At 69.5% G+C, this 115,343-nt stretch carries 97 protein-coding genes and 2 pseudogenes (2 of these 99 only partly in view); 36 read left to right on the forward strand and 63 right to left on the reverse strand.

Going from position 1 to position 115,343, the window contains the following annotated elements; genetic code table 11:
• From IPN47_15390 to IPN47_15450, 13 genes and pseudogenes are all read right to left on the reverse strand, one after another.
• Positions 1–53 carry the beginning of a RagB/SusD family nutrient uptake outer membrane protein gene (locus IPN47_15390; GenBank protein MBK9409398.1) on the reverse strand. Its footprint begins 1,318 nt before the window's first position, so the window shows 53 of its 1,371 coding nt (coding positions 1–53); its start codon is at positions 51–53; its stop codon lies off the left edge, out of view.
• Positions 54–58: 5 nt separating this feature from the next.
• Positions 59–3,106 (reverse strand): TonB-dependent receptor, encoded by a 3,048-nt coding sequence (locus tag IPN47_15395; protein MBK9409399.1) that lies wholly within the window; start codon positions 3,104–3,106, stop codon positions 59–61.
• 423 nt (positions 3,107–3,529) lie between these two features.
• Entirely contained in the window at positions 3,530–4,507 is a 978-nt protein-coding gene (locus tag IPN47_15400; protein MBK9409400.1) for a cyanophycinase, read from the reverse strand.
• Positions 4,504–5,319 (reverse strand): peptidase E, encoded by an 816-nt coding sequence (locus IPN47_15405; protein ID MBK9409401.1) that lies wholly within the window; start codon positions 5,317–5,319, stop codon positions 4,504–4,506. Before IPN47_15405 ends, IPN47_15400 begins: the two co-directional genes overlap by 4 nt.
• A gap of 124 nt (positions 5,320–5,443) precedes the next feature.
• A complete protein-coding gene (locus IPN47_15410; GenBank protein MBK9409402.1) occupies positions 5,444–7,330 on the reverse strand; it encodes an amidase in 1,887 nt (628 codons plus the stop codon).
• Positions 7,331–7,338: 8 nt separating this feature from the next.
• The gene (locus tag IPN47_15415) at positions 7,339–8,514 is read right to left on the reverse strand and encodes a CoA transferase (protein ID MBK9409403.1); all 1,176 of its coding nucleotides are present in this window, start codon (positions 8,512–8,514) and stop codon (positions 7,339–7,341) included.
• Positions 8,515–8,536: 22 nt separating this feature from the next.
• Positions 8,537–9,016, reverse strand: a pseudogene (locus tag IPN47_15420) (MaoC family dehydratase).
• Positions 9,013–9,975, reverse strand: a complete 963-nt coding sequence (locus tag IPN47_15425) for a CoA ester lyase (protein MBK9409404.1) — start codon at positions 9,973–9,975, stop codon at positions 9,013–9,015. Before IPN47_15425 ends, IPN47_15420 begins: the two are co-directional and overlap by 4 nt.
• Before the next feature lie 6 nt (positions 9,976–9,981).
• Positions 9,982–11,151, reverse strand: coding sequence for an acyl-CoA/acyl-ACP dehydrogenase (locus IPN47_15430; GenBank protein ID MBK9409405.1), 1,170 nt, complete (start codon positions 11,149–11,151; stop codon positions 9,982–9,984).
• Positions 11,148–12,563: an MmgE/PrpD family protein gene (locus IPN47_15435; GenBank protein ID MBK9409406.1), complete on the reverse strand. Its 1,416-nt coding sequence runs from the start codon at positions 12,561–12,563 to the stop codon at positions 11,148–11,150. The genes IPN47_15430 and IPN47_15435 overlap by 4 nt, the downstream gene beginning before the upstream one ends.
• 119 nt (positions 12,564–12,682) lie before the next feature.
• Positions 12,683–13,153, reverse strand: a complete 471-nt coding sequence (locus tag IPN47_15440; protein MBK9409407.1) for a VOC family protein — start codon at positions 13,151–13,153, stop codon at positions 12,683–12,685.
• A gap of 158 nt (positions 13,154–13,311) precedes the next feature.
• A complete protein-coding gene (locus IPN47_15445) occupies positions 13,312–15,300 on the reverse strand; it encodes a hypothetical protein (protein ID MBK9409408.1) in 1,989 nt (662 codons plus the stop codon).
• A gap of 74 nt (positions 15,301–15,374) precedes the next feature.
• Complete coding sequence (locus tag IPN47_15450) at positions 15,375–16,046, reverse strand: DUF305 domain-containing protein (GenBank protein MBK9409409.1); 672 nt, start codon at positions 16,044–16,046, stop codon at positions 15,375–15,377.
• A 148-nt stretch (positions 16,047–16,194) separates the two neighbouring features.
• Here IPN47_15450 and IPN47_15455 point away from each other — a divergent pair, with 148 nt between their 5' ends.
• On the forward strand, positions 16,195–16,965 hold the full coding sequence (locus IPN47_15455) for a peptidylprolyl isomerase (GenBank protein ID MBK9409410.1): 771 nt from the start codon (positions 16,195–16,197) through the stop codon (positions 16,963–16,965).
• A 68-nt stretch (positions 16,966–17,033) separates the two neighbouring features.
• Here IPN47_15455 and IPN47_15460 read toward each other — a convergent pair whose 3' ends face one another.
• The gene (locus IPN47_15460) at positions 17,034–19,724 is read right to left on the reverse strand and encodes a cation-transporting P-type ATPase (GenBank protein MBK9409411.1); all 2,691 of its coding nucleotides are present in this window, start codon (positions 19,722–19,724) and stop codon (positions 17,034–17,036) included.
• A 1,331-nt stretch (positions 19,725–21,055) separates the two neighbouring features.
• On the opposite strand from IPN47_15460, the gene IPN47_15465 reads away from it, so the two are divergent.
• Complete coding sequence (locus tag IPN47_15465; protein MBK9409412.1) at positions 21,056–22,363, forward strand: aminotransferase class V-fold PLP-dependent enzyme; 1,308 nt, start codon at positions 21,056–21,058, stop codon at positions 22,361–22,363.
• Positions 22,364–22,397: 34 nt separating this feature from the next.
• On the opposite strand, the gene IPN47_15470 is transcribed toward IPN47_15465, so the two are convergent.
• The 7 genes from IPN47_15470 to IPN47_15500 all read right to left on the reverse strand — a co-directional run bounded on the left by IPN47_15470 (position 22,398) and on the right by IPN47_15500 (position 28,861).
• Positions 22,398–24,098: a GMC family oxidoreductase gene (locus tag IPN47_15470; protein MBK9409413.1), complete on the reverse strand. Its 1,701-nt coding sequence runs from the start codon at positions 24,096–24,098 to the stop codon at positions 22,398–22,400.
• Positions 24,099–24,102: 4 nt separating this feature from the next.
• Positions 24,103–24,672, reverse strand: a complete 570-nt coding sequence (locus tag IPN47_15475) for a gluconate 2-dehydrogenase subunit 3 family protein (GenBank protein ID MBK9409414.1) — start codon at positions 24,670–24,672, stop codon at positions 24,103–24,105.
• 18 nt (positions 24,673–24,690) lie between these two features.
• Positions 24,691–25,575, reverse strand: coding sequence for a TIM barrel protein (locus IPN47_15480; GenBank protein ID MBK9409415.1), 885 nt, complete (start codon positions 25,573–25,575; stop codon positions 24,691–24,693).
• A gap of 63 nt (positions 25,576–25,638) precedes the next feature.
• A complete protein-coding gene (locus tag IPN47_15485) occupies positions 25,639–26,175 on the reverse strand; it encodes a cupin domain-containing protein (protein MBK9409416.1) in 537 nt (178 codons plus the stop codon).
• Complete coding sequence (locus tag IPN47_15490; GenBank protein ID MBK9409417.1) at positions 26,175–27,209, reverse strand: Gfo/Idh/MocA family oxidoreductase; 1,035 nt, start codon at positions 27,207–27,209, stop codon at positions 26,175–26,177. Before IPN47_15490 ends, IPN47_15485 begins: the two co-directional genes overlap by 1 nt.
• A 38-nt stretch (positions 27,210–27,247) precedes the next feature.
• On the reverse strand, positions 27,248–28,279 hold the full coding sequence (locus IPN47_15495; protein MBK9409418.1) for a hypothetical protein: 1,032 nt from the start codon (positions 28,277–28,279) through the stop codon (positions 27,248–27,250).
• 171 nt (positions 28,280–28,450) lie between these two features.
• On the reverse strand, positions 28,451–28,861 hold the full coding sequence (locus IPN47_15500; GenBank protein MBK9409419.1) for a VOC family protein: 411 nt from the start codon (positions 28,859–28,861) through the stop codon (positions 28,451–28,453).
• A 97-nt stretch (positions 28,862–28,958) separates the two neighbouring features.
• Here IPN47_15500 and IPN47_15505 point away from each other — a divergent pair, with 97 nt between their 5' ends.
• Positions 28,959–29,729 (forward strand): helix-turn-helix transcriptional regulator, encoded by a 771-nt coding sequence (locus IPN47_15505; GenBank protein MBK9409420.1) that lies wholly within the window; start codon positions 28,959–28,961, stop codon positions 29,727–29,729.
• 55 nt (positions 29,730–29,784) lie between these two features.
• Here IPN47_15505 and IPN47_15510 read toward each other — a convergent pair whose 3' ends face one another.
• On the reverse strand, positions 29,785–30,885 hold the full coding sequence (locus tag IPN47_15510; GenBank protein MBK9409421.1) for a hypothetical protein: 1,101 nt from the start codon (positions 30,883–30,885) through the stop codon (positions 29,785–29,787).
• A 13-nt stretch (positions 30,886–30,898) separates the two neighbouring features.
• Positions 30,899–31,810: an arginase gene (rocF, locus tag IPN47_15515; protein MBK9409422.1), complete on the reverse strand. Its 912-nt coding sequence runs from the start codon at positions 31,808–31,810 to the stop codon at positions 30,899–30,901.
• A gap of 146 nt (positions 31,811–31,956) precedes the next feature.
• On the opposite strand from rocF, the gene IPN47_15520 reads away from it, so the two are divergent.
• On the forward strand, positions 31,957–33,687 hold the full coding sequence (locus tag IPN47_15520; GenBank protein MBK9409423.1) for an amidase: 1,731 nt from the start codon (positions 31,957–31,959) through the stop codon (positions 33,685–33,687).
• 61 nt (positions 33,688–33,748) lie between these two features.
• Here IPN47_15520 and IPN47_15525 read toward each other — a convergent pair whose 3' ends face one another.
• From IPN47_15525 to IPN47_15545, 5 genes are all read right to left on the reverse strand, one after another.
• Positions 33,749–34,243 carry a cupin domain-containing protein gene (locus tag IPN47_15525; protein MBK9409424.1) on the reverse strand — a complete coding sequence of 165 codons (495 nt, stop codon included), beginning with the start codon at positions 34,241–34,243 and terminating at the stop codon, positions 33,749–33,751.
• Entirely contained in the window at positions 34,240–34,854 is a 615-nt protein-coding gene (locus tag IPN47_15530; GenBank protein ID MBK9409425.1) for a TetR/AcrR family transcriptional regulator, read from the reverse strand. The genes IPN47_15525 and IPN47_15530 overlap by 4 nt, the downstream gene beginning before the upstream one ends.
• An 84-nt stretch (positions 34,855–34,938) precedes the next feature.
• Positions 34,939–36,519, reverse strand: coding sequence for a hypothetical protein (locus IPN47_15535; GenBank protein MBK9409426.1), 1,581 nt, complete (start codon positions 36,517–36,519; stop codon positions 34,939–34,941).
• 162 nt (positions 36,520–36,681) lie between these two features.
• Positions 36,682–39,366: a protein kinase gene (locus IPN47_15540; protein ID MBK9409427.1), complete on the reverse strand. Its 2,685-nt coding sequence runs from the start codon at positions 39,364–39,366 to the stop codon at positions 36,682–36,684.
• A gap of 31 nt (positions 39,367–39,397) precedes the next feature.
• Positions 39,398–39,949 carry a sigma-70 family RNA polymerase sigma factor gene (locus tag IPN47_15545; protein ID MBK9409428.1) on the reverse strand — a complete coding sequence of 184 codons (552 nt, stop codon included), beginning with the start codon at positions 39,947–39,949 and terminating at the stop codon, positions 39,398–39,400.
• 318 nt (positions 39,950–40,267) lie between these two features.
• Here IPN47_15545 and IPN47_15550 point away from each other — a divergent pair, with 318 nt between their 5' ends.
• The 4 genes from IPN47_15550 (at position 40,268) to IPN47_15565 (ending at position 44,976) form a co-directional block, all read left to right on the forward strand.
• On the forward strand, positions 40,268–41,287 hold the full coding sequence (locus IPN47_15550; protein ID MBK9409429.1) for a prolyl oligopeptidase family serine peptidase: 1,020 nt from the start codon (positions 40,268–40,270) through the stop codon (positions 41,285–41,287).
• 203 nt (positions 41,288–41,490) lie between these two features.
• The gene (locus tag IPN47_15555) at positions 41,491–42,573 is read left to right on the forward strand and encodes a hypothetical protein (protein MBK9409430.1); all 1,083 of its coding nucleotides are present in this window, start codon (positions 41,491–41,493) and stop codon (positions 42,571–42,573) included.
• 172 nt (positions 42,574–42,745) lie between these two features.
• Positions 42,746–44,059 carry a NupC/NupG family nucleoside CNT transporter gene (locus IPN47_15560; protein MBK9409431.1) on the forward strand — a complete coding sequence of 438 codons (1,314 nt, stop codon included), beginning with the start codon at positions 42,746–42,748 and terminating at the stop codon, positions 44,057–44,059.
• A gap of 5 nt (positions 44,060–44,064) precedes the next feature.
• Positions 44,065–44,976, forward strand: coding sequence for a hypothetical protein (locus tag IPN47_15565; GenBank protein MBK9409432.1), 912 nt, complete (start codon positions 44,065–44,067; stop codon positions 44,974–44,976).
• Positions 44,977–45,043: 67 nt separating this feature from the next.
• Here the strand turns inward: IPN47_15565 and IPN47_15570 are convergent, their stop codons facing one another.
• A complete protein-coding gene (locus IPN47_15570; GenBank protein ID MBK9409433.1) occupies positions 45,044–45,532 on the reverse strand; it encodes a GGDEF domain-containing protein in 489 nt (162 codons plus the stop codon).
• Between IPN47_15570 and IPN47_15575 the strand changes: the two genes are divergently transcribed.
• Complete coding sequence (locus IPN47_15575; protein ID MBK9409434.1) at positions 45,501–46,445, forward strand: hypothetical protein; 945 nt, start codon at positions 45,501–45,503, stop codon at positions 46,443–46,445. The genes IPN47_15570 and IPN47_15575 overlap by 32 nt on opposite strands.
• A gap of 222 nt (positions 46,446–46,667) precedes the next feature.
• Here the strand turns inward: IPN47_15575 and IPN47_15580 are convergent, their stop codons facing one another.
• The 3 genes from IPN47_15580 to IPN47_15590 are packed head-to-tail and all read right to left on the reverse strand — an operon-like array spanning position 46,668 to position 48,105.
• Positions 46,668–46,913, reverse strand: a complete 246-nt coding sequence (locus tag IPN47_15580; protein ID MBK9409435.1) for a hypothetical protein — start codon at positions 46,911–46,913, stop codon at positions 46,668–46,670.
• Positions 46,910–47,317 (reverse strand): ChbG/HpnK family deacetylase, encoded by a 408-nt coding sequence (locus IPN47_15585; GenBank protein ID MBK9409436.1) that lies wholly within the window; start codon positions 47,315–47,317, stop codon positions 46,910–46,912. The genes IPN47_15580 and IPN47_15585 overlap by 4 nt, the downstream gene beginning before the upstream one ends.
• Positions 47,314–48,105 (reverse strand): hypothetical protein, encoded by a 792-nt coding sequence (locus IPN47_15590; protein MBK9409437.1) that lies wholly within the window; start codon positions 48,103–48,105, stop codon positions 47,314–47,316. Before IPN47_15590 ends, IPN47_15585 begins: the two co-directional genes overlap by 4 nt.
• A 127-nt stretch (positions 48,106–48,232) precedes the next feature.
• Between IPN47_15590 and IPN47_15595 the strand changes: the two genes are divergently transcribed.
• Positions 48,233–49,252 carry an NAD(P)H-binding protein gene (locus IPN47_15595; protein MBK9409438.1) on the forward strand — a complete coding sequence of 340 codons (1,020 nt, stop codon included), beginning with the start codon at positions 48,233–48,235 and terminating at the stop codon, positions 49,250–49,252.
• A 27-nt stretch (positions 49,253–49,279) separates the two neighbouring features.
• Here the strand turns inward: IPN47_15595 and IPN47_15600 are convergent, their stop codons facing one another.
• Entirely contained in the window at positions 49,280–50,284 is a 1,005-nt protein-coding gene (locus IPN47_15600) for a hypothetical protein (protein MBK9409439.1), read from the reverse strand.
• Between the two features lie 162 nt (positions 50,285–50,446).
• On the opposite strand from IPN47_15600, the gene IPN47_15605 reads away from it, so the two are divergent.
• Positions 50,447–51,853 (forward strand): sulfatase-like hydrolase/transferase, encoded by a 1,407-nt coding sequence (locus IPN47_15605; GenBank protein MBK9409440.1) that lies wholly within the window; start codon positions 50,447–50,449, stop codon positions 51,851–51,853.
• A gap of 35 nt (positions 51,854–51,888) precedes the next feature.
• Here the strand turns inward: IPN47_15605 and IPN47_15610 are convergent, their stop codons facing one another.
• The 6 genes from IPN47_15610 to IPN47_15635 all read right to left on the reverse strand — a co-directional run bounded on the left by IPN47_15610 (position 51,889) and on the right by IPN47_15635 (position 56,942).
• Positions 51,889–52,419: a hypothetical protein gene (locus tag IPN47_15610; GenBank protein ID MBK9409441.1), complete on the reverse strand. Its 531-nt coding sequence runs from the start codon at positions 52,417–52,419 to the stop codon at positions 51,889–51,891.
• A 140-nt stretch (positions 52,420–52,559) separates the two neighbouring features.
• Positions 52,560–53,060, reverse strand: a complete 501-nt coding sequence (locus IPN47_15615) for a DinB family protein (GenBank protein ID MBK9409442.1) — start codon at positions 53,058–53,060, stop codon at positions 52,560–52,562.
• A complete protein-coding gene (locus IPN47_15620) occupies positions 53,057–53,695 on the reverse strand; it encodes a hypothetical protein (protein MBK9409443.1) in 639 nt (212 codons plus the stop codon). Before IPN47_15620 ends, IPN47_15615 begins: the two co-directional genes overlap by 4 nt.
• 301 nt (positions 53,696–53,996) lie before the next feature.
• The gene (locus IPN47_15625; GenBank protein ID MBK9409444.1) at positions 53,997–55,034 is read right to left on the reverse strand and encodes an aryldialkylphosphatase; all 1,038 of its coding nucleotides are present in this window, start codon (positions 55,032–55,034) and stop codon (positions 53,997–53,999) included.
• Positions 55,031–56,341 carry an MFS transporter gene (locus IPN47_15630; GenBank protein MBK9409445.1) on the reverse strand — a complete coding sequence of 437 codons (1,311 nt, stop codon included), beginning with the start codon at positions 56,339–56,341 and terminating at the stop codon, positions 55,031–55,033. Before IPN47_15630 ends, IPN47_15625 begins: the two co-directional genes overlap by 4 nt.
• Before the next feature lie 28 nt (positions 56,342–56,369).
• A complete protein-coding gene (locus IPN47_15635; GenBank protein ID MBK9409446.1) occupies positions 56,370–56,942 on the reverse strand; it encodes a MaoC family dehydratase in 573 nt (190 codons plus the stop codon).
• Positions 56,943–57,124: 182 nt separating this feature from the next.
• Between IPN47_15635 and IPN47_15640 the strand changes: the two genes are divergently transcribed.
• Positions 57,125–59,377, forward strand: a complete 2,253-nt coding sequence (locus IPN47_15640) for a penicillin acylase family protein (GenBank protein ID MBK9409447.1) — start codon at positions 57,125–57,127, stop codon at positions 59,375–59,377.
• A gap of 23 nt (positions 59,378–59,400) precedes the next feature.
• On the opposite strand, the gene IPN47_15645 is transcribed toward IPN47_15640, so the two are convergent.
• The 3 genes from IPN47_15645 to IPN47_15655 are packed head-to-tail and all read right to left on the reverse strand — an operon-like array spanning position 59,401 to position 60,391.
• Positions 59,401–59,628, reverse strand: a complete 228-nt coding sequence (locus IPN47_15645; protein MBK9409448.1) for a hypothetical protein — start codon at positions 59,626–59,628, stop codon at positions 59,401–59,403.
• A complete protein-coding gene (locus IPN47_15650) occupies positions 59,625–60,065 on the reverse strand; it encodes an SRPBCC domain-containing protein (GenBank protein ID MBK9409449.1) in 441 nt (146 codons plus the stop codon). Before IPN47_15650 ends, IPN47_15645 begins: the two co-directional genes overlap by 4 nt.
• Positions 60,062–60,391 (reverse strand): winged helix-turn-helix transcriptional regulator, encoded by a 330-nt coding sequence (locus IPN47_15655; GenBank protein MBK9409450.1) that lies wholly within the window; start codon positions 60,389–60,391, stop codon positions 60,062–60,064. The genes IPN47_15650 and IPN47_15655 overlap by 4 nt, the downstream gene beginning before the upstream one ends.
• 119 nt (positions 60,392–60,510) lie before the next feature.
• Between IPN47_15655 and IPN47_15660 the strand changes: the two genes are divergently transcribed.
• The gene (locus IPN47_15660; protein ID MBK9409451.1) at positions 60,511–62,082 is read left to right on the forward strand and encodes a DUF4173 domain-containing protein; all 1,572 of its coding nucleotides are present in this window, start codon (positions 60,511–60,513) and stop codon (positions 62,080–62,082) included.
• Positions 62,083–62,231: 149 nt separating this feature from the next.
• Here the strand turns inward: IPN47_15660 and IPN47_15665 are convergent, their stop codons facing one another.
• The 5 genes from IPN47_15665 to IPN47_15685 all read right to left on the reverse strand — a co-directional run bounded on the left by IPN47_15665 (position 62,232) and on the right by IPN47_15685 (position 68,205).
• Positions 62,232–64,058 carry a multicopper oxidase domain-containing protein gene (locus IPN47_15665; protein MBK9409452.1) on the reverse strand — a complete coding sequence of 609 codons (1,827 nt, stop codon included), beginning with the start codon at positions 64,056–64,058 and terminating at the stop codon, positions 62,232–62,234.
• A gap of 194 nt (positions 64,059–64,252) precedes the next feature.
• Positions 64,253–65,755, reverse strand: coding sequence for a methylmalonyl-CoA carboxyltransferase (locus IPN47_15670; GenBank protein ID MBK9409453.1), 1,503 nt, complete (start codon positions 65,753–65,755; stop codon positions 64,253–64,255).
• A 57-nt stretch (positions 65,756–65,812) separates the two neighbouring features.
• Positions 65,813–66,976: an acyl-CoA dehydrogenase family protein gene (locus tag IPN47_15675; GenBank protein ID MBK9409454.1), complete on the reverse strand. Its 1,164-nt coding sequence runs from the start codon at positions 66,974–66,976 to the stop codon at positions 65,813–65,815.
• Between the two features lie 150 nt (positions 66,977–67,126).
• A complete protein-coding gene (locus IPN47_15680) occupies positions 67,127–67,813 on the reverse strand; it encodes a hypothetical protein (GenBank protein MBK9409455.1) in 687 nt (228 codons plus the stop codon).
• On the reverse strand, positions 67,810–68,205 hold the full coding sequence (locus IPN47_15685; protein ID MBK9409456.1) for a hypothetical protein: 396 nt from the start codon (positions 68,203–68,205) through the stop codon (positions 67,810–67,812). The genes IPN47_15680 and IPN47_15685 overlap by 4 nt, the downstream gene beginning before the upstream one ends.
• 110 nt (positions 68,206–68,315) lie before the next feature.
• Between IPN47_15685 and IPN47_15690 the strand changes: the two genes are divergently transcribed.
• Both IPN47_15690 and IPN47_15695 read left to right on the forward strand, forming a co-directional pair.
• On the forward strand, positions 68,316–68,669 hold the full coding sequence (locus IPN47_15690) for a winged helix-turn-helix transcriptional regulator (protein MBK9409457.1): 354 nt from the start codon (positions 68,316–68,318) through the stop codon (positions 68,667–68,669).
• Between the two features lie 2 nt (positions 68,670–68,671).
• Positions 68,672–69,664 carry an SRPBCC domain-containing protein gene (locus IPN47_15695; protein ID MBK9409458.1) on the forward strand — a complete coding sequence of 331 codons (993 nt, stop codon included), beginning with the start codon at positions 68,672–68,674 and terminating at the stop codon, positions 69,662–69,664.
• A gap of 106 nt (positions 69,665–69,770) precedes the next feature.
• Here the strand turns inward: IPN47_15695 and IPN47_15700 are convergent, their stop codons facing one another.
• Positions 69,771–70,226, reverse strand: a complete 456-nt coding sequence (locus IPN47_15700) for a DUF3592 domain-containing protein (GenBank protein ID MBK9409459.1) — start codon at positions 70,224–70,226, stop codon at positions 69,771–69,773.
• 223 nt (positions 70,227–70,449) lie between these two features.
• Between IPN47_15700 and IPN47_15705 the strand changes: the two genes are divergently transcribed.
• Positions 70,450–71,862, forward strand: coding sequence for an MFS transporter (locus tag IPN47_15705; protein MBK9409460.1), 1,413 nt, complete (start codon positions 70,450–70,452; stop codon positions 71,860–71,862).
• On the opposite strand, the gene IPN47_15710 is transcribed toward IPN47_15705, so the two are convergent.
• The gene (locus IPN47_15710) at positions 71,834–72,565 is read right to left on the reverse strand and encodes a hypothetical protein (protein MBK9409461.1); all 732 of its coding nucleotides are present in this window, start codon (positions 72,563–72,565) and stop codon (positions 71,834–71,836) included. The genes IPN47_15705 and IPN47_15710 overlap by 29 nt on opposite strands.
• Before the next feature lie 8 nt (positions 72,566–72,573).
• Positions 72,574–73,812: a hypothetical protein gene (locus tag IPN47_15715; GenBank protein MBK9409462.1), complete on the reverse strand. Its 1,239-nt coding sequence runs from the start codon at positions 73,810–73,812 to the stop codon at positions 72,574–72,576.
• Between the two features lie 153 nt (positions 73,813–73,965).
• Between IPN47_15715 and IPN47_15720 the strand changes: the two genes are divergently transcribed.
• A complete protein-coding gene (locus IPN47_15720) occupies positions 73,966–74,469 on the forward strand; it encodes a MarR family transcriptional regulator (protein MBK9409463.1) in 504 nt (167 codons plus the stop codon).
• Between the two features lie 63 nt (positions 74,470–74,532).
• On the opposite strand, the gene IPN47_15725 is transcribed toward IPN47_15720, so the two are convergent.
• The 4 genes and pseudogenes from IPN47_15725 to IPN47_15740 form a co-directional block, all read right to left on the reverse strand.
• Positions 74,533–75,957: an ankyrin repeat domain-containing protein gene (locus tag IPN47_15725; protein ID MBK9409464.1), complete on the reverse strand. Its 1,425-nt coding sequence runs from the start codon at positions 75,955–75,957 to the stop codon at positions 74,533–74,535.
• A pseudogene (locus tag IPN47_15730) lies at positions 75,954–77,860 on the reverse strand (CocE/NonD family hydrolase). Before IPN47_15730 ends, IPN47_15725 begins: the two are co-directional and overlap by 4 nt.
• Before the next feature lie 1,067 nt (positions 77,861–78,927).
• Positions 78,928–79,881 carry an AraC family transcriptional regulator gene (locus IPN47_15735; protein ID MBK9409465.1) on the reverse strand — a complete coding sequence of 318 codons (954 nt, stop codon included), beginning with the start codon at positions 79,879–79,881 and terminating at the stop codon, positions 78,928–78,930.
• A 1,052-nt stretch (positions 79,882–80,933) separates the two neighbouring features.
• The gene (locus IPN47_15740) at positions 80,934–82,298 is read right to left on the reverse strand and encodes an MBL fold metallo-hydrolase (GenBank protein ID MBK9409466.1); all 1,365 of its coding nucleotides are present in this window, start codon (positions 82,296–82,298) and stop codon (positions 80,934–80,936) included.
• A gap of 290 nt (positions 82,299–82,588) precedes the next feature.
• Here IPN47_15740 and IPN47_15745 point away from each other — a divergent pair, with 290 nt between their 5' ends.
• Positions 82,589–82,903, forward strand: coding sequence for a hypothetical protein (locus IPN47_15745; GenBank protein ID MBK9409467.1), 315 nt, complete (start codon positions 82,589–82,591; stop codon positions 82,901–82,903).
• A 147-nt stretch (positions 82,904–83,050) separates the two neighbouring features.
• Here the strand turns inward: IPN47_15745 and IPN47_15750 are convergent, their stop codons facing one another.
• Positions 83,051–85,186, reverse strand: a complete 2,136-nt coding sequence (locus IPN47_15750; protein MBK9409468.1) for a S9 family peptidase — start codon at positions 85,184–85,186, stop codon at positions 83,051–83,053.
• 73 nt (positions 85,187–85,259) lie between these two features.
• Positions 85,260–87,245, reverse strand: a complete 1,986-nt coding sequence (locus tag IPN47_15755) for a multicopper oxidase domain-containing protein (GenBank protein MBK9409469.1) — start codon at positions 87,243–87,245, stop codon at positions 85,260–85,262.
• Between the two features lie 142 nt (positions 87,246–87,387).
• On the opposite strand from IPN47_15755, the gene IPN47_15760 reads away from it, so the two are divergent.
• From IPN47_15760 to IPN47_15835, 16 genes are all read left to right on the forward strand, one after another.
• Complete coding sequence (locus IPN47_15760; protein ID MBK9409470.1) at positions 87,388–87,993, forward strand: DUF305 domain-containing protein; 606 nt, start codon at positions 87,388–87,390, stop codon at positions 87,991–87,993.
• Between the two features lie 42 nt (positions 87,994–88,035).
• The gene (locus tag IPN47_15765; GenBank protein ID MBK9409471.1) at positions 88,036–89,877 is read left to right on the forward strand and encodes a hypothetical protein; all 1,842 of its coding nucleotides are present in this window, start codon (positions 88,036–88,038) and stop codon (positions 89,875–89,877) included.
• A 146-nt stretch (positions 89,878–90,023) separates the two neighbouring features.
• Positions 90,024–90,800 carry a hypothetical protein gene (locus IPN47_15770; protein MBK9409472.1) on the forward strand — a complete coding sequence of 259 codons (777 nt, stop codon included), beginning with the start codon at positions 90,024–90,026 and terminating at the stop codon, positions 90,798–90,800.
• Between the two features lie 1,477 nt (positions 90,801–92,277).
• Complete coding sequence (locus tag IPN47_15775; GenBank protein MBK9409473.1) at positions 92,278–92,991, forward strand: hypothetical protein; 714 nt, start codon at positions 92,278–92,280, stop codon at positions 92,989–92,991.
• Positions 92,992–93,192: 201 nt separating this feature from the next.
• Positions 93,193–93,396, forward strand: a complete 204-nt coding sequence (locus tag IPN47_15780) for a hypothetical protein (GenBank protein ID MBK9409474.1) — start codon at positions 93,193–93,195, stop codon at positions 93,394–93,396.
• Positions 93,397–93,438: 42 nt separating this feature from the next.
• Positions 93,439–93,699: a GNAT family N-acetyltransferase gene (locus IPN47_15785; GenBank protein MBK9409475.1), complete on the forward strand. Its 261-nt coding sequence runs from the start codon at positions 93,439–93,441 to the stop codon at positions 93,697–93,699.
• A 115-nt stretch (positions 93,700–93,814) separates the two neighbouring features.
• A complete protein-coding gene (locus IPN47_15790; protein ID MBK9409476.1) occupies positions 93,815–94,321 on the forward strand; it encodes a DUF1801 domain-containing protein in 507 nt (168 codons plus the stop codon).
• Positions 94,322–94,834: 513 nt separating this feature from the next.
• On the forward strand, positions 94,835–95,617 hold the full coding sequence (locus tag IPN47_15795) for a CPBP family intramembrane metalloprotease (GenBank protein ID MBK9409477.1): 783 nt from the start codon (positions 94,835–94,837) through the stop codon (positions 95,615–95,617).
• Positions 95,618–95,731: 114 nt separating this feature from the next.
• On the forward strand, positions 95,732–96,547 hold the full coding sequence (locus IPN47_15800) for a CPBP family intramembrane metalloprotease (GenBank protein MBK9409478.1): 816 nt from the start codon (positions 95,732–95,734) through the stop codon (positions 96,545–96,547).
• 162 nt (positions 96,548–96,709) lie between these two features.
• A complete protein-coding gene (locus IPN47_15805) occupies positions 96,710–97,498 on the forward strand; it encodes an ABC transporter ATP-binding protein (GenBank protein MBK9409479.1) in 789 nt (262 codons plus the stop codon).
• A 20-nt stretch (positions 97,499–97,518) separates the two neighbouring features.
• A complete protein-coding gene (locus IPN47_15810) occupies positions 97,519–98,277 on the forward strand; it encodes an ABC transporter ATP-binding protein (GenBank protein MBK9409480.1) in 759 nt (252 codons plus the stop codon).
• The gene (locus tag IPN47_15815) at positions 98,274–100,115 is read left to right on the forward strand and encodes an AMP-binding protein (protein MBK9409481.1); all 1,842 of its coding nucleotides are present in this window, start codon (positions 98,274–98,276) and stop codon (positions 100,113–100,115) included. Before IPN47_15810 ends, IPN47_15815 begins: the two co-directional genes overlap by 4 nt.
• Positions 100,112–101,008: a branched-chain amino acid ABC transporter permease gene (locus tag IPN47_15820; protein MBK9409482.1), complete on the forward strand. Its 897-nt coding sequence runs from the start codon at positions 100,112–100,114 to the stop codon at positions 101,006–101,008. Before IPN47_15815 ends, IPN47_15820 begins: the two co-directional genes overlap by 4 nt.
• Positions 101,005–102,135 carry a branched-chain amino acid ABC transporter permease gene (locus IPN47_15825; protein ID MBK9409483.1) on the forward strand — a complete coding sequence of 377 codons (1,131 nt, stop codon included), beginning with the start codon at positions 101,005–101,007 and terminating at the stop codon, positions 102,133–102,135. The genes IPN47_15820 and IPN47_15825 overlap by 4 nt, the downstream gene beginning before the upstream one ends.
• Before the next feature lie 44 nt (positions 102,136–102,179).
• Complete coding sequence (locus IPN47_15830) at positions 102,180–103,454, forward strand: ABC transporter substrate-binding protein (GenBank protein ID MBK9409484.1); 1,275 nt, start codon at positions 102,180–102,182, stop codon at positions 103,452–103,454.
• Positions 103,455–103,475: 21 nt separating this feature from the next.
• Positions 103,476–104,093 (forward strand): hypothetical protein, encoded by a 618-nt coding sequence (locus IPN47_15835; protein ID MBK9409485.1) that lies wholly within the window; start codon positions 103,476–103,478, stop codon positions 104,091–104,093.
• A gap of 22 nt (positions 104,094–104,115) precedes the next feature.
• Here the strand turns inward: IPN47_15835 and IPN47_15840 are convergent, their stop codons facing one another.
• The 5 genes from IPN47_15840 to IPN47_15860 all read right to left on the reverse strand — a co-directional run bounded on the left by IPN47_15840 (position 104,116) and on the right by IPN47_15860 (position 109,896).
• Positions 104,116–106,455, reverse strand: coding sequence for a DPP IV N-terminal domain-containing protein (locus IPN47_15840; protein MBK9409486.1), 2,340 nt, complete (start codon positions 106,453–106,455; stop codon positions 104,116–104,118).
• A gap of 51 nt (positions 106,456–106,506) precedes the next feature.
• On the reverse strand, positions 106,507–107,322 hold the full coding sequence (locus tag IPN47_15845) for an alpha/beta fold hydrolase (protein ID MBK9409487.1): 816 nt from the start codon (positions 107,320–107,322) through the stop codon (positions 106,507–106,509).
• An 84-nt stretch (positions 107,323–107,406) separates the two neighbouring features.
• The gene (locus IPN47_15850) at positions 107,407–107,934 is read right to left on the reverse strand and encodes a GNAT family N-acetyltransferase (protein MBK9409488.1); all 528 of its coding nucleotides are present in this window, start codon (positions 107,932–107,934) and stop codon (positions 107,407–107,409) included.
• A gap of 24 nt (positions 107,935–107,958) precedes the next feature.
• Complete coding sequence (locus tag IPN47_15855; protein ID MBK9409489.1) at positions 107,959–108,375, reverse strand: hypothetical protein; 417 nt, start codon at positions 108,373–108,375, stop codon at positions 107,959–107,961.
• A 141-nt stretch (positions 108,376–108,516) separates the two neighbouring features.
• Positions 108,517–109,896, reverse strand: a complete 1,380-nt coding sequence (locus IPN47_15860) for a serine hydrolase (protein MBK9409490.1) — start codon at positions 109,894–109,896, stop codon at positions 108,517–108,519.
• 252 nt (positions 109,897–110,148) lie between these two features.
• Between IPN47_15860 and IPN47_15865 the strand changes: the two genes are divergently transcribed.
• Both IPN47_15865 and IPN47_15870 read left to right on the forward strand, forming a co-directional pair.
• On the forward strand, positions 110,149–111,675 hold the full coding sequence (locus IPN47_15865) for a hypothetical protein (GenBank protein MBK9409491.1): 1,527 nt from the start codon (positions 110,149–110,151) through the stop codon (positions 111,673–111,675).
• A gap of 127 nt (positions 111,676–111,802) precedes the next feature.
• Positions 111,803–113,119, forward strand: a complete 1,317-nt coding sequence (locus IPN47_15870; protein ID MBK9409492.1) for an amidohydrolase family protein — start codon at positions 111,803–111,805, stop codon at positions 113,117–113,119.
• 34 nt (positions 113,120–113,153) lie between these two features.
• Here the strand turns inward: IPN47_15870 and IPN47_15875 are convergent, their stop codons facing one another.
• Both IPN47_15875 and IPN47_15880 read right to left on the reverse strand, forming a co-directional pair.
• On the reverse strand, positions 113,154–114,203 hold the full coding sequence (locus tag IPN47_15875; GenBank protein MBK9409493.1) for a hypothetical protein: 1,050 nt from the start codon (positions 114,201–114,203) through the stop codon (positions 113,154–113,156).
• A 56-nt stretch (positions 114,204–114,259) separates the two neighbouring features.
• Positions 114,260–115,343: the 3' portion of a DegT/DnrJ/EryC1/StrS family aminotransferase gene (locus IPN47_15880; GenBank protein ID MBK9409494.1), read on the reverse strand. It continues 98 nt past the right edge of the window; 1,084 of the gene's 1,182 nt are visible here — the last part of the coding sequence; the start codon falls outside the window, past its right edge; its stop codon occupies positions 114,260–114,262.

Consider the following 115,343-nt stretch of genomic DNA (forward strand, 5'->3'; position numbering starts at 1 on the left):
CGCATGACGTGGCGTCGCATGATTCGCATGGTGTTGGGTGTCTGCATGGTCATGGTCCTCACCATGCCCCGCGCACGCCGAACGAGAACGTCCGGGCGAGCGGATAGGCGTAGAAGTCGGTCCCGAGCGAGATGGTCGCGCTGGAGCCGTTGCTGTTCACGTCCGGGTTGTAGCCGGTGTAGTCGGTCCACGTCACGAGGTTGCGCCCCGAGACGAAGAAGCGCGCCTCATCCAGGTTGAACGTGCGAGCCCACGAGCGCGGCAGGCGATAGCCCAGCGTCAGTTCCTGCAGGCGGACGTACGACCCGTCCTCGACGAAGCGGCTCGACACATCGCGCGCGCCGGAGGTGCCGTCGTAGCTCAGGCGCGGCTGCTCGGCGATGTCACCGGGCTTCTTCCAGCGCTTCTCGTACGAATCGCGGAGCTTGTTGTCGAAGTAGTAGCCGCCATCATCGGCGAAGATGCGGATGGCGTTGAAGACCTTGTTCCCCTGCGTGAACTGCACGAAGCTGCGGAAGTCGAAGCCCTTCCACGAGATCGTGTTGGTGAAGCCGCCGAAGTAATCGGGGTGCGGGCTGCCGACGATCACACGATCGTCAGCCGTGATGTCGCCATCGCCGTTGACGTCGTCGTAGATCGCGTCGCCGGTCTGCGGATCGACGCCCTTGAAGCGCAGCGTGTGGAAGGCGCCCAGCGGCTGGCCGACTTCCACGCGGTTGAGGCTGCGGATGCCGGCGTTGAACGGCTCGTTGCGATACAGCGCCGTCACCTCGTTCTTGAGGAACGAGATGTTGAAGTCGCTCGACCAGCTCAGGCCACCCACCTTGGATTCACGAATCGGCTCGGTCGACAGCTGGAACTCCCAGCCGCGGTTCTCGATGTTGCCGATGTTGTCGTACACGCTCGTGAAGCCGCTCGTCGAGGTGATCGGGCGGGACACGAGCAGGTCGTCGGTCTTCTTCTTGAAGTAGTCAGCCACGATTCCCACGCGCCCCGACAGCATCGAGAAGTCGACGCCGACGTCGAACTCGCGCGTCGTCTCCCACTTGAGGTCAGGGTTGGCCAACGACGACGGTGCGATGCCCGGAACGTCCGAGTAGTTCGCGCGACCGAAACGGGCCAGCGGGGCGTAGTCGTCCGCGATCCCCTGGTTGCCCGTCTCGCCGTAGCTGAGCCGCAGCTTGAGGTCGCCCACCTTCTTGATCGCCGACAGCCACGCCTCGTCCGACAACGCCCAGCCGATGGAGCCGGAGGAGAAGAGGCCGTAGCGGTTGTTCTCGCCAAAGCGCGACGAACCGTCCATGCGCACGCTGGCGCTGGCAAAGTAGCGGTCCTTGAGCGACCAGGTGCCCCGCGAGAAGAACGATGCGAGGTTGTTGTCGGTGCGCCCGCCGTCGTACGACGTCACCTTGCCGGCGTTGCCCGGGTAACGGAACTGCGTGCTCCCGAACCCTTCGCCCTGCAGGAAGTCGTTCTCGCGCGAGTTGTACTCCACGCCCGATCCCCCAACGAGGGAGAGCTGTCCAAAGCGCTGCCCCGGCGCGTCCCACTGCAGGTACGTCTCGGCCACATAGCGGCTGACCGTCGTGTTCCCCTGCTGCGCCACACCGCGCGCGCTGGCCGCGTACGTGCCGATGATCAGCGGCGAGTTCCAGCGCAGGTCGCGCAGGTTGAGCATGTCGACGCCCACGCGCCCGTTGAGGCGCAGGCGATCGCTGAAGGCATACGACAGCTCCGAGTTGCCCATCGCGCGCAGCGTCCGCGACTCGGCGTTGTCGAGCACCCCGAGTGCGACCGGGTTGGTGTACTCCAGCCCGTCGTCGGTCGAGGTGAAGGTCCCGTCCGAGTTGCGCACGCGCACGTTGGGCTGGTTGGCGAGCGCGTTGGTGGCGACGCCGTCGATGGTGTTGTCGTTCTCGTTGCGGAAGTTCCCCTCGCGCCCGAGCCCGATCGACGTGCGCACGCTGAGCTTGGACGACGGCGAGAAGTCGAGGTTGGCGCGCACATTCGCGCGACGGTACTGCGACCCCACCAGGATCCCCTTCTGGTTGAAGAAGGAGCCGGACACGAAGTACGAGATGCGGTCGCTGCCTCCCGTCATGCCGAGCGACAGGTCGTACACCGGCGCGGTCTGCAGCACCGATTCCTGCCAGTCGGTGTTGATCGTATCGTCGACGCCCGGAGCAAACGGAAGCTCGTCGTCGGCGTAGCCGTCGTTCTTGGCCGCCTCGTTGAAGTAGGCCACATACTCCTTGGCATTGAGCATGTTGACCTTCTTGGACAGGTCCTGCGTCCCGTAGTAGCCGTTCCACGTGATCTTGGGACGCCCGGCCTGCCCGCGCTTGGTGGTGATGAGCACGACGCCGTTGGAGCCGCGCGAGCCGTAGATGGCCGACGCCGAGGCGTCCTTGAGGACGTCGATCGAGGCGATTTCGTCGGGGCTGATCCCGCTCACCGCACTCACGTCCTGTCCACCCATCCCCAGCTGCGAATAGCTGTCGCGCAGCATCGGGATGCCGTCGATGACGTACAGCGGCTGGTTCCCCGCCGACAGCGACGACGAGCCACGCACGCGGACGGAGATACCGTTGCCCGGGTTGCCCGCGTTCTGGATGACCTGCAGCCCGGCCGCCTTCCCCTGCAGCGCCGCCTCGACGCTGGCGACGGGGACGTTGACCAGGTCTTCGCTCCGCACGGTCGTCACCGCGTTGGTGACCTCACGGCGATTGGCGGTGCCGTACCCGACGACGACCACCTGCGAGAGGTTGAGCGCCGCAGCGCGCAACGTGAAATCGGCCACCGACGTGTCCAGCGCCGCCACCGTCACGCTGCGCTGTGCCGGGCCAAAGCCCAGGCGCGTCGCGCGCACGGAGTACGTCCCCACCGGGACGTTGCGAATCACGTAGGTGCCGCCGGACGAGGTCAACGCACCGAGCGTCGTCCCCGCGAGGACCACCTGCACGCCATCGACGGGACGGCGAGAGGCCGAGTCGACCACGGTCCCCCGAATCGCCCCCGTCGCCTGCGCCTGCGCGCGCGACGGCGTGAGTGAGGTGAGGAGACAGCCGGCAGCGACAAGCAAAGCTGACCAGAGACGTCGTTTCATTCGAGATCCTCCACATTGAGTCCGCGCGTCGGCCATGGACGAGCTTCCATGGTCCGGGGAGCGCGGGAGTCCACGCCACAACAACCCTCGAGGTGCGACGGGCCGGTCGTCGGCCCGCGGGAAGCACACACGCCTATGGCCCGGGCGATTTTCACGTCCGCTGGGCGCGCGCACATGATTAGGACGTATCAAGTACGCCGCAATAGGCGGACAACCCGAATGCGGCATCTATACGCAGGGAACGACGCCCCCGGCGAGCCCCGCGGAGGGCGAGTTCCCATATCGAACGCGCCGAACACCACCGCCCGCGCTCGCTTCGTCCCGCTGCGGGGACGGCCCGGCATCCGGCGAGCGACAGGCCGGTTCAGGCTGGTTCAGGCTGGCTCCGGGCCCGCGACAGCCAGACGACAGCCTGGCGACGAGTTAGCGCGCGCCAGCCAGCGTCGCTTCCCCGGTGGCCGGGTTGAATCGGCTCCCGGCAGGCAGCACGTGCATGCGCACGCCGCTCGCCCCCAATGCCCCCCCCGGAGGGGTGATCGCACTCCCGCGCGCATCGTAGACAACCGCCACGCTCTCCCCCAGCACCCGCCAGGCGCCACCGGGCTCGACCACGATCGCCGTCGACTCGTCGATCCCCACGCCGAGGTGCGGCGGGCGCTCCAGCACGAGACTGATCAGCCGATTGTTGCGGCGGCGACGCAGGAAGTGCTGGTCGACCACCGCGTTGTCGATCAATCCGAAACCGTCGGCCGTGACGATGTTGTCGCGCGCGATCGTCCCCAGGCTGACCGTCGAATCGGGGCGCACCCCACCCCGGCGCCGCTCATCGCCGGTGATCATCACCGCCGACATGACCGCGGCCCCCGCCGAGGTCCCCCCGACGACCGCCCCCGCCCGATAGCGCTCGGCGATCGCGGCCGCGGTCCGGGACCCGGCGAGCGCCGCGGTGAGGCGCGACTGGTCGCCTCCGCCAAACCAGATCCCCGTCGCCTCCTGCACCTGCTGCACCACGGACTCGGCGTCGGCGCCGCTGCGATCCACCCACACGTTGACGGCCTGGGCGCCTAACGAGCGCAGCTGCTGTGCCTTCTCCTCGCCGCTCGTGCGCCCGCTGGCGCTGGCCATGGCGAAGACGACGATACGAGCCTTCCCCGCCCCGCCAGCCAGCGTGACGAATTCACGCACCAGCGCGGCCGGCTGCGGCCCCCCGCCGACGATGAAGAGCGTCCCCTGCACCGTCGACGCCGGCGGCGCCGTCTGTGCGCGCACGGCCGACGGAGCCGTGACCGTCGCGGCCAGCGCGAAAACGCACAGTCCGGCGCCGATGATTCCCCTCGCCCCGTGGCGAAGCGCTGCCTCCGCGCGGCTTGCCGCCGCCCCCATGCCGTGCACCATGCTCACGCGATCCGTTCAGGCTCCATGACCTTCTCCACCACCTTGCCGTCGACGACGCTCACGTAGTAGCACTTGGCCGCCGCCCGCGTGTTCACGACGCGCTTGACCTCGTTGTCCTCGAAATAGATCCCGGCGTCGTTATCGCAGGCGTAACCCGGCTTCATCTCGCCGGAGCCGATGAGCTTCTGGTACAGCGGACGCCGCCCCGGCTCCGCATCGTAGTGCGGCGAGTGGCTCCCCTTCAGGAAGCCCAGGCACTTCACGATCGTGAGCTCCTTCGGGCGCGAGTCCGTCGTCCCCTCCTCGAACCAGCATAACGAGCCGGCGCTCGCCCCGCCCAGGACGATCCCGCGGTCCCACGCTTCCTTGAGCACCAGGTCGATCCCCTGCGCCTTCCAGATCGCCTGCTGGTTGAGCGTGTTGCCGCCCGAGCAGACGATGGCGTCCATCGAGAGGAAGACCTCCTCCCAGCTCTTGTTCTGTCGCGTGCTGGCGATGAACGAGTTCTGCACGTGCGGTTCGACGTTGAGCGGGGCGCAGTTCTGGAAGAAGGTCAGCGTCCCCTGCTGGGAGTCGGCGGACGCCGTCGGGAGATAGCAGACGCGCGGGCGCGGCTTCCCGGTGAGCTGCGCCATATAGCGGATGAACGCCGTCCCGAAGCCGCCGCCGGCGATGAGGATCTTGCGCGTGGCAGCTGGCGGTCGAGGCGTCAGCAGCGAGCTCGCCAGCGTGGCGTTGACGCCGCCCAGCCCCAGACGGCTGGCTCCAGCGCCCAGCGTCCCCAGCGCCGACGATACGACGAAGTCCCGTCTCTTCATGGTCCCCTCTCGGTGAGCGAAGCCCGCAGATCTAGTCCAACGCGCCGAACATGCGCCCCGTTGCGCGGCGGATCAACGGGCGGGCGCACCCCCAGGCCTCGGTCACCCGGTGCCAGACAAGACATCAGGGCAGTGTCACCGCGCGCATCGGGACTTCGCCCATCCCGCCCGCCGTGAAGATCGCCAGCTGCAGCCGGCCGGCCGCCAGGGCACGCCGGTCGATCCCCGTCAGCGGGAAGACGCCCGAGGCCGTCCGCATCCCGGGGCCAGCGAGACGATGGATCACGGGCGAACCGATCGCCCCGCCAGCCGGGCGGCGCAGGACCACCGCCTGGAGCGCATCGGAGCTCCCGCCGCTCACCACCACGTCGTAGCGCAGCAGGTTGGTGAGCGGATCGAACACAAACCGTACGGTGCCAGTGACCGCGCCATGGGTCACCGCCTGACGAAAGGCGATCGCGCCCGGCGCGCGAGCGCCGCGCAGCCGTGGCGTCGTGGACGGCGCGGCACGCCGTGGGCCCATCCGCTCCAGCGCGTACGCCAGCCCCACGAGTCGCACGTCGGCCCCGGGGCGCCCCATGAACTCGATCCCCACCGGGAGGCCATCGTCGGTGAAGCCGGCGGGGGCGCTGAGCGCCGGGAAGCCGGTGTGCGCGCTCAGCCCGCACGTCGACCCGGGCTGTGGTTCGCCCACAAGCACCGGACGGCGGCGGCTCGTCGGGTAGGCAATCGCGTCGACCCGCAGCGAGTCCATCGCCGCCAGCATGCGCGAGCGCAGCAGCTGCTGCCGCGCCAGCGCGGTGCGATAGCGCTCGCTGTCTCGCACGCCGGTCGTGTCCATCGCGGTGATGCGCCCCATCATCGACGTGTGAAAGAGGCCGCGGTCAAGGATCAGGCGCGCCGTCAGCTGCGGTGCCCCGGGAATCGCCTTGAGGTAGTCCTGCAGGTCGTGGTTGGTCTCGAAGTTGATGACGCTGGTGTTGGCCATCAGCGAGTCGAAGTCCGCCACCCGCAGCTCCACCACGTCGGCCCCCGCCGCCTGCATCGCCGTCGTCACCGCGCGCACCGTGTCGCGGATGTCGGGGTCGATGTCGCCCGTCATGTAGTTGGTCAGCACGGCCACACGCGTCCCGCGCATCGGAAAGGCGGCGAGCGAATCGCTGAAGGCCGACGGGGAGCGTCCCTTGGCGATCGCCGTCGTCGTATCGGCCGGATCGAAGCCGACGGTGACGTCGAGCGCGATGGCCAGGTCGCGCACCGAGCGGGCGAGCGGCCCCGGAACGTCCTGCGTGTGCGAGAGCGGGACGATCCCGTCGCGGCTCGCCATCCCCTGCGTGGGACGCAACCCGACGAGGTTGTTGAAGGCGGAGGGGATGCGGATGGAGCCGCAGGTATCCGACCCCCACCCCACGGCGGCAAACGACGCCGCAATCGCCGCCCCCGTCCCCCCGCTCGAGCCACCGGGGCAGCGCATCGGGTCGTACGGATTGCGCGTCTGGCCGCCTAACGAACTCACCGAGGTGATCCCCGCCGCCAGCTCGTGCATGTTGGTCTTGCCGAGGATCACCGCCCCCGCCGCGCGCAGCCGGGCGACGACGAAGCCGTCGTCCGGCGGCTGCACACCGGCCAGTGCCAGCGATCCCGCCGCCGTCGGGAGGTCGAAGGTGTCGAAGTTGTCCTTGAGCAGGATCGGGATGCCGTGCAGCGCCCCGCGCACCTTTCCCGCCCTGCGCTCGGCATCGAGCGCTGCGGCGTCGCGCCGGGCGTTGGGATTGAGGCGAATGATCGCGTTGAGTGCCGGGCCGCGCTGGTCGTACGCCGCGATGCGGGCGCGATACGCATCCACCAGCTGCACCGCGCTCCATCGCCCGCGCTGCAGCCCGTCCTGCAGTTCGCTGATGGACGCCTCGTACACCACGTCACGCATCGAGGCCCCCTGGGCCGCAACCGCTGGGGCAACGAGGAGCGACGCGAAGGCCGCGGCGACCGGGAATCGAAGGAGAGCGCGCATGCTGAGGCTCAGGGCGGGGGCGGGGGGGCGTTCTCGTCGTGGACCGGGCGCGGCACAGGCGACGCACGCCGGTCGATCGGGGCGTGCTCGCCTAACGACGGCACGCGTCCCATCACCGGACGGACCGACGCCAGGTTGTGCGGCGGCAGCAAGGCAGGAATGTCGCCGGCGGCGGTACTGACCGTGGTCCACCGCGCGCGCGCCACCAGCTGGGCATGGTCGGCGACCGCGGGGACGTCGTTCACCACCGCGTTGGCGATTCCGCCGCGTTCGAGACGTGCGACGACCTCGGTAACCGGAAGCGCCGCGAACGCCGAGACGATCTGCCGTTCGAGTACCACACGATTGGCCAGTCGAGCCGCGGGCACGGCGTAGTCAGGATGATCGGCCAGCGCCGCATCGAGCAGCACGTGTTCGCAGAAGCGGCGAAACTCCGGGTCGCTCTGGATGGCGAAGAGCACCTGTCCATCGGCACAGGGATACGCCCCATAGGGGACGATCATGTTGTGCCGGAGCCCGGCGCGTCCCGGGGCGCCGCCGGTCCCGAGGTAGGTGTAGAGCGGCGGCATCATCCACTCGGTCATGCACTCGAACATCGAGATGTCGATGCGCTCGCCCTTCCCCGTGCGCTCGCGCCGGTACAGCGCGGCCAGCGCGCTCGAGTACGCGTACATCCCCGCCCCGATGTCGGCGATGCTGATCCCCACCTTGACCGGCTCGTCAGGCGTCCCCGTCATCGAGACGACCCCCGACTCGGCCTGGATGAGCATGTCATACGCCTTCTTGTCGCGATACGGGCCATCGGGGCCGTACCCCGAGATCGCGACCCACACGAGGCGCGGGAGCTCGGCGGCGAGCACGTCATATCCCAGCCCCAACCGCTCGATGGCTCCCGGGGCAAGGTTGTGCACGAAGACGTCGGCCCCCTGCACGAGCGCGTGCAGCGCCGCGATCCCCTCGTTCGACTTGAGGTCGAGCACCACGCTCTGCTTGCCGCGGTTGAGCCAGGCGAAGTACGCCGAGATCCCGTTGAGCGCCCCATCGTAACCGCGGGCGAAGTCGCCATCGCCCGGGCGTTCGACCTTGATGACCTCGGCGCCGAGGTCGGCAAACTGTCGCGTGCAGAACGGGGCGCTGACCGCCTGCTCCACGGCGACGACGCGCAGCCCGGCGAACGGGAGCACGTCGTTCATTCGCGCATGAGGGCACCGGCTGCACCGGGGCGTGCCCGCGCTTGTAGACCAAGACGGTGCGTCGATACGTGATCACCACCGTGCCGTCCTGCTTGAAGCCCGTCGTCCTGACCTCCACGATCCCCATCGTCGGGCGCGACTTCGATTCGCGCATGCTCAGCACCTCGCTCTGCGCGTAGATCGTATCCCCCTCGAGCACCGGCGCGGGGAGGCGCACCTCGTCCCAACCCAGGTTCACCGCGTTGCGCGAGATGTCGCTCACCGAGAGCCCCACCACCAGCGCCAGGGTGAAGGTCGAGTTCACCAGCGGCTCACCGAACTCGGTCTGCGACGCGTAATGCCGGTCGAAGTGGATCGGGTTGGTGTTGTTCGTGAGCAGGGTGAACCAGGTGTTGTCGACGTTGCTCACCGTGCGCCCCAGCGGGTGGCGCAGCACGTCGCCCACGTGGAAATCCTCGTAGCAGCGTCCCTCGTGTCCCGGTGCATCGCTCATGGTGCCGTCCCTGAAGGGTTGGGGCGGGGCGCACGCCCCGCGCGTTGCGCCGCGTCGGCGCGCAGCGTCGTCTGCGCCATGCGCAGGTTGGCCGCGTCGATCATGATGCCGTCGCTCCCCACCGCGCCGCGCCCGGCCGCGACGGACGCCTCGTAGCGCGCCACCACGTCGTGCGCCCACGCCAGGTCGCGGGGCGACGGCGAGAAGGCCGCATTCACCGCCGCCAGCTGCAGCGGATGGATGCACTGCTTGCCGTCGAATCCCATGGCACGCGCGACGCCACAGGCCCGCGCCAGCGCCTCGGGATCCTTGTAGCTGGCGAGCGGGCCGTCCATGCAGCGCAACCCGTACGCGCGCGCCGCCGCCACGATCCCGTGCATCACCGCGTGCCAGCGATGGGCGCCGTACGCCGCGTCGTGCTCGTCCTCCGCCCCGATGTTGGCCAGCGGCATGTGCATCGAGGCCGCGTAGTCCCCCATCCCGAAGATCAATCCCTCCAGCCGCGGCGAGGCGCTCGCGATCTCGCGCAGGTGCAAGAAGCCGAGCGCCGTCTCGATCTGCGCCTCGATCCCGATGCGCTCCCGGAGCCCGGTGCGTGCCTCGACCTGCGTCAGCAGACGATCGACGAACTGCACGTCCCCCGCCCCCGAGGCCTTGGGGAGCATGATGAGGTCGAGGTGCTGCCCCGCCCCTTCCACCACGTCGATCACGTCGCGATAGGTGTACATCGTGTCGAGCGCGTTGACGCGTACCATGCGCGTCCGATGCCCGAAGTCGAGCGTCGTGAGCGCTTGCACCACGAGGGCGCGGCTCGCCTCCTTCTGCTCCGGGGCCACCGCGTCCTCGAGATCGAGACAGACGGCGTCAGCGTCGCTGCGGGCCGCCTTGGCCACCATCTCCGGCCGAGACGCCGGGACAAACAACATGCTGCGCGCGAGGCGCGATGGGTTGGGGCGCATGATTCGCTAGAAGGAGCGGGGGAGCCCCAGCACGTGCTCCCCGATGTACGAGAGGATCAAGTTGGTCGACACCGGTGCCACCTGGTACAGCCGCGTCTCGCGGAACTTGCGCTCCACGTCGTACTCGGCGGCAAAGCCGAACCCTCCGTGTGTCTGCAGGCAGACGTTCGCCGCCTCCCATGAGGCATCGGCGGCCAGGAGCTTGGCCATGTTGGCCTCGGCCCCGCAGGGGAGGCCAGCGTCGAAGAGGCGCGCCCCCTCGTAGCGCATCAGGTCGGCCGCGCGCACGCGTGCGTACGCCTGCGCCAGCGGAAACTGGATCCCCTGGTTCTGCCCAATCGGCCGATCGAACACGACACGCTCGCCGGCGTATCGACGCGCCTTGTCGATGAACCAGAAGCCGTCGCCGATGCACTCGGCCGCGATGAGCACGCGCTCGGCGTTCATCCCGTCGAGGATGTAGCGAAAGCCGTCGCCCTCGGTCCCGATCAGGTTCTCGGCCGGGACCTCGAAGTCCTCGAAGAAGAGTTCGTTGGTCTCGTGGTTGACCATGTTGTCGATCGGGCGCACGCGCAGCCCGCGTTGCTCGGCCCCGCGCAGGTCGACGAGGAAGACCGACAGCCCCTGCGTGCGCCGGGTGACCTGCTCCAGCGGCGTCGTGCGCGCGAGGAGGAGCATGAGGTCGGAGTGCTGTATGCGCGAGATCCAGACCTTCTGCCCGTTGACCAAGTAGCGGTCGCCGCGCCGCTCGGCAACGGTGCGCGTCTTCGTCGTGTCGGTCCCGGTGGCCGGCTCGGTGACGGCGAACGACTGCAAGCGCAGCTCGCCAGCCGCAATGGCGGGGAGGTAGCGCCCCTTCTGCTCGGGCGAGCCGTGCCGCAGCACGGTCCCCATGATGTACATCTGCGCGTGACAGGCTCCGGAATTGGCGCCGGCGCGATTGATCTCCTCGAGAATGACCGACGCCTGCGTGAGCGTGAGCCCGCTACCGCCGTACTCCTCGGGGATGAGGGCCGACAGCCAGCCGGCGCGCGTGAGCGCCTGCACGAACTCCTGAGGGTAGCCGTGTTCGCGCTCGACGCGCTGCCAGTAGCGCGAGTCGAACGGGGCGCAGGCGGCGCGCACGGCTTCGCGAATCTCGACGTGCTCGGTAGCGCGGGGATTGATGTCGCTCATGGGTGCACAACCTCGCCCGCGGCACGCGCCGGGGCGAGTGCGGCGAAGAGGATCGACATGTCGGGCACGCTGGCGAGAGCCAGGACCGTGGTCACCGCGCGCTCCGCAGTGGCGGCGTCGTAGCGTGGGGTAACCAAGGCGCGGAGCTTGTCGGCGAGTGCCGCGGTGGACACGGGATTCTCGGGATTGCCGCGCGGGAAGGCGGCGGCGCGCGTGCGGCGCGTCCCGTCGCGGTGTACGTAGGTGATGCGGGTCCCCCATTCGGCCGGATAGCGCGCCGTGATGTCGGGGACGACGCGGATCTCGATGCGCGGCAAGAGCGCGGCGACCGCGGCATGCCCCACCCCCGCGGGGCCGAATCGCTCGGCGGCAAACTGCTCGAGCCCCACCGCGCCGTCCACCAGCGCCGCCGCCACGCAGTACGCGAGCGAGAACTTCGCCTGGTAGGGCGTCGTGGGATCGTGCTGCTTCACGATGGCATGCCCCTGCTCGTACGTCTCGACCTCCACCCGCTCGAGCGCCCCGAGCGCCTCGTCGCCCCGCCAGCCGCACTCGGCACGATGCTCGAGCGACACGTCGATGGCCGTGTGCGTGTGGCCGCAGCACGAGTGGAGCTTGTAGCAGTTCTCGGGAAGCTTCCAGTGCGAGCCTAACGCTTCGGTCACGCGGCTGGCGTCGAAGTCCGTCGTGGTGGCGCGAAAGAAGCCGCGCTCCCCCTCCAGGATTCGCGTCGCCCCGGTGAAGCCGACGCGGGCGAGGTCGGCGGCCAGCACGCCGTTCATCGCCGCCTTGCCCGGGTGCAGCGCCTTGCTCATTGCCCCGTCGGCGTTGAACTCCCACAATCCGCTCGCTTGCGTCCCGGCACTCCCCAGCGCGTCGAGCATCTGCGCGGGGGAGAGCCGGACGAGCGACCCGGCCGCCACCGCGGCGCCGAAGGTGGCCGCCGTCCCCGTGGGGTGCCAGTAGCGATAATGCGAGGGGTTCACCGCCTCTCCCACGCGCAGTGCGGCCTCGTATCCGAGCGCCACCGCCAGGAGGAAGTCCTCCCCCGAGGCGTGCTCGCGCTCGGCCACGGAGAGCGCCGCGGGGATCACCGGCGCCGCCGCGTGCAACGTCGAGCCCTTGTGCACGTCGTCGAGTTCGAGGATGTGCGAGGCGACGCCATTAGCCAGCGCCGCACCGGCGGCCGAACTGCGCGCCCCCGCGAACACCGTGGCATCGCGCGACGCCCCCAGCTGCCTAACGACTTCCCTCGCCATCTGCGCGGGCGGCTCCAGGGCGCCGCTCATCGCCGATCCCAGCCAGTCGAGGATGGCGCGATGCGCCTCGTCTACCACCACCGTCGGAAGGTCGCGGAAGCGGGCGCTCGCGCAGAAGTCGGCGAGGAGGCGTGAGGCGGGCCGTGGGGTCATGGGGGGAGGGTGGTGGCGGCGCGTCGCCAATCTACCTGACGCGACGCTAATAGTCGAAGTACGCGCCACGGCGCCCCATGTACCAGCGGCGCCCCCGCCCGCCGATCGCTCCCCTCGCCCTACGCCCCCTCCAGCCCCTCGATGTCGAGCTTCTTCATCCCCAGCATCGCCTGCTGCACACGCATCGCCTTGTCACGATCGGGGTGCTGCAGCAGCGGGAGCAGGATGCGCGGCACGACCTGCCACGACAGCCCGAACCGGTCCTTGAGCCAGCCGCAACGACTCTCCTGGCCGCCATCGGCCGTGAGCGCGTTCCAGTAGCGGTCGATCTCCTCCTGCGTATCGCAGGTGATCATCAGCGAGATCGCCTCGTTGAACTGGAAGTGCGGCCCGCCGTTGAAGGCGTGGTAGGTGCGCCCGTCCATGACGAAGGTCCCCGACATGACGCGATCGCCCGCACGATTGACGGCGACGATACGAGAGTGCTTGAAGAGCGACGTGTACAGCTGCATCGCCTCCTCGGCCTGGTCGTTGAACCAGAGAAACGGGGTAATCGTCTCGGAACTGCTGTGGTTCGCCGCCTGGATCATCGTCGTGGCCTCTCGCGTTGTACGGGGTCTCCCCTCGGCTTCTTCACTCGACGTTCGTCCGGTGGACGCCGCGCCTGCCACCCACCCCGCACGATACCGGATAGCAAACGGGCGCGGCAGGAATCCCCGCCGCGCCCGTTTGCCTGATCGACGCGACGTTACGACACCGTCGCGTGCTGCAGGTCCTGCACCGCCTTCAGGAGGAGCTTCATCTTCGGGGCGTCGCACGACGAGCGCGCGTCGTTCTCCACCTGCGTGGCCAGCGCCCCCAACTGCGACGTGCGCTGCACGCCCGGGGCCCGCTCGGCACTGGAGAGCGCCGAGCGCACCTCGGAAATGCGATTCGCCGGGAGGCACTTGTTGCGCTCGAGCTGGTCGACGTAGGCACGCGCGAGCGCGAACGACGGCGGCCAGGCGATCTTCGGCTGCCCCTGCGCGTTGAGGTGCGTCCAGCGCACCGTCTTCGCCGCGTCGATCTCATTCTGCGAGACGTACTGGCTCGGCACGAGGTCGGCCACGTCCATCCCGCGCGCGATCTCCGAGCTCACGATCGCACCGTTGTACCAGTACACCGACCACGAGCCGCCCATCACGACGCGGGTCGAGTCCACCGGGCCACGGTCGAAGAACGCGATCTCCTTCGGGTTCTTGGCGTCGGTCCAGTCAAACACCGAAATGCCGCCTTGGTACCACGCCTGCACCATCACGTCGCGCCCGGGGATCGGAATCAGCGAGCCATTGTGCGCCACGCAGTTCTCGGCCGCGGTCTGGACGGTCGGGATCTTGTAGTAGCTCTCGAACTTCATCTTGCGGTTCACGATCGAGAAGATCGCGTTCGACCCCCACTCCTTCTTGTCCGAGGCACGGCACTTCGGCGCGCCGCCACCGCCCCACTCGTCGGAGAAGAGGATCTTGGTCCCGTCGTTGTTGAACGTGGCCGAGTGCCAGTAGGCGAAGTTGGAGTCGGCGACGGCATCGAGGCGCACCGGGTTCACCGGGTCGGCGATGTCGATCAGGATCCCGTGTCCTTCGCAGGCGCCACCCGCCAGGCCCAGCGACGGATAGACGGTGATGTCGTGGCACTGCCGCCCCGGGTTGATGGGCGAGCCGGGCTGCGGCGCGCTCCCGAACATGCGATTCACGACCCCCTGCAGCCCGGCGCGCAACGTCGCCGAGTCGGCACCGGTGGGGGCGCCGCTCCCGCCACGCGCCTTGACCACGCTGTCGAGCATGACACGGATGAACTGCCCACCCAGCACCATGTCCTGCCCCGACGACGGGTTCTTCGCCGTGAAGCCACCGGCAGCGCGCGCCACAGCTGCCGCCTTGGCGGCCGCCGCGAGGTCTTCCTCGCCCGGCGCGTGCGTCGGCGTGGAGGTGAGCCCGCTGAAGATGTTGGCCCGGTTCACCACGGCCGACTGCTCCGGGTGCGCCAGCGGAACCTTGATGATCTCGATCCGCAGCAGCGAAGAGTTGGCGTTCTGGTCGGGCGTGTCGCGCACGCACCCCGCCAGTTCGTTAGGCGAGCGCACCCCGGCCGAGCCCGACACGTAGATGTAGATGTTGTCGGGATCCTTGGGGCTCTCGACCACCGTGTGCGTGTGCGATCCGCGGCACGTCTGCACGTTGGCGACGATCTTCGGCTTCTTGATGTCGCTGATGTCGAAGACGCGCACGCCACGGAAGCGCAGCGCACTCACCGTGTCCGGCACGCCGCCGGGGAGGCAGTCCACCCGGCCGTTGTTCGCCTCGGCCGACATGAACATCAGGTTCTTGTACACCGACACGTCGTTCTGCGAGGCCGGGCAGCTGAAGGCCGTGACCAGCAGCGGCTTGGCCGGGTTGGTGATGTCCCAGACCACCGGTCCGTTGTAGTTCCCCTGGATCACGTAGTTCCCCGTGAAGGCCAGGTCGGAGTTGGTGATCCCGAGGAACCCCTCGGGGGAGACCGCCTTCGACACGACCTTCATGTTGGAGAGCGCTTCGCCGGCGTCCATGAGGCCGGCCTTGAGGCCGACGCGCGAATCCATGCGCGGATCGGCCGACGGCGACGGCGTGGTCGCGGGGGGATTGGAGCCCGCGCACGCGGCCGACGCGACGAGCGCGGCGGCGAGCATGGCGCGAGACGACAGACGGGATGTGCTCATGCCTGGCTTCACTCGGGTGAGGGGGGACGAAGGAGCGGAAGAAGGTGCGTGCTACAGCTGGAATGCTGCAGTCGCTACGGAAGTTCGATCAACATCTGGAGCATGCGGCGGATCTCGGTCGACTGATCCACCTCGACATCGGCCGCGAACTTGAAGATCGTCTCGTCCTGCCCCGCGCCACGATTGGCGAAGAGCGTCTTGACCATCGTCACAGCGCCACGGTGATGATCGATCATGTACGTGAGGAAGAGCCGGTCGAACTCCGGGCCACGCGCCGCGTCGAGCGACTTGAGCTGTGCATCGGTCAGCATTCCGGGCATCGACATCGCATGCGCGCCATGCTGCATGGCCTCGTGGCTCATCCCCGCGTGCTGCATCGCCGCGCCTGCCGTGTCGGCGACCGGCGCCTCCTGGTTGCGATCGCGCAGCCACGTCTGCATGAGGTTGATCTCGTCGCGCTGCGCGTTGATGATGCGCTCGGTGAGGCGGATGACCGCCGCACTCGCGCCGTGCGTAGGCGCCCACTTGGAGATGAGAATCGCCTGCGCGTGGTGATGGATCATCCCCGACATGAAGTCGATGTCGCCCTTCGTGTACGGGTAGCGGAGCGAATCGGCCCGCGCGCGGTCCTTCGCTGCCTCCGGCCCCATGCGCGACAGCGCCGCCGCGGGACGTGAACGGGCGCACGCCGAGGTCAAGGCGAGCGCGCCGAGGGAGAGGGTCAGGACGTGGGTGGTGAATCTCATCGGCGTATTCCGCGAGTTGGACAGCCGGGGGGGCGGCAGGGTTGCGGGGAATCTCGGGGGAAGCGCGCCGTGTGGCGAGGGGTGGGGACGAACCGCCACGATAGGGTGGCGCCTTGCGACCCCGCCACTGCCCTGCCTACTTCGAAGGATGATCTCCGCCCTCGCTCCCGCTCGCGCCTCGGCGCGCACTCCCCGCCCCCTCCGTGGCGCCACGACCGTCGCCCTGGCATCGCTCGTGGGCCTCGTCCTCGCCGCCCTTCCGGCGCGCGACGCGGCTGCCCAGGCCAAGCCGGCGGCACCACTCTCCGCGGCCCAGCGCCGCGCGATGCTGGCCACACCCACGCATCCGTTCTGGCGGACCAAGGCCCCCGACACAGTCGCCCTCGACATGGAGACCTCGCGCGGTACGATGACGATCGAGCTCATCCGCGAGTGGGCCCCCAACGGTGTGGATCGTTTCTACAACCTCGCGCGCGCCGGCTTCTTCGACGACTCGCGCTTCTATCGCGTCCTTCCCTTCTACATCGCCCAGTTCGGCCACCCGGCCAGCCCCTCGGTGGGGGCGACGTGGCGCGAGCGGAAGATCCGCCCGGACTCAGTGCGATCGAGCAACGTGCGTGGGACGATCACGTACGCGCAGTTCACCCCCCGCGACCGGTCGACCACGCTGTTCATCAACCTCAACGAGAACGTCTCGCTCGACTCCTCAGGCTTTGCCCCCATTGGCCGAGTGATCGCGGGGATGGAGAGCGCCGACAGCCTCTATTCAGGCTACGGTGAGATCCCGGCATCGCCGGCCCCGATGGGGAATCCGCGCCGTTTCTACGGCGAGTCGAACCGCTTCCTCGACAAGACGTATCCCAAGCTCGACCGGATCATCTCGGTCAGGGTGCGCGCGGATTCCGCGGCGACGCCCTAACGATCGACGCACGGAGGCGGCTCGCACGACAGGACGCCGCACCCTTCGTCGCATCTTCCCTCCCCAGATCATCGGTTCCGCCACCGTGCCCCGCCTTTCACGAGTTCGACCACAACGACGGGCGTCAGCGCCGCCGCGAGCACGACGCCCCAGTCGCTGAGCGTGAGAGGCGTGGTGCGCAGCACGCGGCGCAGCAGGGGCACGGCCACCGCCGACAGCTGCAACCCGAGGCAGAGGAGCGTCGCTCCCCACAACCACCGGTTGGCCGCCCCCCCGGTCGAGAACATCGAGCGCGTCGTGGAGCGCGCATTGAACACGTGCGCCACCTGCGCCAGGGCAAGGGCCATGAAGGCGATCGTCACGGCGTGGCGCAATCCGTCGCCCTCCACCCCGTACGCGCGCAGCCCGAATCCGAAGGCGGCCAGCGTGCACGTCGCCAGGACGCCCCCCTGCCACACGATGAGCCACCCGAAGCGCGGCGTCATGAGCGGCGCCGATGGGTCGCGCGGGGGGCGGCGCATCACATCCTGCGCCGACGGTTCGAGCGCCAGCGCCATGGCCGGAAAGATGTCGGTCACGAGGTTGAGCCAGAGGATCTGCAGGACGCCGATGGGGAGCGGCCACCCGATCATGATGGCCACGAAGACCGTCAGGATCTCGGCGAAGTTGCACGAGAACAGGTAGTGGATGAAGCGCAGGATGTTCTCGACGATCACGCGCCCCTGCTCCACGGCGCCCACGATCGTCGCGAAGTTGTCGTCGGTGATGATCATGTCCGACGAATCCTTCGCCACCTCGGTCCCGCGAATCCCCATCGCGATCCCGATGTCGGCCTTTCGCAGGGCCGGCGCGTCGTTGACGCCGTCTCCCGTCATCGCGACCACCTCGCCCTGCTGCTGCAGCGCCTCGACGATCTGCAGCTTATGCTGCGGTGACACGCGCGCGAAAACCGCCGTCCCGGTCACCGCGGCCTTCCACCCCTCGGCGTCGAGCCCCGTCAGGTCGCGTTCGTGCAGCGTGCGCAGCGCGTGCCCCGCGCCGTCCGTGTCGAGACCGAGCTGCCGCGCGATCTCGCTCGCCGTCACCAGCTGGTCACCGGTGATCATGATGGCGCGAATCCCGGCGGTGCGGCACAGCGCGATTGTCGCCCGGGCCTCGTCGCGCAGCGGATCCATCATCCCGACGACGCCCACGAAGGTGAGGTCGCGCGTGAGGTCGTCATCGCTGAAGGGCTCGGGGAGCTCGCGGTAGGCGAGGGCGAGGACGCGCAACGCCTCACCCGCCAGCGCATCGTTCGTGGCGACGACCTGCGCACGCCGCGCCGGCGTCATGGGGACGACGCCGGTCGCGTCGAGCACGCGGCCGCTCGCGTCGAGCAGCGCCGACGGCGCCCCCTTCGCGTAGGCGAACGTTCGTCCATCGGGGGCGCGGTGGACGGTGACCATGCGCTTGTTGCGGCTGTCGAACGGGATCTCGCGCAGGCGAGGATACGCGCCTTCGAGCGCCGCATGCTCCATCCCCGCCTTGGCCGCCGCGACGATCAGCGCCGCCTCGGTCGGATCGCCCACCACCACCGGCTCGGCGCCGGCGCGGTTGATCGACGCGTCGTTGCACAGGGCGCCGATACGCAGCGCCAGCCGTACGGGTTCGTCGTGCGCCGCGCCCGACGCCACATCGAGCGGCGCCCCCCCTTCTTCCAGGCGACCCGCAATGCCGTAGCCGGCGCCTGTGACCGCCAGCCGCCGTCCCGCGACGACCAGGATGCGCACGGTCATCTCGTTGCGCGTCAGGGTCCCCGTCTTGTCGGTGCAGATCACCGTCGTCGAGCCTAACGACTCCACGGCCGGCAGCCGCCGGACCAGCGCGTGCATGCGCGCCATGCGCTGCATCCCGATGGCGAGCGTCATCGTCGTCACCGCCAGCAACCCTTCGGGGACCGCCGCGATGGCCAGCGAGATCCCAACCTCCACCATGAACAGGAGCGCGTGGCCGCGAATCCACCCCATCAGGATGATGACGACGCACAGCACCAGCACGACGACGAGCAGCGCGCGGCTCAGCTGCCGCAGCTTGGCCTCCAGCGGCGTCCCCTTGGCGCCCATGTCGTCGATGAGGGCGCCGATCTGCCCCAGCTCGGTCCGGGGACCGGTCGCCGTCACCACAAAGACGCCGCGCCCGTCGGTCACCCCTGTCCCCGTGTGCACCATGCTGCGGCGATCGCCTAACGCGGTCGCCTCCGAGGCGACCGCCTTCGTGGACTTCGCCACCGGGAGCGATTCCCCCGTCAGCGTCGACTCGTCCACCTGCAGCCGCACCGCTTCGACCACGCGGCCATCGGCCGGGACGCGATCGCCGGCGGCGAGGAGCACGACATCGCCTATCGCGAGGGTGGCAGCCGGGACCTCATGCTCCACACCGTCGCGCCGCACGTGGGCGACCGCGACCAGGCGCCGCCGCAGGCCGTCGATCGCGCTTGCCGCCTTCCACTCCGTGACGAAACCGATCGCCGCGTTGAGCGCGATGACCACCAGGATCGCCACCGCCTCGATCACGTCCCCCATCACCAGCGCCACCGCTCCAGCGACCAGCAACAGCACCACGATCAGGCTCTTGAACTGGTGCAGCACCATCAGGAGGGCCGAGCGCTGCGCCGCCTCGGGGAGCGCGTTCGGGCCGTCGCGTGCCAGTCGCGCCGCCGCGTCAGCGGCCGACAGGCCGGTCGCCACATCCAGCTGCAACGCACGTGTGGTCTCGTCCACCGATCGTGCGTGCCAGGCACCGTCCGTGGAAGGGCGAACCGCGTGGGTCGTGGGGGATCGTGTCGCCATCAGGATGCTGCGTCCTCGACGTGCGGTGGCCGGCGCCGCCAAGGGCGGGCTCGGCCGATGTGCTCCGGTGCTCTACGTAAGGTGCACGGCGTGCGGGGAAAGTGTGGGCGATGCGTCACTCCGAAGAGGGACCGTGGCCGTGCGCCGGTGGCGTGATGGTAGAGATCGCCGGCTCGGCGTTCACCCGCATCCTCCCCTCTCCCCGGCGTCGTGCGCGTTGTCCCTACAGACAGGAGCCATCGATGGCATCCGTATCGCGGCGCATATGGGGAGAGAAGCGGGATCGAGCGAATCGCTCTCTCGCGGTCGCGCCAGAGGCGCGCCCCGCCCGCGCCCCCGGCCGCCCCGCCCGCGCCGCCCCCCCCGCCCGCCCCCGCCCCGGCGCCCGGGGGGGGCCGGGGGCGCGCCGCGCCCGCCGGCCCCGGCGCCCGGCGGGCCCCCGGGGCCCGGCGCGGCCGCCCCGCGCGCCGGCGGGGCCCCGGGGGCCGCGGGCCCGCCGGCGGCCGGGGCCGCGGGGGCCGGGGGGGGCGGGGGGGGGGGGGGCGGCCGGGGGGGGCCGCGGGGGGGCGGGGGGGGGCGCCGCGCCGGCGCGCCGGGACCGCGCGGGGGCCCCCGCGGGGCGGGCCCGGCGGCGGGGCGGGCCGGGGGGGGGGGGGGGGGGGGCGGCGGGGGCGCCCCCGCGGGCCCACCACGCGGGGGGCGGGGGGGGCCCGGGGCGGGGCCGGCGCCAACCCGGGCGCCCCCCCCCGGGCGGCCCGCCCCCGGCCACCGCCCGGGCCGGGCGGCGCCCACGCCCGCCCACGGGCGCGGCCCGCGGCCCGCGCGCGGGGGGGGGCCGGGGCCGCCCGGGGCCGGGGCCGGCCCCGCGGGGCCGCGCCCGGGGGGGGCGGCCGGCGAAAGGGGGGGGGGGGGGGGGGGGGGCGGGGGGGGGGGGGGGGGGGGGGGGGGGGGGGGGGGGGGGGGGGGGGGGGGGTAGGTCGCCGAACGTTTGGTGCGGGTTGGGGGGGGGGGGGGCCCCCGGGGGGGGGGGGGGGGGGTTGGGGGGGCGGGGGGGGGGGGGGGGGGGGGGGGGGGGGGGGGGGGGGGGGGGGGGGGGGGGGGGGGGTCCCGGGGGGGGGGGGGGGGGGGGGGGGGGGGGGGGGGGGGGGGGGGGGGGGGCCGGGTGGCGAGATGGCCGACGGCGACGGACATTCCCGGCGTCGCGCCCGCTCCCACGACGTGACGACGCTGCGGACCCACTCCACCGCTCACGCCCGATCCCCATGACCGACCACCTCCCCCGCCGCGACTTCTTCGCGCGCCTCGCGGCCACCAGCTTCGCCGCCGGCTTCGCGCCGTCGCTTGCCGGGCTCCCGTCGCTCGAGCGCCTGACGGGGTCGGGGGACCGCTTCACGCTCCCCGCCGCCGATGACGACGCCGCCATCTTTGCCGCGGCGCGCACGCGCTTCCTCTTCCCCACCAGCGTCACCTACTGCAACACCGGGACGTTAGGCGCCATCCCGCGCGACGTGATGGACGTGGTCGTGCAGGGGATGCAGCGCCTGGAGGCCGAGCTGCCCGACTGGCCGTATTTCCAGGCCGACGGCGAACCGCTCACCGGCTACCAGCAGCTCGCCGAGTTCAGGGCCGAAGCCGGCGCGTTCATCAATGCGCCGGTCGAGGAGATCGCCTTCACGCAGAACGCGACCATGGGGATGAGCTTCCTCGCCAATGGCTGCGAGCTTGCGGCTGGCGACGAAGTGCTGACGACCGACCAGGAGCACAGCGGGGGGATCGGCGGCTTTCGCCTGCGGGCCAAGCGGCACGGTGTCGTGGTGAAGGAGCTGCCGCTGGCGAGCGCCCTCGACCAGGGGCCGGAGGGGATCGTCAAGCTCTTTGCCGACGCCGTCACGCCGCGCACCAAGGTCGTGATGTTCAGCCACATCACATCGGGACGCGGCGTCGTGATGCCGGCACGGGAGCTCTGCGCCCTGGCCCACGCGCACGGCGCACTCGCCATCGTCGACGGGGCGCAGGCGGTGGGACAGATTCGCGTCGACGTGAAGGCGCTCGACTGCGATGCCTACGCGGCCAGCCCGCACAAGTGGCTCCTCGCCCCCAAGGGCACCGGGATCCTGTACATCAAGCGCGACGTGCAGCCGCGCATCTGGAACACGCTGGCCAGCGGCGAGATCGACGACAGCGCGAAAGGGGCGTTCCGCTTCATGCAGTACGGCACCGGGAGCCCGGCGGTCATCTGGGGGCTGCGGGCGGCGCTGCAGTTCATGAACACGCTCGGGATCGATCGCGTGGCCCGCTGGGATGCGATGCTCACCGCGCGGTTGCGCGCCGGGCTGGCCGCGATGCCGCACGTGAAGATGGTCTCGCCTAACGACCCACGCCTCGCCGCCGGCATCACGACGTTCGGCATCCGTGGGCAGAACGGCCGCGCGCTGCAGGATGCGCTGTGGGCGAAGCGGATTCGCGTGCGGTCGCAGGGAGAGCCGGGCGTTCGACTCTCGGCGCACCTCTACGTGAGCCCCGCCGACGTGGATCGCGTGTTGGAGGTGGTCGCCGGGATGAAGGGATAGGCGAGCGCGAATCGCCGGCGCGGGGCGCGAGCCGTCACAGGTTGCGGCGCTTCATTTCCTCCACCGCGAAGTGCGCCGCCCGCGCCGTCAGCGCCATGTAGGTCAGCGACGGGTTCTGGCAGCCGCTCGACGTCATGCACGCCCCGTCAGTCACAAACAGGTTGGGGACCTCCCACGCCTGGTTGTGCGCGTTGAGCACCGACGTCCGGGGGTCGCGCCCCATGCGCGCGGCCCCCATCTCGTGGTTGGCATTGCCCACGGTGCTCGGGCCGTCGGTGCGCGGCTGAATGCCGGTCGCCCCGGCGGCCTCCAGCAGCTCGCTTGCGGTGACCCCCATGTCCCGATGGATCGCCAGTTCGTTCTCCCCCCACTGCGCCTCGATGTGCAGCGACGGGATCCCCCAGCGGTCCCTGAGCGTCGGGTGAATCGTCGCGCGGTTGCGCGGGTTGGGCAGCATCTCCCCGAAGCCGGCAAAAGTCATGCGCCACGGGCCGAGCTTCGTTAGGCTGGCCTTGAAGGCGACGCCGATCCCCGCTCGAAGGTGCGATCCTTCCCAGCCACCTCGCCCCGCGCCTCCCTGGAAGCCGTACCCCCGAATGAACGCCGCGTGCGTCGTCCCGATGTTGCGGAAGCGCGGCACATAGATCCCGTTCGGTCGGCTCCCGACGATGCGCCGGTCGCCCCACTGCTCGAAGTCGCCCGACGCGCCCCCCCACTTGATGTGGTCCATGATGTTGCGCCCCACCTGGTCGCTCCCGTTCGCCAGCCCGTTGGGAAAGGCGGGCGAAGCGGAGTTGAGGAGGATGCGGGCACTCTCGATCGCCGACGCGCACAGGAAGACAACGCGCCCGGTGAACTCGACCTCCGCACCACTCTGCGCATCGACGACCTGCACCGCCGAGATGCGTCGGCGCTGCGGATCGTACGTGAGGGAACGGACCACGCTCCACGGACGCAGCGTCAGGCGTCCCGTGGCCTCGGCTGCAGGAAGGGTCGAGTTGAGCGACGAGAAGTACGACTTGCTCACGCAGCCGCGGTGGCAGGGCCCGCAGTAGTGGCAGGCGCTCCGCCCCAGGTGTCGCTGCGTGACGACCGCCACGCGCCCGATCGTCATCAGCCGCTCGCCCTTGAACCGATCGGCGATCCGCTCGCGCACGTGCTGTTCGGCCACGTTGAACGGCATCGGCGGGAGGAATTGCATGTCGGGGAGATGCGCGAGTCCCTCGGCCATCCCCGAGACGCCGATGAAGCGCTCGACGCGATCGTACCACGGCGCGATCTCCGCATAACGAATCGGCCAGTCGACGGCGACCCCATCGCGCAGGTTCGCCTCGAAGTCCAGGTCGCCCATGCGGTAGACCTGCCGCCCCCAGATGATCGACTTCCCCCCGACCTGGCGCGCCCGCAGCCAATCGAACGGGCGCTCGTTCGAGGTCGTGTACGGGTTGTCGAGATCGTCGGTCCAGAACTGGTGCGACAGTTCGTCGAAGGTGACCGAGCGACGTTGCACCTGCTGCCGGGCCTCGACGAGCCGACGATTGCCGAGTCCGCGGTAGCGCATCTGGAACGACGCACGATGCTCGCTGTAGTCCCGCTCGGGATCGATCGGGCGCCCCGCCTCGAGCACGAGCGTGCGGAGCCCCAACTCGGTGAGCTCCTTGGCCGCCCATCCGCCGCTGATGCCGGAACCGATGACGATGGCGTCGAAGTCGCGTTGCTGGCTCGAGGACGGCATCATCTCACCTCACCGGTGCCGCGCCATCGTAGCGCATCGGGCGCGGCAGGCTGTGCAGCACCTCGCGCATCCCGGGCTCGGACGTGCAGAAGCCCCAGACCGTGAGGTACTTGAGCACCGCGAACCAGTGCGCGTTGGCCGCGGCCCCCGCCGTGCGTCGGAGCGTCGTGACCTCGTCATCGAGCGCCTGCACCATCTCTGCCTGCTGCGTCGCGGTCGCGTCGGTGAAGGCGACGCCCCGTGTCGCCCGGCTCGTCGCATCGAGTGCCGCCAGCCCCGCCCTGAATCGCTCGGCGTCCGGCGCGGGATACCACTCGGCGAGCATGACCTCGACGAAGTCCGCGACCCGCGCGTCGGTCGCCCCCGGCGTGTCGGTGCGTGGGATGATGCACTCTGCTGCGGCCTCGACGATGCGCCGTTCGGCTGGCGTCAGGAACTCCGCGCCGCGTTGCTCGTTCGTTAGGCGCGCGTGTGTCGACGCCCCGAGTGCCGAAAGATCCCGCGCCGACAGTCGTTGGAATGCGACGAGCCCTCCCGTGGCGACCATCCACTGCAGCAGCACGCGTCGGTCCATGTCACAACTCCTCGCGCATCAGGTCGGGTAGCCGATCGACATCAGGTAGTCCTTCGAGACCTGCGCGCACCGCTTGGGGGTGAGCGCGGGATCGGTCACGGCATCCAGCTCCACGATCCCCCAACCGTCGAAGCCCGTGCGCGCGACTTCGGCGAGCACGCCGCGCACATCCACCTCACCCTTCCCCAACTCGACAAAGCGGTACGCGCGCCCGTTCGTCGTCGACGGGGAACGGACGACATCCTTCAGGTGAAGGAAGGCGAGCCGATCGGCATGCTGCCGCACCGCCGCCACCGGATCGCCCCCGGCGGCCTGCCAATGCGCGATGTCGAGCAGGAGGCGCACGTGGCGCGCGTCGGTTCGCGCGAGCACCCCCTCGACCTCGTCAGGCGCCTGGCCGAGGTTCCCCATGTGGTTGTGATACGCCAGCGTGAGCCCGAGGTCGGCGACGCGGGCGCCGAGGGCGTTGAGTCGGCGCGCCATGGCAGCGTGATCGGCGCCGGTTGGCGCGCGATCGCGCGGACGCTCGTCCACCACCTGCAAGAATGTCCCGCCACACGCGCGCACGAAGCGCGCATGTCGCAGGTGCAGCGCCAGGTCGTCGTCGAAAGTCTCGGGAGCGAGCCGCAGCGCTCCGCTCGAGAAGGCCACGAACGACAAGCGCCGCGACGCCAGCAGCTCGGTCAGCACCTCCGGGCGCGTTCCCCAACGCTCGAATGCGGCGGTGCGGAGCTGAATCCCCCGGAAGCCGAGCGAGGCGATCTCGTCGACCGCCACATCATCCTGTCCCCCCCAGGTGATGGCCGCATAGCCGAGTTTGAGGGAGGGGGCGCCCAAGGGGTGCAGCGACCTGGCGAGGGCCGGGAGGGCGAGCGCTCCGGCGAGGAAGTCACGACGTTGCATGCCCGAACGTATGAGAGTGAGTGGGGAGCGCAAGGTGAAACCGCGAGAAGCCACCGCACGAAGCTACGGGGCGAATCCCTCCGGCATTCGCGCCTCCTGCGCCGCGCACCCCAGGCGCTCGATATCGTCCGCTCGATCGGGATAGCGCCGCCGCAACACATCGCGCTCGCCCCCTTCGTACATCGCGCCGGTGAACCCCGGCGCCATCGTGCACCCAAACAGCGCATAGCGTCCTCCGGCCACGAGGTGCCCCGCCTGCCAGCTCCCCGCCGGGACGACGACCTGCACGTGCTCCCCGGCCAGCGGGTTCGCGCCCATGATCACGTCCTCACTCGAGCCGTCGGGATGGAGCAGCACCAGTCGCAGCGGATCGCCGCCATAGAAGTGCCACACCTCGTCCACGGGCAACCGGTGAAAGAGCGACTGGCTGGGCGGATCGTCACAGTACATCGCGATGATCGCGGTGCCGTGCGGTGATCCGTCCGCGAACTCGGTCGGCGACCGGTACGTGCTCACGAACAGCGTCCCCTCGGCGGGGAGCGGAACCATGCCGAAGTGGGCGATGAGCGCTGCGGCCTCGGGATGCACGGCGCGCCCCATCACGCCGAGACGTGCCGCGCCCACACCTCGTCGAGCAGCTGCTGCGTGCGCTGCGACTCGCGCATGCTCGCCTCCACCGCTTCACCGCGTGGTTCGCGCGAGAGCTCGGCGAAGTTCTCGAGCAGTTGCACGAGCTGTCGGCGGATCGCCGGGACGCGCTCGACGGTGATGCCCGATGGATTCACGACGCCGTGCTGGTGTTCAACTTCGGCCACATGACCGGCAAGCGGGATCGCGAAGCCCCCGGCCCAGTCGAGCACGAAGTCGTCGAGTCGCACGCGTCCGTCGGTCCCCATCAGGTGCAAGTCCATCAGGCACGTCCCGATGTCGAAGGCGACATCCCACGTCGCCGTGCAGCCACCGCTCAGCTGCAACACTCCATCGCTGCGCACTACCGCCCCCGACTGCGCGTCGCGCCGCGCGATGGCGAGCGCCTGCGTCAGCGTCGAGTCGTCCGGCGTGAACTCGACGAGCGCCCGCATCGCGTACCACCCCATGTCGCCCCAGGCGCCTGTGGGTTCCAGCGATGGATCGTGACGGATGTTCGACCGATCCATCGACGGAAAGGTGAAGGTGGCGTTGAGCGCCAGCAGCGTGCCGATGCGCTCCTGCAGCGTGCGACGCAGGAGCAGGTGCCGGGGATGGTGCACGAAGTGCGTGGCATCGAGGAAGGCGACCCCGTTGGCCCGGCACGCCTCCACGATCGCCGCGTGCGCCGCCGAACTCGTGAACGGCTTCTCGGCGAGCACGTGCTTCCCCGCATTCGCCGCAGCGACGGCAATCTCGGTGCGGGCCGTGGTCGGCGTGGCGATGTACAGCGCATCGATCCCCTCCCAGGCCACGAGCGCGCGCCAGTCGTCGAACGGTCGCGCCTGCGCGCCGAGGGCATTCGCTTCAGCGAAGGCGACGGCGCGGGACATGTTGCGGCTGGCGACACCAGCGACAACGACGCTTTCGGTCTCCCGCAGCGCGGCGGCGACCACCCCCGCGATGTAGCCGGTGCCGACGAAACCAAGGCGAAGAGGGGGCGTCATGACGAGTGCATCCCGGAGGCGTTGAATATGCGAGGAGGTCAGGAAGCTTCGGTGAAGCGCACTTCGAAACCAGCGATGTGGTCTCCGCTGCGAAGTTCGTACACCGGATAGCTCCCGTCACCCTCTCCGGACGGAATCACCAGCAGTTGCGCACCTCCCCCGGTCACGACCAGCGCAGGACGCTCCCGCACCTCGAGCAGTTCAAGCGCGAACGCTTCCCGACGGTCCGGCGGAACGCGCTTGAGGAACGTTTGACGGTCATGGATCGCGAGCGAAGCGTGGTCGACGTCGACCGCGGCCACCCTTCGTGCCGCAAGCGCGCCACTCCCTTCGCGCACCACGCGCACGGCTGCAACCACCGGCCACTCCCCGCGCGCCGAAAGCCGCACCTGCACCTCCACACGGAAGCGACCGGGCTCCACCTGCAGGGACCAGCTCGACGACCGCTCCGGCAACTCGCCGAGGTCGCACAGCGTGAGGTATCGCCCCTTCACTTCGAACGGCGCGCACGGTAGCCACGTGTCCGCGGCCGCGGTGGTGGCAATCGTCGCCTGCCGACCGCGTGCCCCGAGGAGCGTCATCAGTGCCGCATCGCAGCTGCGAAGTTCGATGAGAGGCTTCGTCGCCACCGCCCGCGGCGGCGCATAGTCCAGGGCGGCGAGAAAGTCCGGATCCGCACCCTGCACGATGCCGATCATGGACGTGATCGACGCCTCGCTCGTGCAATCCCTCGTGCGTTTGTGCTCGAGGGTGTCCCAGGAGTAGAGCATCTCGCCAAGCACCCCCGCACGCTTCGGGTCCGGGAGCCAGAAGCGCAGGTAGCGCCCCTTGGTATCCGTGGCGACGACCCCGTCCACAGGGAAGCCGGGCAAGTTCCGGCGACACTCCTCCGTGAGCGCGACAAACGAGGCCATGCTTGCATCCGGCTGGAGCGCGCCCAGCACCGGGTGCGCCAGGATGCGTTGCACGCGCCGATCGCCGAGCAGCGCCTTGTAGCGCGGAGGGAAGGCGACACCGAGCGTCGACTCCGCCGCCGCAATCTCCTCGGCGATGATGGGGAACCACGGCATGACTCAGGGTCCGCGTCCGAAGGTGAGTCTCAGGGCGACACGCGCATCGCTCAGCCGCAACGCCGGCGATGGTCGCACCCCAATATCGGACTTTGGACGAGCGAGATGAATGGCGACGGGAGCCGGACGCGTGTACTGCACGCCGGTGCACGTCCCGCCGTCGCCCCTGCGCTAGTCCTCCACTCGCGCATTCGTGTCGTACTGCATCGCCCCCGCCACATTCCCCTCGGTATCGCGTAACCAGATCAGGTGCCCAACGGTCGGGATCGTCGTGCGCGGCATCAGGATCGTCCCGCCCAGTGCGACAACCGCCTTCTCCACGGCGCGCACATCGGGCACACCGATGGTGCACTCGAAGCCGTTCATCTTCTCACCGTCGATGAGCGTCCGACGCCCCTGCAACGACGCCATGGGCGCGCCGGGATCGGTCGCGCCACAATCGATCATCCAGAAGCCGGGCGGCCCCCAAGCGTTGAAGCTCCAGCCAAAGACGCCAGCGTAGAAGGCGCGCGCCCGTGTGGTGTCGTCGGCATTGATCGCGAAGTGGCAAAGCGGTGTGGCGGGGCGCGAGGGGTTCGGCATTGGAGGGCGCTCGGCAGTGAAGGGGACGGTCGGTACGACGACGACCGCGAAACTACGATCTGGCCCGAGGGAGCGGCTCCCGCCAGATTGCCAATTCATGTCGAAATCCCGCCAGCCCCCTGCTCAGTCGCCCCCGCAGCTCCGCGCCGTCTCGATCGGCTTCAGCTCCGGCTACCACTGGAAGCTGAACGGCACCGACTGGGGGGTCCTCACCTGGGCATCGCGCGGTGTCATCAGCGTCACCGTCGACGACGCCATCTGGGCCGTCCCGCCGCAGCAGGCCCTCTGGCTCCCCCCCAACGTCGCGCACAGCGTGCGCATGGCCGGGCGCGGCGCGCTGCGGCAGGTCTTCATCGCGGCACCGATCTGCCGGCGCCTCCCAGCCACCCCGCGTGTCATCCAGGTCCCACCGCTCCTGCGCGAGCTGCTGCGCCGCGTTTGTACCGTCGGCACGCTCGACCGCCGCGTGGCCGAACAGCGGCGACTCTTCGACGTGTTGCTCGACGAACTGGTGGAAATGCCGCTGCACCCCGTCGAGCTCCCCATGCCGCGCGACCCACGCGCCCGCCGCGCCGCCGACTTCGTCCGCCACGATCCGTCAGCGTCACACGATGCCGATCAGGTGGCGCGCGACGCCGGCGCCAGCGTCCGGACGCTCGAACGCCTCTTTCGCGCCGAAACCGGGCTGTCGTTCGGTGCGTGGCGCCAGCGGGCCCGACTCGTGCACGCCATGACGCTCCTGGCCGACGGACACTCGGTCACGCAGGTGGGCTCGGCGGTCGGGTACGGCGGGACGAGCGCATTCGTCGCGGCGTTCCGACGAATGGTCGGCGTCACCCCCGGACGCTACGCGTTGCCGGCGCGGTGATTCGCGCGTTCGCCTGACACGCCACGCCTAACGCGTGGCGTAGGCCTGACGGTGCTCACCGCGCCTCCACCACGCGCTCGACCGCGGCCTGCAGGATACTCATGAAGTCCTGGGCGTTGGTCACCACGCCGACGGCCTGGTGCGTCCCCCGGTCCTTGAGCTTGCTCACCAGGAACTCGCTCGCGTCCACGCAGATGGTCGGCAACTCCACGATCCCGCGCTCCGCATCGTCGTAGTACGCGGGCAGCATGTTGCCCACCGCGATCGAGTGCAGCGCCGTCGCGATCATCACCGCCATCGTCGCCTTCTTCGTATGGGCGCGCGTCGCGTCCTGCGCCGCCACCATGTCGGTGATCACGTCGGGGAGCGGGCCGTCGTCGCGCAGTGATCCCGCCAGCACGAAGGGGACCTCTTCCACCACGCAGGCGTGCATGATCCCCCCGGTCACGATGCCACCCTTGACCGCCTGCGCGATCGAGCCGGCGCGGCGCACGGCGTTGATGGCCCGCATGTGCGCCGAGTGCCCGCCCTCGGTGGGGTCACCACTGCTCGTCATGCCTAACGTGGTGCCGACGATGTCGGCCTCGATGTCGTGCACCGCCACGGCGTTCCCCGCCAGCAACGCCTGGACGTAGCCGTTGCGGATGAACCAGACCATGTTGTCGCGCGCCCGCGAATGCACCAGCGCCGGCCCCGTCACCCACAGCACGTAGCCGCCGCGCCGCTTCTCCTCCACCAGCATGCGCGCGATCTCGCGATAGTCGATCGGCTTCTCGCGGGACACCTGGCTCGACATGAAGTGGAAGTCGCCATGTGCGCCGGCATCGCCCTGGAAGCCGCGCGAGTGCACCAGCACCCCCTCGCTCCCGTCCTCGGCGCGGCCGACGACGATCTCGTCCCCCGCGCGCACCCGGCGCCCTTCGCGCACGCACCACCCGCCGGCCGGATCGCGCACCAGCACGCCGTCCATGCGTGGCTCGCGCGGCATCGTCCACCGCCCATCTGCTCCCTTCACGTAGGACGGGAGGTTCGTGGTGGCGAAGAAGCCGTCGGGAAGCACGCCGTCGCGCTCCGCCGGTACCGTGCGTGCCGCAGGCGCCTGTACCAGCGGCGCGACCGTGAAGTCCGGCGCTACATAACGAATGTCGGCGGTCATCGACGCGTCACCATCACAGGATGCGCTTGCCCAGCGCGCTCAGGATCAGCTCACGCGCGATCTCGGCGGTCCGATTGCGCTCGTCGAGCACCGGATTCACTTCGACGAGGTCGAGTCCGATCAGCTTTCCGCTGTCGGCCAGCATCTCCATCGCGAGGTGCGCCTCGCGGTACGTGATGCCACCGACGACTGGCGTCCCCACCCCCGGCGCTTCGTCCGGGTCGATCACGTCCATGTCGAACGAGAGCCAGATCCCTGCCGTGTCCTGTGTTGCGTGGGCGATCGCCTCCTCCATCACCGCCCGCACACCGCGCTCGTCGAGGGCGCGCATCGAGAGCGCCTTGACGTGCCACTTGTGGATGTGCTCGCGCTCGGCGTCGTCGAGGTCGCGCAACCCGACCAGCGCCACATCGCTCGCACGCAGCGCCGGATGCGCCCCGCCAATGCTCGACAGCGCCCGGTCGCCGTGCCCGAGCAGCGCCGCCAGCGGCATGCCATGCACATTCCCGGAGCGCGACGTGGCCGGCGTATTGAGATCGCCGTGCGCGTCGACCCACACCACCCCCAGTCGCTTGCCGCTCGCGGCGAGGTGCGCCGACGCGCCGGCGATCGAACCCGCCGCCAACGCATGATCGCCCCCGAGCACCACGGGAATCCGCCCGTCGTCGAGCGCCGTGCGTACTTGCGTCGCGACGTCCGAACAGACCGCCGTGATGGCGCCGAGATAGCGCGCGCCGCGCTGTGCCCCCTTCGCGGCGTCCTCGCGGAAGGGGACGGAGACGTTGCCGGCATCCTCGACGGTATGCCCGAGCTGCTCGAGCGTCTCCCGGAGGTCGGCGTAGCGGACGGCGGAAGGGCCCATGTCGACGCCGCGGCGCGAGGCGCCGAGATCCATGGGGACGCCGATGATTCGAACGTGAGTCATGGCGCGAAGCCTATCCGGCGAACACCTAACGCGGAAGGGCAGCGCATTTGCATGCAGCACATGCGGCGGTCATGGGGCCGTTGACGCATATTCACGCGTCGCCATCGACGTGGCGCCCGCCCCGTTTGCGAGGTAAGCTCTCTCCCATGACCCTCCGATCGCCTCTCCGCACCATCGCGCTCGCCGCACTGCTCGGCGTCGCGACCGCTTGCCGCGACCTCCCCGCGCCGCGGGATGCGAGTGCCGCCATCGATCGCGACCTTCTCGACGTCACCGTCGCGCAACTGCACCGCCTGTACGACGAGCGACGGTACACCGTCACGCAGGTCGTGCAGTGGCACCTTGCGCGTATCGACCGCTACAACGGCGTCTACGGCGCACTGGAGACCGTGTACCGGAAGGAAGCGCTCGCCGAGTCGGCCAGGCTCGACGCCGAGCCCGCGCGAACCGGCAGTGCGCGTGCGCCGCTCTGGGGCGTGCCGATCGTCATCAAGGCCAACACGAGCCTCAAGGGACACGTGACGACCGCCGGGTGGGACGGCTTCACCCGCGCCGGCCACGAACTCGTCGCCCCGCAGGATGCCACCATCGTCGCCAAGCTCAAGGCCGCGGGCGCCATCATCGTCGGCAGCGGCAACATGCCCGACCTGGCCAACAGCGACACGAATCGCAGCAGCTCGTTTGGGCGGACCGGCAACGCCTACGACGTGCGGTTCTCCCCGGGAGGCTCGTCAGGCGGCGTCGTGACCGCCGTGGCCGCCAACATGGCGGTCCTGGGCAACGGGACCGATACGGGGAATTCGATTCGCATGCCCGCCGCCACCAGCGCGCTCGTCGGGGTGTTTCCCACGCGTGGCCTGGTCAGCATTGCCGGCATTGCACCGTTGGACTGGCTCCTCGACAACACCGGCCCCATCGCGCGCACCGCGTCCGACGCCGCCGTCGCGCTCGCCGTCATGGCCGGCGAGGATTCGCTCGACACGTGGACCCTTGGGGCGCCGCCGCAGGCGCAACGCCCGCCGTACGGGCCGTTCCTCACGGGCGACGCACTCAGGGGGAAGCGCTTCGGCGTGCCCGCCTTCGTCCTCGCCGGCGAGGGAGTGCCGTTCCACGGCATCCCGGCCGGGGTGCCGGAGGGGCAGGCGGACAAGCTCCGGGCCGCTGCCGCTGTCCCGCTCCACGCCGAGACCCGTGCGCGCTTCATGCAGGCGGTCGATGCGCTGCGCGCCGCTGGGGCCGAAGTCGTTGTGGCTGACGACATCCTCCCCGCCACCTTCGCGAAGCTGGCCAGCCGCGTCTCGACCTACGCCTACATGCAGGACGGTACCGACCGCTTCCTCGCGACCTTTGGCCCGGCCCAGTACCACTCGGCAGCCGAGTACCGCTCGGCCGTCGGGGCGCCGCTCTTCACGTCGTCCATCGGCAGCGAAGACCACTTCCGCAACATCGGCGGGGTGCGCCTCGAGCAACGGTCGTTCGACACCGACCCCGACGTCGAGCGCAACTACCACGCGCCACGACGCGCGATGCTCGCCGCGTACCTCGAGACGATGGACCGCCTGCGGCTCGACGGCTTCGTCTACCCGGCCATCCAGATGCCGCCGCCAGACGAGACGATGCCGCAGGATGGGCGCGTGAGTGAAGGACCACACTCGGCGACCAGTTGGGTCAACATGATCGGCGTTCCCGCCATCGTGGTCCCCGCTGGCTACTATGCCAACGGCCTTCCGTTCGGCCTCGAACTCTCCGCGCGCCCTTGGAAGGATGGTGAGTTGCTGGGGATCGCGTACGCTTGGGAGCTTGCCACCCGCCTGCGCAAGTCGCCAACGCTCGTGGAGGGCGGCCTGATCGCGACGACGCCGGCGCGCGAACCGTAGCCCATCGCCCGCGCACCAGCGCGCGGGCGGGGCGCCGAGCGCGCCACGCGGAGCGTCGGCCCTACTCGAACATGGGGGGGCCTAACGTAGTGATGCCGTAGCAGGCGTCGATCGCCTGCAGCACGTCCATGGGAGGAATGCCCCCCTCGGGCGGGGTGGCCGCCGCCAATTCCACGAAGAAGTCCTGGAAGCCCGCCGGCGTCACCGCGATCAGGAGCGACGCGTCGCGATCGGTGAAGTTCTGGTAGCGATGCATGACGCCACGCTTGAGGAAGACCGTCCCCCCCGCACCCACCGTCTCGCGCACCCCGTCGATCTCGAAGACGAGTTCACCCGTCAGAACGTAGAAGGCTTCGTCCTCGCGCGAGTGCACGTGCAGCGGTGGCCCCGACATCGGGGGCGCCACCAGGTGGAAGAGAGCGAGTGCACCGTCCGTGTCGGCCGCCGACACCTTCACGAGCGTCTCCTCGCCGACCACGTTGAGCGGTGCAGCCGTGCGCCCTTCGTGTGCCGCGAGGGTGAAGGCGGTGGGTGTGGAGGTAGGGCTAACCGTCATCGTCGTGCTCCCGTCCGAGTGGATGTCCCCGCGACCTGCGCCTGCGCCGCGGTTATGAGGGACTGCATGCTCGTCACCGCCGCTTCTTCGGCATCCTTCGCCGACAGCAGCCCGCGGTCGCGCAGCATCTGCCAGAACGGGGCGCTGTAGATCGCGACGCACGCCCCCACGAGGCGATCCCCCTCCGCCTCGCTCATCGCATCCAGCAGCTCGGCCAAGCTGCGCCGGAACGCCGCACGCCCTTCAGCCGATCCGTGCACCGGATAGTCGGTGTTGGCCGCCGCCGCGATCGCCGAGCGTGTGAGCTCGGCGTACTGCTCAAACTGCCGAAAGGTGCGGCGCAGCGACGAGGTGATCTCCCGTTCGGTCTGCGGCCAGCGCGTCCCCGTCTCTTCGCGCAACCGTTCCCATAGCGCCGCCGTGAGGTCGCGTCGCGTGAGGAAGTGCCGATAGACGGTGCGCGCCGAGATCCCGGCGCGCTCGGCGACCGATTCGTGCGAGAACGTCTCACCGGGCGCTTCGCGCAGGAGCGCGAAGGCCGCGTCGAGGATCAGCGCGCGCGTGGTGGCGCGCTGACGTTCGGCTGCGGTGAGTACGGGGTCCCCCTGCATGTCAGTAAACTGACATCGACCTGGCGGTCTGTCAAGCGACGAACCACGCGCTTTCCACAGCGCCGCGTCATCAACGCCGCGCGTTCAGCGCCCCACGCTCACCCGCACCTTCATTCCGGGGGCCACCACCACGCGCGTGACGCTCACCACGCGCCCACCGGGCACCGTCAGCTGCACCGCCTTCACGCGCGTACCATCAACGAGGAGATCAGAGACACGACCGGGAAAGGCGGCCTGCCAGACGAGCGCCGGGCCCCGGTGATTGGTGAACTCGGACGCCGAACGTCCGTCGTGCCGGATGGTGACATCGTTGGCGCGCACGGGAAGGTGTCGCAGCTCCACCCAGCCGCTCTTCGGCGTGAGCTGTGACAGCGTCATCACGTGTCGGTTGGCGAAGTAGGGGAGCAGCGCCGAATCGCCTCCCGGGGGAACGGGATCGACGCTGACACCCATCAACCCCGTCACCACCGCCCCCACCACCGAGAAGCTCACCTCGGGATACTCTCGGCGTGCGCGATCGGCGCGCGTCAGGTCCATGATCTGGTCGTACGCGAGGTCTGACTCGCCGTGACGATAGAGGACCTCGGGATGATGCGACTGCTCCTCGATCGGAGCCGAGCGGGACGCCTGCAGCTGCCGCACCAATCCCAGCAACGCCCCGCGCGCCTGGGCACCGTCAGCCGCAACCGGCCAGTACAACGGCGCAGAGTTCCACTGCCCCGCCGCGCGATGCACGAGTCGGTGGTCGGTGGAGAGGAAGTCGTAGAACGTCTGCGACGTGCTGTCCCACCAGGTCGTGTTCACCAGCGTCTTCACCGCCTCGGCCCTCCCCAGCCACAGGCGTGTAGCGGCAAAGTCGCCGCGTGCCTCCTGGATCCTGGCGTAGGCGGCAAAGCCCGCGTACTGCGCCGCCAGCAGGTCGAGCCCCACCACGAAGTGGTCGCCCTCCTCATGGTAGCCGGGGATGCCGCGCGTGTCGGCGAACTGGGCAAACGGGTCGCGCGTCAGCGAACGGTTCATGATGCGCGCTCGCGTCATGACGGAGTCGACGCCGAGCGACCAGCGCGTGACGTAGTCGGTCACCGACCGGTCGTAGAAGTTGAGGAAGACCGGATCGGTGACGTATGCCGGGTCGTCGGACCAGAGGAACATCCGATAGGCGGCGTCGAGTACGTCGAAGTTGGCCGGGAGGTTGTACCAGAAGTCCCGGTCGTTGCGATAGTCGGCGTGCGCCGGCTGTCCATGCCGGTCGATCTCCCACAGCGAGGCCCAGTCACGCGCGTCGCTGATCCCCGCCGCGAAGTGGCGGAGCATGTTGCGCACGTGTCGCTGCATGCCGAGCGCGTGCGCTCCCATCGCCTGATGGGCCACGTCGCGCATGCAGAACGCCTGGCGTCCGGGGAGCGCCGCCTCGAACCACGGACCGACGGCGTCCCCCTCGAAGGCGTAGGCGGTCGCCTGGCGCGTCGCCCACGTAAATGCCTTCATCAGCTGCACGTCGTCGCTCGCCAGCGCCAACGGCGCCGTAGATGTGGACGACTGCAGCGCCCCAGAGGCCGGCAGCTGCCGCGCCGCCGCACGCGGCGCCTGCGCGCGGGCGGGTTGCGTGCAGGGGAGCAGCGCGGCCACCGCGACCAGCGCCCGCCCGCATACTCGGCGCGCCACCGCTTCTCCGACCACAACACGGCGACGATTCGGTTGGGAGCGCGGGCGACGCATGGAGGCACCGTGGGATGAGCGGCGGTTGGCGGAGCGGGAGCGTGTCGTCGAACGCTAGGAGACAACCGGTGCCTGGGGCAAGGGCGCGCGTGGCGCCGCGGGCCATGCCTAACGCGCTGCCTCGCGCCCCCAGCGCAACACCCCACGGTCCACCAGGCCCCAGCGCGCCGCCACGTCGCACCGCGCGAGCAGCGGCCGCCCTTCCGGTGCCCGCCCCGCGCGCACGAGTGCCGCGCCCAGCGCGCAGTCGGAGAGGGCGATACGCGGATGGTCGATCCCCGGCCAGAGCCGCCGGGTGGCCTCCACATTCCCGGAGAAGGCGGTGACCGCCTCCTCCACGCTGCCACGCGCAAAGGCGACCAATCCCCCCCAATGGCCAATCTCGATGTACTGCGAGCTCCCGGGCGGGTACGCCTCGCGCACGCTCCGCGCGACCGCAAGCGCCCGCTCCGCCTCCGCGAGCTTCCCCAGCCTCACGAGCATCGGCACGCGCTGCGCTACGATGTAGGTGCGCCCCGTCGTCGGTGGCAGGCTGGCGTTGTACTTGACCACCGAATCCATGAGCGCGAGCGCGCCGACATCGTTGCCCGCCGCGGCCTGCATGATTGCATGGTTGCGCATCGCGCTGCCAATGAGTTCGTGCCCGGGATCGAGGTTGGCGACGTAGGCGGCGCGCGCCTGCCGCATCATCGAATCGGCGTAGGCGGCACGCTCGGTGAGATTGACCGCCTGCAGCGCCACGCGCTCCACCGCGAGCGCCGCCGCCCGCCCCTTGTCGCCACGCTGCTGCATCACCGCCAGCACGCGCTCGGAGAGCGAGAGTGCCTCCGACCACCGCCCCGCGTTCCCCATCCATGTCGACAGGTTGCCCGTCACAGCGAGCACGAACGGGTGATCGGCGGGGAAACGTTGCTGCAGAATCCGGAGCGCCGCCTGGTCGAGGGCGATGGCATCGAGCAGGAAGCCGCGCTTCCCCCGTTCGGCGGCGCGCAGATCGAGCAGGGACGCGATCTCGACCGAGTCTCCCTTTCCAAGGCGCGCACGTACCGCCACCAGCGAATCGAGGTACTCCGCCGCGCGCATCGGATTGTCGGTCCCGATCGCCACGTGGCCGTACGCCTCCGCCACCTCCGGGTGCGTGGGCCCCACGGTGCGACGCAGCGCGCTCAGCACGCTGTCGGTCATGCGGCCGCCGAGCGCCGGATCGCGCGCATCGCGGACGAGCGCTGCGTGCGTCTGGCGCACCTGCAACACCGCCAGGTGATCAGGACCAAGCGCCGAATCGCCCACCTGTCGGGCGCGCACGAGCAGCGACTCGGCCGCCGCGTACTCTCCGCGCGACATTCGCACGGTGCCTAACGTGCGGAGCAGGCGCACGTGGCGCTCCGGCTGCTCCGCCAATCCGGCCGACTGCGCGCTGGCCAGGTCGAGGAAGGCCTTCACGCGCATCGTGTCGCCGCCGGGGAGTACCCGGGGGTCCGATCGCTCGAGCAACCCGGTGACGAAGGACAGGACCGCGTCTCCCGCCTCGCGCTCCGCCACCGCACGATCTCGCTCGGCGGCGAAGCGCCGTCGCTGCGCGACCTCGCGCCCGAACAAGGCGACCAAGGCGAGCGCTCCGGCCGCCATGCCGGCCACCCCCACGCGATGCCGCCGCACGAAACGCCCCGTGCGATAGCTCCACTTGTCCGGGCGTGCGACCACCGGGAGTCCATCCAGGTAGCGCATCACGTCGGCCGCCAGTTCGCCGGCGCTGCGGTATCGACGCTCCGGCTCCTTGCGCAGCGCCATGAGCACGATGCTGTCCAAGTCCCCGCGCAACCGCGACGCATCGGCGGTCGGCGCCACGGCAGACGGCAGGGACGGCAGCGCCTCGAGCGTCGCGCGTTCCAGCGCCTCGCGTTGGCCCAGCAGCGACGCGAAGACGTGCTGGCCGGTCAGCAGCTCGAAGAGCAGCGCGCCTAACGCATACACGTCGGTCGCCGTCGTGATCGCCTCCCCGCGCAGCTGCTCGGGGGCGGCGTACGACGGCGTCAGGGCCCGCTCGCCCGCCCGCGTCTCGTCCACGCTCGCGTCGCCGGGGGTCAGCAGCTTGGCAATGCCGAAGTCGAGCAGCACTGGCTGCCCGTCGTTGGTTACCAGGATGTTCCCGGGCTTGAGGTCGCGATGCACGATGAGGCGCGTGTGCGCGAACTGCACCGCGTGCGCGACCTTGAGGAAGAGGCGACTCCGGTCGTCCACCGGAAGGCGCGCCGCGAACTGCGTGATGGGGACACCATCGACGAATCGCAACACGAGGAAGGGGCGCCCGTCGGGGGCGGTACCGGCGTCGACGATCGAGGCGATGTTCGGGTGGTCGAGCTGCGCCAGGAGGGCGCGCTCCGAGGCGAAGCGCCGCGCCACGCCCCCGGTGCGGGCATCGGGGCGGAGGAGCTTGAGTGCGACCGTGAGGGTGAGCGCCTCGTCCTGGCGCACGGCGCGATACACCTCGCCCATTCCACCGCGCCCCACCAGCTCCTCCAGCCGGTACGGCCCGATCACCGTTCCAGACTCGAGTCCGTTCGGGAGCTCGTCGCCCGCATCCGACGACACGAAGCGCTGCTCGAAGCGCAGGCCGTCGTCGTCTCCCGCGGCGGCGAGCATCGCCTCCACTTCCGCGCGCAGCGACTCGTCAGGCACCGCGCGATCGAGGAAGGCGCCCCGCTCAGCGGCAGGCAGTTCCTGCGCCTCCCAGAAGAGGTCAGCAATGCGCTGCCAGCGGTCGTCGGTGGGGTTGGGGGCGTCAGTCATCATTCAGCATCGCGACAGAGTGCCCGCGATTCGGTCACGTGGCGTCGAGCCCGGCGAGCCCCAGGTCGCCCGCGACTTCCTTGCGCAGCCAGGCGCGCGCCGTCACCCACTCGCGCTGCACCGTCTTGGCCGAGATGCCCAACGCCTCGGCCGTCTCCTCGAGGGTCAGGCCAGCGAAGAAGCGACACTGGACCACCTGGGCGCCGCGCGGGTTCATCCCCTGCAACCGCTCGAGCGCCGCATCGAGCGCCACCAACTCCTCGGCTTCTTCAATGGAGAGCACCGAGGCGACGTCGTCGAGGCTGACCGCGTCGGAGCCCCCGCCGCGCTTGGCGCGCATGCGCGTGCGCGCCGAGTCCACCAGGACGCGCCGCATCGTCGCTGAGGCAGCCGTGAAGAAGTCGGCACGCCCGAGTTGGCCGAGCGAGTGCTGCTGCGACAGGCGCAGCCAGGCCTCGTTCACCAACCCCGTGGTGGACAGGGTGTGCCCGGTCCGCTCGCGCCGCAGGTGCGACCGGGCGAGGATGCGGAGGTCGTCGTAGAGCTGGACGACCCACTGATCGGCGGGGTGGGAGGTGTCGGCCACAGGTGGAGCCAGGGGGGCGACGGATCGACAGAGGACGAGGGAGCGCCGACGTACAGTCGCGACGAACGACGCGACCTGCGCCGTCAGTCGCAAGCGGCTGCAAGTCGGGTGCCCGGGTCTCGCGAACTTACCCCGCAGTTGAAATCGCGTCCATCGGTCGAAATGTCCGATGTCCAGTTCCGGCCACGGGCATCGCGACGTGGGATAGCAGAGGAACTGGATCCTCCGCCCCACCCCGTCGATGGAGAGGCTCGCATGCGTCCCGTGCAGGTTCTGACTCTCGTGGTCGCGGCAGCAGTGTCTGGCTGCTCCGACCCCGTGCTCGCTCCACACCGCACGCCCGCCGAGGCCCCCCTCGCCGCGGCACTCCCGTCCGCCGCCGTCAACGTCCCCGGGACCACGCACCGGCGCGTCAACGTCGATGGCATGCAGCGCGAGTTCTGGGTCCACGTCGGGCGCACGGCGCAGCCCAACACGCCAGTCCCGCTCGTCATCTTCCTGCACGGGACCAGCGGAAGCGGCAAGCAATATCTCAACATCTCACGCTGGCGCGAGAAGGCCGACACCGCCGGCTTCATCGCCGTCTTCCCGTCGGCGCTCGTGTACTGCTTCCGCGACGACGAGAACAACGACGGCGACATGGACGACCCCGGCGAACTCCATGCGACCTCCAAGTGGACGCAGGGTTCGCTCGGTGACACGTTGCAGCCGCTGTGCCGTCCGCGGGACTACCTCAAGCTCAGCCCCACGCAGCGGCAGCGCACGATGCACCGGTTCCAGGACGACACGCTGTTCCTGGACGCGATGGTGGCCGACCTCAAGGCCAACTTCCTGATCGACACCAAGCGCATGTACATCGCCGGCTTCTCCAACGGCGGGGAGATGGTGAGCCGGCTGCTCGTCGTGCGCAGTCACCTGTTCGCCGCGATGGCTTCGCACGCCGGGCATATGCACATCCCGCCTGCGCCACTGGGCGCGCGCCGCGTCCCCTTCCTTCGCTCCGTCGGCAACAAGGACGATCGCTACTTTTCCACCCTGCCCGGCGGCACGATGCCCGTTGTGCAAGCGGCGATCAACTTCCCATTCATTCAGCGCACCTCGGTCGTCCCGTACCTGCAGCAGGGGCTCCTCGCCAACGCCCCCGTGTGGGCGCCCATGACGTGGAACGGCCGCCGGATCGGGCGCTGGAGTTATCCTACCGCCCTGGCGGGCAACAAGAACCCGTTCGCCTTTCTGCTCGTCGAGGGGAACACACATGCATATCCCAACGGACAGCTGCACGAGGTGACGATGGCCGACCGCACGTGGCCGTTCTTTGCGGCGCACCGGTTGCCGTAGACTACGCGGCGGGCACATCGCGCTACGAGACCGGAGACGGTCGTTGGCATCACTGCGGTGCGAAACACGGGAGCATGCGTCACGGCGCATGCTCCCGTCGTGCGTTCGCCCCGACCGATGTCCGGATCCGCACGCGAACGTCGCGATGTGTGGCATGGGAGGAGACAGCTCCTCCACTCCATCTCTAGACAGGAGTTGCCCGCATGCGTCGCCCCCACGTGTTCGTCACCCTCGTCACCCTTGCGGCCGCTGGATGCGCCGATCCGGTCACGGCGCCACGGCACCGACCGATCGATGCCACGTCGGCCATCGGCGTAGCGGTGGCGCCGGTAAACGTCCCGGGCACCGCGCTTCGCACCCTGACGATCGACGGCCAGCAGCGCGAGTTCTACGTGCACGTGGGGCGCAACGCGCCGAGCAACGCGCCGGTGCCGGTGGTCTTCTTCTTCCACGGCAGCGGGAGCAACGGCTTCGAGCACCTCCAGAAGTCGCGGTGGCGCGAGAAGGCCGACACCATCGGCTTCATCGCCATCTTCCCCTCGGCGCTCGCGTACTGCTTCAAGGAAGACGCCAACGGCGACGGCGACATGCTCGACCGCGGCGAGCTGCACGCCAGCGCGAAGTGGACCTCGGGCCCCCTCGGCGGCCCCACGCGACCGCTGTGCAAACCCGCCGACTATCTCAAGCTCACCCCCAACCAGCGCCTCGCCACGCTGCACCGCTTCCAGGACGACACGGCCTTCGTCGACGCGATGCTCGCCGACGTCAAGGCGACCAACGTGGTCGACACCAAGCGCCTCTACCTGGCAGGCTTCTCGAACGGCGCCGAGATGGTGAGTCGCCTGCTCGTCGAGCGAAGCTACACCTTCGCGGCCGTCGCCATGCACGCCGGCACCTTGGACGTTCCCGTCGCGCCCTTTACCACACGCCGGGTCCCGATCCTCAAGTCGATGGGGAACATCAACGACAACGTGCCGCGGGGGATGCCTGGGCACACCTTGCCGATCATCCCGTCGACGATCGAACTCCCGTTCATGCAGGCCGACTACGTCGTCAAGTACCTGCGACAGGAGCTGCTGGCCAACCAGTACACCTACGGCCTGATGAACTGGAACGGCCGCAAGGTCGGGCGATGGGTCTACAACAACGGCCTGTTCGGCAATTCGAACCTCTTCGTCTTCCTGCTCATCGAGAAGAACGGCCACGCGTATCCCAATGGCGTCAATCACGTCGTGACGATGGCGGACCGCGCGTGGCCGTTCCTTGCGGCGCACACAATGCCCTGACGTACGACGGCGCGGCCTGCCGTGCTTTCAGCGGGCGGGTGAAGCGGCTCCAACGGGTACGTGCATGCCATCGAGAACCGAGGGAAAGGGGCGCCCTGCGCCTCCCCTCGCGCCCCCCTCGGCGACAGATTGCGGCGCGTCCGGTCCTTCCTCGCCCGCGCACCGCCTCCTCATGCCGCTGCTCCGCCTTCGCTCCCTCGTCGCCCTCATCCTGCTCGTCGGCGTCTGTTGGGCGCTGAGTCGCGACCGAAAGGCCATCGCATGGCGCGTGGTCCTGTGGGGCGTGGCGTTGCAGGTGCTGTTCGGCATGCTCGTCCTGCTCACCCCCGTCGGCACGACGTTCTTCGCCGGCGTGAACAACGTCCTCCTCAACGTGATGCACTTCGCCGAGTCGGGGGCGAAGTTCCTCTTCGGGGACCTGATCTTCAACAACATCCCCGTCGGCCCGGGGACGCCGGGTGGCAACGCGCCCATCACCCCTGGAGCGACGGTCGCGCGCACCGGCGCCTACTTCGCCTTCCACGTCCTCCCGACGATCATCTTCTTCTCGTCGCTGATGGCGGTGCTGTACCACCTCAAGATCATGCAGCGCGTGGTGCACGGCGTCGCCTGGGTGATGCAGCGGACGATGGGAACGTCGGGGGCCGAGACGCTGGCCACCGCCGGGGGGATTTTCGTAGGGCTGATGGAGACGCCGTTACTCGTTAGGCCGTACCTCGAGCGCATGACGCGCTCCGAGGTCTTTGCGCTCATGGTCGCCGGGCTCGCCTCGATCAGCGGCGGCCTGCTCGTGGCCTACGTCGGGCTCCTCTCGCCCTTCTTCCCCGACATCGGCGGCCACCTCGTCTCGGCGTCGTTCATGTCGGCGCCGGCGGCGCTCGCCGTCGCCAAGCTCCTCTTCCCCGAGACCGAAGGGGCCGAGACATCGCGCGCACTCCCGGTGGAGTCGGAGCAGCGACACGACGTGAACCTCATCGACGCTGCCGGTCGCGGGGCCAACGAAGGGCTGTTCATGGCGCTCAAGGTGGGGGCGATGCTCATCGCCTTCCTATCACTGCTCGAGATGGCGAACGCCGGCTTTGGCTGGATGGGGCGCATCGTCGGCTTCGAACACCTCACGCTGCAAGGGGTGCTGGGCGTCGTGATGTCGCCGGTCGCCTGGATCATCGGCGTTCCGTGGACCGACGCGCGCATCGTCGGAGAACTGATCGGCGTGAAGACGATCCTCAACGAGTTCGTCGCCTACCGGCAACTCGCCGATCACCTGCAGGGCGCCGGCGCGTTGCAGCAGCGTTCGGTGGTGCTGGCGAGCTACGCGCTGGCCGGCTTTGCCAACTTCGGGTCGATCGCCATGCAGATTGCCGGGATGGGCGAACTCGCCCCCGGCAAGCGCACGATGCTCGCCGAACTGGGGATGCGTGCCCTGTTAGGCGGAGCCATCGCCGGACTCATGACGGCGGCGGTCGCCGGACTCGTCCTCCCCTGAGTCGGATGACGATGACCGACGGTGTGCGCGAACTGGTGGTTGGCGGAACGCTCACGCTCGACACCACCGAGCGCGCTGGGGAGGTGCACGCCGACGTCCCCGGGGGCTCGGCACTCTACGCGGCCACGGCCGCGAGCGTCGCCCTCCCCGCGCGCATCGTCGGGACCGTGGGGACCGACTTTGCCTTCGACGCGCTGCGCGACGTCTGGTCGCGCGGCGTCGATCCCTCTGCCATCGAGATCCTTGAGGGCAGGACCTTCCGCTGGCACGCACGCTACGACGCCGACGGCGACGACCGCGTGACGCTCGCGCGCGATCGCGGCGTCGCCGACGGGCGCACGCCTCCAGTACCGGCGCACCGCGACTCCAACTACGCCCTGCTGCTCGGCAGCACCAATCCGCGTATCCAGCAGGGCCTGCGCGACGCCTCCCCCGATGCCCGCGTGGTGGGGCTCGACAGCATGTCGCACTGGTGGAGCGAGCGCCCGACGGAACTGCTCGCCCTGCTGAAGCGGATCGACGTCCTGTTCGTGGACGAGGGTGAGATGGCGCTCGCCGTCGGCACCACCGACCCGACGGAGGGGGCCGACCGACTGCTCGCCCTCGGCCCCGCGCTCGTCGTCGTCAAGCGCGGGTCGCGCGGAGCGTGGATCAGGCGTCGGGGTCAGGCCCCGCTGCAAGCAGACGCCGTCGCCCTCGCCCGCGTGGCCGATCCCACGGGGGCAGGCGACGCCTTCGCCGGTGCCTTCATCACCTCGCTGGGACGGTGGCCCGAGCGAGGCGATGCACACGCGCTGCGATTCGCCTCGGCCGTCGCGTCGTTCGCCGTCGAGGGAATCGGGACCAGCGTCCTCGCGCGCGCCACGCCCAACGACGTACGACGGCGGATGGCCACGCTGTACGTCGGCACGGCCTGAACCGTGCCGGTGAGGCGCGCCGCGTCGCCAGGACGCGCGCGCCGTGAACCCGCCAGGCCGACTGGCGTTAGGCGAGGTCGCCGGCGGCGGCCTGAACGTCCGGTGCCGCCTCGTCCACGTGGCTCAACATGCAACAGCCGCCCCCTGCCCGTTTGGCGCGATACAGCGCGCGATCGGCAAGCTGCAGCGCGTGCAGCAGCGGCGTGCTCCCTCCCACGCAGACCGCAATCCCGATGCTCGCCCCCACCCGCACCTCCACCGGACCGATCGCGATGGGCTGCGACGCGAGGTCGATCACCCTGGCCGCGAGCGTCTCGGCCCCGGCCGCACTGGAAACGCCGCTCTGGACGATGGCAAACTCGTCCCCGCCGAGTCGCACCACGATATCGTCCCGCCTGACGAGTCCCTGCAGCCGGCGCGCGATCACCTGCAGCACCTCGTCGCCCGCCGCATGCCCGTGCGTGTCGTTGACCGGCTTGAAGTGGTCGAGGTCGATGTAGTGGAAGGCGTATCCGTCCGACGCATTGCGGCGCTCGACCTGGCCGTCCTTGAGCAGCGACGCGAAGCCGACGCCGGTTGGGAAGCCCGGTGAGGACGTCGGTTTCGGCGTCGTGCCGCAGGACCTCGAGGCGGAGGCGTTCCGTCAGGTCCTGCAACATCCCGACGACGACGACCTCGTCGCCGAGCTCCCGCGGACGCACTTCCCACTTGAGCTCCGCAATGAAGCTCCCCCCGGTGGCGCGCACACCACCGATCCGCAGGCCGACGCGCGTCCCCACCAGATCGCGACGCAGGGCGTTCTGCACCCGCTCATGGTCGCGAGGGTCGACGAACTGGAGAAACTGCGCGAGCGTCCGCGGGACGTCGCCGACATGCGGCGTCTCGAACATCGTGGCGAACGCGCCGTCGCAGATCATGCGGTCCTCCGACGGGTCGTACTCCCACGCGCAGACCGCGGCCAACGACTTCACGTGCTCGAATCGCCGCTCGAGATCGAGCAGCCGCTCCACTTCGCGCCGCCCCAGCAGCAGCGACCAGACGCGACGCCCCACGACTTCCAGCGTGCGCACATCGTCCTCGTCGTATGGCGCCACCTTGTTCCCGACACCGAAGAGGAGCCGGATGCGTCCGTCATGCTCGATGGGGACGCCGAGATGGCGACTGAGCGGGGAATGTCCGGTCGGGAGTCCGCGCCGACCGACGACCGAGGCGTATTCGTTGTGGCTGACGGGGCGACGCAGGCGCACCGTGTCGGCCCAGATCCCGGCCGCGCTCACGGGGTAGTGCCGGTCGTGCACCGCCGAGCAGTGCGTGAGCGTGTCGTGCGACCAGGTCCCGAGTTCGATCGTCTCCTCGTCCTCGTTGAGAAAGTGGAGGTAGGCGACCTGACTATCGGTGGCGCGCTGCGCCACGTCGGCGCCCACCTGGATGATGTCACGCTCCGTCTGTTCCGGGCCGATCTCGGCTAGGGCAGCGAGCGCTTCCAGCTGCCGGAGCGTGTGGGCGTTGGAGTCCGGAGAGGTGTGAGGCACGATGAACTCCCGCAGGGGAGGCGTCGAGCATGGTACGACGTCACCTACTCCTATATATCGGCTGCTGCCGCGCTCGCCATCGTCTCATCCCGGATTTCCTGTCACCTCATGACCCATTGCCTCGGCAGAGCGTCGTCGGACGCCCCAGGTCGCGCCAGGTCACCAGATGTACCCCTTCGGCCTGTGCGAGACGCCGGAACTCCGCGTCCGACATCGCGCGCATGTCGCGCGCGCGCCAGTCGCCCCCCACCCGCCGTCGTGCTCGGCGAAGGACTCACGCTCGGGACGCGGGTCCTCCCCCAGGTGCACGATGAGCATCGGTATGCCGGGGCGGAGCCGCCGCAGCACGTCGCGGTGGTAGGCATCCCACGCCGCCGGCGCCATGTCAGGCGAGATCCCGCTCATGTCGTTGATGGCGATGTGGCCGTCGTCCAGCGCCCCGGCGGCCAGCGCAGGCGAGCGCTCTCGCTGGTGAGCGTCAAGTGCACGCCGATGTCGAATCGCTCGCCGGCACGAAGGAGCGTGGGGACGGAATCGACGAACGACGGGGGAGCCAGCATCGACGCGGAGTTCACGATCCCGGCGCGCACGGCGGACTGCGTCACGTGCGTGACGCCGGACGTCATCGCCATGTCGTCGGCGTGCAGGATGAGAAGGCGCGCCGTGGGAGGATATCCGAGCCGCGCCAGGAGCGCTTCGTCAGGCGCAATGTGCGGGACCGGGGCCGCGTGGTATCCGATCGCCACCGCCGCGAGCGCGAACCACCACCCGCGCAGCGCCCGGCCACGCGCGCCGGCCGTCGGCTTCACCGCAGCTGCGATTGCATGGTGCGTTCGCAGTCCGGGCACATGCCGTGCGACAGCGTGTGATCGCCATGCCGCACGATGTAGTGGTCCGGAGGGATCCACCCGTCGTCGGCGTCGTGGACACGCCGGCACCACGCACACACCGACAGCATCGTGCGCAACAGGCGCAACTCCTCCTCCAGGCGCCGTTGCGCCACGCGGTGGGCCGACATGAGTCCCGCCACGCTGAGGGCGAAGAGGATGAAGTCGATGAGCCGCCCGAGGGCCACGCCCGCGACGAGTTCCTCGTCACCCGTGACCCCGGCGGTCCAGCCGCGACTGTTGGCCACCACGATGAAGATCGCGAGGAGTAGCGCGTACGCCGTCCCGCTCCACAGGGCGTGCACAGGGCGCTCGGCGCTCTCGCGCGCCCCGTGCGCGTCGGCCAGCAGGCAGGAGATGATCGGGAGCAAGGTGAGCCACTTGAGCGATGCCCAATCGAGTTCGGCGGTCTGCAGGCACTGCACGGAGAAGAACGCCCCCAGCAGCACCAGGCCGGCGATCCGCAGTGTTTGCAGCGACGCGCCGGCGCGGATCGCCGCGAGGAGCGCCACACAGCCGATGCCGAACGCCACGATGAAGGCCGAGGACACCGTCGGTGTCAGCAGGGTCGTCGCGGCAACGGACGCGGCCGCCACCACCAGGCCGATGAGGGTGCCGCTGACGAGCACCCGCAGCTGCAACGCTTCGTGCGGCGTCAGCGCCCGGGCAGGGGTGAAGTACCGGAGGGCCGGGTTGAGGCGTGCAAGCATGGACGGCGACGGTTGAAGCGGTGCGACGAGTCCCCGACATTCTGCGGCGCCGTGAGGGGGTCGGCAACCGCCCGCCCCATGCGCCGCGGTAGCGTCCGTCAGCGCCTCCACCGATCTTTCGTGCGTCATGTCACCGCCGTCCGAACCCCCAGCCCCCGCGTCTCCCCTCCGCGTCTTCGTGGTCGGCGCCACCGGGAGCATCGGGCGCGCCACGGTGCGCGCGCTCCGGCGCCATGGCCACCACGTCACCTGCTTTGTCCGGCCGCGCGCCGGGCGTCGGGGCGCCGAGCCTAACGCCGATGCGGGGGCGATGGCGGGGGTGACCGTGCGCACGGGAGACGTCACCGACCCGGGCTCCATCGCGCGAGACGGCTTTCAGGGCGACCGCTTCGACGCCGTGGTCTCGTGCCTGGCCTCGCGCACCGGGGCACCACGCGACGCCTGGGCCATCGATCACCAGGCGCACGTGCACCTGCTCCACGCCGCACGGCAGGCCGGCGTGTCGCGCTGGGTGCAACTCTCGGCCATCTGCGTGCAGAAGCCACGACTCGCCTTCCAGCACGCCAAGCTCGCGTTCGAACAGGCGCTGATGGCGTCGGGCCTCACCTGGTCCATCGTTCGCCCCACCGCCTTCTTCAAGTCGCTCTCCGGCCAGGTGCAACGTGTGCGCGACGGCAAACCGTTCCTCGTCTTCGGCGATGGGACGCTCACCCGCTGTACGCCGATCAGCGACGACGATGTCGCCACCTACCTGGCCGAGTGCCTGGAGGACCCGTCGCGCGGGAATCGGATCCTCCCTATCGGCGGGCCGGGCCCCGCCATGACGCCGCGCGCCCAGGGGGAGATGCTCTTCGCGCTGACGGGACGCCCGCCACGTTTCACGCGCGTCCCGGTCGCGCTCCTCGACGTCATCATCGGCGTGCTCAGCGCGTTAGGCCGGGCCATCCCCCCGCTGGCCGACAAGGCCGAGTTCGCCCGCATCGGACGCTACTACGCCACCGAATCGATGCTCGTATGGGACGCGGCGCACGAGCGATACGACGCCGAGGCAACGCCCTCGACCGGCACCGAGACGCTGCGCGAGCACTACGCGCGGATGCTGCGCGGGGAAGTGGCCGACGATCGGGGCGAGCACGCGGTGTTCTAGCAGACGACCGCGCACGCAGCGCGCGCGTCACCGCCGCTGCGACTGCGCCTGCCGCTCGTAACGCACGTACACCACATCGATCCAGTGCCCGTTGGTGGTCTTCGCGCGATACAGCGGAAGCACCTTGACCTCCGCCACCGGCCCGGACTGCGTGAGCCGCTCCATGAAGGTGACGAGCTGCGGCATCTCCTCGAACTCGAGGCTCAGGTGCCATCCGCTGTCGCGTGGCGCCACCGCGCGCACCAGCATGCCGGGGACGAGCGCGGCCATGACGCGCTTGCGCGCCTCGGCTTGTCCGGCCACCGGCTCCCCATTCTCCAACCGCTGGTTCTCGAGGTAGACGGGATCGCGCTTGAGGCGCGCCTCCTCCCGTTGCTTCGCCACCACGCTCGGCCGAGGCGCCCCTTCGGCCCACGGCTCCGCCCGACTCCAGGTCGAGCGCGTCTCGAAGGTCCAGGGCAGCGGAAATCCCTTGCAGCCGTCCCCGCACCAGACCACGAACTCCTCGTAGTCGGTGCGATCCAGCCGCGCGACCAGCGTGCCGCTCTTCCCGCGCGCGATGCGCATCGCGTGCGCTCTCGCGAAGAACCCCAGCCCCGCCACCTCACCGTCGAACCGATCCGAGATCTCGCCCGCGCGCACGTGCAGCCACCCGTCCTCGCAATGGTAGTCGCGCGCGTACGGCGTCCCCTTCTGTAGCCGAGTCTCGTGCGTGCGGCCGTCCACGTACCCCACCGTCACGTGCAACGTCGTGTCGGCCGATCCGGCGATGGCGAAGTACTCCAACTCGGCCGGGACGCTGTCCCACGGGACGTGCCGACCGGCGAGCTGCCAGCTGATCGGCTCGGGGGCGTAGATGTAGCGACCGGCCATCGCGGGGCAGCGCCAGTCGTCGCCGAGTTCGAGGGGGCGCCACGCCTTGGGCATCCCGTCCAGGTCATCGTGGCATGCGGCGACGACGAGCAGCGCGACAAGGGACAGGAGCGCAGGCCCGCGTGAGGACGGGCGAACGGGAGCAGGACGGTGACGCATGCCATAGAGACGACCGAGCAGAACGGGCGTTTGCCGAACGCGTCGAGGACGACCAGATTGGCGTGCCGTCCTTCTCGAGCCCCCCCCCGGGCCGCGCCCCCCCGCCGCCCCCCGGCCGGCCCCCCGCGCCCCGTGGCCGTCCGCTCCCCACACGTTCCGCGCGTGCCGCTTGGCGCGCTTGCCGTGCTGGCCTGCGCGACGCTCCCCGCGCCGCTCGCCGCGCAACGCTCCCCGCGGCGAGCGGCCCGTCCCAACATCGTCCTCATCTTCCCCGACAATCTCGGGTGGGGCGAGGTGGGCGCGTACGGCAGTGTGCGCGGCGTTCCGACTCCACACATCGACAGCATCGCAGCGCAGGGGGCTCGCCTCGACAACTTCAACGTCGAGTTCTCCTGCACCGTGTCGCGCGCGGCGATGATGACGGGACGATACGCGGTGCGCACCGGCGCCACGCAGGGGACGGGCTTCACGCTGTGGGAGACGACGATCGCCGAAGCGCTCAAGCCGCTCGGCTACGCGACGGCGCTCTACGGCAAGTGGCACCTTGGGGGGACCAACTGGATCGACCATCGGACCCCCATCGATCAGGGGTTCGACGAATGGTACGGCATCCCCAACACCAGCAACGAGGCGCAATGGATGCAGGCGCCGGAGCTCAAGGCCAACCCGGCTGATTCTTCCTTCATCTGGGAGCAGAAGGCCGGTGAGGCGCCGCGGCGCGTGAGCGTCTTCGACACCGAAACGCGACGGCTGGTCGATCGCGAGGCGGCACGACGCGGCGTGACCTTCATCGAGAAGCACGCACGCGCCGGGACGCCGTTCTTCCTGTACTACCCGATGACGCAGCTCCACTTCCCGACGCTGTCGCACCCCGACTTTGCCGGGAAGACGCGCGCCGGCGACATCGGCGATGCCATGGCCGATGTGGACTACAACGTGGGGCTCATCACGGGCGCGCTCAAGCGCCTCAAGCTCGACGACAACACGCTGGTCATCTGGTGCACCGACAATGGCGCCGAGGGGCGGCGGCCGTGGCGCGGGACGTCCGGGGTCTGGCGCGGCTTCTACAACACCGTCATGGAAGGAGGCGTGCGCACGCCCTGCGTCGTGCGCTGGACGGGGCGCATACCGCGCGGGCAGACGCTCGACGGCATCGTGCACGAGATGGACCTCTTCCCCACGATTGCAGCTGCGGTGGGCGCCGACATCGTCCCGAAGGACCGGGCCTTCGACGGCGTGAACCAGCTCCCCTACCTCGAGAAGCGACAGGCCACGTCAGCGCGCGAAACAGTGCTCATGTTCACCGGCAACGACGTGCGGGCGGTGAAGTGGAACGACTGGAAGTTCCACTATGCCTTCCAGCCCGAGCCACGCGTGACCGAGCCACCGTTGATGCGCCTGTTCAACCTGCGCTCCGACCCGCGCGAGGAGACCGACATCAAGGCGGTGCACCCGTGGGCGCTCGCGCACTTCGATCGCCTGGTCGGCGCCTTCACCGAGAGCACCCGGCGGTATCCCAACGTCCCCATCGGGGCCAAGGATCCCTACACACCGCCAGCCACGCGATAGCCCGGCAGGATGCGCCGGCCTCCGCGTGCCTAACGTCAGCGTCGGACGTAGAGCGTGCGGACCACGTCGGGGGCCCGGGCTCCCGGGCGCGCGGTCTCCATCAGCAGCCGCCCCGACTCGTCGAGGGTGAGCCGCTGTCGTACCTCGGTCGGCGCCCCCCCGATCTCGGGCGGGTTGGGGTACAGCGTCGTGATCACCAGCGTGGCGCCGTCCCAGCGCACTCGCGAGCGGAGCACCAATTCGGCGTGCGCGATGTTGATGCGTTGGCGCGTTTCGCTCCCGTCGAGCGCGAAGTCGTAGCGGAGCTTGGGCTGGAGGTCGTACGACGAGAAGTGCACGACCTCGACGACCAGCGAGTCGGCTGTTTGCCGGATCGTGAAGGGCGAACCCCAGCCACCCCCCATGTTGCCGATCGGGAAGCGCGCATCGCCGGTGGCGGCCACGGTCGGGCGCTCGGGGGCGCTGTCGACCCTGGCCCACGCGCCGGCAAACGACGGGGGCATCTGGGCGCGCGCCGACGTGGCAGCCGCCAGCAACAACAGGGGGAGCAGGGCGAGGCGCGACATGGGCTCGTCAGTCGGGAGGGACGTGGGCCCGAACATAGCGCCTCACCTCGTCGGCGGCCAATCTCCGTCGCGCCATCCCGATGGGTGCGGCTTCCGGACGCTCGATCCTGGCATCACGGATCGACGACCCCATCCGTCCCCTACAGATAGAACAGCAGGTCGAGCGACGGCGGGGCGACACCCTGTGATCGTAGCAACACGCACAGCTGCGCCGTGTGACGGATTTCGTGGATCATCACATGCGAGAGCAGCGCGCCCACCGTCAGCTGCTTCTCCGGCCAGTCCTCCAGCGGAACCACGCGCGCCAGGTCATGCTCCGTGAGTGACGCGAGGTAGCGCAGCGTCTCCCCCTCGACCACGCGCCAGTAGTCGAGCAGCGTGCCAAGCGGAATGGCCGCGAACGACGGCCCGGCGTCGCGAAGCTCGGGGATGGCGCGCTGCAGCATCTGTCCGCCCCGGATGTCGCCGTTGATCCACCCATCCTCGACCTCGGCGATGTGAAACACGTAGTCCTTGAGGCACTCGAACCGAACACCCTCGATGAGGGGACGTGAGAGCAGTGCGTCAGGGACCGCCTCGAGGGTGCGCCAGAGGTCTCGCCGTGCGCGGGTGAGGTAGTCGTAGGTGGCGGCGATATTCACGAGGGGCCTCGCGTGAGGGGCTGCGGCACGTTTGGGGGAGCGGGCGACGGCGGCGCACCCGAATGCAACCGGGCGCGCTGCAGTTCGCCGGCGGGCGGGCGGTACCAGCTGAAGACGCTCAGCACCAGGAGGCCGGCGATGATCGGCAGGTACGTCGCAAGGTTGGCGGCCTTCGCCCATCGGCGCGCCTGGTCGGCGGGAATGCTCCGGGCCGCGCTCCAGCGTTCCAGGCGAATGGAGACGAGCAGGAAGGGCACGCAGAGGATGGCGGCCGCCAGGTACACCTGCCACCGCTTGGCGTTAGGCATGAGCCACGCCGACGAGAGGGGGACGAGGAGGAACTGGCCCAGCGCCGACGACTGGACCAGGGAGGCCAGCGCCATCCCCAGCGTCATCTCCACCAGGACCAGGACCAACCAGGTCAACGGGATGCCGATGATCGTCGATCGGGCGTTGGCCACCAACGAGAGTCTGGCACACTCGAGGTACGGCAGGGCCAGGAGGCGTCGCGCCACGAGGGCCTCGACCACGACGATCGGGACGAACAGCGCCCACGCTGGCGGCCAGACGAGCATCAACATCGGGATGCCGGCATCGGCGCGCGCCACCGTGGGCCACGCGACGAGAAGCGCCATGGCCGCGCCAATCATGGCACGGCCACGCGTGGGCGATGGACGCAATCCAGCCTGTGGGGTGGTCGTCACGCTTCGGTGTGGGATCGGGGTGCGCCACTTCGCGTCGCGACGTGTCGGACGGGTGACGCACCGAAGCTTCGCCACACCGTGCTGCAGGTGCAAGCGGGCGACAGGGGCAAGCGCCGGACGTGCTCTCCACGAAGCGCGCTCGACCGTCCCCGACCATCCGCCACCACGTGGCCCGACCGACAACGCGTACCAGTGGCCACCACCGGCCGCCCTACCCGTGAACTGCGTGCATTCAGCGGAGGGTCAACAGGCGCGCCGGCGTCGCCACGAGGATCTGGTGCATGTCTGCCTCGCTGAAGCCGCGACGCCGCATCAGCGGAACGACGTTCCGGAAGACGTGCCCATAGCCATGCCCCCCGAGCTTGACCAGGCGCGAGCGATAGCAGATGTCCTGGCTGATCGCAATCTGGCCCAGGTGCCCTCGCCCCTTCAACCTGCCTAACGTCGCCACGCGCACCCCATCGTTGGGCATGTCGATGTCCGACAGCTTGTAGTACGTCGTCTCCATGCCGAACAGGTCGAACTCGAGCACCAACCCCGTGTCGGCCAGCCGGAAGAGGCGGTCATCGTCGAAGATCGTGCGGTCGATGTGGCTCATCACCACGCGCGACATGTCCACGCCGCGCGCGCGCAGGAAGTCGGCGACCTCCTGCGGCTGGTCGGGGTGCCGCCCGGGATGCACCGTGAGCGCCGCCCCGCTCTGCTGCATCGCCAGCACCGCCCCTTCCATCACGCGCTGCTCCATCGGCGTCCACGGCGCCTGGCACCCGATCTCGCCGATGATCCCGGCCCGCACGCTGGTCCCCCACGCCCCCTGTTGCAGCTGTCCGAGCATCTCGGCCGCGAAGCTCTCCACCGTGCGCGCGGCGTTCTCTGGCGCCTGGTAGTCATCCACATACCAGCCGCACCCCATCACCACGTGCACGTCGGCACGACGCGACGCCTCGGCGAGCCCCAACGGGTCGGGATGCAGGCCGCCACACGAAAGATCGACCACGCTGCGCCCCCCGTCGGCGCGCAGGCGCGTGAGCTCGGCGACCGCCAGCTCCACCTGGTCAAGGATCAGGTTGCCCGGGGCGTGCACCTCGCCGTAGTCGATGGCAAAGCGCTCCTCCATGGGGATGTCGTAGCCACGGAGTCCGTCCGCGCGCCACGCCGGAGGACGGATGTCACACAACACATGCTCGTGCAGCAGCGTTGCCCCCAGTGCGTCGGGAGCGATCGGGCCAAGCACCGTCTGGATGAAGCCGGCCACCGGGCCTCCAACTATCGCGTGTGGGTGATGGCAGCGTAGGCACGCGCATACGCCGAGCGTGCACCGACCAGCCCGGCGATCGCCAACGGGATCGTGACGAGCGGCAGGAGCGCCAGCGATCGTCCGACGGCCAGATCGTCGTGAAAGATGCGGTCGGTGCCGAGTGCCACGAGCAATGGACCAAGTGTCAGCCCCAGCAGGTTCGAGATCAAGAGATAGAGCGCCACCACCTGCCCGCGCATCTCCGGCGGGGTGACCATCGCGAACGAGGTGCTGGCGATGCCGTAGGGATACCCCTGCGCAAAGGCGAGCGCCACGGCGCCAAGCATCGCGAGCGCGAGCGTGGGGGCGAGGGCAAAGGCCGGGACCACGATCGCAAAGGCGATCGCCCCACCCATCGCCGCGGCAATTGGCGCGTCGGCGCGGCCCTTCGCCGCCAACCGGTCCACGAGCCACCCCGCGCCCACGACCCCCAGCGGCCCCGCGAAGAGCATGATCATCCCGAGCCGGATCCCCGCATCGGCCGATGCGAGGGCGTGTACGCGCACCAGCACCGTCGGGGCCCAGGCCAGCGAGCCGTAGGCCAGCACGGTGATCGCCGTGAAGGCGACGATGACGCCGGTGTACACATCGCGCCGCGCCCACACCCAGGCCAGCGAGGCACGAACGCCGAGCTGTGGCGTCGATGGCGCTGCGGCGCCATGCCGCGGCTCATGCACGAAGAGCAGGAGGAGCGCCACGAGCCACCCCGGCGCCCCAACCACCAGCAGTACCGCCCGCCAGCCGCTCGTGATGCCTAACGCGCGCAACCACTCCAACCCGCCGGCATCATAGGCAGCGAGCAGCCACCCGCCCGCCAGCAGCGCGAGCGCCGACCCAACGAAGATCCCCGCCTGGAAGAGGGCGATCGCCCGCCCGACGCGCGACCGTGGGAATCGGTCGGACAGCAAGGACACCGCAGCCGGCGCGAGCGCCGCTTCGCCCACCGCCACCCCCATGCGAGCGATGAACAGGTGCGCGTAGTCGCTGGCAAACGCCGACGCGACCGTCATCCCGCTCCACACCGCGATCCCCGCCGCCATGAGGCGCGGTCGATGCGTGCGATCGGCCAATCGCCCGAGCGGGAGACCGAGGATGGCGTACAGGCTGGCGAACGCGAGTCCCTGCAGCAGGCTCACCTGCACGTCGGAGATGCCAAGCTCCGCACGCATCGGCTTCACCAGGAGGGTCAGCACCTGACGGTCGACGAACGACAGACTGTTGGCGAGAAACAGCACGATCGCCAACGACCACGCGCCCTGCGTGCGCTCGCGCTCCATCATCGGCTCGCTCGCGGGCGCGCTCGCATGCTCACCCGCACGCGCCCCCCTCGGCCACCCACAGCGACAGCCACTCCGCCACGAGCGCAGGTTTCGACGATCCCTCGATCTCGACCATCACGGCAAACCTGAACAGCTCGCCCGTCTCGCGCGACTCGGCCTCCGTCAGCACCACGCGACCGCGGATGCGCGAGTCGACGGGGACCGGCGAGACGAAGCGGACACGATCGAAACCGTAGTTGAGCGGGAAGCCGGCATGTCGCGTGTCGCCCGCCATCGCATTCGCCGTGATGTCGTGCAGGAATCGGGTCAGGAGCGAGAGCGTCAGGAAGCCGTGCGCGATGGGGCGGCCGTAGGGACTGTGCTGGTGGCACCACTCCGGATCGTTATGCAACGGCTCGATGTCGTCGGTGACGGAGCCGAAGCCGTCGATGCGCGCTTGCGTGATCAGGTACCAGTCGGAGACGCCGAGTTCGGTCCCGACGCGGGCGCGCAGCGCCCCCCTGGCGGCGACGGCCGAACTTCCGGACGGTGAGGCGTTGGACGGCGACGGGGACACGGGATCCTCGGGCAGGTTGACACGACCCAAAAAGCTAGTGAGCATTCACAAATGCGCTAGTGAACACTCTTCACGGGGGATCGATGAACCGGCGTGACCTGCGATCGACGGCGACGAGGGGCGATGGACTGACGATGCTGGGTTTATGGCCCCTCGCGGCCGCTGCGGTCGCCCTCCTGCTCGCGGGAGCCCCGGCCCACAGTCAGCCCCCTTCCACGACGGTCGAGGTGCGATACACCGCGTACGGCATGCCCCACGTGCGCGCCTCGACCCTCGCGGGGGCCGGCGAGGGATATGGCTGGGCCTTCGCGCGCGAGAACCTCTGCCTGACGATGGAGAAGATCGTGACGCTCTCCGGGGACCGCAGCCGCTACATCGGCCCCGACAGCGGCTACGTCGACGACTTCGTGGGCGTGCGACTCACCAACGTGGAGAGCGATGCCGTCTATCGCTACCTGCTCGACGCCGAGGCGGTGGCTGCCGTGCGACGCGCCGCCTCGGCCGACGTGCGGGCCCTGTTGCGCGGCTATGTGGCCGGCTTCAACCGGCACGTGCGCGGCACGCCGATGCCTAACGAATGGTGCCGCGACCGATCGTGGTTCCGCCCCGTCACCGAGGACGACATCTGGCGGCGCGTGACGCAGGTGCCGCTCATCATGACCTCGATGCTGCTCCTGCGCGAGATCGCGAGCGCCGCCCCGCCGGGTGCGCGCGTGGGCAACGTCTCGTCGCCGCTGCGTCACGACATCTTCCTCGCCCTGGCCCAGCGCGGCGGTCCCACGGGGGGCTCCAACGCCCTCGGTGCCGGGCGCGCGCTGCTCGGCCCGAACGGCGGGGGCTTCACCTTCTCCAATCCGCACTTCCCCTGGCGAGGCACCGAGCGCCTCTATGCCATGCACCTGACGGTCCCGGGACGCCTCGACCTCTTCGGCTCCACCCTCTACGGCGTCCCCGTGCCGATGATCGGTTTCTCCGAGTCCATCGGCTGGTCCGATACGCACACCACCGACAAGCGCAGCACCATCTACGAACTCACCCTCGACCCGTCGGACCCCACGCGCTATCGCGTGGGAGACTCGACGGTGGCCATGCGCGCCGTCACCGTCCGCATCCCCACGAGCTCCGACGTGCGCACGCACACGATCTGGGAAACGCGCTACGGCCCGATCATCGTTACTCCCAACCTCCCGTGGACCCGGGAGCGCGCGTACGCCTTCGCCGATCCGGAACGGGGGAACGTGCGCATGGCCGACACCTTCCTCGCCATTGCCCGCGCGAAGTCGGTCCATGGCATTCGCGACGCGCTCTTCAAGTACCACGGATCGCCGTGGTCGAACATCACGGCCGCCGACCGGCACGGCGAGGTCTTCTTCGCCAACATCTCCGTCGCCGGCTACGTCACCGACGCGCAGCTGGCCCGTTGCACCGTGCGCAGCGCCGCGCGGCAGTACGAGGACCTGGCCGACGTCACCGTGCTCGACGGATCGGACCCGCAGTGCGCCTGGACCCGCGATCCCCGCGCCCCGCAGCCGGGGATCATCCCCGCACAGCTGCGCCCGTGGACCATTCGCCGGGACGTGACGCTCAACTCCAACGACTCCCACTGGTTCTCGACCCCATCTCCCGCGGGAGCGCTCGAGGGATTCCTCAAGGTCATCGGTCCCGAGCGCACGGCGCGCGGCGAGCGTTCGCGGGTGGCGGCGCTGTACGCACAGGGGTTCACCCCGCCGTCAGGGGCACCGCTCACCCCGGCCGCGTGGGAGCAGCGCTTCTTTAGTTCGCGCAACCTCACCGCCGAACTCGTGCTCGACGACCTGCTCGCCGATTGCCGGGCGACGCCGCGCGTCACCCTGGAGGGAGGGGCCGCCGTCGATCTCACCGAGGGCTGTCGCGTCTTGGGGGCATGGGACCGCACCGACCGCCTGGAGTCGCGCGGCTCCGCGCTCTTCGCGGAGTTCGCGCGGAACATCGAGCGTGTTCCCATGACCGGCTTCGCCTTTGCGCCGCGGTTCTGGCGCGTCCCGTTCGACCCCGCCGACCCCGTCGGGACTCCGCGAGGGCTCGTGCCATCGGACGAAACGCGACGGGCGCTGGCGCGCGCGGTGGCGCGCTTCACCGGCGGCCAGGTCGCGCTCGACGCGCCGCTGGGCGAGGTGCAGGCCTCGTCGCGTGGCGGGCGCCGCCTCCCCGTCTCGGGGGCCAGCTACACGTACCATATGGTATCCCCCGGCGCCTTCGAGGTCGGCAAGGGGATCACCGAGATTCGCACCGGCGACAGCTACATCCACGCCGTCACGTTGGGACCGCGCGGGCCGCACGGACGCTTTATTGTCACCTACTCGCAATCCACCAACACCGCCTCGCCACACTTCGCCGACATGACCGAGGTGTACTCGAAGCAGCAGTGGATCGACGTCGCGTTTACGCCGGCAGAAATCGCGGCGGCGCAGGTGGGGCCCGTGGTCCGCTGGAAGCGGTAGCGGCGGCCGCGCAGGACGCTGCGCTACGGTGTCGCCCTCGCGCGCCGTACGCCCCGCCACCGGGCCGCGTACGGGAGCGCGAACAGGTAGAGCCCCGTCACCAGCAGGACGATCAACGGGATGAGCGCCAGGAGGCCGATCCAGAAGTCCTGTCGCTTCTGGAACAGCGCCACGAGGTTCACGACCACCGCTCCGGTGAAGGCGAGTGACAACCACCGGTGCGCCGAGCGCATCCAGCCATTCCAGTTCATGCGATCCTCCCGAGCAGTTCGACGAGCCTGTCCCCCATCATTCTCCAGCCGTAGCGTGCGCCGCCGAAGTTGCGCTTCTGGTCCTCGCGGAAACCCGACTGCGTCAGCTCCAGGTGCGTCCCGGTGGTCGTGGGCGTGAGCGTGAACGTCACCACCGTGTCGAGTTCCCCCACGACCCACGTGTAGCGGAGCTTCCGCTCGGCTTCGATCTCGACGAACCGGCACTGCACGACGCCGTCCCATCCGGGCTGCGGTGGTGCATGGAAGGCAAAGGTCGCCCCCGGTGCGAGTTCCACCCCGATCGTCGGGAGGAGCCACTGTGACAGAAGCTCGGGGTCGGTGAGCGCGCGCCAGACCTTTGCCGGCGGGTGAGGCAGGTCGAAGTCGAAGGCGATCGAGTCCGACTGCGACGGGGCCGTCTTGTCGTGTGGCGTCATGGGTCCATCCGCTCCAGAAGTCCTTCGAGTCGGTCGATGCGCTCTGTCCAGAACGCGCGGTAGTGCTGGATCCAATCGGTGAGTGGCTTCAGTCCCTCGGGCTCGACCCGGTAGTAGACCGAGCGCCCCGCCTTCCGCCCCCGCACCAGGCCGGCGGCCCGCAAGGTGGCGAGATGCTGCGACACCGCTGGCTGCGAGATGTCGAATTTCGCCGTGAGTTCTTTCACCGCCGCTTCGCCCCGCGTCAGCGATTCGAAGATTGCCCGGCGACTAGGGTCCGCGAGTGCGTGGAAGATCCGGTTCTCGGCCGCGGCAGTGTTGGACATGTGCTATTCATAAGTCCAGCCTTATGTGTTGTCAAGCCGCTCGACTCTCCCTGCCGACTTGTGCTCGTCAACTTTGCGTTGTAAAGTACTTCGCAATCCTTACCCGAGGCGACGCTCCGATGGGCACTGGCATCACGGCTACCGCAACCGGCGAGGGAGTGCGCGAGCGTGCGCGCACCCCGCGCCGCATCCTCGTCGAGGGCGCCTCGCTCGGCATCCTGGCCGACGTCGCCCTCCGAGGGGCGCCGGGCGGATTGGGGTGGACCATCTGGGTCCTCGCGCTCGCCGTGGCGGCGGTCAGCGTCGCGCGCTACGACGGACTCGTCGCCAACCGCGAACAGCGCGGCTGGCTCGCCCTCGCCGTCGCCTGCGCGATTGCCTTTTCCTGGCGCGACGCGGAGGAGCTGCGCGTGGCCAACGTGCTCGGGACGCTCGTTTCGCTCTCGATGTTCGCCATGTCGGCCGCCGGCCTCCCCGCCCCGTCTATCCTGGCGGCGCGACTGCGCGATGTGATCGCCGCCGGCGCCTACACCGTGCGCGACCTGCTGGTCGGCGCGCCCACGCTCGTGGCGCGCGACGCCGACCTCTTCACCCTCCCCGCCGCGCGGGGTGGCGCCTCGTGGACCGCTGTGCGCGCGTTGCTCCTCACGGCGCCGCTCGCCTTCGTCTTCACTGTGCTCCTCTCCCGCGCCGATCCCGTCTTCGCCTCGTTCTTTCGGTTGCCGACGCTCGACGTCGCGCAGATCGTCCCGCATCTGGCTCTTTTCGGGGTCTTCGCCTGGCTCTCTGCCGGCTGGCTACGTGGCGCCGTACTGGCCCTCTCCCCGCGCCCAACCCTCCCGGCGCACCTCCCCATGCGTCTCGGTCACGCCGAGGTGATCGCCTCGCTGGGCACGGTCATCGCGCTGTTCGCCCTCTTCGTGTCGTTGCAGCTGCGGTGGTTCTTCGGCGGCGCCGACGTCGTCCTCGCCACGACGGGACTCACCGTCGCCGAGTACGCGCGGCGGGGCTTCTTCGAGCTGGTGGCCGTGTCGGCGCTGGTGCTCCCGCTCATTCTCGGCACGCGCGCCGCCATCGACGACGCGCGCCTCGTACGGCGACACCGGCAGCTGTCGCTCCTCTTGCTCGTGCTGCTCGCCGCCATCATCGCGTCGGCGGTGCTGCGCATGCGGCTCTATGTGGGGTACTTCGGGCTCACCACCGACCGACTGTACGCCACCGCGCTCATGGGGTGGATCGCCGTCGTGTCGGTGGCCCTGGCGCTGACCGTGCTGCGCGGACGTGCGCGACCGTTTGCGGCGATCGCGGTGCTGTCCGGTTTCGCGGCGCTGGGAGCGCTCAATATCGGCAATCCCGAGTTGATCATTGCGCGCGGGAACCTGTCGCGGACGCCTGATGCGCGCGGGATCGACTACGAGTACCTGACGCGGTTGAGCGGCGATGCGGCGCCGGCCGTGGTGCATGCCCTGCGAGGCGCAGCGCCGTCGGCGCATGCGTGCGCGGGGGCGCGGGCGCTGCGCAAGCGCTGGGTGCGCGTCGAGGACACGTCGTGGAACCTCGGGGCGCGCTTGGGGCGTGGGGCGGTCGAGCAAGGAATGCTGGAGGACGAGGTGGCGCGATTGTGTGCGGGAGTCGCGGTCGGGAGGAACGCGGGAGTCCCGGTCAACGAGCCAGCGTCTCGTGGGCCCTGAATCCGTGTTGCTGCTGCCGATCGCGTGGCGCGCGTTCCCGACGACGCGGCTGCGCCGCGACGCGACGCGTGTGTGCCGCCGCGGCACCCCCGCTCACCTGATGGGCACGAGCGCACGTCAGGATCGTATCGCGATCGCCGGTACGACCTTCACCGCACGGGGATCACCACATCGAAGTTGTTGAACGACTTGTTCCGGAACGTCAGCGGTCCGGCTCCAGCCTTGGGCGTGACCTCCACGTCGATTGTCTCTCCCGGCCCGAACCGCAGCCGCGCCGGGCCAAGCGCCGGCGCACGAACGTCCGCGCCGTCCTTCGCGACGCGACGCCACGTCATCGCGGCGCCTCCTTGCAGTGCCTCCACTTCGACGGCATCGGCCGGTGTGATGTTGATGAAGCGCATGCGATACGTGACGCCCGGTCGCAGCGGCTGCTTGGAGTGATGCGCCACCACCAGCGCCGAATCGCCCACCCCCGCGACGGCAAACAGCACCACGCGATCACGCTCCGCGTCCCACTGCTCTCCCGGGTCCAGGACCACCAGTGCGCCGAAGAGGCCGAGCGACAGCTGCCGCACCTCGCCGAAGTGCGAGTGGTAAATGAACGTGCCCGAGCGCGGAGGGGTGAATCGGGCCACGAACGAGTCACGCGGCGCGATCACCGGGGCAACGTGAGTGGCGCTGCCGCTCCATCCGCCGACACCATCGAAGTAGCTCTCCAGCTCCATTCCGTGCCAATGCACCGATGTCGGGATCGCCAGGCGGTTGTGAACTGTGATCGCGACCGCTTCATCTCGTTGGAGCACAAGTGGAGGTCCGGGAATCTCGATCGAGTCGGCGGCCACAGCTCCTGGGGCCGCGAGCACGAAGCCGATGCCGACCGTATCGCCAAAGACGCGCGAGCGCTGTTGCACCGTGAGCGCGATGCGTCGAGGATTGACCGAAGCACGCTCGGGCGCGGGACCTGTCACGTCGATCCCCATGACGAGTCCCGACATTCCGTGCACGGCATTCTCGGGATGCACGTCCGCTGCCAACCGGGTCGTGTCGCCGCGCAGGCTGGCCGCCCACATCCGCGACGCCACGGGGAGTTCCCGTTCCTGCACGTGATCGACGTGGAAGGCGTCGTGGCAGTGGAAGAGCCACCGCCCGGCGCGTAACGGGCTCCAGGTGATCGACATCGTCTCCTTCAGCCCCAGCAGCTCGGTGACTGCCAAACGCTGCTGTGCTGTCGTATACGCCGTGTCCCCCGTTCGCGTGCCCCGCGCGTCGACGCGAAAGTACGCACCGTGCAGGTGCATCGGGTGCAGGCTCCCGGCGAAGTTGATCACGCGCCAATGCACGGAGTCCCCGACGGCCACCTGCAGCCGCTCCGTGTGCGGCCACATCTTGCCGTTCATCGCCAGCAGGAAGGTGGAATCGCCGTCGATTGGCGGCGCACCGGCCCAGGCGGTGATCGCGAAGATTCGATCCGGTGGCGCATTCACCGAGTCCACCACGATGACGCCACTGAGCTGTCCTCCGCGTCCGCCGCTCCAGGACTGGGCTCCTCGCCGCGTGCTCCCGAAATATCCGTAGAGCCCTGGTCGCTCGCCCCGGAACAGCGCGCGTCCCGTATCGCCAGGTGCGACGACCAGGGTGTCGGGCGATCGCGGATCGCGCAGGCCGGCAACGAGCAGCGTATCGCGTAGCCGGTTGACCAGGGTGATCGACACCGAGTCACCGACCGGGACGCGAAGCAATGGCCCCGGAACCGACGGTTCCTTTCCTGCCTCCGCAAAGGTCGCCACTTCGAGCGCGGGACCGTCGTCCGCCGACGGACGCCAGAACGCCTGACGTGCCTCGAGCGCCACGATGAGCGTTTTCCCTGCTCGTGTCCCGACGCTCACCCGCAGGTCGTTCGGCTGCGCGGTCGGAGTGGGCTCGACCGCCGGCGCGGGCGCATCACATGCCATGAGGACGGCGAGCAGCGTGGCCACTGTCGCTCGACGTCGCACAACGTCGGGCGAGTGCCTAACGTGCGGCCGCCGTGTGTCTGCGTGAGGCCATTCAGCGCGGAGGGGCAGCATGCGCTCTCGTGAGGGAGGGGCGGCGAAGATCGCCGCTGGGGACGATGTAGGGCACCGGGGACGGAGTCAACACACCTCTCCCTCCCGGAGGTGATCCCCTCGGCCTACGGCCTGAACCCGAACCCCACCCGTCCTACCTTCCGCAGCGGCGCCGCCAGGTTGGCGAACTCGCACAACAGGGCCCGTGTCTCGCTCGGCGCGATGATCTCCTCGACGCCGAACTTTTCTGCCGTCCGGAAGGGCGACCGCACCCGGTTGAGCCGTTCCGTGATCTCGCGCCGAGCCGCGTCGCGATCGTCGGCGGCGTCGAGTTGCGCCTTGTACGCCACTTCGATCCCGCCCTCGATCGGGAGCGACCCCCAGTCCCCCGACGGCCAGGCGTAGCGGTACTTGAAGCGCGTGTGGTTCGACATCCCGCCGGCCGCAACACCGAACGCCTTGCGGACGATGACCGTGCACCACGGGACGGTCGCCTGGTACACGGTGGCGAGGGCGCGACCGCCATGCCGCAACGTCCCCGCCTTCTCTGCCTCGACGCCGATCATGAGCCCCGGGATGTCCACGAAGTTCACCACCGGCAGGTGAAACGATTCGGCTAACTCGACAAAGCGGGTGAGCTTTTGCGCTGCCTCGGCTGTCCAGGCGCCAGCGCTGACGCTGACGTCGCTGGCCACCACCGCCACCGGCCAGCCATCGAGGCGAGCGAAGGCCGTGATGATCGAACCGCCCCAGCGGCGCCCGATCTCGAAGAGCGAGTCGCGGTCGACGATGGCCTCGAGGATGGGACGCATCTTGTAGGTCAGCCGCCGGTCGCGCGGAATGGCGCCATCGAGCCAGCGTTCGCTGCGATCGGCGGGGTCGTCCGCTGTCACGCGGTCGCTCACGGCGTCGACGGACGACGGCAGGTACGACAGGAAGCGCCGCGCCAGCGCCAGCGCTCCCGCCTCGTCGTCGGCCAGGTCGTCGACCGCGCCGCTGCGCGCATGCACCTCCGCCCCACCCAACTCGTCCTTGGTCACCGCGCGCCCCGCGGCGGTGACCAGTGCCGGGCCGGCGGCGAACATCTGCCCGATCCCCTTCACCAGCACCGAGTAGTGCGACGACACCAGCCGCGCCGCCCCCAGCCCCGCCACCGGCCCCAGCCCTAACGAGACCACCGGGACCGTCGCCAGGTTGTCGACCAACCAGTCCCACCCCGGCAGCGCCGGGATGTAGGTGAAGCCGCTCGTCTCGAGCGTCTTGACCGATCCGCCACCGCCCGTCCCGTCGATGAGGCGCACGATGGGGAGGCGCAGCTCGTTGGCCATCTGTTCCGCCTGCACCTGCTTCTCGTGGATCGTCGCCTCGGCCGCGCCGCCGCGGATGGTGAAGTCGTCCGCCGCCACCACGATCGGACGCGCGTCGATGCGTCCACGTCCGAGGATGAAGTTGGCCGGGGTGTAGTGCGCCAGCGTCCCGTCGTCGTTGTAGCTGGCGACGCCGGAAATGCTCCCGATCTCGCGAAACGTCCCGGCGTCGAGCAGGGCGTCGATGCGCTCGCGGACCGTGAGTTTCCCCTTCGCCTTCTGCAGCGCGACCTTCTCCGCCCCGCCCATCTCCTGCGCCATGCGCTGCCGTTCACGCAGCGCCGCGATCTCCGGGTCCCACGTCTGCTCGCTCACGGCCTACAGGGTGCGCGCGATGAGTTCCTTCATGATCTCGTTGGTGCCGCCATAGATGCGCTGCACGCGCGCGTCGGCAAACATGCGGCACACGAGGTATTCGTTCATGTAGCCGTAGCCGCCGTGCAGCTGCACGCAGTCGTCGAGCACCTTCTGCTGCATGTCGGTGGTCCACCACTTGGCCATCGCCGCGGTCGCCGTGTCGAGCGTCCCGGACGCCACGCGGGCCACGCAATCGTCGACGAACGAACGCGCCACGCGGGCGATCGTCGCTGCCTCGGCCAGGGTGAAGCGCGAGTGCTGGAAGTCGCCGATCGCCTTGCCGAACGCCTGGCGCTCCTTGACGTACTGGCGCGTGGCGTCGAGCGCCCCTTCCATGGCCGCCACCGCGGCCACGGCGATGATCATTCGCTCGTAGGGGAGGTCAAACATCATCTGGGAGAAGCCACGCCCGGGCACCTCGCCTAACAAGCACGACGCCGGGACGCGCACATCCTCGAAGATCAGCTCCGCCGTGTCCTGCGCCTTGAGCCCCATCTTGTCGAGGATGCGCCCCACCCGATACCCGGGGAGGTCCTTCGTCTCCACCATCAGCATCGAGATCCCCTTCGCGCGTTCCGACGAGTCGGTCTTGACCGCCAGCGCGATGAACGACGTGAGGTAGCCGTTGGTGATGAAGAGCTTGGTCCCGTTGATCACGTAGTCGTCGCCATCGCGCTCCGCGCGCGTCTGGATCGACTGCAGATCCGACCCGGCTCCCGCTTCCGACATCGCGATCGAACCGATCAGCTCCCCACTCGCCAGGCGCGGCAGCCAGCGCTGCTTCTGCGCCTCGGTGCCATGGTTCAGCACATAGTGCGCGCAGATGCTGTGCACCCCGGCGCCGAAGCCGCTGATCCCGCGACGCGACAACTCCTCGTGCAGGATCGCCTCGTGGAAGAAGGTCCCCCCCATCCCGCCGTACTCGGTCGGGATGTCGATGCAGAGGAGCCCCTGTTCGCCAGCGCGGCGCCAGATGTCAGTACCCACATGCTGCTGCTTGCGCCACGCGGGGTCGTTCGGGACCATTGCCTCCTCCACGAAGGCGGCGACGCTCTGGCGGAAGAGGGCGAGTTCTTCGGCGTCAGCGGTGGGGGACGAGGAGGGAGAGCCAGCGTGCGAGGTCATGGGACCGTGAGAGGCAGAGGGCGGCGCGCCGGTGACCGTGGCGCGCGGTTGCTCGGGAGCGATCGGACGAAGGTGTGGCGGAGTTGGCGTCGGCGGAATCCCATGTGGGCCGCGAGCCATTCGCCGCCTGCGGTCGTGCGTCCTGCTCGGCTAGGGCCAGCGCCTCGTCAACCGGCGCTCGTCCTCGGCGGTGAGTGGAAAGAACCTAGCGTTACCTGACGCGAAGTCCACCGGGCGGCAGGACGCTGGCCGGCCGCACATGAGCGTGGTGGCGTCGCCGTTGTGCTCGAGTCCCAGGACGTGCCCGAGTTCATGGGCGATCACGTTCCGCACCGTGTTCGGCAGCGAGAGCGGCCACACGTCCGCTCGCCGAATCCCCACCGCGCCGAGTTGGCCGGGGCGCCAACGAACACCGAAGGAAATCAGATCGGTCTGCGACAGCGCGATGACGATGTCGGCGGGCACTGCCGACAGGGTCCGCCGCAGCGTCGACGTCGCCGGCCCGGCACCGAGCACCGCTTCGCCGCTGGCCGCGCGCAGGAGTGCGTCTGGAATCGAGTCGGTGCGGACAACCGGTGCGTCCAATCGAAAGCGCCGCCCGAGGCGCAAGAACTCCGCATTCCAGTAGTCAACCGCCTCACGTGCCGCCGAGATGCGCGGATCGTTTGTCCGCCCGATGATCGCGACCCGTAGCCGAGGACCGGCTGCATCCTGCCGGAGCGCCAACGAATCGACGCGCCCTGAGTCGCGAAGGCGACAGGCAGCGACGCTGAGCGAGAGCAGGGTGAGCGCGAGCCGTCGGGTGCAGCACCGCGACATCACGTCGATGCGCCTCACGTTCTTCCTAGCGAAACAGCGCATCCCGCAACTCCCCCCGCCAACTCCGTGCCCAGCTGGTAGATGCCGAATGCCGCCGCCAGCTGCCAGTACGCCCACGTGAAGCCGCGCGCTTTCATCGCATCGCGCTTCGCCAGCTGCCGCCAGATGGCGACGAGATCGTCGGTGAGGCGGAGCCCCCACGCGCCTTCGTTCGTCGCCTCGAGGATGTTCCCGAGGTTGATGCCGCGACCCAGGGCGAGCGCGATGGCGGGGGCGTCGCCGGGCACTGCAGCTGACGGCGTCTCGATGGTCGGCGGAGCGTCTGGAGTGCGACACCCCGACGCGAAGACCGTCCACGCGACGGCGGCGGAGCAGAGCGTTCGGGAGATGCGCATCATCGGCTGACGCATGATGGGCGCCTCGGACGCCGGGGGGAAGGTCGCGCGTGCGTTCGCCCGACGGGTGCGGTGTCGCCTCCCCCTCTTGCGCGCCGGCCCCGCTCACAATAACGTACAACCACATGGTTGTACGTTCTTCCCTCCCCGACGCCGAACTCGATCGGCTCTTTCGTGCCCTGGCCGACGCCACGAGGCGCGACATCGTGGCACGCCTGCTCTCCGATGAGCCGGCGAGCGTCACGGCGCTCGCGTCGCACTACGACATGTCGTTCGCCGCGGTGCAGAAGCACGTCGCCGTGCTCGAGGAGGCCGGTCTCGTCACCAAGCACCCGCAGGGGCGCGAGCGCATCGTGCGCGGCAACCCCGAACGACTGGCCCAGGCGCGCGCGCTGCTCACGCAACTCGAACAGCACTGGGTGTCCCGCGTGCGCCAGCTCGACGCCATTCTCGCCGAACCACATCCACCGAAGGAGTAGCCATGCCGATCACCGAGGTCACCTCGAACCCGCACGACCTCACGCTCACCATCGTCGCCGACTTCCCGGTGTCGGTGGAGCGGTTGTGGGACGCCTACGCCGACCCGCGCCAGCTGGAGCGCTTCTGGGGGCCCGAGCAGTGGCCGGCGACCTTCCTGCGGCACGACATGGCCGTGGGTGGCCGTTCGCAGTACTTCATGACGGGGCCTGCCGGAGAGATCGCGTACGGCTGGTTCCGTTTCGTCGCCATCGAGCCGCTACGGCGCATCGAGGTGGAGGACGGCTTCGGCGATCCGGCAGGAGACCCTAACCCGGCGATGCCGACGATGCGCATCACCTTCCATTTCGAGGGGACGCCCACGGGGGCGCGCTTCCGGAGCGTGACAACCTTCCCCAGCGTCGAGGCGATGGAGCAGCTGGTGCAGATGGGGATGATGGAGGGGATGCGGTCGGCGATGGGGCAGATCGACGCCGTGCTGGCAGACCTCGCGTCGTTCGCCGCAAGCCGCGGGACCGAATCGCAGCTGCTCAGCGATACGCAGGTGCGCGTGAGCCGCGTCATTCGCGGGAGCGCGGCGCAGGTGTGGCGCGCGCATCACGAGCCGGCGCTCATGCAGCGCTGGCTGCTCGGTCCGGACGGATGGACGATGCCGGTGTGCGAGGTGGCCACCGAGGTCGGCCAGCGCTATCGCTATGAGTGGGCCAACACCGCTGGCTCGCAGCGCTTCGGCTTCGAGGGCGAGCTGCTGGAGTCGGCGGCGCCATACCGGGCGGTGACGACCGAACAGATGATCGGCACCGACGGCCCGGCCACGCGCAACGAGTTGACGCTCACCCCCGTGCAGGGCGGGACGCTGATGAGCCTCCTGATCACGTATCCGAACAAGGAATTGCGCGACATGATCCTGGGGACGGGGATGACCACGGGCATGGAGGCGAGCTATGTGCGCCTCGAGCGCGAGGTACTCGGCGCTCCGCACGCTGTGACTGGTTAGGCTTCATCGCACCGAGGGTCGACGGAGCCCAGCCGGCGCACGGCGGAGGCGCGGAGCGAAGCATGCGGGTGGTGCCCATTCAATGGCGCACCACCCGCGTGGTTCGTCAGGGACGACGGCGCTCGCGCCAGACGCCGAACAACACAGCGTACCCCAGAGCCGCGACCGCCGCGGAGAGCAGGGAGCCAAAGATCGTGAGGCCGAGTGAGGTGACGCCGGCGCCAAGGGGGAAGTTGCGCCCGGGCTGCTCCGCCGAGTAGACGACGGTGACGCGCTCTCCGCGCCGCAGCTGCGACCAGAGCCGCTGCGACACCCCGCGCTGCGACGCGACCTCCCGCCCCGATGGGAGGGCGAGGGTGTATTCGACGATGTAGTCGGTCTCACCGTCGGCCGCACGTGACACGTGCGAGTCGGTGACGAGGCCCACGGCACGCGGCCCGGAGCGCTCGAGTCGGCTGTCGGTGAGGTATGCCCCCCAACTCCCGACAGCGCCCACCGATCCGACCAGCGCCAGCAGGACGCAGACGGCGATGGCGAAACGACTGGGCGGCTGGTGGGACACGGGGCGACGAGCGTTGGCGTGGGACCGAGCCGCGTCTCGGCGCGGTGCGGGCGTGGCTGCAAGAGGAGACGCGCGAGGGCGCCAACCGCATCATCGCCGCCGTCGCCGGCGCGCGTGCCAGGCGGCAGCGAGAGCACCCACTCGCCTCGGGATCGACGAGCCCCCGGGCGGCGCCATCGTTTCTCCCGACGCGAGCGCCGCCCGGGATCGCTACGTTTCGCGCATGACCGCCGTTGCCCCTGACGCCTCCCCGACAACCGCCTCGCTCGACGACGTCGCCCGCAAACGGATCCTCACGGTCCTCTTTGTCGGCGTCTTCATGGCCGCCCTCGATGCCGCCGTCGTCGCCCCGGCCGTTCCCGCCCTCCGCGCCGCCTTTGGCGTCGACAATCGGCAGATCGGCCTCGTCACCATCGTCTTCAGCCTTGGTTCGCTCACGGCGACGGCGCTGATGGCAGCGCTGAGCGACCGCTTCGGCCGCCGGGCCATCTACCTGCTCGACGTGGCCGGCTTCGCGTTAGGCTCGGCGATCATCGCGACGGCGCCGAGCTTTGGCGTCCTCCTGGTCGGGCGCGCCATCCAGGGGCTGAGCGCCGGCGGGATCACGCCGACGGCGAGTGCGGTGGTGGGCGACCTCTTTCCCAGCGAGCAGCGCGGGCGCGTCCTGGGGCTCATCGGCGCGACATTCGGGATGGCCTTCCTTTTCGGCCCCGTCATCGCCTCGGTCCTGCTGGTGGTGGCGAGCTGGCCGTGGATCTTCCTCCTCAACCTCCCCATCGCCGTGGTGGTCTTCGTGATGGGGGCGCGAGCGCTGCCCACGGCGCGGGCGTTCGAGACGCTCCCACCCTTCGACTACGCCGGGATCACCGTCCTTGCCGTGATGCTCGCCGCCCTCACGCTGGGCATCAACCGCGCGCTCGACATGGCGCTGGGGGTGACGCTGTGGCCCGGGCTCCTCGCGCTCGCGGTGATCGGCGTCCCCACGCTCATCGCCGTCGAGCGGCGCGCGGCAGTCCCCATCGTCCCACTCTCGCTCTTCGCCACCCGCCAGCTGCGGACGACGTGGATCCTCTGCACGGGGGCCGGCTTCGGGATGGGGAGCGTGATCTTCATCTCGTCGGTCGCGGTGGCCGCGTTAGGTACGCCGAGCAAGAAGGCCGGGCTCCTCCTCCTCCCGCTCGTCCTCGCCTCGTCGGTCGCCTCCGCGGGATTCGGGCGCGTGCAGCACCAGCTGGGCGGGCGCCTGGTCATGCGCATCGGCTTCGCCTTGCTGGCCGCGGGGTCCGGGCTCATTGCCGTGCTCTCGTCGCAGCTCTGGCTCTTCATGACGGCGACCCTCCTCATCGGCGCCGGCGTCGGCGTCGTCGTCGGCGGGACGTTGCGCACCATCGTCCTCGACGAAGTCGACGCGCGTCAGCGCGGCTCGGCCTCCGCACTGGTCAACATCGGGATCGCCATCGGCAACCTCATGGTGGTGGCGACGCTGAGCGCGCTCGCCGATCGCGCCGGTGGCGGGATGGCGGGGTTGCGCGCGGCCTACGGCTTTGCCGCCGCGGTGCAGCTGGCGATGATGGGGGTGAGCTGGCTGCTGCGGGAGCAGGTACCCGCTAGCGCAGCGCCTCCACGATCGGCGTAGCCCCCCCCGCCATCACGATCCCGATCGGGATCACGAGCATCAGGGCCAGGGCGACGATGCCGCCGCGCGTGACGGGGTGCACGCGCCCGAGCGCGCGACGGTCATGGACCACCATCGCCACGGCACAGACGACCACCAGGAGCACGGCGCCGGTCAGGGGGCCCACGCCAAGCTGCTTGCCCAGCCTGGTGAAGGCCGGCGTGAAGTTGCTGAGGCTCGCCAGCAACAAGGCACGCGCATGCGTCTCGCGCTGACGTCGTTTCCAGACCGCGAGACCCAGCATGGCCGTGAAGAACGGCAGGCGAAGCACATTGACCATGACGACGAAGCTCACCTCGATGGCCGTGAGACCGATCGCCAGGCCACGAGGCACGGAGCGCAGGATCACGACCGGCGTGGTGGCAATGGTGAGGACCGCGATCGCGACGGTTGCCCAGCCGAGCCACCGGTGCCACGACACACGACGCGAGTGGACCAGCGCCGCCTGTGCCGCCAACGCCGCGAACCAGGCGGTCTGCCCGACCCCGTGCCCCACCAGCCACCACGGGAGTTCAGGCCCGCCGAAGGCCTCGCGCAGGAAGAACGTCGGCGCGAAGCCGGCGAACACCACGACCAGCATCACGAGTGCAGCCGCGAGGTAGAATCGGTCACGCGCGCGCGCCGGAACCGTCGGTCGGGCCTGCGCAACGGGGTGCGGAGTCATGGTCGCCGTCACGGGGTCTCCGGTGTGGTGGTGATGGTCGTCTGGGTGCGCCGGGCAGCGGCGGGGCGATCTCCCGACGCGAGATATTCGACGATCGCGTCGGCGGCGCGCGAGGCACCGTCGACGCCCGTATAGAGCGATTGCACGTGGCGGGCGGCGACTCGGAACGACGGCTCCCCACAGACGCGCTGCAGCGCGGCGCCGAGCGTCGCCTCTGTCGTCTGCCGTTCGCCGAGTGCGATCGCCATCCCGTGGCGCACGCCAAGGGCGGCGTTGAGTTCCTGCTCCGGGTGCATTGGAAAGGCGACGAACGGCGTCCCCGCGCACATCGCGGTCTGCACGCTCCCCTGCCCTCCCATGATCACGGCGACATCGACGTGCGGCATCACCTCGTGGCTTGGGAGGATGTCAGCCACGGCAACATCGTCGCCCTCGAGTTCCTCCAGCCCGTGCACCGTCGCAGCGACGATCGCCCGAAGCCCTGCGGCACGCACGCCCGCGACCGCCAGGCGCACGAACGCCGGGGTGCTCGAGGTGAGGGCGACGTAGGCGGTGGGGCGCGCTCCGTCCATGAACGATCGTACCCGCGCCGGAATCGGGCCCGTGAGCCGTGCGTGCATCGGTCCCACGTATCGCAGGCGCGTGGAGCGGCGATACGCGGGACGTCCGTTCGGCGACCAGGCCTCGAGGTCGGCGGCAGGTATCCCCAGGACCTCCGGCACGTCGGTCACCAGGGTGAGGTCGCCGACCATCATTGCCGCGAGCGAGGGAACACGCTCGACCCGGAGCTCGTCGGCCACCAGGTTCAGGAAGTCGGTGGCCTTGGTGAGGCGCGGCGGCGCCGCATTGACCATCCACCGCTGGATGACGCCCGGGATCCAGTCCAGCTGCGGCGCCGGCGACTGCGTCGGTGCTGGCATAAGCCCGCGCTCGAAGACCGGCGGGACGAACGAGCCACCATGTGATGTCGCGAGCGGGATCCCCGCCAGTCGCGACGAGAGATACGCGCTGAGCGTGAAGCCGATGACCACCATCTCGGCGCCACACGCGGCGAGGAAGTCCGCCTCGGCACGCACGCTCTCGCGCAGCTCGTGGGCCGGCTGCAGCGGCGTGGCCGGGTGTCCGAGTCGTCGGATACCCTCGATGAACGCGCGGCAGCGCGCGTCATCCATCGCAGGCGCGAGGCGCGTGTAGGGTTCTCCGGCCTCGTCCAGCACGCGCGTGTAGGGTCCGCCGTGCGTAGCCATGGCCACCGCTGGCCGCGCGCGCGCAAGGCCCGCGCGATGGCTAACATGCGCGTGGTCTCGGAGAGAAAACCGCAGTGCGGGAACAACGCGATCATCGGTGCGCGAGCTGGCGGACGGCGAGCGGCTGCGCTAGAATAATGTAATATATTACATATGTCCAGCATCCGTCAGAATGTCCAACTCGGGCTAGCCGACCCGGACGCGCCCGACGCGCAGCGCGTCCTGCTCTTTCGGCTCCTGGTGGCCAACGCGCACGAGGTGCGCACCCGCATGGACCGGCTGCTGGCCGAAAGCGGGCTGACGACGCAGCAGGCCATGCTGCTGCAGGTCCTGCAGGGGCAGGAGGAACCACCCACGCTCACGCAGTTCGCCGCCCTCCTGGGGATGAGTCACCAGAACCTCAAGCAGATCGCGGCGGTGCTGGTGCGAAAGGGACTCGTGGAGATCCGCCCGGACCCTGCCGATGCGCGCGTGCGACGTTTGCACCTGACCGCGCGTCATCGGCGGCTGTGGAAGCAACGGGATCCCGGCGACCACGCGGAGGTGGCCGGGTGGAGCGGCGCACTGAGCGACCGCGAGGTGCGCGCCACGGTGAAGTCGCTCGGCGCGCTGTACGAGTCGCTCGTCGCGGCACGGGAGGAGGAGCGGGACGCCTGAGGCCAGCGCCGGTGTGCGGCAACGCCGCCTGGCAGGTGACCTTTTCGGCCGAGGATGTCGCCGCTACCCCGCGAACCCTCGCGCCTCGAGCGCCGCCACGACACTCGCCCGCGCCATGCTCTCCGGCGATTCACTCCACTGGTTGAACGACTCGGGGCGCGTGGCGCCGGCGTCAACGAGCAGGTGCACGATCGCGGGATAGTCCTCGTCATTGCCGCGTTCGCAGAAGCGCGAGCCGTGCGCGCACCAGGCGATGGGGGAGCTGCCATACCGGGAATCGCGCTGGTTCACGGGTGCGCCGGCCTCGAGGAGGACGCGGACCATCTCCACTGAGCCGTTCCACGCGGCCCAGTGTAGCGGCGTCCCTCCCCACTCCCCCTCCTGCGTGAGCGGCCAGCCGAGGGAGACCATGAGACGCACCGTGTCGACGTCGCCACGTACGAGCGCGAGCCCCAGTGCGTCGCGTTCGCCCGGGCCTAACGACGCCAGTATCCCGGGGTTGCCGGCGACCACGGCGCGGGCCGTCGCGTCGTCGCCGGACGCGCACGCGCCTAACAAGCGATCGACCGGGGTCAGCGTCGTGTCGGCACCGACGGAGGCGAGGTACGCTGCCCCGCCCGTGTTGCCGACTCGAACGGCGAGCTGGTAGGCGCTCGCGCCATCGTCACGACGGAGGTCGACTCGCGCGCCGTGTTCGACGAGCGCGCGCAGCACCGCCTCGCCATGCCCCACGGCTGCGGCGCGATGCAACGGCGTTTCGCCGGCTTGGGGCTGGCCTGCACGTCCCGCATGGCTCGGCACATTCGGATCCGCGCCGTGCTCGAGCAACCACGCCAGGCCACGCATCGCCTTGGGCGCGATGCGATTGTCCGGCGTGTGCGCGGCGAGGAAGTGCAGTGGCGTGTTGCCGTGCCCATCGGGGCCGCGGTGCACGTCGGCGCCAAAGGCGAGGAGCAGCTCGAGGCATTCCCGGTGATCGTGCTGCGCCGCGTGATACAGGCTCTCGCCGTCAGTGGGGTCGGCACCGTGCTCGAGCAGGAGGCGCGCGACCGCCACGTTTCCCCGCACACACGGGAAGTACAGCGCCGGGATGGAGTCCGATACATCAGGGAGCGGCGCCGACGCGTTGGCATCGGCCCCGGCATCGAGCAGCGCGCGCACCGTCGCCAGCTGCTCTTCCTCACTTACGCCCAGCGCGCGCTTGAGGTCGTCATGGACCGCGTAGAGCAGCGGTTCCACATCGTCGCCCGGCAGGCGCTGCCTGGCGCGCGAGCGGTCGGCCTCGAGGAGCGCCCGCACCGCGGCCGGGTCGCCAATCGCTGCGGCGGTGTGGATGCCGTACCGCGCAATCGCCGGCGTGGCCTCGAGCATCGCCTTCGCGGCGGCGGCATCGTCGGCGCGCAGCGCGGCGAGGAACCGAGCCGCCAGCGCATCGATGGACTCGCGCGCCTGCCCGTCGCCAGCAGCCGGTGCCTTCGGTCCGCTCATGGCACCACGCCTGGCCTCAGCACCTGCACTTCGATGCTGCTGCTGCGATGGACGGTCTGCGTCGCCTTGCGGAAGTCCTTGTCGTCGGCCTTGAAGATGTTGGGAACGTAGGTCTGCGGGTTCCGATCAAAGACGGGGAACATCGAGCTTTGCACCTGGACCATGATGCGGTGCCCCTTCTTGAAGGTGTGGAGCACGTCCTGCAGCGTCAGCGGGATGGTCGTCGTGGCGCCTGGGGCCATCGGCTTGGGCTTGTCGAAGCCGTCGCGCCAGCGCCCGCGCATGATCTCGCTGCGCACCATGGCCTGGTACCCGGCCATGTGGATGTTCTTGTTCGGCATGTGGGGATGATCGGGGGCATCCGCGGGGAAGACATCGACCAGCTTCACGATGAAGTCCGCATCCGTGCCAGTCGAGGCGACCTTGAGCTTGATGCGAATCTCGCCGCCGAGGGTGACGTCCTCGGTGAGCGGCTCGGTCTCGTAGGTGAGCACGTCGGGGCGCGTGCTGAAGCAGCGCTGGTCGTCGCTCATGTACTGGTACATCGTGAACCCCTCGATGCTCGTCCCCACGCATCGTCCCGGCACCGGCTTGTGGGGATCGCTGACGTACGCGTCGCTCCCCGTGCCGGGCTTGCCATCGAGCTGCAGCTTTCCGCCGGCGCGCAGGGCGAGCGAACTCCATTGCGCGTTGGTGGCGGGCCACCGGTCGAAGCGCTCCCACTGCTTCTTCCCGGTGTCGAACATGTAGGCCTCGGGGAGCCCCGTCTTGCCGTCGCCGGCCCCCTTGAGGAAGTGCTGGAAGAACGGGGTCTCGACATCCCGCTGGTACTTGGTCTCGAGCGAGTCGCCGAAGTAGTGGTCGCCGTGCATGGTGTGGGTGACCCCTGCGCCGACCAGCCGCCGTGCTGGAAGGGGCCCATGACGAGCGTGTTGTAGACCCCGGGATTCTTCTTCTCGATGGTCTTGTAGACGGTGAGCGGTCCGTAGAGGTCCTCGGCGTCGTACCATCCCCCCACCGTCATCACCGCCGTCTGCACCTTGCTCAGGTGCGGCGCGATGGCGCGCGCCTTCCAATGGTCGTCGTAGTTGGGGTGCGCGACGAGCTCCTGCCAGAAGTAGTTGTCCTTGTAGTACTTCTCGGTGGTGTGCTTGAGGGCGCCCAGGCGCAACTGGAAGTCGTAGTCGTTGGCGCGCCCCTCGGTGATCATGCTGGGCCCGAACCACGCCTGTGACGTGGGGGCTGTCGGGTCGACGCCAAAGACCGGATAGGTGTAGAAGTAGCCCTGCGTCAGCGCACCGTTGTGGTGGAAGTCCTCGAAGTAGAAGTCGGTGACCGGCGCCTGCGGCGAGGCCGCCTTGAGCGCCGGGTGGCGCGAGAGAATCCCCGCCGTGGTGAAGAAGCCGGGATAGGAGATCCCCCACTGTCCGATGCGCCCGTTGTTGTGGGACACGTTCTTCAGCAGCCACTCGATCGTGTCATACGTATCGGTGGCCTCATCGACCTGCGTCGGCCCGCTGGGGTTGTCGATGATCGGCCGGACGTTCATCCACTTCCCTTCGCTCATGAAACGGCCGCGCACATCCTGGTAGACCACGATGTACTTGTCGCGCATCATGAAGCGATTGGGCCCCAGCGATGCCGGGTACTCGTCGGCGCCATACGGTGCGATCGAGTAGCAGGTCCGCTGCATGATCATCGGGTAGGTCCGCCCCGGCGCGGCATCCCGGGGGACGTAGACGATGGTGTGCAACTTGACGCCATCGCGCATGGCGATGTCGTGAATCTGCTTCGTATAGTTTGCCTTGATGTACGACCGGTCGTCGTCCTGAGCGCGGAGCGGCACAGCGAAGAGGGCGAACGCGAGCGCGATCACCTGGAACAGCGCACCGGAGAGGCGCATGGCAGATCGGAGTGAGTGGTGACGAGCACGGGACGGAATGTGCCACGTCCCACCCTCAATCTGTCGGGAACGAGGTGCGTCGCAAGCATCACGTCCCTCGCCAGGGATGTCTGCGCGGCCCGCGGCCGCGCCGGCCGGGGGGGGGGAGGGCGGCCCGGCGCGGGCCCCGGGGCCCCCGGCCCCCCCCGCGCCCCCGCGCCGCGGGGGTCCGCGGCCGGGGCCGCCCCCCCGGCCCCGGAGAGGGCGGGGGGCCCCCCCCGGGGCGGCCGGGGCCCCCGGCCGGGGCCCCCGGGGGCCCCGGCGCCCCCCCCCCCGGCCCCCCCCCCCCCGGGACCTCTCGGCGTCGCTCCAGCGCCGCCAGCGTCTCCGTTGGGCGCCACGCGCTGGTCCGCGCCGCGCCACCGCGGTTCGGCCGTCTCCCGGCCCGCCTGGCCAGCGGCGGGTTGCGCCCTCTTGGCCACCACGTCGGGCCCAGGCCCCACGCCGACGATTCCGGCCGGGGGCGGAACACGTCCCGCGCGATCGCTGGCCGCGCCTCGATGCGGACTTCTTGCCACCTCTTCCCCTCGTTCCGGGATGCGACCCTCCGCGACTCACCACGCTGGTCACCTCGACGATCTCCAAGGCCTTGAGGAGGCTGGCCGGGCGCGGTGGCGACGGCCGAGGCGCGCGCTCAGGGCGCCTTGGCGGGGGGGGGGGGGGCGGGGGGGGGGGGGGGGGGGTGGGGGGGGGGGGGGGGGGGGGGGGGGGGGGGGGGGGGGGGGGGGGGCGGGGGGGGCGGGCGGTGGGGGGGGGGGTGGCGGGGGGGGGGGGTCCGTCTGGGGCGTCGCCGAGCACCGACCGCCGAGCACCCTGCGATGCGGACGGGGGACGCGAGCGCGGCCGAGCCACCGCGCGCGGCGAGCGTGCCTCCACGGCGCGAGAGTCGGTGGCCCCGGGCGCTCGGGCGCTGGCGCGATTCTGCAGTTCCTTCGGGGTTGGCTGTGCTGGCTGCGCTGGCGGGCACCGCCGGACACCGGATCGACCAAGCCTGGCAGGCGAGGGCAGGCCGCACGGCCAACCTGCCCCTAGTACCGTTGCGGAAGATCAGCCATGGCGCGGAAGCCCATCGGCAGCCTCGGAACACAGGAGCGCCGGCGTGCGGCCATCGCGCGGCGCTCGAGCCGGAACGAAGGGCGGCGCGTCGCCACCCCCCCCCGCGCCCAGACGCCGGGCGGCACCCCCACGATGCGCCGGAAGAAGCGCGTGAAGTGCGCCTGGTCGCTGAAGCCGGTGGAGAAGGCGGTATCGCTGATTGGGCGCCCCAGGCGCAACAGCTCCTGTGCGCGCGCAATGCGCAGGTTGGTGAGATAGCGATACGGCGGCATGCCGAAGGCACGCGAGAAGCTGCGGATGAGCGCGAAAGTGCTCGTACCCGCGATCGCCGCAAGCTCCTCGAGACGGATGGGGCGCGCGTAGCAGGCGTCGAGGTATTCGCGCACCGCCCAGACGGTGTCGGACTCGCCCGCGTATTCATCGTGGGGCGTGCTGTCGCCAAACTCCGCGAAGATGGCTCGTACGAAGCGCGCGAAGCGCGTCTCGACTCGCGCACTTTCCGGATCGTCACCCAGTCGGTGGCAGATGCTCGTCAGCTCGGCGGCGAGGACCGGGGCATGCCCCACCACGCCGCCCAGGCGCACGCCCGCGCCGTGCGCGGGGAGCCACGACTCGAGGCTCGCACGCGAGACGTAAACGGCGCAGTAGTCCCACGTCTCGCCCCCCACCTGATCGGCCGAGTGCGGCTCGTCGGGGTTGAAGAGCACCAGGTCGCCGGGGCGCGCGGTGTGCGCGACGCCGCGGTGCCAGATGGTGCACGCGCCCACGCGCACGGCGCCTAACGCGAAGACGGGATGGCTGTGCGGGGCGAAGCGGTGCCCGGCAAAGCGCACGTCGAGATACTCGACCTCGCCGAGCCGGTGGGAGACGCCGTATCGGGCGCGGGGGACGCGTCGGTCTGGTGTCGCGGGGGCAGGCGCCGTCACGTGCTTCACTCCACCGGGGGGTGTCGCAGACTACGGGGGTGCATCCCCCGAAGTTCTGACACTCGGCGCGATCGATGGGTTCGCTCGCACCGCGCGGGGGCGACGCGCAACAACGTCCTATCGTTCGCCAACGAACGACCCGTACGGTTCGGCATGCCTACCCTCTCCCGAGTTGCCCTCGCGCTGGCGGCCACGCTCTGTCCGCTCGCCGGCGTGCGCGCCCAGCCTCCCGTCCAGGGCGCGGCGCCGCGCCCTGCCTACACCGGCCCCGGCTTCGTGCGCACCGAAGTGGCCCCCGGCGTGCACGCCTTCGTCTTCGACAACCCGCTCGGCGACGCCGCCAACGTCGACGGGACCGCGGTCGCGATCATCAACGAAACGGACGTGGTGGTGGTCGACGCGCAGTGGACGCCGGCCACCGCGCGCCGAGTCATCGCCGAGTTGCGCACGCTGACCCGCAAGCCGGTGCGCTACGTCATCACGACGCACTGGCATGGCGACCACTGGTTCGGCAACCAGGCGTACGCCGAGGCGTATCCCGGCGTGGAGTTCGTCGCGCACACCAACACGGCGATCGACCTCGAGACGGGTGAGATCGCGGACCTGGAGAAGTCGAAGGGAGAGGCCATCGACGGAGCGATTCGTGGACTCGAGCAGGCGCTTTCGTCGGGCAAGCGGCGCAGCGGCCAGCCACTCACGCCCGCCGACCGCGATCGCCTCACGCGCCAGATCGACGCGTTTCGCTGGGCGCTCCCCGCCTTTGCCGAGATCCGTCCCGTGCGTCCGACCGTCACCATAGCCGACTCGCTCGTCCTGCATCGTGGCGCGCGCACCATCGTCGTGCGCTACCTCGGTCGTGGCAACACGCGCGGCGACCTCTCCGTCTGGCTCCCTAACGAGCGCGTGCTCGTGACCGGCGACCTGCTGGTGCACCCGGCCCCGTACGCGTTCGGCTCGTTCCTGGGCGACTGGGTCGCGACGCTCGGCGCGCTGCGTGCGCTGCCCGCAGCGGTGATCGTCCCGGGGCACGGGGCCATCCAGCGCGACTGGCGCTACCTCGACCTGCTGGTCGAGCTCCTGGAGTCGACCCGCGCGCAGGCGCGCGACGCCGTGGCCAAGGGGCTCGACCTCGAGGCGACACGGCGGGCGGTGGATCTTGCCGCGTTCAGGGAGCGATTCGCGCAGGGCGACGAGGCAGTCGGGCGCGCCTTCGACGCGTTCTTCATCGCACCGGCGGTCGAACGCGCCTGGCGCGAGGCGCGCGGCGAACTCGCGCGGTAGTCGGACGATGTGTGCGCGCCGAGGGTCCGTTGCACCGCGGAGAGCGCCTCGCCCGCAGGTCCGGGCCGTTGCGCGTCGGCGAAGGCAGCGGCGACGGCGGGATCGGTGACGTAGTTGGCGAAGGCAAAGCGCTGCAGCGCCGAGGTGCCAGCGAAGCGGTCGCGATGCGCGGTAAGGTCGACCGCACGACGCACGGCGGCGAGCGTGTCGCCGCGCGCGACGGCACGAGCCACCTGTGCCACGATGTCGCGCAGCATCGCCTCGATGTCGGCGAGCTTCGCGTCGTCGTGCAGGATGGGGCCGTGCCCGGGGACGATCGTCGTCGCGCGCAGGGCGCGCAGTTTCGTCACCGCCTCAGCGAAGGCGGCGGGGTGCGAGGTCGAGCCGACCAGCGGGACCGGAAGCACCACCAGGTCGCCGGAGGCGACGATGCGCTCGTTAGGGAGATGCACCACGAGATCGCCGGCGCTGTGTCCGCCCCCCAGGTGCAAGAGCTCGATGACGCGCGCCCCTTGCCGCAGCTCGAACCGGTCGTCGACGATGATGGTGGCGGGAACGGTCACGAGCTGCGCCGCGTCGGCCAGGTAGCGCGTGCCGAGCAGGGAGTCGGAGGCGAAGCCGGCGCGTTCCTCGTCGGTGATGGGGGCGCCCGCCGGCCCCTTGCCGCTGGCGAGCAGGCGCCGGAAGAAACCGATCGTGCCGGGGAGCGACTGGACGAAGTCGGCGCGCTTGGCCGCCCCTGCATGGACCATCGTGTCGCGCGTGGCGCGGTGCGCGATGAACTCCACACCAGGGAAGGCGTCGCGATAGACCTGGTTCCCGGTGATGTGGTCGTCGTGCGGGTGCGTGTTGATCACGTAGCGCACCGGCTTGTTGGTCAGGCGGCGCAGCGCGGCGAGGGTGGCGCGCGTGGAGGCGAGCGAGAACTGCGCGTCGACCACGATGACGTCGCGCTCGCCGATGATGAAGAGGTTGTTGGGTTCGAAGAAGAGGCTGGGGGGCTCGCGCCGGATGGTTGCGTAGACGCCGTCGGCGAGCTTCTCGACGGTGAAGCCGTTGGAGGTCGCCGGCGACTGTGCGATCGCAGCGGACGAGGCGAGCAGCGCCAGCAGCGACAAGGCGAGCGGGGTGCGCATGCGCATGAAGCGAGGATGGAGAAGGTGCCGCGACGGTCGAGCACCGGCGCGCACGTTGCGTCTGATCGAAGCGTAGCCCCACGCGCGTGGTGTGGATTGAACGGGATTGCGCGCGCGGCTTATGGTCGTGGCCCATGGCAGGGATGCCGCACCGCGTCGACCGTCGCGGTGCGCGCCACGACCGGGTCACTCACCCGTGACTGGCGTCGCCTGAACCCTCATCGTAAGATCCCGCCGCTCGGATCGCCCTTCCGGGCACTCCCGTCCTTTCCCCTCCGTCCGAATACGCCATGACCATTTCGCCCGCCGTGATGAATGCGACCAACCTGGGCTGCTCGCTCACCTGCCGCGACGTCGGCGCATCGATAAGCTGGTACCGCGACGCCGTCGGATTCGGCGTGGAAGGGACCTTCGAGCACGAAGGCAAGGTCGTCGCCGCCGTGATCGTCGCGGGTGACTGCCGCATCGTGCTCAACCAGGATGATGGCAAGCTCGGATGGGACCGGATCAAGGGGCAGGGCTTCTACCTGCAGATCAACGTCGCGACCCCGGCCGATGTCGACGCGGCCGCGGCGCGGATCAAGGCGACGGATGGGCGCTCCTGAGTGAGCCGGAAGATCGTTACTGGGGGGCGCGCATGTTCCAGTTCAACGACCCGGATGGCTTCAAGCTCGGCGTCTCCACGCCAATCTCGGTGTAGGGCAGGGTCCAGCGGCGGGCCATCTCGACGTCCGAGGTGGCCCGCCGCCGCATCACGGCACGAAGCGGCGCTCCTGATCCATCAACTGACGCGCGAAGTACGTGTACTCGAGCGCCGTCGTGTGCGCCTGCTGCTCGATGTTGGCCCCCGAGCCGTGCCCCCCCTCGATCACTTCGTAGAAGAAGTACGGCAGTCCCATCGCCGCCATCTTCGCCGCGAACTTGCGCGCGTGTTGCGGCCCCACGCGGTCGTCCTTGGTCGTCGTCCAGATGAGCGGCGTCGGGTACTTCACGCCGGGCTTGAGGTTGTGATACGGCGAGATCTTCGCCAGGAAGGCGCGCTCCTCGGGGACCGAGACGCTCCCGTACTCCCCCACCCACGACGCCCCGGCCTGGATCTGCTCGAAGCGCAGCATGTCGAGGAGCGGGACCTGGATGTCGACCGCGTTCCAGAGATCGGGGCGCTGTGTGAGCTGGACGCCCATCAGCAATCCGCCGTTGGAGCCGCCCTGGATTCCCAGACGGCGCGGTGACGTCACCTTGCGCGCGATCAACTCCTCGGCCACCGCCTGGAAGTCGTCGTAGATCACCTGGCGCTTGGTCTTGAGCCCCGCATCGTGCCACGCCGGGCCAAACTCGCCGCCGCCGCGGATGTTGGCGACGACGAAGACCCCGCCCTGCTCCACCCAGAGCTTGCCGGCATCCTCGTTGTAGGCCGGCGTCATCGAGGCTTCGAAGCCGCCGTAGGCGTAGATGATCGTCGGGTTGTTCCCGTCCAGCGCCATCCCCTTCGGGTGCACCATGAAGTACGGGATCTTCGTCCCGTCCTTCGACGTTGCCTCACGCTGCTCGACGACACTCTTCGACGCGTCGAAGCGGGGGGCGAGCGACTTGAGCGTTCGCGCGGTCGCCGTTGCGGCATCGGCGAGCCAGATGCTGCTCGGCGTCAGGTAGCCCGTGACGCTGATCAGCGCCCGCTCGCCGCCGGCGTCGGTCCCCATGGTGCGCGTCGAGACGTTGTCGGGGAGCGCGACCGAGGTGTGTGTCCACTGTCCCCCTGCGCCGCGGGTGAAGGCGAGGACGCGCCCCCGCACGTTCTGCATGACGTCGATGAGGAGTCGGCGTCGCGTGGCCGTGACCCCTTCCACCGCCTCGCGGGGACCCGGGGCGTAGACGAGCGTTGGCGCGAGTGCGGACGGCGTCTTCGCCGCGACGGCGAGGTCGAAGGCCGCGACGGCGCCGCTCGGGATCGTCGCGGTCCCGGTCGTCCACTCCGTGGAGAGACGGACGATCGCCGACCCGTCGATCACCTCGACGATGCTCGCCTTGAGGGGGATCGCGAGCTTCACGACGTCAGCCCCTCTCACCAGATAGTGCTCGGCCTCAAAGGTCGAGAGCGGACGATCGATGAACGAGGTGCGGCGCCCCCTGGCGTCGACGAGGGTGAAGGGGGTAACGCCGTAGCCGCCGTCACTGGCGCTCCCACGATAGATCTCGACCGCCTGCTCGAGCGACTGCCCACGCGCGAGGCGCCTGACGATGAAGGGATACCCCGACGTCGTGAGCTCCCCCGCCTGCATCTCACGGGCGAAGAGGATCGTGTCGCGACCCGCCCAGGCAACACGCAGTTTGGCGCGCGGGAGGGTGAAGCCGTTCGGGACGAAGCTGCGCGACTTGAGGTCGAACTCGCGGACCGTCACCGCGTCCTCGCCTCCGTCGGAGAGCGAGATCAGGCAACGATCCTCGCCGGGCTGCACACAGTCGGCGCCGTGCCAGACCCAGTTCGCCTTCTCCGCCGTGGCGAGCGCGTCGAGGTCGAGCACGGTCGTCCATTGCGGCGAGGCCGTGCGGTAGGAGGCGAGCGTCGTGCGCCGCCAGATCCCGCGCACGTGCGTCTCGTCGCGCCAGAAGTTGTAGAGCTGTCCCCCCAGGAACTCGACGTAGGGGAGCCGGTCCTTCGCGCTCGCCATCGTGACCGCGGCCTTGAGGATCGAGGCGTAGCGCGGGTCCTTCTCCAGGACCGCGGCGGTCTTCTCGTTTTCCTGCTTGACCCACGCCATGGCGCGCGCGCCGGTCATCTCCTCGAGGAAGAGATTGGGGTCGGCGGTGTCCGGCGGGGTCGACTGCTGCGCGACGGCGTTCGCCGGGAGGGCGAGGGCGCAGGTGAGGAGGGCGGCGGAGAGTCGCATGGTGGCGGGAGTTTGGGGGTGCGGTCTTGCCGAGGCAAACGTGGCGCCCGACGTCCGATCGCGCGCTGTCGTGTCAGCGCGCCACCACCCGAAGGCGCTGCACCCCCAGCACGCGCGCATCCGCCAACGGCCCCACGCGCATCTCGAGTTGCAGCTCGCCCGGCTCGTCGCCGGTGACTTCCAGGTCCGCAGTCTCGCCGATCGAGAGGAGCTGCGCGAACGCACGCGACTCGACGAGCGACGCAGGAATCGCCGCCCCGTCCTTGGCCACCAATCGCCAGGGGACGATCGTGTCGCCTCGCTTGAGGCGCAGGCGCACTCCGGAGCGTCGCAACGTCATGTTGATGAGGCGCAGTCTCGCGGTCTCACCGACACGCACGGTAATCGGCGCCGGTGCCTCGGCGGCGTTGAAGTAGACGCGCCGCGCCGCCTCGTCCTGGCTGGCGGGTGATGTGATGACGATGGGATGGTCGCGCGTCGCATCGAACGGCACGTCGGGCTCGCGCACGATCAGCGCGCCGGCGAGTCCCGCCAACTGCTGGCGCTCCTCGTCGTGATGCGTGTGGTAGATGAACGTCCCGGCGCGCGGCGGGGTGAAGCGCACGACGAACGAGTCGCCAGGCGCAATGAGCGGTGTCACGCGTCGCCCGGCCCCGCTGAAGCCGGGGACGCCATCGTAGTAGCTCTCCAGCTCGATGCCGTGCCAGTGCACCGCCGTCGGCTCCGACAGGCGATTGACGACGGTGATGCGTACCGGCTGGCCGCGCACGACCACCAACGGAGGCGCGGCGACGCGACCGGAGTCGGGGGCCGGCTCCGTTCCTCCCTCGTGGATGGCGTAGCCGAACAGCGGAGCGTTAGGCGCGCTCCCCGCATTCTCCCGCACGAGGAGCCGCAGCGAACGACGACCGGCATCGGCCGCTGCGTCGTTGCCGGCGGCGATCGCCGGCGCGTCGCCGCGCCGCTTCACCGCCACCCCCAGCACCAGCCCGCTCATTCCTGACTGTGCGTGCGACGCGGTCGTGGCGTGCGCGGCGTGCGCCCCCGCCGTGTCGCGCGGGAGCCCGAGGGCGGCGCGCGGGCCGAAGTGCTCGGGGATGTGACAGTGAAAGAGCCAGTTGCCGGCGTGCTCTGGGACCCACGTCATGGCGTACGTCGCCCCCATGTTCATCGCCTCGGTCACGGCGCTCTGCGCGCGGTCGGCGGTGAAGTGGGTGTCGGTGGTCCCATCGCCGCGCGACGTCACCTTGAAGTAGAAACCGTGCAGGTGCATGGGGTGCAGGTCGCCCGACGCGTTGATCAAGCGCCACCGCACCGAGTCGCCCACGGTGGCAGTGAGGCGCTCGCTGTTGGGCCACGAACGTCCGTCGACCACCCCCGGCACCCGATGCCGCGGGACGAACGAGCCGGCGACGGTGTCGGTCCACATGCCGAGGACGAAGATGCCGTCGTTAGGCACGGCGCCGCGCGGGTCGACGACGATGGCCCCGGTGAGCTGGGCATCGAGTCCGGTACGGAAGGCGAGCACCCGGCGCGTCGTCGTCCCCCAGTAGTAGAACGTCCCCGGCGTCTCGAGCCGAAAGCGCAGCTCACGCAACTCGCCGGGGGCGAGGGTGATGGTGGCCGAATCGGCGGCGGTGGCGATGGGGCGCTGGTGCAGCCCCTGCACGCGCAGCGAGTCGCCGCCGAGCGCGTTGCGCATCGTCAACAGCACGGTCGTCCCCACCGGGACACGGACCAGCGGCCCCGGGACGCTCGGCGCGCGCCCTTCCTCGGCGAAGGCCGGGATCGACACGCCGGGAGCGTCCTCAGCGTCGGGGTGCCACTGCCCGGCTCGCGCCACCAGCGACAGGCGCAGCGTGTCGCGCCGGAGTGTCCCCGCTGGACGGCGGTTGTCGTTAGGTGTGACGCGCGCCTCGCGGATCGTGCGCCCTGGCGCCTGCCGCCGGGCGACGGCACGGGGCGCGCGCGTGGTGGCCGGCTGGGCTGGCGCGGACTGCGGCACGACCGACAGCCCGAACACGGTGGCGATTGAGAGTCCGACAAGGATCGAGGACAACGCGTCACGCCCGTTTGGGAGAGGGGGAGCATGATCGCACCACGTACGAGATGGCACAACGCCTCCCCCCCGGATAGCGTATTCATCCATGCGCCCACGCCAACGCCCACGCCCGCTCCCCACGTCCGGCCTCCATCACGCCGTGCTCACGTTCCGTCGCTCCCTCGTCGCGGCCGCCGTCGTCGCCAGCGCCGTGCTCGGCGCCTCTCCCTCCACCGCCCACGCCCAGCATAGCGGGCACAGCGGCCACATCACCGTCCCCGCCGGCGCCCCCTACACGGTGGCAGACGTGGAGTTCATGCAGGGGATGATCGCCCACCACGCACAGGCGATCTACATGTCGCGCATGGCGGAGTCGCACAAGGCCAACCCGCGCGTTCAACGACTCGCGATCAAGATCGACCAGTCGCAGGTGGCCGAGATCCGCATCATGCAGGAGTGGCTGCGCTCCAACGACCAGATGGCTCCCGATACGTCGTCGTGGCGCACGATGACGATGGCGGGGATGCTCACGACCGAACAGCTCGCTGAGCTCGACGCCGCCACGGGCACCGCCTTCGACCGACTGTTCCTCACCTTCATGATCCAGCATCACGAAGGGGCGCTGCAGATGGTGAAGGAGCTCTTCGCGACGCCGCGCGCCGGCCAGGAGGTGGACGTGAACGTCTTCGCCAACGACGTCGTGACGGTGCAGACCGCCGAGATCGGGGCGATGCGGCAACTGCTTGCCCAACTGCCAGAGAAGTAGCTCCTCCGCTGTCCCCTCCTCCACTACCCGGAGTCCTGCCCGATGCCTAACGCTCGACGGGCGCTCGCGCTGGCCGCGACGCTCCTCCTCCCGTCGCTCGTCCTCACTGCCCTTCCCACGCTCGCGTCGGCACAGACCTACCCGAGCAAGACCGACCCGCGTAACAACCTCAAGCCGGGCAAGACCGATGCCGGGGTGGCGGCGAAGCACATGCGCCTCGTCTCCAACACGCCCAAGCCGGCGGGGTTCGACTCGACGCGCGGGCTCACCTTCGTCAACTCCGACCTGGCCTTCGGCGACAAGTACGTCTACCAGGGGAACTTTGCCGGCTTCACCATCTGGGACGTGAGCAACCCGGGCAAGCCGACGCTGGTCTCCTCGGTGCAGTGCATCACGTCACAGGGTGATCCGTCGATTTACGGCAACCTGCTCTTCATCTCCGCGGAAGGGGGCGGCAATCGCAACGACTGCGCCAAGGGCGGGGTGAGCGATCCCAAGGATCACATGGCGGGCGTGCGCATCTACGACGTGGCCGACCCGGCGCACCCGCGATTGGTAAAGAACGTGCAGACGTGCAAGGGGTCGCACACGCACACGCTGCTGCCTCACTCCAAGGACAAAAACATCCTCTACATCTATGTCTCCGGGAGTCAGGGGGCGCGCCCCGCGACCGAGGTCGCCGGCTGCAAAGAAGGGGACGATCCGGCCGACGAGAGCAACTCGCTCTTTCGCCTGGACGTGATCAAGGTCGACCTGCGCGCGCCGGAGAAGGCTGAGGTGGTGACAGGGGCCCGCATCTTCACCGGGCTCGACGCGGCGCCGCGCGCCGCGGGGCGTCCGCAGCGTGGGCGTCCGGCCGCCGCCGGCGCACCCACCACGCCGCCACCGGCTCCCACGGGACCGCGCAACTGCCACGACGTCACCGCGTATCCGGCGGCCAAGCTGCTGGCCGGGGCCTGCGGGAGCTACGGGTTGCTGGTCGACGTGTCCAATCCGGAAAAGCCGGTGCGACTCGACGCGCGCGCCGACACGAACTTCTCGCTCTGGCACACGGCCGTCTTCAGCAACGACGGCAAGAAGGTCGTCTTCACCGACGAGTGGGGCGGCGGCACGTCGCCGATGTGCCAGGCCAACTCGATGATGGAGATGGGCGGCAACACCATCCTCACCATCGACGGCAAGAAGAAGTACACGCAGCACGCCTACTTCAAGATTCCCACGGCGCAGGCGGCGGAGGAGAACTGCGTGTCGCACAACGGCGGGCTGATTCCGGTGCCGGGGCGCGACATCATGGTGCAGGGCTGGTACCAGGGGGGCGTAAGCGTGATGGAGTTCAGCGACCCCAGCAACCCGAAGGAGCTGGCCTTCTTTGACCGCGGGGCGATCGACAACCCGCCGGGGGTCGACGTTCCGGTGACGCCGGCACCGGCGGGCGGCCGTGGCAACCGCGGCACCATCGGCGGCTCGTGGGGGGCTTACTACTGGAACGGGATGATCTACTCGTCGGAGATGGATCGCGGCTTCGACATTCTCGAGTTGGAGCCCAGCGACCAGCTGTCGAAGAACGAAATCGAGGCGGCCAAGCTCGTGCGCTTCACGCAGTACAACCCGCAGAGCCAGCCGCGCATCGAGTGGCCCGCCGCCTTCCCGGTGGTGCGGTCATACCTGGACCAGTTGGTGCGTGGCAAGGGGTTGGCTGCGGAGCGTACCTCGGAGATTGCCCGCGCGATCGACGCCGCCGAGCAGAAGGACGGCAAGGGGCGTCGCGATGCGCTGAATGCGCTGGCCCGACAGGTCGACAAGGACGTCGCGGGGGCGAAGGACGCCGATCGCGTGCGTGCGATGTCGGCGGCGATCAAGGCGCTGGCGAAGGCAACCAGGTAAGGCGACGGCGACGATGATCAGCACGCGCCGACTGCGCCGAACGGCACTCACGTTTGTCTCGGTTCCCCTGCTGGCCCTCGCATTCGGGGGCCGGCAGGTGCAGGCGCAGGGGAGCGCGACCGTTATTCCCTGCCGGCAAGAGCGTCGTGGAGGCCGAGATCAACGGCACGGTCCTCAAGCTCTTTGCCTACAAGCCGGCGACCTATGCGGGAGACGGGTTCGTCTTGCTCCTGCATGGGGCGTCGCGTGCGGCGGAGGCCTATCGCGACAACGCCGTAGGGATGGCCGACCGTCACAACCGGATCGTGGTGGTTCCGCTCTTCGACCTGAAGCGCTTTCCCGAGTGGCGCTACCAGTTTGGCGGCGTGTACCGGGCCGACAGTTCGTTCGCCGCGCCTGAGGAACGCACGTACGCGTTCATTCCCACGCTCGTGCGCTACATCCGCGATCGCGAAGGGAGCGCCACGCTGCCGTACCTGCTCGCCGGCTTCTCCGCTGGCGGGCAGTTTGTCTCACGCATGGCGGCCTTCATCGACACCGACGCGGAGCGGCTCATCGCGATGGCGTCGGGGTCGACGTTGTTCCCGACGCGCGACATGGCGTTCGGGCTGGGCTTCGGCGGGCTGCCTGACGAGTTGAGCAACGATGATCGCATACGCCGGTATCTGGCGCTTCCGATAACCATCTACATCGGCACCGGCGACCGCGAGATGGCGCAGCTGCCGCAGGGCGAGGCCAACCGGCAGGGGGTGCACCGCTACTCGCGCAACATTCGCTGGTTCAATGAAGCGATGGACCTGGCGTATCAGCGAAAGTGGGCGTTCAACTGGCGGCTGGTGATTGCGGATGGGCCGGGGCATAGTCCGAAGGACATGTTCGATCATCCGCAGAGCGGGAATGCGCTGCTGGGGCACCGGCCGTAACGGCAGCGTCCAAGGTGAGTCGCGGGGCCTAGCGCCCTCCGGCGTCCATTGTGGTTACGCGCGGTTCTTGCTGCTCTATTCGGTATTGCAGCGCGATGTGCATGGCCCTCAAGGTCATGGCGGACAAGGGCTTCGGCGAATCTGGCCCGTGCGGCCCGCATGTGGTATGGTGATTGATGCGGTCGGATAGCGCGTGCGCTGCAGTAGCGCGTGGGGCTATTGGAGACTGCAGAATACACGTTGGGCAGACCCAAGGGGGTTCGCGATGAGTTCTTCTCGTCCACTCGCCATCGCGACGTTTCTTGTGAGCGTCGCCGCCTGTCACGCGCACGCACCGACGACTGCGCTCACTCCGCCGTTGGCCCCGTTCCGCCCCGAGATCCACGCGCTAGCGCTTGGTGTCGACTCGGTACAACTCGCGGTGCGTGTCGTGCTCCGCAATCCATTCTCCGACACGCTTACACTCGAGACAACCTGCGGCGGGGTCGCGCTTCGACTGGAGTACGCGGATGGCGTACGCTGGCGGCCGGCCATCGGCGGCCTCCAGACGCGGGCGTGTTTGCTGATGTACACCGAACTGCGCGTGTCCCCAGGGGATTCCGCCACCTTGACCGACGTGATCGCTGGTGTCCGCGCGGAGCGTGCGCTCGGCGTCCGCTGGCTCGCGCCGATTCCCGCGCGCTATCGGATCACCACCACGGCGAGTCGCTGTGTCCGCCATACCCGGCGCGACTGCTGGGTGACGCTCGCGAGTGCATCGTTCGAGGTTGGTGACCCGACTGCTCGAGGCGGGGGTTCGTAGTGCGCCGGGTGCGCGGCTGCCCAACAGCGCATGCAGCAGACGGCCGATCTCTTGTGCGCTCGCTCCGCTCGCTCTATTTCGTTCGACCGCAGCTGATGCTTAACGTTGAGGATGTAGGATAAGTCGACCTTCGCATCCGCCCCGTTCGTTGTGGAGAATTTGGCCTTCACATTTGCCCCAGGATCGACGATCGGCGTCCTGGCAATGGTTTCTCGATGGGGGAAAACAGGCATGGCAGCCGAGGTCGGACTTATCCTACAGCTTCGTTAGGTTGCCTTGCACGTTCAGCGACCGGACTCGCGGAGGTCCGGCGCGTTCGGACTCGTATACGCTACGAGATAGCGCCTGACGACCCCGCGCATCGTGGCATGGGCGGTGACGTCGGCACGGCTGGTGGCGTGCCGCTCGTCGTCAGCCTGCGCCTCTGATGCCTTCACCGACACGCCTGCGAGTACTTGACGGTGTCGCGCCCAACGGTAGCGTGTGGAGCGGGTGACGGTCGCACGTTTCGGGAGCAGAACCGGCTGCGCAAACATCGAGAACCGATCTGGTCGCGTGCACCCACGCGGCGTCGATGATGCGCCGTCGTTCGGCTTCGTTCGCGTGGCCCAACAGGACTCCCGGCACCGTCTGCTCACACCCGCGCCCTCCGAGCGTGGACAGGATGTCGATCGCATGGCCATCGAAACACGGTTGCAGCGGAACGTCGGGTTCCTCTTCGTCGCCATCCTCACTATCACGCTGTTCGGCTTCTTTCCGAGTTACTTCTCCAAGTTTCCGACCTTCGAGGGATTCGGCTGGCCGCATCACTTCCATGCCGTCATCGCGCTGGTATGGATTTGCATGCTCATCACGCAGGCCTTCCTCATCCGCGCGAAGCAGTACCGGTTACACCGCACGGTGGGACAGGCGTCCTACGTCGTGATCCCGCTGCTCCTGCTCTCGTTCTTCCTCATGGCTCGGGCGCAGTACCAGCGGAACACGCTCGTGAACCACCTGACTGAGGCGGATGCCGTCGCCGCCTTGAGCCGGAACGGGATCCCCGAACTCGTGTTCATTGCGATCCTGTACACGCTCGGCATCGTCTACAGGAAGCGGCCGGCATGGCACCTGCGCTTCTTCACCGGAATCGCGCTCGTGATGCTCGGCCCCGGGCTCGGCCGACTGGCCTTCGGAAACTTCCCGCCCCATGTGGCCGGCCCGATCCTCGGACTGATGTTCCTCGGCCTCCCCGTGATCTGGTTGATCGTGGATGTCGTCCGCAAGCGATCGCCAGTTCCCTTGCTGTCGTACATCGCAATCACGATCACGGCCGTGGTGCTACCCGGTCAGGGGCACGCGGGTTGGTGGCAGGGCTTCGCGGGGTTTCTGGCCCGTACGTTCTTCTGATCGCGGTCATGTCCTTTCCGTGTGCTGCATCGCGACGTGGCATCGGCGACGGCGCTCGCCGATCTACCGGCGCTCTCGCACGAATCGGTAACCTAACCTTTCGTTGCTGCTGACAGGGCCTTCAAGGAGCGCGGCCTATTGCTCGCTGTGATCGCTGGCCGCAACTTGTGGAAGGGCCCTGCAGCAGAACGCGAGCGGTACGTGGCCGACGCCGACATTGAGGGAACGATGAGAACCGAGGCACGTGTCGTGGTGAAACGGCTCGGCGCGGCCGATGTCGTCCTCGCGCAAGCGACGTTCCGGTTGATGGCGGAAGTCTTCGACGAAGGCGTCGGCGAGCTCACCGAGGCGTATGTCTCGGCGCTACTTGGCCGCGCCGACTTCTGGGCTATGGCGGCGCTCTAGGACGCTCGCCCGATTGGCGGGATCACCGCGCACGTGCTCCCGATGACTCGCAGCGAGGCGCAGGAGCTGTTCATCTACGACCTGGCCGTGCAGCCGGCATACCAGCGCCGCGGGGTTGGGCGGCTCCTGGTCGAGACCCTCTGCCGAGACGCCGCCGCCGCCGGCGTGCCCGTCGCCTTCGTGCCGGCGGATGTAGAGGATGACCACGCCGTCGCCTTCTATCAGGCGCTCGGTGGGCAGGCGGCCCCCGTCACCATCTTCTCCTTCGAGGTCCGGGCACACGACCCTCCGGCCGTCCCCTAACGATGCATGCTGCCGTCGGGCGTGCCCGGAAGCGCGCTCCGTGCGCATTTGACTTGATCGCCCGCTGCCGGAATCGGTGCTATGCCGACACACATCCGAAGATGAGATGTCCACCATGACCGCGCGAAAGACTGACAAGACTTCCAAGCCCGCAGGCGGGAAGCCTGCCAAGCGGACGGCTGCGGAAGGCAAGGCTGCCGTGAGGCTGCCGGAATCCATGGTGACCGGCAAGGCGAGCCCGGCGAAGGCCGCGGCCGGCGACAAGCCGGTCTTCGCATACATCGCCAGTCTGCCGCAGCCGCAGCGCGGCATCGCGGAACGAGTCGATGCCCTCGCGGCCAAGACGCTTCCCGGCCTGCAGCGATCCGTGAAATGGGGCATGTCGTACTATGGCGTCGGCGACGGCTGGTGCTTCAGTTGCGGCGGATTCGTCGACCATGTCAAGCTCATGTTCGTGAACGGTGCAGCGCTCCGGCCGGTACCGCCCGTGACGCCGGTCGCGATGGGCAAATCCACGCGGGGTGTGGAGATTACGTCAGTGGACGACATCGACGAACGCCAAATCGCGGCGTGGATGAAGCAAGTCGCGGCGGTGCCCGGCGTTGGGGGGAAGAAGCGGTAGGCCCGAAGGCAGATATCCTTTGCCTTGGTGTCAGACATTTGTCTAACAACAACATGCAGCTGACTGGCTGCGCGCCGCCCCTGATGCTTCAACCCTGGCCGGCAGCCGCGCCATGGAGCGGCCCCTAGCCACGCCGACGTGATCACGCACGGCGCCGCTATCCGGAATGATGGTCTCCTTCCGTGACGCCGAGACCGAGTCGCCACCCTGCGGTCACAGCACCCGGCGATGCATCGATGCAGCTCGCGGTCTGAATTGCGGAGGTCAGGATCTCGTTGCCCGTGAAGGACGACTTGCCGCCCCGCGCCTGCGCTGTTGTCGCAGAATTCGGCGGCGCCGCAATGAGATCGGACATAGGCTGCGGCCCTCCGAAACCTCGTGTTTCGGGGGGCCGTACGTCGCGAGGAGTTGGTAACGGGAGGTCAACACTCCAAGGATAGGGAGGCCCGCGTGGCAGGACCGTATCAGTACCGACCGGTACTCTTCTTCGTCGCCACCTTCGTCGCCACCTGGGTGCCTTGGCTCATCGGCGCCTACCAGGCGAGGGACCCAAGCCGCCAGGGAACGATCTCTCCCTTCGGCTACGTCGGCCTGCTCGGTCCGTTGGTGGTGAGTCTGGCCGTGATCCTGTTCTCCGGGAACAAGACGCTCAAGGCCGATTTCCGCCGGCGCTTCGATCCCCGGCGCATCCGCCCGGCGTACCTCGGCGTCGCGGTCGCGATACCCGTCGGGCTGATGTATCTCGGGATTCTGGTTTCGTTGCTGTTCGGCGAAAGTGCCGATCAGCTCCAGGTGTCGCGCGACGCCAACCTCGTCGTGATGATCGTCCTCGCCATGATCCTCGCTCCGATCATCGAGGAGATCTCCTGGCGCGGCTACGGGGTGGACAGCCTGCGGGCCAAGCTGGGCGGCTTGTCGTCCGCGGTGCTGTTCGGCGTGCTGTGGTCGCTGTGGCACGTGCCGCTGGTGCTGCTCCCCGGAACCTACCAGCACGAGTTGGCCACGATCGGCGAGCCACTCTTCCTGGCGAACTTCTTCGTCAGCGCCGTCCCGGCCGCGATTCTCGCCAACTGGCTCTATTACCGGAACGGCCGGTCGATCCTCATCGGGGTGCTGTTCCATGCGGCGGCGAACGCGTCGGCGGAGGCGCTGAGCGCTACCCAAATCACCAAGTGCATCGTGAGCGTGTTGTGGCTCGCCGTCGCGGTGGTCGTGCTCGTCACCGATCGGACCACGTTCGCCGCCGGCCCCCGAACCTTCCTGGACGACCCGCAGGGCGACGCGATCACGAGCTGACGGCGGTGGCCTCGCGGGAGCAGCGTCCCCGCGGCTTCGGCGCTCGGCGGAACTCCACCTTTCCCGTCATGTCCGCCACGACCGATTCGAGCCTTGCCGTGAGCGACCGGAAACATGCGTAACACTGCCGGGGCGCTACGACGCGTCGCGGTCTTCCTCGCGGCCTACGTCCTCATCCTCTTCGTTGCATCGGTGCCGAAGGGGATGGTCCCACGCCCGTTCGCGGACCTCGTGTGGGGGACGCTCTCGGCGAGCGGCGTCCTCGCGCTCACGCTGTGGATGCTCCGTCGCGATCGCCGCTCGCGCTCGGAGATCGGACTCGCGGCCGACTCGGGAACGGCCGCACGACTGCTGGCGGGTGTGCTCCTGGGTGTCGCGGTGTACGCGGCGACGGTCTTCCTCTCCTCGGTGCTACTCGGTCCCATCCACCTAACGCCGCTGGCCGCGCCGAGCGTCGGGGCGTGGGCGTTGACGGTCGCGTCGTTCCTCGCGCTCTCGTGCATGGAGGAGCTTGGGTTCCGCGCCTACGCGTTGCGCACGCTCATCCCATCGATCGGCGAGTGGCCAGCCCAAGGGGTCACGGCGATTGCGTTCGGCGCAGGACACCTGCTCTTCGGTTGGTCGTGGTCGAGCGTGCTGTTCGGCGTGATCCCGAGCGCGATCCTCTTCGGAGTGGCCGCGGTGCGGACGGGCGGCCTATCGTTCCCCATCGGCCTGCACGCGGCAGTGAACGTCGCGTCGTGGACGATCGGGGCGAAGGACACACCGGGGGTGTGGACGCCGAGCGTGGACCGGGTGCATGAGGTGCGGATGGGGACGTTCGCGCCGTTCGTGGGGTTGGGGGTGACCCTGCTCGTGGCGGTGATGGTCGCGCGGTGGCCCGAGGCGCGTGGCACGTCCTCCCGGATCCAGCGCGTCGAGTCGTCCTGAGTCGCGGTGTCAACGACCGTCTGATACTCCCCGCCCAGGCGGGCGGGAAACCCCTATCCCCCGCCTGTAGGGCCCGGTAAGTTCGCCCGCGCGATGCAGCCTTCCCTCGCCTGAGCAGAACCCGACGCGAGCCCCCCGCGGCGCATGACGGCCCCAACGCCCCTGCTCGAAGTGCGCAACCTCGAGGTCGTCTACTCCGACGTCATCCTCGTGCTGCGCGGGATCTCGCTCACCGTCCCGGCGGGAGCGGTCGTCGCGCTCCTCGGCGCCAATGGCGCCGGGAAGACGACGCTGCTCCGCGCGGTGAGCGGGCTGCTCGATGTGCATCGCGGCGACATCACCAAGGGGAGCGTCGCGTTCGACGGGGCCGAGATCCACACGCGCACGGCCCCGGAGATCGTGAGGCGGGGCCTCGCCCAAGTAATGGAAGGGCGCCGCATCTTCGAGGAGCTCTCGGTCGAGGACAACCTCACCGCCGGCGCCTTCACGGTCGGCGACGCCGCCACCCGCAAGGCGCGCCGCGAGGAGATGCTCGCGCGCTTTCCGGTCCTCGCGCAGCGCCGCAAGGCGCTCGCCGGTTACCTCTCTGGCGGCGAGCAGCAGATGTGCGCGCTGGGGCGCGCCCTCATGACCGCCCCACGCCTCCTCCTCCTCGATGAGCCCTCGCTCGGCCTCGCCCCACTCGTCGTCAGGCAGATCGGTGACATTGTCCGTCAGGTGCACGCCGCCGGGACCTCGGTCCTGCTCGTCGAGCAGAACGCCGAGCTCGCGCTGTCGCTCGCCTCGTACGCCTACGTCCTCGAGAACGGGAAGATCGTGAAGGAGGGGACCTCAGCCGACCTGCGCGAGGACCAGGACATCCGCGAGTTCTACCTCGGCGCCGGCGAGGCGGGGCGCCGCTCGTATCGCGACGTGAAGACGTACCGGCGCAAGAAGCGGTGGAGCGCGTGAGCGACGCCAACGATGCGCCGATGGTGCAGTTCGACCACGTCACCCTCGCCTTCGGCGGCGTGACGGCGCTCAGCGACGTCTCCTTCCACGTGCTGCCGCGCGAGCTGTTCGCCATCATCGGGCCTAACGGGGCCGGCAAGACGTCGATCTTCAACTGCCTGAGCGGCGTCTATCGTCCCACCAAGGGGGAGATCCGCTTCCAGGGGGAACGCATCGACCGGCGCTCGCCCGTGACGATCGCCCGGCGCGGGATCGCGCGCACCTTCCAGAACCTGGCGCTCTTTCACGACCTCACGGTCCTCGACAACGTCATGCTCGGCCGGCATCACCTGATGCGGACCGACTACCTGTCGGCCGCCTTGTGGCTCGGGCGCGCCAAACACGAAGAGATGACGCACCGCGCGCGATGCGAGGACATCCTGGAGATCATGGAGCTCGAGTCGTACCGCTTCTCGCACGTCGCCTCGCTCCCCTACGGCGTGCGCAAGCGCGTCGAGGTGGCGCGCGCCCTCGCCATGGAGCCCACACTCCTGCTCCTCGATGAACCGGTCGCCGGGATGAACCAGGAGGAGAGCGAGGACATGGCGCGCTACACGCTCGAAATCCGCAACGAGCTCGGGATCGCGATCATCCTCGTCGAGCACGACATGCGCCTCGTGATGGACCTCGCCGACCGCGTGCTCGCCCTCGACTTCGGCAAGGTCCTGAGCGTCGGGACGCCGGACGCGGTGCGGAGCGACGACGCGGTGATCCAGGCCTACCTCGGAGCGACGGCATGACGGCGACGGCCGTTGCACCGGACGGCGTGCGGACGAGCGGCGCGCTCCCCGCGTGCTCGCCGGCGACGCTCCTCCAGCGCGCCGCGGCCCACCCCGACCGCATCGCGCTGCGCCACAAGGACCTGGGGATCTGGCGCGAGTACAGCTGGCGCGACTACGCCCAGTGGGTGGCGCGCCAGGCGCGGGCCTTCCATGCGTTAGGTGTGGCGCGCGGCGACCGGGTCGCCATCCTCGCCGACAATCGCCCGGAGTGGGTGGTGGGCGACATGGCGCTGCAGGCGATCGGCGCGGTCGTCGTCGGCGTCTACTCCACCAGCCCGTCGGCCGAGGTGGAGTACGTGCTGGCGCATTCGGAGTCGGTGGTGTGCGTGGTGGAGGACGAGGAGCAGCTCGACAAGATCGTGCAGGTGCGCGACCAGCTCCCCGCACTGCGCCACGTGGTCGTCATGGAGCCGCGCGGCGTGCGCGCGTTAGGCAGCGACCCGCGCCTCCTCTCGATCGCCGACTTCGAGCAGCTCGGCGCCGGCGCGACGGTCGACGAGCTGCGCGAGTGGGTGGCGCAGGTCGACCCGAACGCCGTCGCGATCCTCGTGTACACCTCGGGGACGACAGGGCCGCCCAAGGGGGCGATGTTGCGCCACTCGAACCTCGAGGCCTCGGGCGAGGCCTTCACCTCGGTGCTCGGCTGGCAGGAAGGCGAGGAGATCCTCTCCTATCTCCCGCTCTGCCACATCCTCGAGCGCCTGCTCTCGACGATCCTCCCGCTCCGTTGCGGCGTCACGGTGAACTTCGGCGGCGGCGGCGAGTCGCTCGCGCAGGACCTGCGCGACGTGCAGCCGCATCGCTTCATCGGCGTCCCGCGCGTGTGGGAGAAGATCCTCGCGTCCATCGACATCAAGATGCGCGACGCGTCGTGGCTCAAGCGGAAGAACTACGACATCTGGCTCGCCCATGGCAGGCGCATCGCCCGCAAGGTCCTGTCGCGCACGCCGCTCACCCCGCTCGATCGCCTGACGTACGCCCTCGGGTGGCTCCTCCTCTATCGCCCGCTGCGCCATCATTTCGGCCTGTCGCGCGTGAAGCTCGCCGGGAGCGGCGCTGCGCCGATCGCGCCCACGGTCCTTGAGTTCTTCTGGGCGATCGGTGTGAAGATCTGCGAGGGATACGGCATGACGGAGAACACCGCCATCGCCACCTTCACGGCGCCTGACGACGTGCGCATCGGGAAGGTTGGTCGCTCGTATGCCGGCTCAGAGATCCGCATCGCCGACGACGGCGAGATCCTCACGCGAGGGCCCGGCACCTTTGCCGGCTACTTCAAGAACGAGGCGGCGACCCGCGAGGCGATCGACGCGGAGGGATGGCTGCACACCGGCGACGTCGGGACGCTCGATGCCGACGGTTTCCTCACGATCACCGACCGGAAGAAGGACATCCTCATCACCGCCGGCGGGAAGAACGTCTCGCCGTCGTGGATCGAGAACGCGCTCAAGGTCTCGCCGTGGGTGCGCGAGGCGATCGTCATCGGCGACAAGCGGAAGTACCTCGTCGCCCTCATCGGGATCGAGCTTGACACCGTCGGCGATTGGGCGACGCGCCATCGCATCGCCTTCACGACCTACGCCGACCTCTCGGCCCGCCCCGAGGTGGTCAAGCTCATCGACGCCTGGGTGCAGGAGGTGAACGGGACGCTCGCGCAGGTCGAGCAGGTCAAGCGCTTCGCCCTCCTCCCCAAGGAGCTCGATCACGAGGAAGGGGAGCTCACCGCGACGCAGAAGGTGAAGCGCCGCGCCATCGCCGCGCAGTTCTCGGACCTCATCGAGGGGATGTACCGGTGAACGACTTCTTCCGGTACCTCGTCGCCGGCGTCTCGTTAGGATCGGTCTACGCCCTCGTGAGCGTCGGATTCGTCACCATCTACAAGGCAACGGGGGTGGTGAACTTCGCGCAGGGCGGCTTCGTCATGCTCGGCGCGTACGTGGCCGCAACGCTGCGCATGACGCTGGGGCTCCCCTTCCCCGTCGCCATCATGGGCGCGATGGTCGCGATGGCGCTGCTCGGTGCCGTCGTCGAGCGCCTCGTCCTGCGCCCGCTCGTCGGCAAACCCGTCTTCTCGGTGACGATGGTCTCCCTCGGGCTGCTCATCCTGCTCGAGCAGTTCGGCGGCGCCTTCTGGGGTTACGACCCGGTCGTGCTCGGCGACCCGTGGGGGATCGATACCGTGGCGTTAGGCGCGATCGCCGTGAAGGTCGCCGACCTCTGGACGATCGGCGCCGCCGGCAGCGTCCTCGTGGCGCTGTGGGCCTTCTTCACCTTCTCCGTGCGCGGCGTCGCGATGCGCGCCACCGCCGCCGACCCCGAGGCGGCGCTCGCCAACGGCATTGGCGCCGGCGCGGTCTACGGCGTCGCGTGGGCGATTGCCGGCGCGATCGCCGCGCTCGCCGGCATCCTGCTCGCCTCCGGCTCGAAGGGGGTCGACCTCACCATCGGTGCCATCGCCCTGCGGGCCTTCCCCGCGATGATCCTCGGCGGGCTCGATTCGCCGAACGGCGCCGTCGCCGGCGGGATCATCATCGGCCTCACCGAGGTCCTGGCCGCGGCGTACCTCACGCCGAACGCGCCATGGCTCGGCAACAACGTGCACGTCGTCGCCCCGTACGCCGTGATGCTCCTCGTCCTCCTCGTGCGCCCGTACGGCATCGCCGGGACGCCGGAGATCCGCCGCGTATGAGCGCCACCGTCTTCGAGCGTCTTCTCGGTGCGTCGGGCGCCAGCCAGGATCTCACGCGTCGTTATGCGGACGACGCGCGCATCTTCCCGAGCCGGCTCGCGCGCGTCGCGCTCGCCGCGCTCTTCGCCGTCATGATCGCCGCCCCGTTCGCCCTCGACGATTTCTGGACGTCGGTGCTGATCATGGGCGGCATCACGTCGATCGGCGCGATCGGGCTCAATCTCCTGAGCGGCTACACCGGGCAGGTCTCGCTCGGCCACGCCTTCTTCCTTGGCACCGGGGCCTACTCGGCGGCGTGGCTCACCGCGCGCTTCGACCTCCCCTTCCCGCTCTGGCTCATCGGGGCGGGGATCATCGGCGGCTTCATCGGCGGCGTCGCCGGCCCCTTCGCGTTGCGGCTGCGTGGCAACTATCTGGTCATCGTCTCGCTCGCCCTCGTCGTCCTCGGGCAGCACGTGTTCGAGAACTGGACCTCTGTCACCGGCGGCCTCACGGGAGTCTCCGTTCGCGCGCGTGTCTCGTTCCTCGGCCTCGACTTCGCACGCCTGTCGATTCCCGGGCTCGACGCGCCACTGTCACGCAACCACGGCTTCTTCTACCTGATCTGGGGAACGGTCGCCGTCCTCGCCCTCCTGGCCAAGAACATCGTGCGTACGCGCCCCGGGCGCGCGATGCAGGCCATCCGCGACCGCGACGTGGCTGCCGAGGTGATCGGGGTGAGCCTGGTGAAGTACAAAGTTGGCGCCTTCGTGGTCTCGAGTGCGTACGCCGCGGTGGCGGGAGCGCTGTATGCGGCATACGCTCGTTATGTGTCGCCGCTCGACTTCGGGCTTCCGCTCTCCATCCAGTACATCGCGATGATCGTCGTCGGCGGGATGGCGACGATTCACGGCTCGATCCTCGGCGCCCTCTTCCTCACCGCCGTGCCTCGCCTCGTCGAGATGCTCGCGCCGGCGCTCTCGCTCGCCACCGGGCCGGCGAGCGGGGGAGGAATCACGATCGCCACGGTCAACCAGATGATCTTCGGCGCCCTGATCATCGCCTTTCTCCTGTTCGAACCGCGCGGCCTCTCCGGCATCTGGTTGCGCCTCAAGCTCTACTTCAAGGCGTGGCCCTTCTCCTACTGACGCTGCGTCCCCTCTCTCTCGTCTCCAGCACCCGGAGGATCCCGATGCGTTCGATCCAACTCGTCCGTCGCACGCGCCGCACCGTCGTCGCCCTCTCACTCGCGTTAGGCGCTGCCTGCGGTGGCGGTGAGAAGGGGGGCGAAGCCGCCGCCAGCGCGCCGACTCCCGGCGTCGCCAACGACACCATCACCGTCGGCAACCTTGTCCCGCTGTCCGACGCCGTCGCCCTCATCGGCAAGCCCATTCTGGCGGGCGAGGAGGCCTACTTCGCCGAGCTCAATGCCAAGGGCGGAATCGGCGGGAAGTACAAGGTGAAGGTCATCTCCGAGGACGTGACCTACGCCAACCCGTCCACTTCGGTCCAGAAGTACAACAAGATCAAGGACCAGATCGCGGCGTTCGCGATGATTCTCGGCACCGATCACGTCAACGTGACGCTCCCGCTGATGGCCGAGGACAACATCCTCGCCATCCCGACGACCTTCGACGCCGAGTGGGTGCGCGAGCCGCACCTCATCCCGACGATGTCGCCGTACCAGGTGCAAGTCGCGAACGGCATCGACTATTGGTGGAACAGGGCCGGGGGGCAGGGCAAGCCGATCTGCACGATGTCGATGGCCACCGGCTACGGCCAGGCGGGCGACGAGGGAGCGGCGATCGCGACCAAGGCGTTAGGCACGACGGTCGCCTCGGCGGCCAAGTTCCGCCCCGGCGACCAGGACTTCGTCGCGCAGGTCACGCAGCTCAAGAATGCCAACTGCGCCGCGGTGGCCCTCACGTCGCTCCCCACCGAGACGGCCAAGATCATGGGAACCGCGGCGCAACTAGGCTTCAACGCGCGATGGATTTCCACGTCGCCCACGTGGCACCAGGTGCTCGGCAAATCTCCCATCGCCGCCTATGCCAAGGAGCACCTCTGGACGTCGACCGACATGGCGACGCCCGCCGACACGGCGACGAATCCCGCCGTCCAGGAGATCCTGAACGCGCAGCGCAAGTACACCCCCGAGCAGGTCGGTGACTTCTACTTCGTCGCGGGGTGGGCGTTCGCGAAGACGCTGCATACCGTCCTTGAAGCCGCCGCAACGTCGGGCGACCTGAGCCGCGCCGGAATCGCCAAGGCGCTCACCTCGCTCGGCGACGTCGACATGCAGGGCGTGGTCGGCAACTACCGCTACGGTGCCGTCGAATCGCGTGAGCCCCCGCGCGCCACGAACATCTATGCCATCGACCCGTCGGTGCTCGGTGGCTTCACGATCGTCGCGCGTGGCTACGCCTCTGAGGCGGCCAAGGCGATCGTCTTCACGAAGAAGCGCTGAGCCAGCACGCGCAGAGATACCGTGACAACACCTTCGGCCGGCATGGTCTTCCTGCACGAGATGGTGCTCCCCGGGGAAGCCTCCGGGGGCAAGCACCTGTGCGTATGCCTGTCGCGCGCCGAGTACGCCACGGAGCATGGACTGGCCGTGCTGGCCAGTCTGCGCAAGGTGAAGTCGAGTTGGTGGCGACCCCTGGTGGATCGCGACGACTTCACGCCGAGCCATGGATTCGACGCGCTCGATCAGGCGCGTGCGGTGGACATCTCCCACATGATGTCGGTCCCCACGGACACGATTGGCGGCGTCGCCGGACGCGTCTCCGAACGAGTGATCGCGGACGCGATGAAGGTGATCCCTGCGCTGTTTCAGTTCCGAGGTCCGTGGGAGGTGCGCGGCGCGGTGCACAACATCGCCGGCTGGCAGCCCGGCACGGACGCCGTGCTGGTGCTCAACGATGCGGCGCTCGACAACCCCTCAGTGCGACACTTCCTTGCGATGCCCTACGAAGAGGGCGAGTGGCGCCCCGAACTCGTGCTGGTGAACGCGGATGATCTGGGTGACGAGGTGCGGGCGCTCAGCGACTATGAGCAGGGGCTGTTGAGCGCCGACCTGCAGCGCATCTTCCCGCTGACGGGCTGATGCCGGTCGGCGCCGCCGGCACCTAACGCGGCAGCCGGAATACGTAGTCGGCCGGCGGCTCCTCGTGCCGCAAGTGTCGCACGAAGTAGTCCAGCGTCTGCTGGATCGCGTACGCCTCCCCGGCGTAGCCGTGGTTGCGGTTGGGATAGACGAAGACGTCGAACTTCTTGTTGGCCCGGATGAGCGCGTCGATCACGGCGAGCGTCATGTCCGGGTGCACGTTGTCGTCGAGCGTGCCGTAGGTGAGCAGGAGCTTCCCCTTGAGGTTGGCGGCGAGGTTCTGGTTGGCCTGCGAGTCGTAGTTGCTCCCGCCGGCGGGGTTCTTGACCACGAGGCCGTGATACTTCTCCCCCCACGGAAAGTGATACCCGCGCTGGTCGTGGTTGCCGGCGCCGGAGACGGCGACCTTGTAGAAGTCGGGGTAGCGCAGGATGGCATCGGTCCCCGAGAAGCCGCCCCCGGAGTGACCGTAGATCCCGACGCGATCGAGGTCCATCGACCGGTGGCGCACGGCGAGCTGCTTGAGCGCCGTGATGTGGTCGGGGATCCCGTTGTCGGTCATGTTGCCGTAGTAGGCGTCGTGGAACGCCTTGGAACGCACGGGTGACCCGAAGGCGTCGACGGTGAAGACGATGAAGCCCAGCTCCGCCAGCGACTGCGGGGCACCGGGGGCGCTGGCGACAAACGATCGGGTGAAGACCGCGCCGACCTGTGGCCCCGGATAGATGTAGTCGACGACGGGATACTGCTTGGTGGAGTCGTAGTCGGTGGGGAAGTAGAGGTAGCCGTGGACGTCGGTGACGCCATCGCGCCCCTTGGCGCTGAAGGCGACGGGGGGCTTCCACCCAATGGCCTCCAGGCGCGAGATGTCTCCCTTGTCGATGGTCTGGACGACGCGCCCGTCAGCCGCACGCACTACGGCGGTGGGGGCGAGGTCGCGCCGCGAGTAGAGGTCGATGAAGTACTTCCCCGACGGCGTATCCCACAGCTGGTGATCGGCCTGCTCCATGCTCAGGCGCGTGAGCCCGCTCCCGTCGAGGGCGACCTTGTACAGGTGCTTGTAGTACGGGTCGATCCCCGGCTCGCGCCCCACGCCGGCGAAGTGCACCGTCCCCAGCGTCTCGTCGACCGAGAGGAGGTCGAGCACGAGCCATGGGCCGCTGGTGACCTGTGCGATGACCTTCCCCGTGGCGACGTCGATGCGATAGAGGTGTCCCCATCCATCACGCTCGGACCACCAGAGCAGCTCCTTGCCGTTCTTGAGCGGGCGCCAATTGGGGGGACCGCCGAACTGGTTGAGCTCGCGATACGTGGGCCCCGACTCGGTGAAGACGAGGCGCGACTTGCCGCTGACGGGGTCGCTCTCATAGACGTCGTACTTCTTGAAGTCGCGTGATCGGGCGGTGACGAAGAGCGTGTTCCCGTCACGCGTCCACTGCACGTCGTGGAAGGCCGAATCGGCGGTGGTGAAGAAGCCCGGGATGGGGGCGATGTCGAGCTTGATGCCGCGCTTCGCCTCGACGTCGAAGACGTAGGGTTCCCAGGTGGGAATGATCGAATCGCCGGGGAGGGCGTAGTGGTAGCTGTGGAGTTTTGGACGCGCGCCGGGAACGGTCTCGACGAGGTGGAGGAGTTCGACCTTGCGCTCGTCGTAGCGGTGCGTGGCGATGCGCTTGGAGTCAGGGGACCAGCGCAGGACGGGCCAGACCTTTCGGCGTGACCGGCGATTGGTGATTTCCTGGCAGCATCCCTCGGGGACGACGGCATAGCCCCAGTTGGCCTCGCCATCGGTGGAGAGCTGCACTTCCTCCCCCGTGGCGACGTTGCGGACCCAGAGGTTCTCGCTGCGCGAGAAGGCGGCCCACTTCCCATCCGGCGAGCGGATCTCGTCCTTGGCCGGCGCGACCGCCTTCTCCTTCGCTGCGCACGTGTAGGCCACGATGTCGCAGGTGAAGCGGGCCGAGTCGGCGACGTTGAACCGGATCGACTGTCCGTTGCGGAGGAACTCGAAGTCCGTGAAGGGGAGCTTCTCACCCGTGTAGGCGGTGTCGGCCGCCACCGACAGCGCCGCGGCGAGCCGCGCATGGTCGAAGGCGACGTTGCGCGTCCCACGGGCCGGATCGACGACGAGGAACTCGCCGCCATTCCCGCGGGCCGCGCGGAACCAGAAGCGGTCGCCCTCGAGCCAGTGCGGGTCGACCGTATTCCCCGAGACCAGCGCCTGCGCGTTCCAGGGGAGGAAGGCGTCGGCGCGGGCGTAGCGCGCGCTGGTGGACTGCGGGTGGCCGCCCTGCGCCTCAGCGAGGCTGGCGTGGGTGAAGAGGGCCGCGAAAGCGAGCGTTCCGCCGAGTCGAATGCGCACGGGAAGTACTCCGGAAAGGACGCACGAAGAACGACCTTCCGGCGGCCGCCGTCAAGGAGGGGTCGATGGAGTCTCCCCCGGAATGGCCCTGCGACTTGGACCGGCAGGCGCATCGCAGGTGAAGCACCCGCGCGCCAGGAAGCGCAGCGTGAGCGTGATGGCGTCGCGATCGTTCATGAGGAACGGGTGCGCCGCCTTCACCACCGCGAAGTCGCGCATCCCGTCGAGCCGCGCGTTCTTCACCGAGACCTTCCCATCGTCGTCGCCGGGGATGATGAGGGAGAGGATCCAGTTGACCGACCGCGTCCCGGCGATCACACCGACGGGAAAGGCCGGGGGGCCGAGCCGCTGCGGGGTGGCGTTAGGCGCGGTCCCCAACTCAGTTCCGGCCGGGCCGTTGATCCAACGGAAGAGCCGCCAGTCACCCATGGCGTCGACCACCTCGCTGCCGCGACTCGGCGGGCCGAGCATCACCACGCGCCCGATCTCGCGCACCGCCTGGTTCGCCGCCAGCTGCCGCACGATGATGCCTCCCAGGCTGTGCGTGACGAAGTGGATCTCCCCCCTGTTCGCCGGCGCACACTCGGCGATGCGCGGCGCCACATGGTCGCGGGCCAGCTCGGCGACCGAGTGCGCGCGCGACGGGTACTCGATGTTGCAGACGTGGTACCCGGCCTGCTCCAGCGAACGCTCCATGCGGCGCATGGACGACGAGGTGCGTGCGAGGCCGTGCAGGAGCACGACGGTCTCGCCGTTGGCCGGCGGGAGTTCAGCGACGTGCACGGGGGCGCACGCGGCGCCGATGAGGAGGGCGCCGAGTGCGAGGAGCTGCCGGGGGAGGTGGTGTGGGAGCCGATCCGGGGGCATGCGGGTGGGACGAGTCGTGGTGCGACCCGCTGAAACCTAGGGGGAGCGACGCCGCCGCGAGAGCTGACCCCGGCGCTCACCCAGCTACCAGACCTCGCCGGGACGCCACTCGACCGAAAGCGGTGCGTGGAGATCCAGGTCGGGGGGCGTGCGCGCTAACCGCAGAATCATCACCGCTTCATCGTCGGGCGACGCTTCCAGGCCGCGATCGGTTCGCACCGAGAGCGGGCCTCGCCACAGCTCCCACCCGAGCCGGGCGTAGAACCCCTCGTCGGAGGGCGACAGCGCCGCCAGATCGTAGTCGCCCAGCTGAGTCACCAGGTCGCGCAGGAGCGCCGAGGCGTAGCCGCGCCCCTGCAGCGACGGCTCCGTGGCGACCAGCTCAACGTAGGCGGTGCGCAACGCACGGCGCCCCGTCAGCTGCAGCATGCGTGTGACCAACATCGCGTGCGTCGCGAGTCGGCCATCGATTCGCCCCACCGCGTGCACGCCCGGACCGATGTCCGTGAGATACGGGGCCATGGGCTCCTCGTACGCCGATTCGCACACGGCGAGGATCTCCGCGCGGAGCGACGGCGAGAGCTCGCCGGTCGCGTAGTACTCGATCTGCATGATTCGTCAGGCGGCGCGAGAGAGCTACCGGACGTCCACCGCGTTCGACGTCAGCGTCAGCGTCGCCCCGTCGTCAGGGGCGTCGACCAACAAACGGAAGCGGTACCGTCCGGGTTTCGCGACGGTGAACGTCCGGCGCACCGCCGCGCCCGGCGCGACCGTGACGCGCACGATCACCTGGTTGGCCGGACAGACGACGCCGACCGACGCCACCTCGAACCAGGCACCGAGCTCCTCGTCGAGGTAATACGCTGGCGCTGCGGGGCACCCGCTGAGCGTGACGGCACGCGTCCCATCGTTGCGCGCGGAGAGTTCCAGGACGGTGAGCCCACGCGCCGCCATGGTCTCGCGGTCGGCGGTCGCGGTCACCACGAGCGGGGGCGCGGCGACACCGTTAGGCTCGGCGCACGCCGCCAGCGTCGCGAATGTCAGGGCGACCATCACACGCCAGGGGAACGCATGCGGTCGTGGATGCAGCTTCCTCATCTTCATCTCCTCATCAGGCCCGGAGGATGCAACCACATCGGGGAAGATGCACTGCATCGCCGGGACGAGCGGGACTCGTCCCCGGCGCCCCGCGACCTATTGCACCTTCTTCGCCACCATCTGTCCGCCAGGCTGGCGGAAGATCAGCTGCGTTGCCTTGCCGTCGTCGCCCAGCACGAAGCTGAACTCGGCCTGCGCCTCGGGGACGAAGAAGTCCTTCTCGCCGTACGGTCGCCCACGGAGCTTGTTCTGTCCGGTGGCGGCGATCATCAGTGATCCGTTCTCGACGGTCACCATCAGCTGCAGCTGCGGGGTGAGCTGGTAGGTCCCCTCGTAGCGCGACAGCAGCGCGGCGTCGATCGCCACTTCCTTGCGCTCGACCGGCGGCTTGGTGAGGGGGACGAGCGAGTCGACCACGTGCAGGCCGATGTCGTCCACGGAGATGGCGGAGTTGGAGAGCACCACGACGCCGACGCGCTTGGCCAGGTCGAAGCCCATGAAGGTGCGATAGCCGCCCGTCCCACCGTTGTGCCAGACCACGCTCCCGCCCGGCGACTTGAGGATGTGCCACCCCAGCCCCATGGTCAGCGTCGGGCTGGTGGTGGGGCGGCGCGACGTGTGGGTGAAGGCGAGCGTCGTGCCTAACGGCTTGCTGGTGCTGTCGAGATTGGCGGCCAGGTACTTGAGCATGTCGGTCACGGTGGAGCGCAGCGCCCCCGCCCCGGCAAGCGTCGGCAAGTCCCAGTTTGCCACGACGGTGCCGGCGGGGTTGTGCCCCAGTGCGAGCCGACGCTTCAGGTCGGGGGTGAGTTCGATCTTCGTGTCCTTCATGCCGAGCGGCTTGAGCACGCGTTCCTCGACGAGCGCGTCGTACGACTTGCCGGCCTTGAGGGCGAGCGCATGCCCGAGCAGCCCCATGCCCAGGTTGGAGTACTCGTACCGCGCGCCGATGTCGCGTGTCAGCGTGTAGCCGCTCAGGAACTCGTACATCTGCGCGACGGTGTAGTCGGCGTACGGATTGGTCGGGTCCTTCGGCTTGAAGTTGCTCGGCATGCCCGGGAGACCCGACGACGCGGTGGCCAGGTCGAGCAGCGTGATCTCCTTGCCGTTGCGCGTCGGGATCTTGACGGTGCTGGGGAGGTACTTCTGCACCGGGTCATCGAGGCTCACCTCGCCCTTGCGCACCATGTCGGCGAGGATGGCGTTGGTGAAGGTCTTGGTGATGGAACCGATCTCGAAGACCGAGTGGCCGTCGAGCACGAGTGCGCCGTTGTCGGCCTTGCCTGCACTCAGGATCCGTGTCGAGCCGTCGGCTTCCATGAGCCCGATGACCACGCCAGCCGCATGCTTGGGTCCGACCTGCTCGGCGAGGATCGCCTTCACGCGTTCGTCCGAAGGGAGGCGGTACTGCCCCGAGGCGCGGACAGGCGCGACCATCAGGAGCAGGGCAGCGATGCAGTAGACCGGGCGGATCATGATTCGCGGCGATGAGGGAAAACGCGGATGGCTCGACCAGCTCAAACTGATGGCGTGACAGGGTGCTGTCGAGCGGTGCGCCACCCACCGGTGTCGCTTGCCGTGCCGCCATCGCACGCCGATATTCCGCCTCGGCGTAGGGGACGCCTCCGGTCCGCGGAAAGGGCAGCGCCCTCCCCTGTGGTGGCATGATTCCATGCGCCCTCTTCGGGCCGATGGTGCGGACGCCGGCCATATCGAAGGAGGCGTCCCATGGCTTCACCGTTCCGTCGCACGCTCCCCGCGCGCGCAGATCTCGCGCAGCAGAAGACCCTGGCCAAGGAGCTGTTGCGTGTCTTTGCCGGCGGCGACCCCGAGGCAACGGCGCGCGTGCGCGCCGCCCTCCCCGACAAAGCCCGCATCGTGCTCGCCGACGCGCAGTTCGTCCTGGCGCGCGAGTACGGCTTTCACGATTGGGGAGCGCTCAAGCGTCACATCGAGGATCGCATCGCGGCCGCGCGTGCGCCGCACGAACAGGTGCACGACGCCATGCAGCGTCGCGACGCGGCGGCTCTCCGGCGTCTCCTGACGCAGCACGCCGAGTTCCGCCCGTTCATCAACGCGCCGTTCTTCCCCTTCAATGCGCCAGCGCTCGTGGCATGCGCCGGTGACGCGGCGATGGTTGAGGTGCTGCTGGAGGTGGGTGCCGATCCCAACAAACGCAGCGAGTGGTGGGCGGGGGGCTTCCATCCCTTGCACGTGGCAACGGGGGTGGCCGCCGAGCGGTTGCTTGCAGCTGGCGCTGTTGCCGATGCCTGTGCGGCCGCGCACCTCGACAAGCCGGAGCTTCTGGCGTCGCTGCTTGCCGCCGATGCGTCTCGCGTGCGCGAGCGTGGCGGCGATGGACAGACGCCGCTGCACTTCGCCCGCTCGCGACGGGTGATCGACCTCCTGCTCGACGCCGGGGCCGACCTCGACGCGCGCGACGTCGATCATCGCGCCACCGCCGCCGAGTGGATGCTCGACCGGTCGCGAGGCGCGGGGCGCTACGACCTGGCGCAGTACCTCGTGGAGCGCGGCGCCTCGGCCGATATCATGCTCGCCTCGGCGCTGGGACGCACGGACGATGTGGTGGCGATGCTGCGACGCGACCCAGCGCTGCTCGACGAACAGACGGGGCGCGGGCGCTACGCCGAGATGCCACCGAGCAGCTATCACATCTACTTCTGGACGATTGGGAGCAGTCGGTCGCCGATGGATGTCGCGGCGCAGTTCGGGCACGACGACACGCTGGCGGCGATGCTCCCGTTCGCGACGCCGGTACAGCGGCTGCGGTTTGCCTGCCGTCGCGGCGACGCCGAGCGGGCGCGCGCCCTGCTGCGCGACGAACCGGGGCTCGTGGCCTCGCTCGCGCCTAACGACCATCGTGCAGTGACCGATGCGGCGTGGAACGGCGATGCCGCCGCGGTGGCGCTCATGCTGGAGCTGGGGTTCGACCCGGCGATGCCCGGGCACGATGCCGGGACGGCGCTGCACTGCGCGGCGTGGCAGGGATCGGTGGCGAGCGTGGCCGCCATTCTCGGCTATCCCGCGGGCCGGGCGCTGCTCACCACGCGCGACGCGCATCACGGGGGGACGCCGCTCGGCTGGTGCTGCCACGGGTCATTGCATGGGCCGGCGGGCGGCGAGCACGCCGAGATCGCCCGGTTGCTGCTGGCGGCTGGGGCGGCGATGGAGGCGGGGGACGCGTCGGATGAGGTGGAGGAGGTGCTGATGGAGTGGCGGGAGGGGCATCGCTGACACGGTGAGCAAGGGCGCAAGGCGAGCCCGATCGGTCCTGCTTCGTCGCTCCGCCTTGCGTCCCCCCACCCCGGCGAGCCAATTCCCGAAAACGCTCGCCTCTCATCTCGCCTGACCACGCGCCGCAATGCCGCACCACTCCTCCTCTCGCCACATCGTCATCCGCGCGGCGTCGCTCGTCCTGCTCGGAGGCGCCTCGCTCGGGTGGCCTGCATCGCCGCTGCACGCGCAAGGCGCCCCACGCCCGGCCCCGCGCCCCCGCACTGTCGTCATCGACTCCATCAGCGTCATCGACGTCGACGCGCGCCGCGTGACGCCGATGCAGAACATCGTCATACGCGATGACAGCATCGTCGCCGTACAGCCGGCGAGCGCGACGCTCCCCGACAGCATCGACGAACGGGTCCCGGGGCGCGGCCTCTTCGCGATTCCCGGCCTCGTCGACCATCACGTACATCTCACGCCAGGGATGGCGCGCGCCCTCGAACGCGGCGCGCGCGGCGGCGTCACGATGGTGCAGGCCATGGCCGGCGACAACCGCACGGCGGGAGAGTACGCGCGTGCGGCGATGTCGAAGGAGATCATCGCCCCCGAGATCGCCTACGCCTCGGTGATGGCGGGGCCCAACTTCTTCACCGACCCGCGCTTCATCGGCGCCTCGCTCGGCTACGCGCCCGGCAAGGCGCCGTGGGCGCAGGCGATCTCCAGCGAGACCGACGTGGCGCTGGCGGTCGCGGCGGCACGCGGTTCAGGGGCCGAGGTGCTCAAGCTGTACGCGATGCTCGACAGCACGATCGTGGCGGCGTTCACCGCCGAGGCGCACAAGCAGGGGATGCGCGTGGTGGCGCACGGGACGACGTTCCCCGCGCGGCCGTTGCAGCTGTCCGGGGCCGGCGTCGATGTGCTCACGCACGCACCGTACCTCTCGTGGCAGGGGGCACCCGAGGTGCGCCCCGAGGATTCGTGGAAGCGCATCGAAGGGCCGTACGCCAAGGTCCGCGCCGACGGCCCCGAACTGCTCGCCGTGCTCACCGCGATGAAGGCGCACGGGACGTATCTCGAGCCGACGCTGTGGGTCTTTGCGCGCGACGGGGTCAAGCCCGAGGTGGCGAAGTGGGGGGCCGCACTCGCCGTGCGCGCGCAGGCCGCGGGGATCCCGATCCTCGCCGGGACGGACGGCTTCGTGGGACCGGACAGCGTCCCGCTCCCCTACATTCACCGCGAGCTGCAACTGCTGGTGGAGGCCGGACTCACGCCGGCGGCGGCGCTGGCCACGGCGACCACCGTCCCCGCCCGCGCCATGCGCCGCGAGCGGACGCACGGAGTGATTGCCGCGGGTCGCGTGGCGGACATCGTCCTGCTCGAGGGGAATCCGCTCGCCGATATCCGCAACACGACGCGCATCCGCCAGGTGGTGCTGCGCGGGCGACCGCTCCCGCGTTAGGCTCGCGCCGGGAGCGCGCGCCCGGGCACGGGGGTCAGCACCCCGGGCGCGTCGCGCTATTGGCGAAGACGCGGGCGAAGTACGGGAGCAGGTGCCGCTCGAACCGGTCGCGCGCCTTGTCGACGTGCCCGCCGTCGTAGGCCTCGACGGTATGCGCGATGCCGGCGCGCTGCAGCGCCGCGGAATAGGCGCGGACCCCGACCGGAACGCTCGCCACCTGGTCTGACGTGCCGTAATCGATGACGATCCCGCAGAGCGCCCGCACGGGGACGGGGTCGCGCGCCAGGCGATCGACCGGAAGAAAGCGCCCCCACGTGCGCCGCACCGCGCGCACCTCGCGAGTGGTGCCAGCACGTGGCATGTAGGGGAGGACGAGCGGCGCGCCGCGGCGGAAGGACGGGGCGAAGGCGATGGCCATCGCGCGCACGATGCGCTCGCCCGTGGTGCGCGGCGGTGTCGCCGGCGCGAGGCGCGACGCCGCTAGCCACAGTGGGCTCGCGGGAGCGAGGTCGGCCGCCAACGTCAGGCAGCACGGGCTCATGGCGTAGACGTTGGCAAAGGTCGCCGAGTGCGACTGTACGATCGACAGCGCGCCGAATCCCCCCATGGACTGTCCCGCGATCCCACGATGCCGCCGGTCGCGCATGGTACGATAGCGCCCGTCGATGTACCCCACGAGCTCTCGGCCGATGAAGTCGTCCCAGCGGCCGAAGGCGACCGAATTCACATAGAAGGTGCCGCCGTAGCTGTTGTCGGCGTGCGGCATCACGACGAGGAACTCGCTGCCGGTGCGCGCCAGCGAGTCCATCGTGCGGCGCAGGTCAAATCCTTGGTAGGAGCCATCGAGCCACTCGCGTGGATGCGACGTCATCCCGTGCAGGAGATAGAGCACGGGGAAGTGGCGCGTGCGGTCGCGGTCGTAGCTGGGCGGGAGGTAGGTGTAGACCTCCCGCGTGGCGGGATCACCGACGCGGTTGCCGAGCAGGGTGCGCGCTCGCACGGTATCGACGACGACGCGCCCCTGGGCACGTGCGACGGGGGCAACGGCGGCCAGCAGCGCGATCGCGCCGACGGCCAGGCACACGCGATGTGCGAACGACTCGACCCTGCGGCTCCGCCGGTGCACGCGCCCCCGGCCGCTCAGGCGAGGGCCTGCGTGAAGGCAGCGGCGAGCAGCGTGCCGGTCGTGCGGTTCCAGGACTCGTTGACGCCTAACGTCAGCGTCCCGTCTGGTGTCCCCCTCGGCAGCAAGATCCCCCGCTGCGCCAGGCGGGTGGCCGCGACCTCCAGGTCGCCCCCCGTGATGTGGAGGCGCGTCAGGTTGGTCCCGTTCGGGATGCGCTCCACGCGCACGCGCGGGTGACGGGCGATCTCCTTGTAGAAGTTCTCCGAGACCTGCACCGCACTCTTCAGGCGCCCCTCGAAGCCCTCCATGAAGTGCCCGGCCACCCGCGCGGCCGGCCACCCCACGGCGAGGTTGCCGCCAAACATGCGGCGTACGTGAAACATGCCGTCGAGCACACGCCGCGGCCCGGCCAGCACGGCCCCGATGCCGCAGTTGAAGTACTTCCACAGCGACACGTACACGGTGTCGAAGTGCTTCGCGTACTCCGCGGGCGCTATCCCTGTGTAGGCCGAGGCGATGAAGAGTCGGGCGCCGTCGAGATGCGTGCCGATGCCGTGCTCGCGGGCGAAGGCGGTGACCCGTTGGGCCTCGTCCCAGTCGAACATCTCCCCCGACAGGCGGCGAATGGGGCTCTCGATCACCAGCGCGCCGACGTCGGTGGCGACGCGCCCGCTCGCCGTGCGCTTGACGACCGCCTCGACGTCGGCGCGCGTGTAGGTCGCCTTGAGCGGGGCGAGCGGGAGGAGTGTGAGCCCGGAGAGCGTCTGGCAGGCGTCGCCGGTGTCGTTGTACATGTGGCTCATGTCGGGGACGATCACGCGACGCTTGTTGCCGGCGAGGGCGCGCACCGCCAGCTGGTTGGCGAGCGTCCCGGAGGGCATGAAGACCGCGGTCTCCTTGCCCAGGAGCCGGGCCCACCGTTGCTCGAAGGCCTCGACCTCCCCGCCAAGGAGGTAGGTGTCTTCGGCCACGTCACGCGTGGCGGTGAGGTCCTGGAGGAGGGTGGCGTATTCGCGCGGGGTGAGGGCGAGACCGTCGCCCGAGAGGTGGACCGCGCCGTTGGCCAGTGTCGAGCGTTGACCGTGCGTGGCCGGCGTC

The sequence above is a fragment of the Gemmatimonadota bacterium genome (genome assembly GCA_016719105.1).
Classification (GTDB): domain Bacteria; phylum Gemmatimonadota; class Gemmatimonadetes; order Gemmatimonadales; family Gemmatimonadaceae; genus SCN-70-22.

What these genes read in the sequence shown, in the direction of transcription:
- IPN47_15395 (MBK9409399.1), bottom strand. Translation starts at nt 3,106, where the DNA reads ATGAAACGACGTCTCTGGTCAGCTTTGCTTGTCGCTGCCGGCTGTCTC.
- IPN47_15405 (MBK9409401.1), bottom strand. Translation starts at nt 5,319, where the DNA reads ATGAAGAGACGGGACTTCGTCGTATCGTCGGCGCTGGGGACGCTGGGC.
- IPN47_15410 (MBK9409402.1), bottom strand. Translation starts at nt 7,330, where the DNA reads ATGCGCGCTCTCCTTCGATTCCCGGTCGCCGCGGCCTTCGCGTCGCTC.
- IPN47_15425 (MBK9409404.1), bottom strand. Translation starts at nt 9,975, where the DNA reads ATGCGCCCCAACCCATCGCGCCTCGCGCGCAGCATGTTGTTTGTCCCG.
- IPN47_15430 (MBK9409405.1), bottom strand. Translation starts at nt 11,151, where the DNA reads ATGAGCGACATCAATCCCCGCGCTACCGAGCACGTCGAGATTCGCGAA.
- IPN47_15435 (MBK9409406.1), bottom strand. Translation starts at nt 12,563, where the DNA reads ATGACCCCACGGCCCGCCTCACGCCTCCTCGCCGACTTCTGCGCGAGC.
- IPN47_15440 (MBK9409407.1), bottom strand. Translation starts at nt 13,153, where the DNA reads ATGATCCAGGCGGCGAACCACAGCAGTTCCGAGACGATTACCCCGTTT.
- IPN47_15445 (MBK9409408.1), bottom strand. Translation starts at nt 15,300, where the DNA reads ATGAGCACATCCCGTCTGTCGTCTCGCGCCATGCTCGCCGCCGCGCTC.
- IPN47_15450 (MBK9409409.1), bottom strand. Translation starts at nt 16,046, where the DNA reads ATGAGATTCACCACCCACGTCCTGACCCTCTCCCTCGGCGCGCTCGCC.
- IPN47_15455 (MBK9409410.1), top strand. Translation starts at nt 16,195, where the DNA reads ATGATCTCCGCCCTCGCTCCCGCTCGCGCCTCGGCGCGCACTCCCCGC.
- IPN47_15465 (MBK9409412.1), top strand. Translation starts at nt 21,056, where the DNA reads ATGACCGACCACCTCCCCCGCCGCGACTTCTTCGCGCGCCTCGCGGCC.
- IPN47_15470 (MBK9409413.1), bottom strand. Translation starts at nt 24,098, where the DNA reads ATGCCGTCCTCGAGCCAGCAACGCGACTTCGACGCCATCGTCATCGGT.
- IPN47_15475 (MBK9409414.1), bottom strand. Translation starts at nt 24,672, where the DNA reads ATGGACCGACGCGTGCTGCTGCAGTGGATGGTCGCCACGGGAGGGCTC.
- IPN47_15480 (MBK9409415.1), bottom strand. Translation starts at nt 25,575, where the DNA reads ATGCAACGTCGTGACTTCCTCGCCGGAGCGCTCGCCCTCCCGGCCCTC.
- IPN47_15485 (MBK9409416.1), bottom strand. Translation starts at nt 26,175, where the DNA reads ATGGGGCGCGCCGTGCATCCCGAGGCCGCAGCGCTCATCGCCCACTTC.
- IPN47_15490 (MBK9409417.1), bottom strand. Translation starts at nt 27,209, where the DNA reads ATGACGCCCCCTCTTCGCCTTGGTTTCGTCGGCACCGGCTACATCGCG.
- IPN47_15495 (MBK9409418.1), bottom strand. Translation starts at nt 28,279, where the DNA reads ATGCCGTGGTTCCCCATCATCGCCGAGGAGATTGCGGCGGCGGAGTCG.
- IPN47_15500 (MBK9409419.1), bottom strand. Translation starts at nt 28,861, where the DNA reads ATGCCGAACCCCTCGCGCCCCGCCACACCGCTTTGCCACTTCGCGATC.
- IPN47_15505 (MBK9409420.1), top strand. Translation starts at nt 28,959, where the DNA reads ATGTCGAAATCCCGCCAGCCCCCTGCTCAGTCGCCCCCGCAGCTCCGC.
- IPN47_15510 (MBK9409421.1), bottom strand. Translation starts at nt 30,885, where the DNA reads ATGACCGCCGACATTCGTTATGTAGCGCCGGACTTCACGGTCGCGCCG.
- rocF (MBK9409422.1), bottom strand. Translation starts at nt 31,810, where the DNA reads ATGACTCACGTTCGAATCATCGGCGTCCCCATGGATCTCGGCGCCTCG.
- IPN47_15520 (MBK9409423.1), top strand. Translation starts at nt 31,957, where the DNA reads ATGACCCTCCGATCGCCTCTCCGCACCATCGCGCTCGCCGCACTGCTC.
- IPN47_15525 (MBK9409424.1), bottom strand. Translation starts at nt 34,243, where the DNA reads ATGACGGTTAGCCCTACCTCCACACCCACCGCCTTCACCCTCGCGGCA.
- IPN47_15530 (MBK9409425.1), bottom strand. Translation starts at nt 34,854, where the DNA reads ATGCAGGGGGACCCCGTACTCACCGCAGCCGAACGTCAGCGCGCCACC.
- IPN47_15540 (MBK9409427.1), bottom strand. Translation starts at nt 39,366, where the DNA reads ATGATGACTGACGCCCCCAACCCCACCGACGACCGCTGGCAGCGCATT.
- IPN47_15555 (MBK9409430.1), top strand. Translation starts at nt 41,491, where the DNA reads ATGCGTCGCCCCCACGTGTTCGTCACCCTCGTCACCCTTGCGGCCGCT.
- IPN47_15560 (MBK9409431.1), top strand. Translation starts at nt 42,746, where the DNA reads ATGCCGCTGCTCCGCCTTCGCTCCCTCGTCGCCCTCATCCTGCTCGTC.
- IPN47_15565 (MBK9409432.1), top strand. Translation starts at nt 44,065, where the DNA reads ATGACGATGACCGACGGTGTGCGCGAACTGGTGGTTGGCGGAACGCTC.
- IPN47_15580 (MBK9409435.1), bottom strand. Translation starts at nt 46,913, where the DNA reads ATGAGCGGGATCTCGCCTGACATGGCGCCGGCGGCGTGGGATGCCTAC.
- IPN47_15590 (MBK9409437.1), bottom strand. Translation starts at nt 48,105, where the DNA reads ATGCTTGCACGCCTCAACCCGGCCCTCCGGTACTTCACCCCTGCCCGG.
- IPN47_15595 (MBK9409438.1), top strand. Translation starts at nt 48,233, where the DNA reads ATGTCACCGCCGTCCGAACCCCCAGCCCCCGCGTCTCCCCTCCGCGTC.
- IPN47_15600 (MBK9409439.1), bottom strand. Translation starts at nt 50,284, where the DNA reads ATGCGTCACCGTCCTGCTCCCGTTCGCCCGTCCTCACGCGGGCCTGCG.
- IPN47_15610 (MBK9409441.1), bottom strand. Translation starts at nt 52,419, where the DNA reads ATGTCGCGCCTCGCCCTGCTCCCCCTGTTGTTGCTGGCGGCTGCCACG.
- IPN47_15620 (MBK9409443.1), bottom strand. Translation starts at nt 53,695, where the DNA reads ATGGCGCTTCTCGTCGCGTGGCCCACGGTGGCGCGCGCCGATGCCGGC.
- IPN47_15630 (MBK9409445.1), bottom strand. Translation starts at nt 56,341, where the DNA reads ATGATGGAGCGCGAGCGCACGCAGGGCGCGTGGTCGTTGGCGATCGTG.
- IPN47_15635 (MBK9409446.1), bottom strand. Translation starts at nt 56,942, where the DNA reads ATGCTCACTAGCTTTTTGGGTCGTGTCAACCTGCCCGAGGATCCCGTG.
- IPN47_15645 (MBK9409448.1), bottom strand. Translation starts at nt 59,628, where the DNA reads ATGAACTGGAATGGCTGGATGCGCTCGGCGCACCGGTGGTTGTCACTC.
- IPN47_15650 (MBK9409449.1), bottom strand. Translation starts at nt 60,065, where the DNA reads ATGACGCCACACGACAAGACGGCCCCGTCGCAGTCGGACTCGATCGCC.
- IPN47_15655 (MBK9409450.1), bottom strand. Translation starts at nt 60,391, where the DNA reads ATGTCCAACACTGCCGCGGCCGAGAACCGGATCTTCCACGCACTCGCG.
- IPN47_15660 (MBK9409451.1), top strand. Translation starts at nt 60,511, where the DNA reads ATGGGCACTGGCATCACGGCTACCGCAACCGGCGAGGGAGTGCGCGAG.
- IPN47_15670 (MBK9409453.1), bottom strand. Translation starts at nt 65,755, where the DNA reads ATGGCGCAGGAGATGGGCGGGGCGGAGAAGGTCGCGCTGCAGAAGGCG.
- IPN47_15675 (MBK9409454.1), bottom strand. Translation starts at nt 66,976, where the DNA reads ATGACCTCGCACGCTGGCTCTCCCTCCTCGTCCCCCACCGCTGACGCC.
- IPN47_15685 (MBK9409456.1), bottom strand. Translation starts at nt 68,205, where the DNA reads ATGCGTCAGCCGATGATGCGCATCTCCCGAACGCTCTGCTCCGCCGCC.
- IPN47_15690 (MBK9409457.1), top strand. Translation starts at nt 68,316, where the DNA reads ATGGTTGTACGTTCTTCCCTCCCCGACGCCGAACTCGATCGGCTCTTT.
- IPN47_15695 (MBK9409458.1), top strand. Translation starts at nt 68,672, where the DNA reads ATGCCGATCACCGAGGTCACCTCGAACCCGCACGACCTCACGCTCACC.
- IPN47_15705 (MBK9409460.1), top strand. Translation starts at nt 70,450, where the DNA reads ATGACCGCCGTTGCCCCTGACGCCTCCCCGACAACCGCCTCGCTCGAC.
- IPN47_15710 (MBK9409461.1), bottom strand. Translation starts at nt 72,565, where the DNA reads ATGACTCCGCACCCCGTTGCGCAGGCCCGACCGACGGTTCCGGCGCGC.
- IPN47_15715 (MBK9409462.1), bottom strand. Translation starts at nt 73,812, where the DNA reads ATGGCTACGCACGGCGGACCCTACACGCGCGTGCTGGACGAGGCCGGA.
- IPN47_15720 (MBK9409463.1), top strand. Translation starts at nt 73,966, where the DNA reads ATGTCCAGCATCCGTCAGAATGTCCAACTCGGGCTAGCCGACCCGGAC.
- IPN47_15725 (MBK9409464.1), bottom strand. Translation starts at nt 75,957, where the DNA reads ATGAGCGGACCGAAGGCACCGGCTGCTGGCGACGGGCAGGCGCGCGAG.
- IPN47_15740 (MBK9409466.1), bottom strand. Translation starts at nt 82,298, where the DNA reads ATGCGCACCCCGCTCGCCTTGTCGCTGCTGGCGCTGCTCGCCTCGTCC.
- IPN47_15745 (MBK9409467.1), top strand. Translation starts at nt 82,589, where the DNA reads ATGACCATTTCGCCCGCCGTGATGAATGCGACCAACCTGGGCTGCTCG.
- IPN47_15750 (MBK9409468.1), bottom strand. Translation starts at nt 85,186, where the DNA reads ATGCGACTCTCCGCCGCCCTCCTCACCTGCGCCCTCGCCCTCCCGGCG.
- IPN47_15765 (MBK9409471.1), top strand. Translation starts at nt 88,036, where the DNA reads ATGCCTAACGCTCGACGGGCGCTCGCGCTGGCCGCGACGCTCCTCCTC.
- IPN47_15775 (MBK9409473.1), top strand. Translation starts at nt 92,278, where the DNA reads ATGGCCATCGAAACACGGTTGCAGCGGAACGTCGGGTTCCTCTTCGTC.
- IPN47_15785 (MBK9409475.1), top strand. Translation starts at nt 93,439, where the DNA reads ATGACTCGCAGCGAGGCGCAGGAGCTGTTCATCTACGACCTGGCCGTG.
- IPN47_15790 (MBK9409476.1), top strand. Translation starts at nt 93,815, where the DNA reads ATGACCGCGCGAAAGACTGACAAGACTTCCAAGCCCGCAGGCGGGAAG.
- IPN47_15800 (MBK9409478.1), top strand. Translation starts at nt 95,732, where the DNA reads ATGCGTAACACTGCCGGGGCGCTACGACGCGTCGCGGTCTTCCTCGCG.
- IPN47_15810 (MBK9409480.1), top strand. Translation starts at nt 97,519, where the DNA reads ATGGTGCAGTTCGACCACGTCACCCTCGCCTTCGGCGGCGTGACGGCG.
- IPN47_15815 (MBK9409481.1), top strand. Translation starts at nt 98,274, where the DNA reads ATGACGGCGACGGCCGTTGCACCGGACGGCGTGCGGACGAGCGGCGCG.
- IPN47_15825 (MBK9409483.1), top strand. Translation starts at nt 101,005, where the DNA reads ATGAGCGCCACCGTCTTCGAGCGTCTTCTCGGTGCGTCGGGCGCCAGC.
- IPN47_15830 (MBK9409484.1), top strand. Translation starts at nt 102,180, where the DNA reads ATGCGTTCGATCCAACTCGTCCGTCGCACGCGCCGCACCGTCGTCGCC.
- IPN47_15845 (MBK9409487.1), bottom strand. Translation starts at nt 107,322, where the DNA reads ATGCCCCCGGATCGGCTCCCACACCACCTCCCCCGGCAGCTCCTCGCA.
- IPN47_15850 (MBK9409488.1), bottom strand. Translation starts at nt 107,934, where the DNA reads ATGCAGATCGAGTACTACGCGACCGGCGAGCTCTCGCCGTCGCTCCGC.
- IPN47_15855 (MBK9409489.1), bottom strand. Translation starts at nt 108,375, where the DNA reads ATGGTCGCCCTGACATTCGCGACGCTGGCGGCGTGCGCCGAGCCTAAC.
- IPN47_15860 (MBK9409490.1), bottom strand. Translation starts at nt 109,896, where the DNA reads ATGATCCGCCCGGTCTACTGCATCGCTGCCCTGCTCCTGATGGTCGCG.
- IPN47_15865 (MBK9409491.1), top strand. Translation starts at nt 110,149, where the DNA reads ATGGCTTCACCGTTCCGTCGCACGCTCCCCGCGCGCGCAGATCTCGCG.
- IPN47_15870 (MBK9409492.1), top strand. Translation starts at nt 111,803, where the DNA reads ATGCCGCACCACTCCTCCTCTCGCCACATCGTCATCCGCGCGGCGTCG.